This is a genomic window from Mycobacterium sp. IDUB_37, assembly GCF_055419245.1.
The window spans coordinates 173,015-263,866 of sequence record NZ_JBVAXG010000008.1 but is presented as its reverse complement, the minus strand read 5'-3'; the positions used below and the strand labels follow the sequence as shown (position 1 = coordinate 263,866).

The following is a 90,852-nucleotide window of genomic DNA, read 5'->3' as shown; positions in this document are numbered from 1 at the left end:
AGGCCCACAGGCCCACAGGCCCACAGGCCCACAGGCCCACAGGCCCACAGGCCCACAGGCCCACAGGCCCACAGGCCCACAGGCCCAGCCAACACACCAACTACAACAAGTTCAACCACTACTCGCTAGAACCCGCCCAATGACCCAACTACCTGGGACTGTGGATTTATCGGTGTTCGGGCCCCACGCCTTGGACCGGGTCCGCGCCCGCGGCACCCGCAACGCCCGTCCGCGGCGCAAGCAGCTGACCAGATCCCGTTTCAGCGCCCCGCGCGATTCGACATATAGAGTCTGGTAGATGGCCTCGTGGCTGATGCGCATGGTCTCATCATCGGGGAACTCCACCGGCAACCTGCGGGCGATTTGCTCGGGACTCCACGCCTGAACCCAGCCACGATCACCACGGTGGGGCTTGTTGCGGCCCTTTTACGGTGAGCTGGCGGGACCGAGCACGACGTGGCCGTCAGCATCTCGCACCACCCCTGAGAGTTTGTCCTGGACGTAGTGGCGCAGCCGGTCGTTGGTGACCAGCTTGGCCGTCTTGGGCCGGCGGGCACGTCGCTCGGCATGCCACTGAGCGGTCGACGCCTTGTACTCGACTCGGTAGGTGCGGGTTGAGGCGTTGCGGCGCAGCTCCCGCGAGATCGTCGACGGTGCACGCTTGAGTCGTCGCGCGATCTCACGGACACCGGCGCCCTGGGCGCGCCATAGTGCGATGTTCTCACGCTCATCCGAGGACAGGTAACGGCCCGAAACCTCCTCTGGTAGTTGTGGATTCACGCCGCCAGCATGGCGGAACCAGCGGAACCCGACCGGCGACGACACGCCCGCTGCAGTGGCGGCGTCCTCGGTCATCGCCCCAGCTGCAACGGCCGCCCAGAACCGAACCCGGTCCTCGCGCCAGGCCACCGTCGGCCGGTCCAGTGAGGGAATCCGGCCCCGATAACCACGAACCTCTAACTGACGCTTTCCCTACGCCATCACGCACCTCCAAAAAGTTGAGGTGTTGCGTCGACCAGTTGAATCCGCCGGGGCCAAGTCAGGTGACCACACTCAAACAACACGGGGATAGATCAGGTGAGTGTGGTCACCTGACTTGGCCCCATTTGGGTCGTAGTTCTGCACGAATTTTGGCCCCGGGGTGGTGATCGTTGCGGCCGGGTGGGGCGCGGTGTGTCGTCACCAATTTTGGCCCCACCCTCGTTCAGATCGTTCCTGTGGACCGTCGTCGCTGGCGGTCGGCAGGGGTGTCGGTCAGGATGCGGTCACGCGTGGAATTGTTCGAAAAGATTCGGAGGGACCGACGGGTTGAGGACCTGTCGATTCGTGAGTTGGCGGATCGTCATGGCACCCATCGTCGGACGGTGCGTCAAGCCCTTGCGGACGCGGTTCCGCCATACGCCTGCCCGCCTGCCGCCATCGCTGCCACAAACTGCTGATGATGCGTTTGAACCTGCGCACTCAACTCTTGATACTGCTGCCCATATGCGCCGAAGAACGTCGCAACCGCCTCCGAAACCTAGTCGGCACCCGCCGCCAACAACCCCGTCGTCGGTGCCGCCAACAGCGAACTCGCCGCCTCAACCGCCGAACCGACAGCCGCTAACTCTGCCGCCGCCGCCGCCACCACGTCCGGCGCCACCACAACAAAAGTCATCGCAAAAACCCCACTCATCGATTGGTTGATTGGGCGGCGCCCGCAGGCCACTACGGACTTCGGCGAGTTCTACGCCATGATCCTCGGTGTGGTCGTGAAATGCTGGATGTTCGTGATGCGACTATCGCACTCGGGCAAAGCCTTTCACGTGGCGTTCGCCACGCAAGCGCAGGAGGCGTTCCTGGAGGGCCACGTGCTGGCCTTCCAATATTTCGGGGGCGTGCCCGCCCGAATCCGCTACGACAACCTCAAACCCGCCGTCGTACGGGGGCACCGGAGGGCTTGGTGGTGCCGCAAACAGCGGGCCCGGCGGGGTCGGGGGTGCCGGCGGTGCGGGTGGATTGTTTGGTGCCGGCGGAGCTGGCGGAGTCGGCGGTCAAGCCTTCAATTCTGTTGCGGGCGGGGCTGGGGGTGCTGGTGGTGACGCCGGTTTGCTTGCGCTGGGCAGTGGAGGAGCGGGTGGGGCCGGCGGTACAGGCCAATTCGGTTTGGCCGGTAAGGGCGGTGCCGGTGGCGACGCGGGCCTGGTCTTCGGGACGGGCGGCGCCGGCGGGGACGGCGGCAACAGCGCCCCAAGCACCCGCGGAGGGAATCCGCCCGGTAACGGTGGTGGAAACGGGGGCCATGGAGCGCTGTTCTTCGGCTCCGGTGGCGCTGGCGGTGGGGGCGGATTCAGTGTGGGTGCCGCTGGCGGTGCGGGTGGTGCAGGCGGTGATGCGGGCTTCCTATTCGGCGACGGCGGCGACGGTGGCAGTGGCGGGGCCAGTGCGGCAACCATCGGCGGGCTTGGCGGGGCCGGCGGCCGGTCGGGTCTGATCGGAACCGGCGGCGACGGCGGTAACGGCGGCGACGGTGTAACCGCCGGAGGAGCCGGCGGTGGCGGCGGCAACGCCGTGCTTATCGGCGCCGGCGGTGTTGGCGGCAAAGGTGGCACCGGCACCATTCCCGGCGCGGACGGCAACGACGGCACCGGCGGGCGTCTGCTCGGCTAAGGGCCAAGCTGAACTTCCTGCACCGTCCTGGGTGCGCTATGGCGACTCTTCGTTGCGCTGCCAAGTACCCAGGTTTGAGTACCAGAGGATTGTGCACGCGAGCGCGGATGGATCCCGTGATCGTGTCGGCCGCGACGTGGCCGCGCACCTCACAGCCCGGACAGGGCGCCGCCGGTGGCGGTGGACGAAGGAGCGAGTCAATCCCGTTTTGCAGCGGGCGGAGCTGCCCGAATGTCGTCGCGCGAAGCCCTTCAGTATCGGGCAGTATCGGGCGCCCCCGGTTTGGGGGCACCGCTGCGTCGTCGAACAACTCGCGCGCGTCGCGGTTAAGTGTCAGCTCCGCCTCGCGCCGCAATGCGCTTTCGGGCGGCCGCCAGCTCGTCGGCCTTCGCACTCGGAGCTCCTTCGACTGTCGTCCTCTCGAACTCACCGGCCGAATCCCCGTGATGAACCGACCGGAGCGCCTACCGCCGGTCGGGATTAGTTCGTGCGCACCAGCAGCGTCGCCCGCCTTTAGACTCGACGCAAGGAATGGGAGGTGCGACGATGTCAGTCTTGGCTGAAGCTGCAGCAATTATTAGCGGCATGTTGGGGCTCGGCGGGAATGCTGCTGGCATGTATCGCGATATCAGCGCGGGCATCACCCCCAACGGTGAAAATACTGCTGGCACCGCGATGGGCCTAATTGGAAACGGCGCCAGCATTAACAGCGGCACTGCGGTCCTGCGAATGAGTGGGGACTCCACCAGAAGTTTCCCGGCGGCGACGGCACGTTTCCTAGCTGTCGCCGAGCGGCCTAATACCCCCGAATTTACTTCCGCGGAGAAGGACTTCAACGAGCAACAGGCAAGACAAGTCGAACAGGACAGACAGGGTTGGTCTGAACGTACGAATTGGAGTGTGATTCTCTATGCCTTATCGGTGGTGCAGTCGTTGGAGTTGACGGCGGGGTTTGGGGCACCGGTGGAGGGGCAGTGTCTAGAGGTTGGTGCGGCTAAGTTCGCACGGGCTAAGGGGGTGTTAGCGGCAGGGTCGGCCAACCAGTACTGGACGGGTGCAGCCGCGGATGGTCACAGCAGGCAGAACACCGCCCAGCAACAGCGGGCCCAAGCGATCACGCAGTCCGATCGGTCATTGGCGCAGATCGCACGTGATCAGGGTTTGTGGGTCGATCATGCCCGGCTTGTGTTAGGCATCGATTCCACGTTGCTGGGTATGGCGCTGGCGGTGGAGACCACCCTGGCGGTATCGGCCGTGGCGGGAGTGTGGGTTAAATGGTTCGCCTTCACCGTGGCCGGCCTCGGAGTGGCTGCTGCGGGCGGCATTCTCGCTAAGGTATTAGCGGTGTCGGTTCACAACGCCCAGGCTGCCACAGCGTTGGCGGACCGCTACGGCCGACTGACTGCACCCACCGGCACAGGGGATGCGGACACCGCATTAGTTCGCGCATCCAGCCGGACGGCGGCAGCGGTAGCTGCGGTCCCTGTAGCCACTGCCGAGCCGGACACCTGTGCGGCCAAGAATGTTGCTCCCCCCAACGCGCCAACGTCCACACCGGCACCCGCGACTGCCGGTGCCGGCTCACCGCTCACCGCTGCGGTATCCCGGGCACCGGTCCCGGTCGTCGGGCGATCTGCATCACCGACGCTGGCCCAGCTGATCAACCTGTCCAACCCACATGCAACACCACCGCGGCGCACCGAACGGGCCCACCCGGTATGCAGCACCGAACCTCCACCGAGCAGCGATGACACCGCATCAGAGGCCACGCGCACAGTGACCGACCGCCCCACCGCGTCCGCGACAAGCGGCGCATGGCATGGACCACCCTGCAGCACCGTGCAACACACAAGCGCCCCGCTGCTGCCATCACCCTGATCTGCGACGCCCGCCCTCTGGGTTGCCGCAGTGTAAATCACTGCAATTCGCGATCCTGAACGAATAGAAAGCTTCGCTGCGGCATCCCCGTCCCACTGGCCGGCTCTGGCTGTCGGGGCGTGAGCGTCGCGCCCGACCGGGCGGCCGCACCACTGGTTGACATCGACATGATCAGGACGGCATTAGTCCGGCCGGTCCTCCGGAAGGGTCCTGTGGGTTTAGGCCGGCACTCGCAACCGTGTTTGTGGGCCCTTGCGGTTCATTCCACCATCCGCGCGCCAGCTCCCACCTAATTTAGTTTCCGAGGGGCCCCGGTAGTCGATTTTGGCGTGCTCCGGGCCGGCGGGCCGCTGATATCATACTCGGGAATAGATACTATCCGCGAGCAGTGCTGTGTTCGCCTCAACAATAAAGGGTGTATGGGAATGTCAGCAGTTGTGGCCGCCGGTGTCGTGCTAATGAATTTCGCTAGTTTAGGTCGGGAATTCACCGGTATAGCGGTGGATCAGTTCGGTGGTCTAAATAGCCCTCAACGCAGCAGCGAAAATATTGCGGCGATGGCGACAACTATGGGTGCGGACGGGGCAGCGCTGACGGCGTCGCTGGCGACTCGGGCGTATGCGCTCTGGGCACATCCGGTGGCGCCACTGGCTTACGCTCCCCAACGCAGGTTGGTTGTTGCGCCTCCATTTCCTCCCGAACCTGATTATCTGGGAAAAGTTGAATTCCCAGATTTTACCGCAGATCAGAAGCAGCCTTTTCTATTCGAACGATCGGAGCCCATACAACGAACGGTAAAGTATAAGGACAAGGACATTCCAATCACGAGTTATGAACATAAACGGATAAACAATCCTAATTATAGCCAAGAATATGACAGCCTACTGAAAGAACAACTGAGGCGTGACGCTGCTAATGCGGCTGCGGCCGAGGCACACGGAGATGCCGCGGCTAAGTGGCGGAAAGATCACGGCTTGCCACTGGCGCAGGATAATATGAAAAGATTAGAAAAGTTCCAGGGCGATAAGAACGGTTACGAGCGAGCGGAACGGGAATTCCAGCGGCAAAAGGATGAGTTGAGTAAGTTTGCGAAGACGAGTCCGATTCTGTTGGCTGTAGCCGCAGTTAGCGCGTTGGAGTTAATGACGGGGTTCGGGACTCCCTGTGAGGGTGAGGCTTTCGAGGTCGGCGCCGAATACTTTGGGATGTTTTCTAAGTCGGTGGAGTCGGCTTCGCCGGATGAGGGTTGGTCGGGTGCGGGGGCGCAGGCGTATGCCGGGCGCAACGCACCGTTGGATCACCGCGGTGTAGTGATGGCCGATCTGGATGTCCGGTTGGCGCGGTTAGTGACCACCTACGCGCGGCGCAACACCACGATGCAGATGGGCATGGGCCTGGACAAGGGCCTGCTCATGGAGGCGTTTGCCGTCGAGATGGCGTTGCGGTTCGAGGCCGCCGCAGCAGTGGCCGACGCGTTCGCGTACACCGCGGCCGCAGCGGGACTCGGTGTCGCGGTGGGGATGATGACCACGTTGTTAACGTTCTCGTGTCTAACCCGAAACGACGTAAACAACCTCGCCGCCGAGTACCACCAGGCGGGAGCCGGCCTGATGCCAGCAGGGGCACCATCTCACGGCACCACCACCTCGGCGGGCCAAAGCCAGGTCCGCAATTTCGAAGCGGCCTCCAACAATGGATCAGACACCCCTCCGGCGCCGGAAATAGCCAGCCAAATTCATGCCGGGCAATCAGCCACCGAGCCCGCCACACGAACCGATGCAAACGCCGGCCATGAGTCCGCTACGTCGGTTGCAACCCCCGCACCGGCGATGATCCCGCCACCCAGCGCTGTCGCAGTATCAGCAATAACTATGCCCAGCTTCGTCCAGGTGGCACGATGGTCACGACACCAAACGCCGGCCTCCGGCCAACGCGGCGGCGAGCAAACCCAAGCAAGCAAAACAAACCCGCCCGCCGAAACTCCCGCTACCGCCACAGCCACACCGATCCCAGTGGAGGGCAGAATCCCGCAAACCGCCCTGAGCTACACCGGAGGAAGTTCAAAGGTCACGCCGACATCAACTGAGGGCGGCCTGACCGAACTTCCACGTTTAGGCCCAGCAGCTTCCGAACCGGCCGCTACCCGCCGCTAGCTTGCTGCCAAATGCGCATCGAACGGGGAGCAACTTGAGATGTACTGGACTTGCCACTCCTGCGGCAGTTCGCCCGGCACCGACCCACCCATGGCCACGCCGTGATACTGGGCCGCAAGCTCGCAGGCTCGGGTAGCGTTTTTCTTCGAGTGGTCTGCCAACGCGCCCATCATGCCCGCGGCAATGTGGAGGCCCACTACACACACCGTGGTAGCGAAGACATTTGATAAACCGACGGGCGCTTTAGCTCGAAGGGCCATTTCTACGCCGAAGGCCGCCATCAGAATTGCCTTGTCAAGGCTTAGACCCAAGCGCACGGCGTTGTTCCAATCGGCCTGGTTCGTCGTTGTCTCCGATAAGTCGTTGTCGAGGGTTGCCAGCAATTGCGCCCAAGACGAAAGTGCAGCATTTTGCGCTTCGTAGGCGCCAGCTGCGCAACCCTGCCAACCATAAAAGTTAGCAACGTTTGGGCGCAGTCGCTGCGCAAGCCCGCTGAACTGTTCTGCACCGGCGCCGAGGCTTTCCCCTTCGCACGGCGCCCCAAACCCAATGGTGAACTCCAAAGCTTCGACGACGCCGACCGCAAACAAAATCGCGCTGGTATTGGTATGCCACCCAATGCGCTCTAGTTCAGCATCGTTCTTCACCTGCTGAGCGACCACGCGCTTTTGACGTTCAAGTGCTCTCGCGTCTGATTGCGCTTTGCGGGCAGCATGACTCTCGAGTTCATGCTGGTATCGTTGATCCAGTTCGGCGTTGTGCTTGCGGGCGTCGATATTATGGCGATACGCGGCGGTGTATTCCTTCACCGTCGGCTCTTCCAGATATTTCTCGCCCAGCAACGCTCTTAATGGACCCTGCGTAGTTTCCGCCTCTGAATATGCGCGTTTGTAGCGGTCAGTAATTGCCTGGTATGCGTCCTTGAGCTCGTCGAGGCGCCGTTGCGGCACCATCGGCCACGGCATAGGTTGCCGCGGCTGTGTTGGCGACAGATTGGCTACGGCGATTCGGGCCGCAGGTGTCGCGGCGGTGTACCCAATCATGGAGGCCGCTGTCGCCATTCCATCCACGCCGAAATTGGACGCCACGGTAGCTAAATGATAGCCACTGGATACGCGATGATTTCTGTCGCTGGCGTAATCTACACCAATTCCGCTGAATTCCTTGGCGAGACTGGCAAAGTTAACGAAAACGGTAGCGGCCGCACTGAGTGACAACATTAGCCAGGATCCTTCACTGGAGTTACCTTGCGGCGCATCACGCGGAGCGCCGTCTTATGCGAAATTAACGCTAGCCCGATTCCGCTATGGCTAAATCCTCAATGCACCTCAGGCAAGCTGCGTCTGAGGGTCCCGACTGCCTGCTAGTCGCCCCTCAACAACGGCAACTTGCCGAACGAAACGGAAGAACTTCCTGGTCAATTGGCGTTTGGAGGCTCCACTGAAACGGGGTACTGCGTTTCCAGTGCTGCACCATCCGCCAGGCGCAGCTTTCAAATCACGTCGAGGATAGGTCGTCGATAGGAGACAGCGGTCGCGCCAACCAGCTTGCCGTCGGCTTGGGCCGGGACCTGTGCTGGCGGCCGCTCACCGCCCTCGACAGCGATCTCGGATTGCGCAGCAAAACTCGTCGCCTTATGACGACGTTGGCCAGATGGGACAGTCGGCTGCAGGTGCCATGTCGCGGGTTTAACCAGGGTGCCCCGCCCGGAGGTGTGAGCAGACCGCGCCGAAGCTGGCTCAGGCAAATGAGGCGGCTGAGCCCCTGAGACAGCTGCGGAAGTGACCTCGCCGTTCGTCGGATTGAGCAAGGCGGGCTTGACAACTGCCTTGGGCGGGGAAGATACGGGGGACACGTCGCTCAGCAACACCCGGCGGGACACAGATGGGCAATCCATCGCAGCAACCGCCGCTATCTCGGGCAACGGCGCACTTGACGGTGCCGCGTCCTGAAGTATTTCTCGGTAGTCCGCGTTTATGTCATCCGCCCTTTCAGCGTTTCGGCACGAGAACGTGATTAACATCGCCAGCAGACTAGTGGCAGCCGCAATTCCCAGGGAGGAAGCTGTCACCGTGAAGTAAGCGAGCCACGATGCCGCCGCTAAGTCAGCCGCTTGGGCCAGCGTCTTCATGGCTTGCTCTACGGCGTAAGCGAACACCAGGACGTCCTTCAGTAGTGCCAGGCCAACGCGGGTGTGGTTCGCCCAGCCGGCCTGGTCTTTCAGCACGGATGCCAGATCAAAGTCCAAACCGGCCATCGCCAAAGCATGATCCCGCATCGCCGCGTTCTGGTCGGCGTACGCACGTGCGCCTACCCCCTGCCAACCGGGGCCGGGGAAAGCTGAATCCAGCTGGCCGCGCAGGCGGCTGAATTCTGCCGACCCAGATCCGAACGCATCGCCTTCGTTTGGTGAGCCTAATCCCGTCGCTAATGTGACTACGTCGACGATGCTGAGCGCGCAAAGTATTGGACTCGTTAGCTTGCCCGCGTAATCCGCTCTCAACTCGCTGCGGCGCTCTGCCCAACCATAGAGTTGGCCTTGCATCGCTTCCGCAAGTTTTGATTCCAGCTGCACTTCACCACGCACTAGATGGACCGCTAGATACGCAGCGGCTACTGAGTCTGCAGGAGTATTTAGGGCGGCTGTCTCAATATATTCGGCACGGGTAAATCGTGGGTCTGGTACGAACGGTTGCACTAGACCTGCTAACGCGGTCAGAACGCTGGTCGCTGCCAGGTACACGTACACTCTGAATCCTTACTGGTCGCTCGTGTCGAGAGCCACGGTGCTCGCTCCTCCCTTTAACATCGCTTGGGAGCGGCTCCTCGTTACTGCGAAGGCGATACGCTGGTACCGTGCTCAGCGCCACGTGCGCAACTGAATTGCCTTGCGCTATAGGCTCATACCAGTGTACGGCCCAGTTGGCAGGCCGCTAGGCAGAATTTGCGGTCGCCATGGCCAAGCCGGCTGCCGGATCTACTGGCCAGCTCACAGTCCGGTCGTGTGGTGGCGTTACAAACCGCAAAGACATCGTAGGAGTCGTTCATGACGAGGGTGCTAGCCGATAACCAAAGTCCCGCTGGCAGACTCACCGCGCGAGTGGTTGCTGCCTACCAACAGATTGCCGACCTGAATCGGCCTGAGCTATGGCACACGCTTCGAAATGAGTCCGACGTTCTTGGCGACGCCGCGGCGGTCGAGAAGCGCCTTTCCGAAGGTGAGGCTTTGCGGTTGGCCGGCATGCTCGTCGCCGTCGACGCCAATATTGACATCGCCGGAATTCCCAACCCTGCCGGACACCCAGACCTGGCCTCCGCGCCAGACACCACCGCTGCGGCGGTGCAAAGGCTGATCGACTCTGGCGCACTGATTTTGGGCACGATCGACGTCGGTCAGGTTGCCGTCGCATCTGTCACGGCCCCTAGTTCCGACGGCTCAGTTCGAAACCCTTACTGTCCCGACGGCGCCACCGGCGGCGCTGGCTCTGGAACTGCTGCCGCCGTGGCGCTCGGCATCGCGGACGTGGGCCTTGGAACCGGTCTCGCGGCATCGCAGCTTGTGGTTGCGGGCCGCTACGACGTGATCGGCATCAAGCCGACTCCCGGAGTCATTCCGATACACGGTGTGCTACCCGCATGCGACGACTCACACCGGATTACGGTGTGCGCCGCTGACCTGGGTCTTGCCGTCGCCGCGACCGCCGCAATGGCCGGCGCCGACTCTCGAGACCCTCGAAGCCGCTCCTGGCCCGCCGATGTGGCCCTGGCGGCAACCCGCCAGCCCACCATCGCCGTTCCCCATCGGGCGCACCTCGAACGTCTCGGCGACATCGGTCGCGACGCATTTGCTCGAACCGTCGCTGCCGCCTCTGCCGCCGGGCTCAATGTCGAGACGGTCGACATGTCCCTGTTGTTCGATATTGCTCGGGCTGCAGTGCCTAGCGGAGCCGATCCGACAGTCGCGGCAACTTCGGTCTCTAACAGTCCTGATTGCGCGCGTAACTGCGACGATCGAGCCCGGGCGAGCAGCGCGGCGCAGAAGCTTTTCGAGAAATTCGATGCGCTGCTTGTGCCTACAACCGAACACGCGGTCAAGTCGACGAGGCCAGAGGCCGACTCGATGCGCCGGCCAACTGGCACCTACACGACGTTCTGCGACGTTCTCGGACTAGCTGTCCTTGCTATTTTCGGTGCACCGTTGTCAGACGGAGAGCCGTTCGGCGTCGCGGTGGTGGTACCAGCGTTTGCCGACCAGGTCGGCGTCGATGTCGCCGCGCGGCTCAGCGACACCGAGCCTCCCCTGCTCGTCGAGCACGGCGTGGACCTTGCGGTGTTTGGCGCCCACCTGCGGGACCAGCCACTGCACTGGCAGCTGGAGAACCTCGGTGCCCGGTTTGCTGGCGAGATCAGCACGAGTGATGCTTATCGCCTCGTGGCGCTAGACACCACACCCGCCAAGCCCGGGCTCGTTAGGACCGCGTCCGGAAAGGGCGCTCCGATCAGTGGAGAGTTGTTCCGGGTCTCCGCAGCAGGACTGGGACAGTTCCTAGCGGCTCTGCCACCGCCCATGGCCCTGACCAGTGTGGAACTCGACGACGGGCGACGCGTCGTCGGATTCACCGCTACCCACGACGCCACGGCCAGCGCGACCGACATCACGCATCATCGCAGCTGGACGCGGTATTTGGCGACCTCTTCACGACCGAATAGTTAGCGCTCACCTGGGTTATTACCGCTAGCCACCTCGCCGAAAACGGGAGTCCGTGGTACTGTCCACGCCGCAATGCATGTCGTGGTGACATGTCGTCCTCGAGTGTGAAGGAGAAGTTCGGTGCTAGTCAGCTCAAGCGTCACGATTACCGCCTCGAAGGGGGCTTCGTACGCTGCTGCGACGCGCCGTGATCTCCACCGCGCTCGGGCGGCCTGTAACAAGGACATCCAACGAAATGAGTTTCACCAAGACTGAGGTGAGTGGGCCGCGCGAGCGCGGCACGCAAGCAGCGTTGTATGCGCTGTGTGTCAGTTTCTTTATGATCGGGCTGGACGCCACGGTCGTTAACGTCGCTGTTCCGGCGATGCAATCGTCACTGGGCGCAAGTTTGAACGACATGGTGTGGGTTAACAGTTCCTATGCGCTGTGCTATGCAGTGCCTTTGATTCTGGCCGGGCGCCTCGGTGACCGATTCGGGCCCAAGCCGGTTTTTCTGGTCGGGTTGACTGGATTCACGCTGGCCTCGCTCGTGTGCGCGGTGGCGCCTAATGCCGGGGTGTTGATCGCCGCGCGGGCCATCCAGGGTGTGGCAGCAGCATTGATCGCCCCGCAGACCATGAGTCTGATCGTGCACCTGTTTCCGGTCGAGCGCCGCGGCGCCGCACTGGGGATCTGGGGCGCAGTCGGTGGGGCGGCGATGGCCTCCGGCCCGCTGGTCGGCGGTCTGATGATCGCCACCGCCGGGTGGGAAGCCATCTTCTTGATTAACATTCCCATCGGGATTGGCGGGTTTATCGCTGCGGTGCGGCTCATTCCTGATCACCGCCCCCACCGGAAGCATCGGTTCGATCTACTCGGTGTGGTGCTCAGTGGGGCGGGGTTGTTCGCGGTGGTGTTCGCCATTCAAAGCGGCGAACACTATCACTGGGGCCCGATAGCGGGGCCGATCTCGATCGGCTCGGTCGCGGTGTTCGGCGTGTTGTGTCTGGCCGCATTCGTGGTGTGGCAGCACCGCAACCGAGATGAGGCGCTGCTGCCTTTGCGGTTGTTCGCCGAGCGGAATTTCAGCGCGGCCAGCATGGCCGGATTCGCGATGGGCGCGGCCATGGGAGGGCTGTTTTTGCCGATAATGGTCTATCTCCAAACCACGCTGGGGTATTCGGCGTTGGCTGCCGGGGCGGCCACAGTGCCGATGTTCGTGCTGTCGTCGTGGTGTGCCAGGGTGGCTGGGCGAGCCTCGGATCGAGTCAATCCCGCGCGGCTGGCCGGAGCGGGGTTTGTCGCGCTGACACTCAGCATCGCGGCCCTAACGGTGCTGATGAGTCCTGGTGTGTCGTTGTGGCTGCTGATGGGACCACTGTTGGTCGCCGGGCTGGGGATCGGCGCGGTGTCCGCACCGTTGGCCGGGATCGCCACCCGCAACCTGCCCACCGATCTCGTAGGCGCGGCCTCGGGGGTGTTCAACACCACCCGACAGGGCGGCGGGGCGATCGGCAGCGCAGCTACCGGGCTGCTTCTGCAGGCTGCGTTGGGCCCGAACATCACGACCGCCACCCAGGCTGCGCTCGGATTTCCGGTCGTCATGCTGATCCTGGGAATCGGGTGCTGCGCCCTGGTGCGCATCCCCGCATCACAGGCTAGGTGAAACACGCTGGCCGGTTGACCGTCACGCCACTAACGGGCAGCGGTCGACCGGCCAGCGTGCGGCGTGCCCAACTCTTATCTTCTATATGGAATGCCGCTGATAAACCTGGGCGCCAGAGTTGCGAAGGCATTTTTGCTGGATGGCAATCGTCCTTGCACTGGCCAGGTACCGAATCAACGTCCTGTGGGCTTCCGCTGCGCGATCACAGCACCTACCACGACTGACGCGGACCATCACGCCCAGCACATCAGCGGCCACGCGGTGTCCGGCAATCACGATGCCGCTGGTGGTGGCGGTGTCGCCTAACGGCTCACCGACGGGATGGCTGAACATCACCTGGGCTGCGGCCAGTTGCGGTGGGCTCCACGAGCGGCACCAGCGCGGCCCGCCGTTTGCCCGATTGGGCCAACGAGCCGACCAGCAGATGCGCGGTCTTACCCCATCCCCACGACTGCGGAAGATCGTGCAATTCCAACCAATCCCATCAGGTTTCATCATCCGGGGCGTGCGGGATCACCCGTTAGGCCGCCGCGTCGCCGTCCGGCACGCCGCACAGACCGGACGCAGATCCCGGGCGCGGTGTTCCGGTCAGGCTACGACCGACCGAAACCCACCTCCTCGAGTTCGTCGAACAGGCTGTGCGCCCACAGACCAGGTTCTCGCCCAGCCGGGCGCTGACGCAGCCGACGAACGGCTCGAAGTTGATCCGGGCCGGGACGGGCCGGGCCGGGCCGGCACTGCGGGTTCGCCGTCACCGGCCAGATACTCACGGACCACCTTGCGGTCAAAGCCGGTATGACAGGCGATCCCTGAGATCTTCCAACACGATGGCGTAGAGGCATGCACTTCCACGTCGTCCTTTCCCTGCGAGCATGAGAAGCGGGCCATTTTCGGTGGAGCAACTGCGTCTGACACCCAGCAGCTTCCAAGGAGGCCCGCCCTTCTCCGCGGAGCCACACGGGAGGGGAACTTCACGAAGCGTCAGTGAAGATTTCAATGAGCGCAGTCTTTAGTGTCGCGCGAGATATATTGCGGGACAACGACTATGTCGATCGGGACGCGTCGTGCCAAACGCCACCGATTCGGCAACACCCGGTACGCCGGTGCACAGCCCGTTGCTGGAGTCGGCCCGCCACCCTTTGGTGGCGGGCCGATGTCCTAAGTCTAAGACCGCTCAAGTGGGCTCTGGTGCACCAATTTTCGCCTGCGGACATTCGACCTCCCGTCGACTTGATCGCCGGTAGCCGTCTTGCAGATGTGCGACGTCAGAAACTTTCATAGTGCACGCACTTCACTGCCGAGGGGGGTAGGCCCGCAAGACCGGAGACGAGATGGACCTATTCGCTGCATAATTCGCTGCGAACAGGATGCCGGTGCGACCGAGTGCCGGGCACTCGGACTCGGCTACTGAGCGCACTGCTGGTACCGCTCGCGCACAGATCGTACGACGCCTCTCCCTCCGGCGGCGGCACAGTCGGTGACTCCGAGCGTGGGCTGCGGGGCGGTGGCCTATGCCGCGTGGCGGGCAAGGTTGCAGAAACCGGTGGTCTTGACATGCTCAACGTACCGAAGGGGTGAGCGGGTTGGGATGCCGTCTCTGGCAATCGTGACGGGGTGGTCAGTGTTAGCTGAGGTCTACCGCTTGTGCTAGCGGACCGGGTGGCAATGGTGCCCGAATACCTGGCTGAATCGGCCTCGCCGACGGGAGTTGCTGCGAGGCTCAGATCGGGAGCCTGTGCGCCAACAGCCAGCTTTGAGGCCTTCGGCCCACCGGGCGTGCGCGCGCTCGCTGCCACACGGAGGTAACGAGCCGCTAACGCGCTAGCCTCCTCTGCGTTCTGACTCGAAACCGCCGAGACCGTAGTAACGATGCCTACTGCGGCCGCCGTCCCTAACCCCGCCGCCATATAGGCGAACCATTTCGCCCACATCGGCCCGGCCGTCGGCCACGCGGAGAGGGCCGCCTCGATGGCGAGGGCCGCACTCAGAATTGCTGCGTCCGCGCCCAGCACCAACCGCGCTTGATCTACCCACTGCCCCTGATTCTTCACCAGGGCGGCCAGCTTTATGTCGGCATTCGCAACTGCCTTGGCCCGCGCCTGTTGTCCGTCAACCTGCAGGTCGTAGCGGCCGGATGCCGAACCTTGCCAGCGCTGATCGTGGATTTCGGTCGCTAGCGAAACTTCGAACCTGCCGAATCCCGCCGCGCCGATCTCCAAGCTTTGACCGTCACAGGGAGTTCCCAACCCAGCGGTTAAATCCAGCAATTGGACTATGGAGATCGCGTACAGAATGATGCTTGCATTCTTCTGGCGGGATAGCGACTTCTCTTCTTGCTCGGCGTATTCCTCTTGCGCATCCGCTATACCTTTTACCAATTGATCGGAACTCCGCCTATCGACTCGTGCCGGTGAGCGGGAACCATCGGCGTGAAGTTCATCAAAGACTTTTCTTGCAAACTTTAGTTTCTGGTCTCGAGGGCCGGCAATAGCAATTCTGGTAGCTTCGTCCCTTATGCCAACAGCTAGCCCGCCAGTTACGCTGGACGCGTTTCCGATCATGCTTGTTGCATTGGCGGCAGTATCCTCGCCGTTAGTCGGAGTCATGCCGTCAAGCCCCATGAACAGGCCGGCGGTATTTCCGCCAAGCCCGAGCAGGCCGTTGATGACCGCGGCGGCTTGAGCGAAGGTCGACAAAATTTCTCCTTTGGGTCAGCGTATGAGCGGAAGCCTCGAACGAAGCCTTTTGATTTGGCTCGGCCCTCACAATGGAAATAATCGCCACCTGCACCGTCGGCGAGCCGCTGCGCGTTATTGCGGCTGATCTGCAGGATCCGCCGTCCCGCTCGTTTCGTCGGAATGAACCAGCGCAACCCCAACCGGCGCACGCTGGCTATCCAGGGCACCGAGTCCCGAACGAGCACCGGCGGGTTCCTCGGCGATCGCACCTGAGTCCTCAGAACGTGTTGGGGAAGACGCACCCGTCGGGGTCGACGTGCCGTCGATATTGGCTGATGAAACGTCTTCCTGGACCTTTTCGACCATGATGACTTGCCGGGATGGTTTGGCCGTATGGCCCGACCACTTGGCTATGCCTGGCGCGGCAAGCGCCGTCAGCATCGGCTGACCCGGTGTCATTGTCCGCACCCCGTAGGTGTCGCGTCCGTCCGTCGCCGCGCCGCCGGCAGCGCGTTCATACCGTAAATCGACAGCAGCCGTCACCGAGTGTGCTTCGCCCGGCTGCGCCCGCCCGGCTCCGATGCCGATGCCGATGCCAATGCCGATGCCGATGCCGATGCGAAAATCACGAACCTCAGAGTCGACGGCCAGGGTCAGGCCTGCCTGCGCCGGCAGGCTGCCCGGGGCAGCTGGATGCGACGCCACCTTACGATATTCGCTACCTAGCGCGTCCACCCACTTTGCATTGGAAGTCGAAACTTTAACCAATAGTAAGATTGTGCTGGTTGCAATACCGAACCCGAGTACACATATCGCGTTTGCGTAGGCCCGCGCCGCATCTACGTTAACTATTTTGAGGCGACACTCAAAGATGTATGCTCTGCAAAGCAGATCTTTGAGAATCGCGAAAATCAGGCGCGCGTGTGTAACCCAATTCGCATGATCCTTGACAATGGCGGCCAACCTGAGATCCAGATGGCCCAACTTCTGCACAGAGTGCCGCAGATCTGAGTTTTGCCGCGCATAGGCCTGCGCTGCCGAACCCTGCCAGCCAACGTCGGGCGATGCGGCCGCGAGCCACTCAGATAGTGCCGTGAATCGATCAGATCCGACTTCAATCTCGCCCCCGTCGTTGGGCACTCCGAATCCGATCACGAATTCTGCGGCTTCGACAAAAGTTAGAGTCCATAAAATTGGACTGCTCAACGAGCGTATCTTTACCCATTTCGTTTCATCGGGCCAATCTGCGTCAATATACTTTCCAGTGAGATACATCCGTTGAGCAGCGGCACCGAAAGCAAACGTATCACCGATACCTCCGCAGACAGTTGCGGCGAGGTACTCGCCGCTGCATTCACCGTCGCCGATTCCGGCAAAGTCGGCGCCGACGCAACCTTCCGCCACACTAAGGGAGACCAAGCTGCCCAAAACCTTGCCAGCTTCTTCGAAAACAGACATGAGACAGAAACTTTCGTGTGGATGTCTTCGGTTGAGCACCGTCGAAGAGCAGTGGTACCAAAGTAACATCGCTCACGACGAGCCATATGCAGCAAATTGGCTGAACCGGCGGAGCGCTCATCCTCGTCGGCTGGGAGCGCAACTGAGCCCAGAAACGCTCGAAGAGGTGCTCCGATCCGACGAATGGCCGATTGGGGGTGGTGTCCCAGGCGAAGTTCGGGCTCACTGCCCCGCAGGCGGTCCCCCGATTGTCCGAACGTCGCCCGAGAACGCGAAGCCGTTGCAAATCAATGACTCTCGCGGCCAGTATTGAGGCGCGCGGTTTATACCTCTGCGACCAGCGGTGCGAGTATGAAAGCGTCTTTGGTGCTGGTCGCGGAGGCGTGGACGGCAGCGCGTCGGGTTGCGAGTGCCGCTGGTGCTGCCCCGTCGTCGGAGTTGTGATCGGTGTCTGCCAGCGCAGCGGGCGGTTCGGGTGGCAACATCATTGGAGGTCCGAAGCCGCCGCGGAACCAGATCCTGTAGGGATGAGCTGCGTGCCGGGTTGGGGCGGTCGGTGTGGCTAAGTGCTGTGGCCGTCGGGTTCGATCCCCTGACGAGCTGGGCCACGGTAGGTTGTGCGGCCGGAGCAGTCAACCCGCCTAGCGCTAGGGACGTGGTGTTGAGCGACACCAACGGGCCGACGCAAGTATCGACAGCGTCAGCGCTGCCGTGGCTGGGATCGCGCTGGCTGTCGACAACTGCTGGCGCGGTGGTGCCCGCGGCCGCCTCGGGTACGGGTTCCGCGGTGGTGGTCGAGACTGCGGCCAGCCGTGCGACCGGCGTAGCGCTGCATCCGCCAGCTCCGGCCGCGAGCGGACTGCCCGCCTTCGCCGCATCCGCACCGAGCCGGCCGTAGTCTTCGGCCAACGCGCTGGCCTTCTGGGCGTTTTGAATCGAGAATGCCACAACAGTAGCGATGATGCCGACCGCCGCCGCAACTCCGAGGACGGCCGCGGTACGTGCGAACCATGTCGCCCACACCGGCACAATCGGAGACACACAGAGTGCCGCGTGGATAGCTACGGCTACCCCCAAAAGCGTCGCGTCCGCGCCCAGCACCAGCCGGGCATGGTCTACCCATAATCCCTGATTGTGAGCGATCGCAGCCAAAGACCGATCCGTCTGCACGATCGCCGCCGCCCGGTCGCACTGCGAGGTGTTCTGCCCGCCGTACCCATCCGCAGCCAAACTTTCCCAACGCCGACCGGCGGACCCGCCCGCTAACACCTCACCAATCCCCAGGAAGCCCATCGCACCCGCCTCGAAGCTCTGTCCATCGAACGGCGCACCAAAACCCACCGTCAATTCCAGCGACTGCACCACCGACAACGCACATAAAAGCACATTCAAATCTGCTTTACTTTGCCTGTCGACTCTCATTCGGTGTTTGGGCCAATCGGTTTCCGGCCTCGTACCCGCAGCGGCATTTGGCCACGAAGCGAGGGTATTTCCATCTCGTATGAGTCGTTGAGAAATCGCTCCACTTACGGCGCCGCTCGCGGCGGCGCCGGCGATAGTGCCGCCGTTTCCGATCAAACCGATCGCAGAAGCGCCGATGTTCTCGCGGGTGGGCGGAACACCACTGCTGATGTCCATAAACAATCCGGTGGAGTTTCCACCCAATCCCAACAAGCCATTAACAATGGTTACAGCTTCGACCAGGAACGACATTCTTTCCCTTCTTCTCCGTTACCGATATATTATCCCACTCAGCGGACCACCCCCTGCGCTACTTTTCGCGGAGGCGCAGTCATTCGGCTCTGCCCGAGGCGGAATGCCGGGTACGGGGTAGAAAAATGCGGGTCATCGGGTCGTGTGAGTGGATTGATATGGTCCAGATCAGCGGATGACACAGAGTTTTACGGCGTTGCGCCTACTGCAGCGGGAGCCCTGCGTCTCATCTGAGACCCGAGTTGGGTGCGCGTCGCGAGCAAATGGATGCGCGGCGGGAGTGTGACGGGCGTAGGGGGTCGCTTTCACGGCGCTGCTTGGGGCTCCATGCCACCGCATCTGGACGCCGAAGGGCCTTTAGCACACCCGTTCGGCGAGCGAACACCGTTCGAGTTGGATTGAGCCTCCTCGATCTCGTTAACAACAGCAATCTCGGGAGGCGCATGTGCGCTAGCGGGCGGCTGGTTCGGCCACTTGTCAGCGTCCGTATGCACTTGCCGCGCAGACCCGTTCGTCCGGTTGACATTCACAGGTGGTCGGGCGAATCTGCTGACACTGCCACCAAGCATCGTCGCCACGGCTGCCAACGTCGGCATCGGCGCCGCTGGCCTTCGCTCCGCTGAGTCACCTCTACCAGCGTCGCCACCGCCGCTCATCTCGTCCCGATCCTTCGCACACAACACTTCTGAGGCCACGGCGTCTCGACCTGGTTCGGTCGACACACCTGAGGTGCCGCCGGAACTGGCCTCGAAGCTAGCGACGGAGGATTGACTTGCCACTACCGCGGCCGATTCACTATCCATCGAGGCATCTGCTGCCCTCCGCGCGAGTTGTGCATTGTATTCGTTCTCCAAACCCTGCACGAGTAACGCGTTTTTCACGGATAAGCCGAGCAAGGTCCCGACGGTCGATATCGCAACGAGAATCCCCAGCCGACTAGCCCACAACCCGAATTTGCGCGCCAATTTACTCGCGGGGTACAGAGCAAGAATTGCCTGCTGAACGATCAGTGCGGCGGCAAGCAGGTCCTGGTCAACACCAAGGACTAACCGGGTCTGAGTGACTTGACCAGCGTGATCCTCTACCGCACTCGCCAGGCTGCGGTCCAACTCGGCCATTGCCGCGGCGCATCGTTGCAGCACCAACGTATGCGATACATAATTCCCGGATTTCTCACCCTGCCATCTGTCACCCGCAATAGCAGCGCTGAGGGTATCCCGGAGAATTGCAAAGGACTCCGAACCGGATGCTAGATCGGCTCCATCGTCAGGCACCCCGAATCCGGTGGTCAACTCCAACGCTTCGACGACGGCAAGCGCTGAGAGGATCGGAGTGGAAAATATGGTCGAAGCTTGCAACGATTCTGCTGCCGACTCCGACCAACCACTGGTGTTGGCAAGTGCCTGCGCCGTCCTGGAAGTCTGCTTTGCCGAAGCGGCTAGGGCAAATGCAGAACCACTCAGATTTGTCACGCTGCCCGATATGTACGTTCCGCTGTATTCACGATTGTTGATTCCAATCAAATCGACGCCGTAGCCGCCAGCGGCTGCCCCCAACGATGTCAACGCGGCTATTATCTTGGCAGCATCTGCGAAAACCGCGAGTCCCATTCTCGGATTCCACCCTTACCGATGTCGCGCCGCGCAATATCACTCTATATTGACGCAACTAATCTACCACGGCGACGTTTAGCCTCGGACTCAAAAAGGCTACAGGCCGGTGCAATGAGAGCAGGTAGTCGCGACGAAGCCGCCGCTACAATTCCGTGGTTGCGCCGCCAGTCAACGACTTCATGCTGTGCAGAAAACCGGTCGAATTCACATCCGTCGTCCACTCGCGAACTCGTCGGCAAGGCGCAGCCAAGGACTGTCCGCGCGCCCTTCGGCCCGCATCGAACGGTGCAGCACTGGGTCCCTAGAAGGCGCGGCCCCAGCGGTCTTCCTGTGGCTGCTCTGCGCCATAGATCGGCGCACGACCGCCGGCCTGGGCGCCCGCCTCAGCTCCGTCGGCACCGTCGGCGGACCCAGCCTCGTCCTCGGGAGCGGGTTCGTCGCTCGGACCCTTCGCTCCCTGCTGAGCCATGGAAGCAATCTGCTGTACGGGACCCATCGTTTGCGTGGCCAGATTGGCCTGCTGGGAGGCGGGGCCGGACAGCTTAATGGCTTGACCGGACCATTGACTAACCTGCGCCAGGGTGGGCGGCGTGAATGCCGGCGCGGTGGCCTCCGCCGCTCCCGTTCGCGGCGTCAGCACCGAAGGACCGGCCCCAGGGCTGTCTTCACCACCGGTGGCGCGGAGCGCCGTCACGGGGATCGGGGCAGTCGTCTTCATGCTGTTGGAGATGGCCTCAAAGCTGGATACTGCCGACTCCGCCGCGGGCGCCGCCACCACCTGAGCCAGTGCACCTGCTGCCGGGGATGCGACAAGCACGTGCTCGTACTGGTACTGCACAGTGCCCGCAGTGAAAGCGGTCTCAAACGATGCAATGACTGCATAGGTAAGCATGCCGACCGCGGCACCAATGCCTAGTACAGATACCGATACGGCGAACGATTTCGCCGCAGCCTCTGCGATGAATACAGGGACACCAAAGCCGGTCAAGGTCGCGACCGTCGCAATTTCAACTACATACGCGGCTATAAGTATGTCCTTCAGCGCACCGAAGCCTAGGCGCACCTTGTCGATAATTCGGACCTGACTTTCCACGACGGCCGCCATTTCCATGTCGAGACCGCTCGCAGTGCCCACACAATCACGCAATTTCACGTTGGCTGCGACGTAAGCGCGTGAGGCCTCACCCGTCCACCGATGGTCTGGGAATGCTTGACCAAGTTTCGTGCTCAGCTCGCTAAACTTTTCACGACCAAAATAAAAGTCGTCTCCCGTGTTGGGCATTCCCAGACCAGTCGTTAGCTCCATCGTCTGGACAACGGAAAGAGTCGCAAGAATGATATCGGCCTCTTTAACATTCCAAGCCATCCGAGCAAAGGATGCGAAAGCACCGGCTGAATCTCCGGCCAGATTCAGGCCGCCCGCCACACTGTAACTGCCGGTGAATCTCGCCGGGTCGGTGCCGGCCGTCGCGAATTGCTGGCTCAAACCCGCCAAGCTGGCGATGAGATTGGCCATGTCTGAGCCGAGAGACATTACTAGTCCTTACGTCGGCGGTTATGCACCGCACACTTCCGATTGCCCATGATCTGACGCTAACACCGCTGGCCCGGGGGTCAACGCACCAGTTTTGGGTGCACTCGACCAAATCCAAGTGACTTGTGACACTCCGTGGTCCACATTCGCCACGCATCTCCAAGCTGCGGGTCAGACGGTCCCCGGAAAGACCGCGCCTGGCCTATGCAACGCACGGTTGCGGTTTAAGCCGGGCTGACTATTCCAGCCCTAAACCCTTCTTGAGCTCACCGGCGATCTCGGCAAGCGTGGCAATGAGTTGTTCCTGCTCGGCGTCGATGGCAGCGGTCGCGACGTCGTCGGCCTTTCGCAGCACCTCGTTAATGCGTTGTCCAACCGCCTCCGCGCCCAGCCGCAACAAACCGTCCTCTAGGTGCAGGTCGGTCAGCCAGTGGCGCCCGTTGAGAGTGACCTCGACGGTCTTGTCTTCATCTGTGGCGGTGAAGGTTCCGGTGTTCGTACGGTGCATTTGATCTTCAAGGGCCGACTGGAAGCGCTGCGCCTGCTGCAACGCCTCGGCAACCTGCGGGTGCATTTCGGAGGTCATTTGGAGTCCTTATTGTCTGCGGCGGCTTTGCGTGGGCGATTGCCGACGACGCCTTCGGTCCATGGCCGATCTTCGGTGTAGAGCGCTTCACTTTCCTGCTGTGTGCGCTTGTCTTTGCCCTGATTCTGGCCAGCACCCGGCGCTCCCATGGGAGCCATACCCATACCGCTACCCATCCCGGTGCCCGGCGCACGACCCAAGCCAGGAATTCCGGGTGCGGCCCCGGCTGGCCGCGATGCCGGAATTTCGGCATCCACTGCCGGCTGCAGCGGCATAGCAGGTACCCCGCCACCTCCACCCAGCGAAGCCGGTTTCATACCCGCCCCGCCTTTTGGCAGGCCCGGTTTGCCCTTCAAGTCTTTCAAGGCGTCATTCAGGGCAGCGTCATTTTGGTTCATTGGTGGAGTGAACGGCATCATGGGCGTCTGCGGGAAGGCGCCGTCGGCTGGCAGCCCGTCATCGGGGAACGGCCAAAGCCCCGGATCCGTACCCGGGTCGGGATTGGGGTTCGGTGGGGGCGGCGGGTCGATTTTCACCTTATTGGCCTCGGGGGGCTTACCTGGCTGCACTTGCTTGAGCGGAAACGAGGCCCTTCTGGGGTACTCCTGCATGACGGCATCCGAGGCTTGCTGTAACAGTTCAAATTGCCGCAGCACCATAGCTTGTTCAGACGGAATCAAGAATCGTTGCTCGAGCCACACCAGGTCGTTGTATTTTTTCAGAGGCTGAGTCGATGCCTCTGGCAGCAAAATATGCTGGGTGAGGGCCCATCGGTGCGTTGACGCAAAATCCTGGGCTTGGCGCGCCATCGTGATACTCAGATCCGACATCCGGTTCAGCCACGAAATGTGATCCTCAAAGTGTGCCTGGATGATCGTTCTCGCCTCGCCCTCCCAATCCCGAAAGGGCCGGAATCGATTCCGGGCGTCAAGCATTACCCGGGAATAGTTGGTCCACGCGTCCGCAAATTTATCCAGGGAAGCACCCTGGTCACCGTGTTCGAAGTCCCATGCACGCTGCTTGAGATCCACATACTCTCCGTCGCCGCCCGCGCCCGGATCCGCAGGCGGATCGTCGAGGGCTTTCACTGGCGGACTTGCATCCGGAAGCCGGGGCAGCGCGGGCGAAACCGGTTCGCCAGCACCGTTATTGATGGCTGCCGACGCGTCCTCGTCGACTTCCTCGTAGGCTTTGGCCGCATTCTTGAGCGACTGCGCCAACCTCTGCCATTCCCTTTCGGCAAAGCCAAGATAGGTCCGCATTTCGGTGGCGGACCGCGTCAGGTCCGCAGCTGCGTTGATGGTCATCTTGAGGAGGCACGGCGCCTGAAGTTCGTCGGATGGTAGCGGCGGTAGCGGGACCTCCAACTCGGCGGCCCTCGCCAGGAGCTCTTCTTTTTCCACGTTCAGCGTCTGCGGTTGCGTCATAGCGAATCGTCCTCCTAGTTGCTACCACCATTATCATCGATGCAGCCACCCGCCCCCGCAACAAAATGCGGGCGGGCCGACGTGCGCGGCTAGCGCGGTTCGAGGGGCAAGCCGTTGCTGGGCGGCACCAGCCCAGCGGACGGCCACCTGTCCTACTTGGGGAGCGCCGCCCGATAACGGCTTTCCCCGGCACGCGAGATCAGCTGGATCGGCAATTGACTGTGCCGCGGCGTACTGATGGCGTTGTGCCGCAAGATGACCTGGCCGCTGCCGGGGTGCGGCCCCAGGTAGGTAGTGACGTTAGGCCACACCACCTTGGACTCAGTCCCGATCTGCGCGCCGATCAGAGCTGCGAATTCCTCGAAGTGCGGCCCGAGAGTGATTACTCCCCCAGCTCCTGCTGCCCGCACCGCGAACTGACTGAATATCCTGGCATCGCCGAGGCTGATACTTACGTCAACATCGTCGAACGGCATATAGACCGGATAGCGAGTGGTCGTCTCTCCCACCAAAACCCCCGCTGATCCAATCGGGATCTGGCAGTGGCGATCCGCGACGACAGTCTGGTCCTGCAGCGCGGCGCGCTGACCTCCCGACACCCGGGAAAATCCCTTGGGTCGCTTCGGCTTCGTCACGGTGGTGAGCAGCACCGCAGACCGCGGCGCCATACCGGGAACGACTCGTACCCGTGTGATGGTGTGGTCGGCATCTGCCGACCACCACACGTCTGGACCGCCAGGAGCGGTATAAGCGGCGGTGAAGGTTCCGTGCCCCTGGATCATCGACCACTTCTCCCGCTCGAAGCCGATTCCGGTGGCGTGGTCAAAGTCGTCAAAACTGCGCGCACACACCGCATCCACGCCGTGGCTGGCTAGTTGGTCGGCGATGCGCGTGGTCGAGGCCACCAGGTACCGAGCGATCCCCGCGACGCCTACATCGCGCCGCAGAGCGGACTTGCGAGTGCGCATCGGCTCAGCGCGCAGCATGATCCACGTGCGACGGTACGCAGGAGCCGGGTGGTGCCCCAAGACTTCCCGATAGAGATTTGTCACCTCTGGTGATGCCGTCTTGCCGACGCGGTGCCCGGCCGACACGATGTCGGCCTCAAGGTCGGGACAATGCACTGATAACAATTGCTCGACAAGGCGGGTGTCGACCACATCATCGGTGTGGGCATGCCCGTCGACAATCACGGTCGGTGTGAATGGTCGTGGAATGAGCTCGATGACCGCGACCAGGAAGTCGCCTTCCCAGCGCACGGCAACATGGTCGCCGGGCTGCACGGTAGCCCCGACTACAGGCTCCGATGGTGCGTCCAATGGCCTGCGATGACGGAGGAGCCACGCGCACATCGTCACTATCCAGCCCGCTAGACGCCGGCCTCGAAAGGTGACCAGAGCCAATACGGCACCCACCGCTACCAGGGTTGGGCCCGCCCACTCGTAGCGCGTGCCCAAAAACAACAAAATGCACAACGGCGCCAGCGCCGCCACCCACAACGAGTGTCCGCTGGTGAACCGGAGCCGTAGCGATGTCAGAGGATTCGTCATCGGTGCCGCAAGGCTCGCCCGGTCAGCGCGGCCAACGCCAGCGCGATGGTCAAAAGCATGATGCCCGCTGTCACAGCCTTAATAGGCCCGTGATCGGGCGGCGGCACCTGCACCGGGGCTGGAAGTTGTTTCACGATGAAGGGCGGCGGTGCACCCCCCTGCGGAATGTCCCAGGTCAGCGCCGCTACAGCGTTGACCATGCCGGCGCCGACGGTGTCGTCGACGCCTCCTCCGGGCTGCCGTGCACTGCCGGTGATCCGATTGATGATCTGCGCCGGTGTCAGAGAGGGAAAACGTTGCCGCAACAGCGCCGCGAGCCCTGACACGTAGGCTGCGGCGAATGAGGTGCCGGCAACAGGCACCGGGCCTTCCCTACCCGACAACGCGTCCACGGGCTCGCCTTCCGGACCAAGTGCGGTGATGCCCTCAGCAGGCGCGGCAACACCCACCCAGGGCCCATGCATCGAGAAGGTGCTGGCTGCCCCGCTTTGGCCGAAACCAGCGACGGTAAGGACCAACGGCGCGTACCACGCAGGTGTGACGATCGTCTGGACTTCCTCCCAGCCACGTTGATCGGCGGGGCGGGACGGGTCAGGTGGCGGATTCTGCCCGCAATCACCACCGGTGTTTCCTGCTGCAACCACCACGACGGCACCCTTCACGTTGACCGCGTAGTCGAGTGCTGAACCCAGGGCGGACTCGTCGACCGTTTTCTTCACTTTGAAGCACGCCGCCTCGCTGATGTTTATCACTCCTGCACCGAGATTGGCGGCGTGCACCACGGCTCTGGCCAGGCTCCGCACGGACCCGGCTGCCGGGGTGGCGTTGGGGTCGTTCTGATCGGATTGGGACTCCTTGGCCTCAAAGGCCTCCGACGTCTGACGCACCGAGATCAGCCGTGCGTCGGGTGCCACACCCACGAACCCGTCGGTGGGCGCGGGTCGGCCCGCAATGAGCGCCGCTATCAGAGTCCCGTGCGAATCGCAGTCAGACAGGCCGTCACCGCCGTCCACCACAAAATCACCGCCCGGCTCCGCCGGCACTCGCGGTGAAGGGTCCACGCCGGTGTCGATCACTGCCACCGTGACACCGAGTCCGGTGGCGAAATTCTGCGCTTCGTCGATACCCAAGTAGACGTTAGCCCACGGCGCATCGTGAAAATTGGCACCAGGCAGGGCTATTGGGGCAGAACATACCCGGCGCTGTTCGAAGGGCTGTTCCGGCCCGGTGACGTCGGGGGGTAACGCAGCCGGATCGATCGGAGGTGGAGTGACAGCCATGGCAGTAGGCGCGCTCGCCAGCGTCAGCAATAGAGCCACCATGAATACGCAGATAAGACGCAAGCCGTGTCACCCCTTCCACCGACAACCCCCAGCCGCGCGGTGATTCCCGCCCCACCACTGGCAGCCTAGTCAATTTTCCGCACGCGGCGGTTCCGTGTGTTCCCCATCCTGACAGCACCGTCAAACGTGGTGGCACTCAGCTTTCCGGTACGCAGTGCCTTTCTCGCTCAATGTTGCGCGCATTTTTGCCGCAAGCAACCTGTCGCGCCGCTGTTAGGCTGCACAACTGTTAAAAATATGTTCGCCCATCAGCCTGAGACGGACCCCCAATGTTTGCCGACGCTTCTCGTATTCTTCTGGCATTAGGTAACGTCGGTCACCAGTTCACCGGTCTGGTCACCGCTCCCGACTCGGCGCTGTGGAAGACCCTCAGCTTGCGAATCGGTCAACCGGATGCTGAATTCGACACAGCGAGCGGCTCAAGCATCATCGCAGACGGTGCCAGCGTCAGCGCCCCAGTCGGCGCGCGCTGTGGCATATTGCGTTTAGCAAAACCAGTTGACTATAAGAATTACGCGGCGATCGATAATCTGATTTCAGATTCAAAGCTCTACTGGTGCTTCACCGCTGTCGAAATATTAGAGCAGATGACGGGTTTTTTCCCGCCCTACGACGGCGGTGGCATTGCGGACGGTTCCTGCCAGTTTCTCTCTCTGGAGGCAAAACTCGATTCGAGCCTGCCCGGTAGCGACTGGACCGGAGCGGCGTCTAAGGCCTACGCCGACCAGACCGGGACAATACAGAAATTTGCGCTAGCGATCAGCAATCTTGACAACGATCTTGCTCGCCTCACCGAGGATCATGCCAACATGGTCACCCACATACGGTTGGGGTTTGCGGTATTGAAGGATTTATTAGTTCTGGCCATGGCGGTATCGCTGAAGATGAAGTTAGCTGGTCAGAGTTCCTACTGGTTCGTCTTAATTGCTTGTTCGTTAGGGATCGGAGCCGCCATAGTAATGCTTGGAGCCCTGCTTCTTGAGTCTCGAGCAACCAGCAACGACGTGGATGCACTGACGGCGAAATACGACGCACTTGTACCCGCGGGTTCACCACGAATGTTGGCCGGGGTTGGGCGATCAAGAACGGCGGCGTCCGCCGTGTCACAACCTAGAACCACCATCACCGACAGGTCGAGTGAATCCCCGAAGACAATCGCGTTACTGAGAGGATTATCGAAGCAATCCCGTTCAAGCGGCGCCACACTGTCTGAAGGCGCCAGTCTGGGAGCTGAACGGTCAGCGCACTTAGATGCTCCCCCAACGCCGGCATCTAGATTGCCAACCCCAGCGGAGTTGACAGTTTGGTCGGGGCGAACAGGTAGTTCCGGCGGCGCGCTCATTGGCCGCGCACCCGTTAAACATGCGACGGGTGAGGCACTCAACCATGCCTCGGTGGGCCATTCAGGCCAAACAGCTACGAAAGGCGATCAGCAGGTGGATTACAACTGCAGTCGAGTCAGCGCTGGCCGCTTTGGCCTCTCGGCCCCGCACGACGAGGCAACGCGACACCCATCAGATAGGTCTGGCTCCGAAACCCCCGTCCTCGAGGGGTTCCCCACCCCACACCTCGCACTCCCGCGTGACTCGCCGACATCGAATTACCAGCTGCGCGAGCTCCATTAGCTCCACCGCAGGAGGACTCCCGCGCCAGAGGCCGCCGAGCGGCGACCGACCCACCAGCAATTAAATCGCAGCGCTGTGGTGCAAGGGAGCTGTTGGTGTGCAGCGAACGACCCGATCACGCAGCAAGTCGACTTCGCGTCATCGCCGGCCCGCGGCACGAGAGACACGTAAGTCGGGCACCCAAGCCACATGTCCGGCGGAAAAATTAGTGCACGGAGGGTGCGTCGAGCGGTGATAAGGTCGCAAAGCTTGCCGACAATAACAAATCCAGGGGTAACCGATGATTTTAGCCGAGGCCGTTGCGGTATTAACTGCTATCGCCGGATGTACCGCCGGCACCGTGGGGTTCTTTGATAGCGGACTCAGGGGCGGTTCGGGCAACGACAGCGTGCCATTAACTGACGAGAATAGGGCCAGCTATTCGATCGGCACAATCGGTGACGTATCCAGTTTGTATTTTCTCACGAGAACGGGCTTGATTAAAAATCCGACTTTAGAATCGGCGTCTGCCAGATACGACGCTCTGTATGACGCACGAGAATCTCTTAAAAAGGGGGGTTGGGGCGGCGACGACGTGGATGAGCAGATCAAGCAACTAGATGGCGATGTTGAACAGGCGCTGGACGACTACGATTCGGCTGAGCGCGAGATGTCGAATTTTAGAGTGCTCCTGATCGCGTTGTCGGTCGTGCAGTCGTTGGAATTGACGCTGGGGATTGGAGCGCCATACGACGGGCACGGTTTAGTGGTGGGTGCGGATGGCTTCGATAAAGTCGATCAGGAGTTGGCGACCGCCGTCGGCGACGAGCGCTGGGAAGGTACCGCCTCGAAAAGCTACACGGGGCAAAACGCCTCGCAGCTAGAGCTGGCAAAGGCAATGGCACAGGCCGACCGGTCGTTGGCAGAGATCGCAGCCAAACAAGGTTTGCTGGTGGATCACTCCCGCCTTGCGCTAGGCACCGACGCCACATTGTTGGGAGTGGCCATCGCCATTGAGGCGGCCCTTTACGTGTCACCCGCCGGAGGACCAGCTACAGCGGCATGGTTCGCAAGGACGGCAGCGGTACTTGGAGTTGCGGTCGCGGCCGCCATGGTTGCGGCCGCGCTGGGAGTATCAATTCAAAACGCGCAGGCTGCCAACGCGTTGGCCGGCAAGTACGGCCAGCTGGGCACCAACACGGCCGCGGCGGGCGGTCCGGACACCTCAGTGGCCGCATCCGATTCGACAGCGGTTGCCAACGTCGCGGCCGTCGCGGCCGACAACCCAGGCTCGGACACCACTGGTGCGCGCACCGCCACCACCGAGACGGCAACCGCCAACGAGCGACAACCTTCCATTGCTGCATCCACCGGTGCTGTCAATGCGTCGCACGTATCGACCGGCGCGATCGCCTGGGAGCCGACGCCGCAGATCACGCCGGACGCGCAACCGACCCTGGCACAACTGATCAGCCTGCCACCCGCCACACCACGGCAACACCTCGGCCCGAACAGCAAAATAGTTACACCGAGGTTCGCAGCGGGTTTGCCCAGCACAGAACAGCGAATTTCCGCTCAGCGTAGCGACGATGGAACTGCACCATCGACCGTGGCCGGCGACGACCATTCCACCAACACCGGCGCCGCACCCGGAGCCCGGCGAGCACCAATCCACACCGCTGCAACTAACACCGCACAATTAGTGACAGCCGCACCACTATCCGCCGAGGTGTAAACACCAGCATTGCGACTATCGTCTCTGAGGCAGGTGAGCGGCCAGCATCCGCGTCGAATCTGTCGCAACTCAGGCCGAAGCCAACCACCGGAACCGCTAGCACCGCGAGCATCGTCAACCTAGTCGAGGAACGGGACTAATTCTTTACAGGCGTTGTCCCACAGGCGGATCACCACCGACCAGCGCTGCCCCCATTTCTCGGCCAGTTCGTCGTTCGCCGAGCGGACCGCGGTAGCATTTGGCCGCGGTGTAGATCGGGCTCGATCTCGTCCCGGTGCTTGCAAGCGGTGAGCCGAAACGTGTTACGCAGCAAGCGAATGACGCACGTCCGGACGATTGCTTGCGACCGATGCTGTCGACCACCTCGGGTGGTCCCTTAAGTTTGTCGCAGACGACGATGGCGGCGTCCTTGGCGGCGGGTTTCGGCGCAGATGGCGCTGTCCAGGCGGGCAGGAGATCCGTGAACAGTGTTCGGATCGGCGAACAGAACGCTGTTGTGGCGGCGAATTGCCACGTGTCACAGTGCTGTTACCAGATGTGACTTGTCCACTTAACTGTGCTCATCGAGAGTCCGCGGGGGTCGGAGGCTGGCTGAGCGGTCAGCCGATTGGCAGATTGCGGTCGAGCTCGTTCGGGTGACGCAGGAACACACAGAATTTCCCCCAGCGCCGGTTCCGTCACGCCTTCAACGGGCGCATGCAAACACGCCTTCGACCGGTGGGTGCTCGTCGCCCTCCGTAAAATCCGATCGGCTGAGATTCGTTATGGCGTCTGGCCGCAGTGTCGGCGTTGGTTCCGCTGCTGATGCTTAAACGCCAGCGCAGACGACAACGAGTACTCCGGGCTGCCATCCGCAGTGGTCCTTTGCTCGATCTTGCCGTGGCGTGCCCAGCGGTAGATATCGGCTGGTATGCAGTGCAGTAATTGTGCAAGGTCGGCTGCGGTGAGCCATTCGAACGCCGCATCGTCGGTCGAATCTGCGGACGGGTTGGGCCAGTAGTGACCCAGGTCGGCCCATCGTCGGTCGAGGCTGTCAAGCGCAGTCTGTGGGTCCCCTGTCGCGCCGCTAATGAGGTCGACGACGACTTGGCGGTACGACATCGCGATGCGTTTGGCTTTGTCCTCGCGGCTTTCGCCGGGCCAGGGCCAGGGTTTGACGGTCCAGCGGCGCCGGGTTGCGGCCTTGATCGTCAAGTACGTTTCCTTTTGAGGCTGTTTGGTGTAAGCGCCGTGGGTCTTGCAGACCCCATGTTCGGCGCGCTGGTTTATTATATTGCGTCGACTTTCGGCCTGCTGCACCAATTCTCGGGCCTGCGATCTCTTCGGGGCTTTATGTCAGCTCGTCGGCGGTGTAGATGAGCCGTGCGGCATCGCAAGGCCACTCTGTGCCGTCGTACTTACACACCTTGCTTCGGTGGCGGCATTGCTCATCTGAGCAGCCGGCGTTTTCGCAATCGCCCCAGCGGGGCCCATGCAAGTCACGTAACGGCTGCTGGCGATGCCACTCGTCGTGTCGTTCCTGGTCAACCACCAGCGCCGAACAATCCGCGCACGACCACAGAAAATCATTGGGACCCACATTGACCGTTCCATAGCTCACGGTGTATTCCTTTCGCCGATATCTGGCAGGCTCTACGGCCAGTAACATGACAGTTTCCATCTGACGATCACCCCGGCGACGGGGCTATCCAACTCTGATTACTCATTCGTGCTGCAGACGCGACCTCTGAGGCCGCGGAGGAGACACTGAAGTTGAGGCGCGCCGACCGCGAAAAGCAGTGCGAACTGCCAACCGCGACGCGCTGTAACGCCTTGCTGAGGCATGTAGCGAGCGCGGCGTCCTGCTGAGCGACGGTGAACACCGTAGCTTCTGGTGGGGCGAACGTCCAACCCCATTCAGGGTTCGCAACTCGACGAGCAGGGCCAAATAATTTCCGCTGAGGCGGCCGCAATTACCAGTGGCCTATTGAGGCTTGGCGGCAACATCGCCGGTCTTACTCGGATACAAACTGGCAGCCAGGGATCGCTGACCATACCGCATGTTCGGCAATGGGATTGATTAGTAACGCGGCGGTCACCATCGGCGGATCAGCGGTCGGCACAACGGACGTCGGCGGACATTTCGCAACACTAGAGCTGATCAAATACTGACGTACGCCAGGTTCTGGCTCGCTCGCGCGATTCCCACCGGGATGAGCCGGGAGCTCGTTCGTCAAGCCACGAGACTTCAAGGTCGTCGGGTATCGCGCTAGGTCAGGCATCGATTCAGTCGATTGGAGCAAGTACCTTTTAAGGATCCGATAATTTGTCGCCGGCGAATTAGCCCAGGACAGTGCTGGTAACAGCCTCACAAACGCAGAGATTGCGGTCGAAAAAACTAGAACCGCAAAGGGTAAAGTTGCGACTGCCAAGAGGTAGGCCTACTTAGCCAAAGCAGCAATTGGCTGCCGATCGCCGTGCAATACCGGTACCTACCTCCGCACCGCTGTCGGTGTCGGTGTCGGTGTCGGTGTCGCTGTCGCGAGTCCTGAAGCACGGATTCCCGCGATCCCGGTGTCCCCGGCGAGCACCTACCGGCGCCCTGCAGCCGATACGGCGGAATCCGCGGGCGGCACCACCGCTGCCCGCTGAGGCGCAATCCACCGTCACCCGTCTACCGATTCCCGTCAAGCGGTAATCGGCGCCGGAAGCGTGCCGGTGCTCAGAATTCAATCGAAGCCGACAGCGGTGCGGGCACATCAGCGTCGGTGAAAACATTCGGCCAAGGTGGCGGTGGTGATGCGCGTCATCGGCCTGCTGTCGGCGGTCTGCCCGAGCAGCTCACGGTTACACCGGAGCGATGGCGAGCTTAGGAGGCCTGTTGAGGATGACTGCTTTTGGGCGTTAGCTCGTGTGTTGCGGTGCGACCAGTCACTCGATATTAGTGCACGTTGAGTGGTTCCGGCGATGCTATCGTGAATTCGGCGCACTGCCGTGCGCCCGCATTCCGGGGTTTCCAGAGCGGAGTTTTTGGTGTCGTTGATCGCTGATGCGAGCCGCGTGTTGTTTGCGTTGGGCAATGTCGGCTCGCAGTTCGGTTACACGGGTTCGGACCCAAAATATTCCGGGGAGTACGTTGCGGCATGCGCCACCAATACGGGAATCATGGGTGCCCTACCGGCGACACACTTTGCCCGTCGATACTTCGACCGTCATTTTGAAGAAAATGGCTCGAACCTGGCGCGGGCGCTATTCAGTAAAGACTCTGGCCCCGAATATTTTCCGGGCGGCGCTCCTGGCCCCGCCGTTATGGCCTGGACAAAAACGCATGTGTCGCTGCCAGTGACAATAATTTCGTGGACCATTAGTTTTGTTGACGCGTGCAGCACCTTGTTGGGTTTTATGATTCCTGCCGAGGGTGATGAGTTCACGGCGGGTTCCGAACAGTTCAGTGCATTGTCCGGCGAACTGGGTGGCGCAGTCCCCGATGACCGTTGAAGGGCGCAGCGGCGCACGCATATAAAGAGTCGGACGCGGCGCTGCAGAGGATGGCGGAATCCTTGGCCGAACTCGACGTCAAGCTCGCGGTCCTGGTGAAATCTCACGCCGACGTTGTGACCCAATGTCGTCTATCTTTCGGCGTACTGAAGGACCTGCTGGTAGGCGCGATCCCGATCGCCGCAGCCCTCGCAACCGGCCCTGACGGAGGTCTCTTGTTCGCCCTCAAGGCCGCTAGTCTGAGCTTTATCGCAGTTCTCCCACTGGTGAGCGTTCCGGCACTGCTTTCGAAGACACGAACTGCCCGGGCGGCGGAGTCAATTGATGAGGCATACCGCAAGTGCGCAGGCTTGCTGGGTTCGGGTTCGGCGGCTTTGGCTAATGCCAACCCGGTGTCGGGGTCCGCGTTTACGGGTTCAGGTGACGTACGAGGCGGCGCGGTAGACGAAATCGCGGGCAGCGAGCCCGTCGCGGGCGTGGTCGAGCTGCCGTTGGATGTGGATGCGATGAGGGTGAGTGTTGGTGGCCCGGACCCCGAAACCATTGCTGACGACGCGACAGTGGCACCATCAGCAGGAGTGCATGCGGATGGAATCCGGCAGCGAGATACCGGACACGCACGGCGAGGCGCTGCGCCGGCAGACGCTGGGCGGCGGCGGTCCGCGGAACCGAAAACCGGTGAGGCACAGTCGGTTGATGGCGACGACACTTCACAAGACGCGGCGTCAGCCGATGGGCAGCATTTCCCAATCGAGCAAGTTATAGACCAGGCGCGGCCCTCACCCACGTATGTGGCGACGCAGCGCCTGACGCTGACCGCAGCGATGTAGCGCCTCATCTTCAGGGCCAGCCTCTCTGCAACACATCCACCCGGGGTTCCTTGGCGCAGCCTCGATTTTCTCCCTCCGACGACATTCGGTCAGATGACTTGTCCAACTCGGCTCCGGCCACCGGCGGGAGGTCCGATCGGTTGGCAGAACGCGACGATCTCAGGGCGAGCGTCCGACGTCAGGCGTCCAATGTGCATGTGTCACGTTGAGGTGAGCACCTCGACGGCATGAGTTCGTAGCGCACGCCGTGATCGGTGCCGCACGATCTCGTGCCACGGCGTGGCACGCCACCGTCGGTGAAAGCGTTCCGCTCGCGCTCGCCGAACCGTCGGCGGCAGCCCAGCTTGGTGCCCTAGGCCGCCGTCTTGACGATGCGGCGCGAGCAACCGCATAGCCAGGCCCCGTCGTCTCGGTCATGTTGGCCAGCCGCCGGGTGGACCTTATGCCTAGCTCTGGCGGCCATTTGAGATGCTTTAGTCCGCTTACCCTCATGTCAGTTCAACCGGCTTGACTAATTGGCGGAATAGCTAACTCGGATCGATGATAAACTGACCGGCAAAATGACGCAGGAGGAGTTTTGCGATGTCGGTTCTCGCTGAGGCCGCTACCATCATTAGTGGCTTTCTGGACCTCGGCGTGAATGCCGCGGGATTGCGCCGGGATATAAGCGACAAACATCCGCCGAAAGATGTGTCCATTGCTGCCAGCGCTTTTGGATTTACCGGAAATCTTGCCAGCACCGTTGGTGGCGCCTCGGTCGGCACTGCGACCTGTGTGAGCCGCCAAACCCTCCAATATGCTGTGCAACACGCACAGTCCGTCCTTCGCGCAGCATCTAACGACTTCGACAGCAAAAAAGCTGACCACCAACTAAAGCGAAGCTACTTTTATGCAGTCAGAGAGACGAAGAGAAGGCAAAAGGCGGCAGCTACGCGCAGGTACACGGTTGACAACCGGGGAATTAACCCCTTGATCGAGCAAATGATTCGGCCGGACCGTCGTAACAACTTGAAAGAGTACTTGGCACCTCTTCTGACGGAGGCCAAAGCAGCTGAGTACAGAGCTGGATTGTTGTTAGAAGAGGCGGAATACGAGGAACGCTGGGCCAAGAGACAGCTCCTCAGACGACGACGCGAGCTGGCGGAAGTCGAAGCAGAGTTCGCGAAAGCGGCAAAAGTGCTCAAAAAACACGACAAGCAGTTAAGTGTGATTTTGTTGGCGTTGTCGGTGGTGGAGTTATTGGAGTTGACGACGGGTTTTGGGGCGCCGTTTGATGGGCAGTGTTTCGAGGTGGGTGCGGCCGGGTTCGTCGGGGCAGGGGAAGTGTTGGCGGAGTTGGCTGGGGAATCTTGGGCGGGTGTGTCTGCGGGGGGTTACCGCGGGCAGAATACCGCGCAGCGAAAGTTTGCCGAGACGATGACACGGACGGATCGGTCGCTGGCAGAGATTACCGCCAGTCAGGGTTCATTGGTTGAGCATGCCCGACTGGTGCTGGGCGTGGATGCGACGCTGCTGGGAATTGCCCTCGCTGTGGAGGTGGCCCTGTTTATGTCGCCGGAGGCTGGACCGGTGACGGCTAAGTGGTTCGCCAATACCGCAGCTGGCCTCGGGATCGGGGCCGCGGTCGGCATGATTACCACCGTATTGGCGTTCTCGAACCGCAACGCCCGCGCCGCCGACGCATTGGCTGCCCACTACGATCAGCTAGCTACCAGTGCAGGCGCCGCGGGTGACTTCAACACCACCATTGGGGTGGCAGATTCAACAACAGTCAGGCGCCCGGCCGTCGTCCCCTTGACCACCGCAGACCCAGACACCGCTGCTCCCATCGGCGCCCCCGCAGCAACGGTCGCCGATCACCGTCCTACACCCAACGATGCATCCGACGCCCGTTACGCCTGCCCGCTCGTCTCAAATGGCGCTTTCGCGCCGGCACCGGTCCCGCTAATCACACCTGCGGTCGAGCCTGCCCCTACAACACCGATCGCCCCTGGGGCCATGCCTATCTCGGCACCGCCGCGCAACAAGCCCCTCAGCTGGTCACAGCCCGCAAACCACGACGCCGCCTTTCCTGGCGAGCTGGCAACAGATCACCCCACCTCCACCTGCCCCGCACCCGTCTCCCGGCGTGCCCCCACCAACACCACCGCAGCGAAAAACACCTCACCGGCGACACTGCTCTGACGCTTCCGCGCTGTCGTCACGGGTGGCGAGGACACGCGATATCGCGTTCGCGGACACCTGCCGGCGGTCGAAGTCAGCCGCGATTCAGCTGGTCAATACATTCGACGTCCGACTCGTCAGATTTCGGTATTGGTAGACTTTGACTATCTCGGATAGAGTAAAAGTAAACAAGAAGACCGGGGCAGTGCAGGTGAATATTCGAAGTGCTTTGCACAATGAAGTGAACATGCGCGCAGGCAGGCCGTCTAAACGTAAAATCTTGTTTTTGGTCGTATTAATTACAAACCTGCTCGGTGGCGTCGTGGCCGTACTTATGGTGACGACGGTGATGCCGCATCCAAGCATACTGGATCCGAGTGTGTTATGGATATCTGTCACCGTCGTGCCGGCCTATGTAGTTGTTGCGCTGGGTGTAGGCTGGATTTGGGTGTCAAGGCGTATTGTCTCGCGACTCCGCTGGAATTACGACGGGCAACCTCTGACTGCACGGGAAAGGCGCGACGCTTTTCTGGCCCCGCTCCGGTTCGTGCTGGTTGCAGTCGTTTTATGGAGCATTGGCGCTGTTGCGCTATCGCTTCTATACGGGACAGCTAACCACAGCTACGTCCCAGAGCTGGTGTTCGGAATGGCGTTCAGCGGCATTGTATTGTCGTCAAGCTGCTATTTCATTGGCGAACTATTTTTCCGGCCTGCGGCGGCTGTAGCGATGGCAGCCGCCGAGCCACCGCCGTGCACCGTTCCTGGGGTCATGGGGCGGAGCGCAATCTCGTGGTTCTTGGGATCGGGCGTTCCGCTGATCGCCATCATGACAGCCGTTGCGCTCACGATGTCGAGTGGCCAGATGACGACTGCCGAAGTCGGTACATCCGTACTATCTTTGGCGGCAGTGGGCTTCATTTTTGGATTCATATCCAACTCAATAGCGACGTGGTTGACCGCGACATCAGTTCATTCACTGAATTCAGGCTTGCAGCGGGTGAAAGCCGGAGACCTGAATAGCCAGCTCGAAGTCTTCGACGGGTCCGAGTTAGGTGAGCTCCAACACGGTTTCAATGCAATGGTGGATGGGCTTCGTCAACGCGAACGCATTAGGGATTTGTTCGGTCGGCACGTTGGGCACGTTGTCGCAGCTGCCGCGGAGGAACGCCAGGTGGAGTTGGGCGGCAAAGAACAACACGTAGCAGTGCTATTCGTCGATATCGTAGGTTCGACCGAGCTCGTGACGGGCCGTCCGCCGGCTGAGGTGGTGGTAGTACTCAACAAATTTTTTACGGCTGTTGTTGAGGATGTCAATCGCCACAACGGTCTGATTAATAAATTCGAAGGCGATGCGGCTTTAGCGGTATTTGGCGCGCCGCTAGTGGCACGCTCGCCCGAAACCGATGCTTTGGCTACCGCCCGTGCATTGTCCCGCCGGCTCAGCGTAGAGGTCCCCGAATGCCGGGCCGGTATCGGCGTGGCTGCCGGCACAGTTTTAGCCGGCAACGTAGGTTCGTACGAAAGATTCGAATACACCGTTATCGGTGAGCCCGTTCACGTAGCTGCTCGACTGTGTGAACTGGCGAAATCTGAGCGGAACTTAGCTCTCGCATCAGCCGCAGCCGTGCAGGCTAGCGACAGTAGTGAGCAGCGATATTGGCAGTTGGGTCGACCAACGCCGCTGAGAGGTCATAGCAAACCGGTCCGCATAGCTGGTCTTAAATCGTAGGGGCGGTGTAGTGATGGGGGATTCAACGCGCCGTAGCGAATGCTAATACCCCGCGGCCTCACACCGGCCGCTGGCGGGCGCGGATCCCCCGGGTGAATATCCTTGGGTTGCTGACGGGTCATCGAGCATCGAGCATCGCGGGTGCGACCGCTTAGCACCATCGAGGTCGCCACGTTTTTGACAGGGCCGAGAGTCCGATTCGGTGGATCCGATGGAGCCACCGGCGCCGTCATCCGTCAATGTCGCGGAATGAAGCGAAGCGTGGTCACGCTGGCGCCTTTCCAGCGCAGACTATCGCGTCACTGCATCCATGGTCTCGCCATCAGAAGTCGGTGTAGTCGAGCAGCGTGATCGCACTGCACTTCACTCACCATTAGTCGCGAAACAGCAGCCCGAACACCCGTCGGACCGCCGGATTTTCCAGTTCAGTCTCCCAAGTGCAAACAGAAATTGGTGCCGGGCCTGTCCACGTATATTGCTATCATCGGGTTGCGCGATAACAGCTGCGTTAGTCTCATAAGAAAGTCATATATGCAACTCCTGGTCGAAGCTGGCAGAGTTTTGGCTAATTTAGCCAGCGTCGGCAACCACCTTGTCGGCGTCGATGAGCACTTTAGCACCGGACTGAGCGATCTACCGTTTACTAGCCGTGAATACCTTGCTACGAGTTTAACCAACATGAGTGCCGACACCATTGCGGCAGGAATCGGGGTCAGCAAGATTGTTTTTTCGGAATCCAGGATAGCAGCTCCTGCATCGGTGAACATCGTTGCAAATCAACGGGTCGGATTTGTTGAAAATGCTGAAGTATTGATCGTAGCCAGAGATCCGCTCGAGGTCCGGAGAGGACATGAATACACGTCCGCGGAGCAGAAGCGAGTCGGATTCGAGGTTTGGCAGGAACGACGTAAGAACGGCTTATCTCACACCAAGGACGAGAGACAACGCGATCGCCGTGCACGTCTAATTACTGCCAACAAAGAACTTCAACTAGACAAAGCAGCACCCAACCGCCAAGCAGCCCAGATTAAAGCAGCGAAGAGCAGCGGAATCATCGCGTGGGCCATTACGGTGATCGAGGGTTTGGAACTGTCAATGGGATTTGGGCCGCCATTCGACGGCGAGGTGCTCAAGAACGGTGCGGGACAGTTCGATTCGGTCTGGACGCAATTGGGGCAGGCCATTCCTGATAACAGGTGGGATGGTTCGGCGGCGGACGCCTACGCCAGTCTGAACGCCGAGCAGAGAGGTCGCGCACGAGACGGCTCCGAGTTGGACCGCGAGTTGGCCGACGTGATCGCGCAACAGGCCCAGTTCGTCACTTATATGCGTTTGGGCATGGGAATCCTGAAAGATGTGTTGCTGGCCGGTTACGCGATTGAAATGGCACTTATTTTTGCCGATCCTCCGCTGGGTCCCGCGTTCGCGAGAGTATTCGCTGTCGCAGCTGCGTCCCTTGGGGTCTTCATTGCTATGGGTGTTTTGATCACCTTGGCCGGGCTATCCGCCCGCAGCGGACGGGCGGCAGACGATGTAGCCGACCGCTACGCGAAGACAGCTGTGGGAGCTGTGCTCACCGGTGCACAAGCACGGACTCCGTCCGTCATTGCACCGCAGTCTTCGGTGTGTGACTGTCCAGCCACGGTGGCCGATATGTCGCAGGCACCAGCGTCGTCGAACTCGCGGCCGGCTAATCGCGCCGGTAGGCCGGTTGAGCCAGAAATCGACCCGCACACTAGCGTCAGATCGGCCACCGAGGCGGACACCAGTTTGCGACGGACATCCGCCACACCGACGGCACCGCCAGCTGCAGCACCCATAGGGGCCCAAGTTTCACTACGTACCGCCTGGATTAAACAGGTCGCCCAACACACCCAGCAAGCCGCCATTGGTCGCGAGAGCAGGGTCGAGGAGTCGATCGTCGACCCCCCCGCTGGCGACGTCGGCGCCCTCGCCGCAGCGTTCAGCCCCGAGGCGGACAGCCCAGCACCCCTTCTGGAACCCGATGCAAAGTACCTCAGGCCGCCTGCCCATTGCATCCGGCAGGATAGTCTCGATACGGCGCTGAAAGCGGGCCGGCGTAGTTGATCTGTCCCCGCGGTGACGAGCGGCGGTTATCCGGGGTTGCGAATCGACGGGCGGATTTCCAGCGCATTCAAGCTCCGTCTCGCGGATGTTGCTGAGTTAGCTGGCGTCATTTCACCTGATTAATCGCTTGTGAAGAAATAGGTCCACAACATAGCCCTTCCCGCGAAGTCTATTCCGGAGCCGGAATTAGCTGCTTCGCGGGCGTTCGGCGTGTAGAGAAACTTCCCTTTCGGTGCTTCACTAAGTCTCGATCTCTGATCGACATACACAGACACTTTGCCGCTAAACGCAGGTGCACTCCCAGGCCGCAGCGCAGCTTTCGCTGGATTCCATGAAAAGTTTCAAGACCAATCCGCCACCGAATTGGGCCGCCGGTAATGGATCAGCCAAGTCCCATTCCGTTCGCAGAAATGCAGCGCCGACTTCATTGATATCTTCGTAAAACTCTAACAGCTGATTGGTATCGTGAAATAGCACGCGGGTGTGCGGCACTTCTGTAATGCTGTTCGGCGTTCCGATTGTTCTTGTGCAGTTCGGAGTCGGCATCGGTCGACTGCTGCAAGGGCAGGAAGTCGCTGCTGAGAATGTCGGGGTGACAAGCCGTGCCAAGCGATCGAGGCTTCGCGCGAAGAGAGGGAACCCATCAGCGGCGGAGCCCACGAAGAAGCGACACACGTCTACAAGCGGGCCGCCGTGCACTAGCAGACGGCCTGCCAGGCCAAAGCCGTGCCGTGCGGAGCGAAGGAATTGCCCGTGCAGTTTGGCGCAGTTTCGGCACCAATGGACTGTGAATTTAGTCAACGATCAATTTCCACGTGACATGGCGAACATGGCATTTCGCGCTGTGTTCGAGCAAATAGGATCACTCGTTAGACAGATGGGGCAGGCCAAGCTGCCTCCGATCGCGGGCGCGGACTCTCGTTCCACTGCGTCGAAACGCATGGTGATCTGTGTACCGTCAGCTGAGGGTGTGATGTTCACGTCGTTGGCGAGTTCCTGGATAAGGTGCAGGCCACGTCCTCGGGATTGGGCGGGACTGAGCGATTCGTGTGAGGGTTCGATCCAGCGACCTTGGTCTTTGACCGTCACGGTCAGCGATTGATCCTGCAGTGTCGTGTGTAGTGATACCAGCTTGCCGGGGTCGAAGTGGCTTCCGTGCTCCACCGCGTTAACAATGGCTTCGCCGACAGCGAGCAAGATGTCGTGGGCTCGGTCCCGTTCGAGCGCGATGTCCCGAAGCCACTCGGCGAGTTGGTGTCGTGAGGTGAGGACATGTTGGGGTGTCGCGCGCCAATGGGCTGCGAAACTGAGAGTGTTAGCTATACAGGCTGATGGCCGCGAATCAGTCATACAACAATAATATCGGTGGGTAAGCAATGCCTTGCGCACTTTTTTCGAGCGCCTAGGCCCGTCGCGGGCTTACCAACTCCTGACCGCGGCCGACTTCGTCCCGACGTCGGACTGGGTCATACGAGCGGTTCACGCCATATTCCGTCGAAATGACCAACGCCCGCCCCCGTAGCACACCAGCGCATCACTGACCTCACCGTCACCGCGACCCCGGAGCCCACAACGATGACCGTCGTAAAATCCATCCTGCTGTTCGTCCTGGCCGCAGTATTCGAAATCGGGGGTGCCTGGCTCGTCTGGAAAGGCGTCCGCGAACTCCGAGGCTGGCCATGGGCCGGAGTCGGCGTAATCGCGCTGGCTGCGTACGGTTTCGTTGCCACCCTGCAATCCGACGCCAACTTCGGCCGCATCCTGGCTGCCTACGGAGGCGTATTCGTCGCCGGCTCACTTCTATGGGGAATGGCATTCGATGGATTCCGCCCCGACCGTTGGGACATTACCGGCGCGCTAATTTGCACCCTCGGAGTCGCCGTGATCATGTATGCCCCCCGGGGCCACTAACCGAGCGACGCCTTGGAGATCACTAACTACATTCCTGCAGGTAACACTGCTTGGGGTCAGGCGTGACTTATTGGTGCAGCACAATCGTTTGTTGAGGGATGTTGTCTGTTGGTGGCGTGATCGGTGCCCGCTGACCGGTGTGTGTTGGCGCTTTCTTTGGTGTCGTCGGCATCGGTGTTGGTGCGCGGGGTGGGCTTCGTCTTGGGTGTTGGGACGGGGCGTGTCGCCGTGGGGCGGGGCCATGCCCGCAGTGGTGCCAGGCTGGGCGTTAGCGGCACCGGCACGATGGTCGGTATCTGTCTCGGCGCGGCAGGTGCATGGGTTTCGCTGGTGAGGGTGGCGGCGTCAAGCGTGTGGGCCGTTTTCACCAGATCGGCGACCGCGGTGGTAGGGGTTGATGCCGTGGGTGCGCTGGTGGTGATGGTGGCGAAGGACGAGACCGTGGTGCCGGCGCTGGGGGTAGGGGTGGTGGCCGTCAGGTTGGTGTCGGTACTCGATGGCGTTTGCTGGTAGCTCGGGATCAACGCGTCGGCTGTCTGGGCGTTGTCGGTGGAGTTGGTACTGACGATTCCATACATCAGTGCGGCTGCGGAGATCCCGAATGTGGCTGCCATAATCTCAAAGCCCCGCGCCAGGGTGGTGCCCGCCGGGTAAGGAGCCAGCCAGTTCAGGGCTTCCTCCACGACTAAGGCCGCCATGAGTAACCCTTTATCGATTCCCAGGCCCAGATGCAGGCGAGTGACCCACTCGGCCTGATTCGCCACAATGGCCGCCAGCGTGCCATCCAAAGCGGCCAGCGTCGCGGCGCGATCGTGCAGCTGCGCATTCGTGGTGCCATAAGTGCACGACGCCGCACCCCGCCACACATCCACCGGAGCCGCCCCGGCCAACTGATCACCGACCGCGCTGAACCGCTCCGAACCGACTTCGACGTCGTCACCCTCATACGGAGGCCCGAACCCGATCGTAAGCTCTAACGCCTCAATAACAACGATCGCCCACAAAATAATGCTCCCACCACGCGCCCGATCCCTCTTCACATCCGCTGCGTTGTCTTGTGCGGTCTTTGCTGTCGTTTCTGCGTTAAGCTTCGCCTGTTTATTCTGTGCTTTCCAGGCCACTTCGTTTTCTTTGTTAAAAGCTTCGGCGCGCGCGCACTCTTTGCGAAGTGCTTTGTCGTGTGCTCTGCGAAGCATTTCGTTGCTTGCACACCACGTTTTATGCTTGTGATTGTCAAATCTACCTGTGCTAGAGCTCATGTAGGTGTCCATGTTAGCCTCTAAAGCTGTTTGCAAAAGGTTACGATATTTTCCCGCATCTACTTCGATCCGCGTCGGTTTCGCAATCGGCGAATAATAATCCTGCCAACTCGTCGTTACGGATAGTCTCGCTAGTGCAGCTTTCCTCCCGAGTATGGATAGCGCTGCGGTGCCATCCACCGATGCATTAGTGGCGAGCGGTGCTGTGTATTCATCGCTGGGCTGAATGCCGCCGACCCCGACGAACTCTTTGCATAAGCCGCCCAGCGCGGCCAGAATATTGATAGCTTCCGAAATCGGATCCAATGTACCGGCCTCTTTCCGTGCCCTACGGCGTCTGAGCATGCGCGTGTCTGCTGCGCAGCATGCGCAGCGCGCCCGTAGGCGCATTCGATGCACTCAATTTTACAGCGTCCCTAGATGACCAGGTCGGCAAAAGCGAGGCACAAAATGTCAAGGGCCACCACCCATGGCAGATCGGGCAACCTCGAGGTCATGCGCCAAACCACAAGATTGCGTAGTCGACGACGGAATTGAGCCGTAGACACCGCCCAATCCAGTACCGCACGCGACTCTTCCTATGGCTGCGCCGCCGCGCCACCACCGTTCTAACAGAATTGTTTTACCTAACTGACGATGTACACACTCGAACGCCCGACCACCCAATGCCTGCAAGATTCCGCACCTTCACACCACACCCGAGTGCTGCTGACGACAATGGCGGCGATCGATCGGCACAAGTAGTTCCGGGAGCGCTGAACTTCTTGCCTGCCTTGGTACAAGATAGGGGGTATCTCTGATTCGGCGAAACTTTTCATGATGTGGGACCGTAGTAGACGTACCTGAGCCCGAATTTCCCACTGGAACTCCGGATCTTCTGCGCTATTCGCGTCCTGGTGCGGTCGACCGGCTCCGAGCGAGTTCGTCCTGTTGGGTGCTGAAACTCGTGGCTCCGATAGGCGCCCGGCCGCCTGCCGACGCGCTGAGGGCCTGTCCATCGGGTTCTGATACGTCCCGCTCACTTGTCGTCTGAGGCCCCGCCGCCGGCAGGGCCTGCTCGCTAGGCCGCGGGAGCTGTCGGTCCTGCCCGCCGGCTCTGCCGAGTGGATAAAAACGCCTCGCCAGCTGCGCTGAAGCAGGGTCTGTCTGACCCGACGCGACTCTGGGTTGAGCCAGGGTAGGGACAGAATCTACTGACGAGGCACCTGAAACGGCAGTACGGCGCGGGACACCAGATGGAGGCGAACTTAGCCCGAGCGGGACAGTCCCTGGGTCAGCGGCCGCAAGGAAGGCCTCGCCGGTTACTCGCCGCTCGGCAGGGTCCGCCGCCACGAGCGCTGAGGTTTGAGTGTCCGCCGACGTCGCAATATTGGACGTTTGGACGGCATCAAAGTCAGAGACTGTCGAATGCGTGCCTCGCGGCGTGTTCGAGGCGAACGTAGTTCCGGTAAGTGCCGTTGCTCGAACGAGCCCTTCGTACTCAGCAGCCAGCTCGTCCGCTCGCTTGCCGTGCTTTGCCGAAATGCCAGTCGCGGTTCCCAGCATTGCCAGTGCAATCGTGATGGCGAGAGCAGAAACACTGATAGCGAATTTTTTCGCAATAATTTCACCCCCAGCCCCTGCAAACACCATTCTCAAAGCCACTTCAACAAAAATTGCTGCGGTAAGAATATTGGTCAGTATCCCAAACCCCAGACGCATATGGGTCACCCACTGGCCCTGACTACCCACCACTCCGGCGGACTGCGTGTCCAGCTCGGACAGCCTCGTCGCTATCTGTCGCAGCGAACTATCCAACTCGCTGTATGCTCGCGCTCCCGATCCCTGCCAACGCCCGTCGGGGAGAGCCAGTTCAAGCTGTGCTGCTGTCGCGGCGGACTTCTCTGAACCTGCAGCCAGATCATGCCCCGAAGCAGGCTCGCCGAATCCAAGCATAAACTCTAAATAGCCGACCACAGTAATCGTCCATGGAATAATATTGACTGCGGCGCTCGAGGTGCCCTCAGTCAGGACAGCATTGTTATTCTCGTCTAGTAAGACCCTATGCTTTTCGTCTAACTGCATGACGCCATTTGCGGCCGCTTTTCCAAGAGCAGCAGGCGGATAAGTGATATTATCGTGGATCCATTTCTGAAGCTTAGGTGCAGGCGCATCGGGTGTTAGAGCGATCACTCTATTACGGTCCCAATTCGCGAACTCGCCGTAGGGCTTCGACGCACTGAGTATCGTCCGAGAACTCAGCATGCCCCCAAGGCTGCCGGTCATTCCCATCGCGCCAGCTGCCACAGATTCGCCACCGCTTCGGGTTTCCATCCCATGCGGAGTTAGCTCTGCATCAAACCCGATGAAATGCGTCCCGAGGGAACCCAGCTCAGCGATGATGCGTGCTGTATCAGCGAGGGCATTCATTACGATCCCTACCCCTTTTGCCGCAGGAAACCTCCGCCGCACTTGCGGCCGCTGCCAGCCTAGCCGCGACCGCACCATGCGACCGTCACCATCTTCGAACGGCCTGCGCGTGCTCGGCGTGGCGGATCCCGCCCGCAGTGCTGCCGGCGGCGGCTGGATGTGGACTGTAAGTGACCCCGGAGCGCAGACGGGTATCAACCCGAGGCAATAGCACCGCCGCCGCAACATACCGCCCCAAACAGGGCATTACATAACTTGCTGCTACTGTAAAGCACAGTACTTGATGCGGCGGACTTATCCCCAGCAGGAAAGTTAGGTTCCCATGGCCACACCCGTAATCGTTGGCGCCGTTCGGACAGCGATCGGACGTTCTTTCAAGGGCACGCTCGTCAACACCCCACCCGAGACGCTGATCACCGCGGTGCTGCCCGAGGTGGTGCGCCGCTCCGGGGTCGACCCGCAAGCCATCGACGACATCATCTTCGCCGAATCCCATTACGGCGGCGGCGATTTGGCGCGTTACGCGGCCACCGCCACCGGACTGGAGCACGTGCCCGGCCAGTCGGTGAACCGGCACTGCGCGGGCAGCCTCACCGCGATCGGCAACGCCTCGGCCCAGATCGGCTCCGGTATGGAGCGGGTGCTGATCGCCGGCGGCGTCCAGTCATTGTCGATGACGCCCCTGACGAATTGGCGCATTCCGGGACCGGAACTGAAGTTCGAGGAGCGGTGGATGCCGCCCACCCACGTCGAGACGCCGGACGCACCGGCCAAGGACATGTCCATCACGGTCGGCTGGAACACCGCGCAGTCGGTAGGCATCAGCCGCGAAGAGATGGACGCCTGGGCCGCCCGCTCGCACCAGCGTGCCGTCGCCGCCCAGGATGCCGGGAAGTTCGCCGACGAGATCCTGCCGCTCAAGGTCACCCTGTTCGACGGGTCGGTGACCGAGTTCGCCGTCGACGAGCACCCGCGCCGGGACACCACCGTGGAGAAGCTCGCCGGGCTCAAAGTGCTACACCCCGAAATCGAGGGTTTCTCCATCACGGCCGGCAACAGCAGCGGCACCAACGACGCGGCCGCCGCGGTCGCACTGGTCGATCGCGACTACGCGAGCGCCGAGAACTTGCAGGTGCTGGCCACCGTCCGGGCCTGGGCCGCCGCTGGTGTGGCACCCCGGGACTGCGGGCTGGGGGCGGTGAAGGTGATCGGAAAGGTGCTGCAGCGAGCCGGGCTGTCGGTGGACGACGTAGCGTTATGGGAGATCAACGAGGCATTCGCCTCGGTACCGATCGCCGCGTGCCGCGAGTACGGCATCGACGAGGAGAAGGTCAACTTCTTCGGCAGCGGTTGCAGTCTCGGCCACCCGATCGCCGCATCCGGTGCTCGGATGATCACCACCCTGACCTACGAACTGGCCCGGCGCGGCGGCGGTATCGGTGTCGCCGCAATGTGCGCGGGCGGGGGCCAGGGCGGCGCCGTCGTCATCGAGGTGTGAGGGCCTCGAGTTCGGCGCGCAGGTTGGCGTGCGCCCGCGGCGTCCACCGAGCGTGGGCGACCGGGGTGCGATACAACGCAGGCTTATCGAGCAAGGCCTGCAACACTTTTGAGCGTCCCGCCCGGAATGCCTCGTCAGCGAGGTGCGCGTACTCGGCGCGGACGGCGGCCGCGTAATCGGCGTAGCTTTGCGGCGATGCCGCCAGGATCGCGAGATCGGCGTCGCTGAGGGCTTCTCCATTTCGGTCGCCGGGCGCGGGGTCGTGGTTGGTGGTCATCCTCACCAGGCGGGCGACCTCGACGACCAGTTCGGGCTTTAGGCCCAATGCGGTCAGATCGCGTTCGGCGCGCTTGGCGCTGTTCTCCTCGTCGTCAGGCTGCCCCTGATAGACGACGTCGTGGAACCAGGCCGCCAACCGAACAGCATCCACGTCGACGGCGTGCTCAGCGAGTTCGTCGATGCGCAGCAGTACGTGTCGAAGGTGAGCGATGTTGTGATAGCGCCGGTGCGGTTCGGCCCACGCGGTGAGCACGGCCTGGCCGGTTTCGTCGACCCGTGCCGAGGCAGTGGTGTGGCCGGCGAGAAGTGTCCGCCATCGGCCAATCAGGTCTGCGTCAATGTTGGCTCCAGACATTTCCTAGACCAGCGCGGCCAGCAGGACGAAGAGTTCGAAGGTGCCCAACAGCGGATACAGCCCCATGTTGGCAACGACAGGAGCGCCGAGCGCATAGGCCAGCCCACCGACCGGATCACCGTCAACTATCTGCTGAATCCCGTCGAGGAACAGGTTGACGTCATACGACGGCAGGGTGGTGATCATCGCGTTGGCGATGTCGGCGGTCGGAAGCAGCGCCGCGTAACTGTTCGCTATTCCACCCGATATCCCGCTCACAATGGTGCTGTTGGCCGTCTGCAGCGAGTGGATGAAGCCGTCGATCGACGCCGGTCCCGGGGTCGGCGCCGCGGCGAGCAGACCGGAGATGCCCGCGCCCGGGTTCAGTGGCGGAATGCCCGCGATCATTGCGCCGATGTCGGTGGCAAATGCACTTACGCCTTCGTGGGCTCCCGCGACCAGGGCATTGCCGATGACCACCGGGCTGACCGGCGGAATCAAGCCGAACGGGGTGATCACGTTGGCCGGTCCCGGAGACCAGCCTTGAGTGGTGCTGCCGTAGCCGAGGTTGACCAGGACCGACAGGTCGGGTTCCAGCAGGTGCGCGAGGGGAGTGCCGATCACGGGGATGGCCCGCAACGGAGCGAGCAGCGGCAGCGGTTGGGTGATCATGTAGTAGTTCGTGGCTCCGGTGCCGCCGGGCAGACTCGCCGACCCAGGCAACAAGAACAGGGATTCCCCCGCCGGGAGCGCATTGGGATCGACAATCGGATACGTGCCATGCACGAACACCATCCCGAACAATGCGTTCAGATCCGACAAGAAGTTGATCGGATACTGGGGAAAGTCAGCGAAGCCGTCGTACTCGAGGGTGTAGATCGCGGTGCTGTAAGGGGTGTTCGGAGGTGTCGCCCCGTAGAAATTGAAGCCCAGGCTGGGCAACGTCAGGCCTGCGAAGCGGGCCATCAATCCGCCGTTGGGGGCCATCGGATCGCCGAGCAGGGTGAACCCGAGCTGATTTATCGCGGGCACCGGATACGGATAGTGCCCGGACATGATGTTCTGCATCACCAACGAGGAGATGATGGCGCTTTGCGAACCGCCCAGTACCGAAACACTGGGTGCCCCCGCGGCAAGCTGCTGGTTGATTGCGCTCTGCAGAATCGCGACGCCCTGATCAACCGAGATGTTGAGCGGCAACGACTTGAAACCCGTTATCGGATAAAAGCCTTCGGGCGTGAACAAGCCGGTCGCATTGGCTGCGGCCACATTGAAGTTCTGGTTGACGTAGTTCAGGGCGCCGCTGATGTACTCGGGCGTGGGTATCGGCAACCCGCTGCCGCCCATAAACAGACCAATGCTCGAGCCGTTCAATGGGGGCAGCGCCGGGCCCAGCGCACTCGACGCGGCGACTTCGGTACCGGCGTAGGCGTCGCCGGCTGCGGTCAGAGTCGCAGCGAACTGGGCCTGTAGCTCCGCAACCCGCTGCCCGAGCTGCTGATATTCCCGGCCGTAAGCATTGAAGAAGAGGGTGAGCGCCGCTGAGACTTCATCGGCCGCCGCAGCCAGCATTCCGGTGGTCGAGCCCGCGGCAGCGGCACTCGCTGCGCGGATGCTGGAATTGATCTCCGCCACGTTCGCGGCTTCGCCGGCCACGAATTCTGGCTGAGCGAACACGTTCACCCGACGAATTTATCGGTCACCGCGGCGCTAACCTGCCGCGGGGGCGGTCAAAGTTCGATCGGCACATGCTTTTCCGCGCACGCGTCGCGCACTGCACTGATCACATCCTCGCTGCGCAGTTCTTGGAGATCATCGACGGTCACCGAGCCCTTCGCGTTTCGATGCTGGGCAGCCACCCTTGAGTCGCGCAGTCGTTCGGCGCGTTCGACGACGTTTCGCGCGAAGCGCCCGTTGTGCATGACATCGATACCGTGCCTGCCGTCCGGCGCGTAGTAAGACTGCAACGTTGCACAAGCGGCGTTCAGTGCCGCCGCCGCTGTCGCATCGATGACGGTGGCTCGCGGATTCCCATAGCGCACAGCGATTTCCACCAACTCGGCAGCCGTGTAGGACGCGAACCGCAACTTCCGGTTGAACCGCCCCGCGAGTCCGGCATTCACGGTGAGGAACTCGTCGATTTCCTCCTCATATCCCGCACCGATGAAGCAGAAGTCGAACCGGTGCACCTCCAGCGCCACTAGCAGTTGATTGACTGCCTCCATGCCGATCATGTCCGGCCGCCCGTCCTGGTGCCGTTCCACCAGCGAGTAGAACTCATCCATGAACAAGATCCGGCCGAGCGAACGATCGATCAGTTCATTGGTTTTCGGCCCTGAGGCCCCGATGTGCTCGCCACAGAAATCCGCCCGCTTGACTTCGATGATCTCGGGGTGGCGGACGATCCCGAGCCCCGCGTAGATCTTTCCCAATGCTTCGGCGGTGGTCGTCTTACCCGTGCCCGGCGGTCCCACCAGGAGCATGTGATTTGTCTGGTTAGCGACCGGCAGTCCGGCCGCGAGTCGCAGCGCCCTGACCTCGATCTGGTCTTCCAACTCGGCAACGGCGCGCTTCACCTCGGCCAGCCCGACTTGGTTGTCCAGCAGCACGCGTCCCTCCCGCAGGAGTTGGTTACGCCGCTCCTCGTGTTCGGCCTCGGTGCGCTGCTGTGCGGACCGCTGGGTGCTCACGTCCCACTTGTCCGTCCTGCTTCGGACGGCATCCTCGTCGGCAATCACCAACTGCAGGGTGGGGTCGGCCAGGGCCTTCTTGGCTGACTCGATGAGTACGCCGTTGATCGCCGCCTTGGACAACCACACCTGGGCATGATGCTCGTCGCCCAGCTGACGGTGCGCCATACCGCGCGCGTACGCTAAATCGGCTGCTATCAAGGGGAATTGGTGCGCATCGATCGCTGACACTGCCGCATCATTGCGTTCTCGACGTGACTCGTTGGGACCAGCGTGCCCGTTACGCACCTCGACGCGATCGGCCCAATCCAGCGCGACGCGGGCTTGGCCGAGATGAGCCGCAGCGTGCGCAGCCAGCGCGCAGGTTCCCGCGGTCACCGCCGACATGATGATCGCCTGCGGAGGCAGAATGGCCGCTGCAGCGGCGATAACATCCGGCCAGCGTTGTGCGGCGAACATCAGATAGGCCTCGATGTACTGCTGCCACTGGTGATTCTCCCAGCTGTCCAGCAGGGAGGGATCCGCGAGCAGCGCTTCGGCCTGCTCGTACTGATGGTCGTCGACGAGGGCGCTGGCCAGTGCCAACCCGGCATGCGATGACTCGGTCACCGAAATCGACAGGTAGGGGCCGGCTTTGATGGGCGCTGAGAGCCGCGCGCCGAGCCGATTCGTCTCGCGGTGCAGGCGACTCCCGTACTTGTAAAGCTGCTGCACCGCCGATAAGGTCTCGTCGCCCGAGGCGATCCGGCCCAGCCACGCGTCGGCCATCGACGGATCGATATCGGTAGCCTCCGTGAACCTTCCTCTGGCAATGGCGGTGTCGGTGTCCAGTAGTGCCATCGCCTGGTCGAACCGCTTGCGTGCCGCAGCGGTCATCGTGCTGCTCGTCATTGCGATTGCACCGCTGCCAGATCACCGCTGCGAAGTACCGCCGGTTCCGTTGAGATATAACGGTTCTCGGCCCGGAACAGTTCTACTTCCACAGTGTGGATCTGACCGGCGGCCACCACCCTGATCGTCGCCGGTCCTGTCTGAGTGATCACGACGCTGGCGGAGCCTCGGTAGGGCATCGCCGGCGGGCTAACGGAGACAACCGTATTCGGGCGGGGTGCCGGGTTGACAGTCCCGTCAACGACGCTGACGGTCGTACCAGCGACCGGCTTAGCGCCGTCGGTGACCGCGATGTCGGCCGTACGAACTGTTTCCCACCTCTTGACGTCTCGGGTGTGAACAGTGACCCGCTCACCGGCCCCAGCCATCCGAATCACAATCCGTTTGGCCAACACGTCCTCCGCCGCGATATGCACGCGGCTGTATTCGCCCGGATCCTGCAGAGGCAGCAGCATCCGGTTGCCGCCGGCGATCTTTCCGAGAAGCACGCCCGAGGCACCTATCGGAATGACAAGGGGTCCGGCCAGAAAACCACGGCGAGTGCTGAGCACCGCCGGCATGGGGCCGCACATGTTTGCTGCCGTTGCCTGGACCTGCTCACCGGGCAATGTCTGCAGCATCAGGCTCGGTGCAGCGGTCGGCGGTTGAGCGCTCCGGACGGTCACGGTCGCGGTGGCGGTGCCGTCGCTGAATAGCGTGACATTCTGGGTGATCCCGTCGGCGCGTATCGACCATGCTTGGGCCAGATTGTCGGTGGTTATGTCGCCGGGCCGGTACGAATACGTGGTCAGCCAGCCCGCCTCGCTGCGCACCGAACTCCAGCGCCGGTTCGCCACTTCCAACGCCGGCCGTCCTAACCGACGCTCGAACTCGACGATGTCGGTCGCGGTCGCCACTTTCGCACGAACCCCTTTCCGGCGCATGGCCGCGGCGATGCGTTGGGCAGCCGCTAGGGTCGCCGTGCCGATCGAGGCGCGGCAGCGCAGCGCTTCGGCATTGTCGAGCGCTGAGATGCGCACGACCAGCCAGGTCTCCCGCACCCCGGCGTACGGCGGTGTGCCGATCAGCGTGTCGTACACCCTTGCGTAGTCACCGGTATTGCGTCGCCGGGCGCCAGTGCTGACCACGCTGAGCGAATTGATCTGCAGGCCAAGGCTTTGACGTAGCAGGTGCGATAGATCGGTGATGTCGAGGTCATTCTCGCTGTGGGCCGCGGTCGAGCCCGTGAACAGGGTCGGCGCGTGCGCCGTTCCGAGCAGTTGCACCGCTGCGACAGCGACACCGTCCACAAACCGAATACCGCCGCCGGCACGATCGTTGACGACCGTGACCGGGTGAGTCCAGTGAATCGGACGCTTGCGACGCAACCACAGCAACAGCCATGACCACGCCGTCTGACCACGCCAACGAATGACACCGGTGATCAATCCGATCACCAAACCGGTTGCTGCTCCGACGTATCCGTCGACTGCCCATCCGGTCAAGCTGGCAGCGAAGATCCCGGCGATGATTGTCAGTCGGGTCGCAGTTGTCATCGTTCACGCCTCCCCCGGATCACGAGCACCATCGCCGCCACGGCGGTCGCGACAATCGCGGCGAATACCAGTGCGACATCGCGGGCGCGGTGGTCCGGCGCTGGTGGCGGTGCGGCGGGCATGACAATCCGGCTGTGGGCACCCGGTGGAATACGCTCTCCCGCAGGCACATCGAATGTCAGCGCGGCCACCGGATCGACCACTCCGTAGCCGACCTGGTTGTCGACCCCGCGCGGTGGATTGTGTGCGGTCTGCACGATCCGGTTGATGATCTGGTGGGCGGACAGCGTGGGAAACTTCGCCCGGACCAGCGCAGCGACCCCGCTCACGTAGGCGGCTGAGAAGCTGGTGCCCCAGATCGGCATGTTCTTCTCACCTGGATGAATTGGCGGATAGGCGTTGACCGGTCCCCCTGTTTGTGGGGACAAACCCATGACGCCGACGCCCGGTGCTGCGGCTGCCACCCATGGGCCGGCCAAGCTCTTGCTGATCGCCGCGCCCGTGTTGTCGACCGCCCCGACCGACAGCACATAGTCGGAGAACCATGACGGTGACGAGACGGTTCGCACCTGATGCCAGTCACGGGGATCCGACGCATCCAGCGGATCGAAAGACGGGTTCTGGGCACAGCCGTCTTCACTGTCGTTGCCCGCCGCGGCGACGATGAGTGCGTCTTTGACGGTTGCCGCGTACCAGACGGCCGCACCGATGGCAGATTGGTCCATCGGGTCGGCGGCGGACACGCAGGACGTCACGCTGATGTTGATGACCTTTGCGCCCATGTTGGCGGCGTGCACGATCGCTTTAGCCAGCGTTGCGATCGACCCCGCCTTCCTGCGCACGTCCATGTCGCCAGCGGCGTAGTTGACCGGTTCGTAGGCCCGCGACGACTGCCGGATGGACATGATCACCGCGTGCGGCGCGACGCCCACGACACCATCGGGTGCGCCAGGTGCCGGTGCGGGCACTTCGGGGACGTCGGTTGGTCCGGCACCGGAATCCCCCGGGCCATTTGACGGCTCATCCGATGGCGGCGGAGGCGGTGCCGGCCTGATCTCGGTGATTGTGATCGGGGTTGGCGGAAGCGGCGGCGCCGGAGGTGGCGGCGGCGCCCCGGGTGGTGGCGGACCCGAGTCAACGGCGGGCGGTCCCGCGGGCGGCGGAAACGCCGGAGCACTGGGCATCGGAGCGGGCATCGGACTGCCTTGCGGTGCCGCACCGATCACTGAGGCCACGATGGTGCCGTGCGAGTCGCAGTCCATCAAGCCATCGCTGCCCATGATGTAGTCGCCGCCCGCGACCACCCGTAGTCGTGGGCTCGGATTGATGCCGGTGTCGATGATCGCGACCGGCACACCGTTGCCCGTCGAGTACTGCCAGGCCTTGCTGATGTTGAGCAGGGTGAAGCCCGGTGCGGTGAGAGAGACGTTGGGGTCGGCGACGGTGATCGTCCGCGCGCAGAGGTTGCTCTGCCGCATCGGCTGATCGGACTCCGGTTTGCCGTCCGCCGGTACCCGTCCCGGATCTATGGTCGGTGGCGGGATCGCCTGCGCGAGGGGCAGACCCGTGGACGCCGCGATAGCAAAGCTGACCAACACCAGGGCGCAGAACTTTTGAACGAAGGACGACATCCGGCTCATCGCATGCGCACCCAGGTGAAGAGCCCGCCAATCCAGGCGGCGAGCGGTAGCGCCGCGATGATTGCCACGATCTCCAGCCATTCGGCGGCCATCCGGACCAGCGGCGTGAACCTGGTGACCGGAACCAGCAGCGCCGTCAGCAACCCGGTACCGGCGAAGGCGGTCAGCAGCACTGACGCATACAGCAGGGGCTCACCGGACGAAGTTGGCTGGTGCAGAACATATTTCATGACACCAACGCAGGTGGCCGTCGCGGCGCCGCACACCAAGGCAACAGCCTGGCGCTTGTCGGCGAACGCGCGTCCCCGGCTGATGAAGATCAGCACGAACAGTCCGGCGAGGACGGCGGCAGGCGTACTGCGCGCGCTACCTGGCATCAATACGGTCCACACCGCGACAGGCAACGTCAGCGCCGCGCCCACACAGATTCCCGTCAGGACGTCGTTGGCTCGGATCGCTGCCGCCGCAATCTGCGCGCCGCGCGGCGTGGTGTCGGGGTTGGTGTCTTCCTCGATGCCCTCGCTTACCGGGGAGACGGCGTCGACAGGCAGGCCGTCGCCGCGTCGGAACAGATCCCGTCCGGTGATCGACCCGAAGTAAGGCGGCCGGATCCGCGCGACCCACAGCGCGATCGTCGGCGCCAACGTCAACACCAGCAGGAGGGCGACGAGGGTGCACATACCGATCCACTGGGCGGGAGCCGGCCACCACATCCTTACTCCCGCACCGCCGAGGCCCAGTCCGCACAGCGTGACGACTGCCGATGCCGTCTCGATATGGCGCTGCGTCGCCATGGTGATACCGCAGGTCAACGCCACTGCGCACAACGCCCCGATGAAGAGGTGCGCCGATCCCAGCCGTCCGGGCGCCGCGGCACCCAAACTGATCGCCAGCAGTGGGACCGATAGCCAGCCCAGTCCATCCAGCATGTCGAGGCGGTGCGGCCACCACCGCCACACCGCGACCGCTCCGAGACCGGCCAGTACACCGGCGCCACCGGTGACGGCGGTGGGCATCAGAGAATCGGCTGAAATACGTTGCTGTACAGCGGATCCCAGGATTGACGCAGCGACCATCGCGACGATGGCCAGCGCGGTGTGCGCGGCAGTCTGCACCGTCACCGGTGCGAACAGCTGCTTACCCGCCCGAGCCAATCCGGTGGACAACGACTCATACTGCGGTTCGAATGACTCGCCTTCAGCCGCGGGTACCAGCGACAGCGTGGCGCCGTCTTCGACTCCGAGTTCGTCCAATGTCTTGCCGACATCAAGGCGGACACCGTTGGCCTTCTGCAGTTCGTACCGGACGCCGGACTCCAGACCGTCGAGACCTCGACGCTTGAGCTCCTCGTTGATGAGCTCGACCACGTTGTCGATGAAGACCTCGATGGGTACCGACGCCGGATACACCTGCGAGAGCAGGTGCTCACCACAAACGACTGCAACCGCACATCTGGCCGGAAAGGAAACTTTTGCCATTAACGCGGCCTGTCGGCATCCGGAATGTATTTGTCGGCCAGGGCCGCGGTGATCTCGAATAGCCGAAGTCGCGTTTTCTTCTTCAGTTCGTGCCGCGTATCGATTATCCCGCCTTTTGCCAGGTACGGGTCGTAGGGCATGAATTCGACCGTCGCGCCTGATTGGCCGAAGCGTTCGGTGAGGTATGCCCGCGCATCGGGGTCGTAATGGTTACGGCTGTCGTTGAGGACGACAGTGCTGCGGGAAACCAATTCGTGGTACCCCATCGAACGCAATAGGTCGATCGAGCGCGTCACCGGCAACGATGTATCCGCAGTCAGGCCAGAGACGAAGACAAGCGCGTCACAGGAATCGAGCACTGCCTTCATCACCGGGTGCTCGAGGTCGTCGGAGGTGTCGACCACGATGACCGTGTGGGTGCGGCGCAGTCGCGACAACACTCCGGTGAACATTGACGGCACCAGTGGTCGCGGTTGGTCCGAAGCTCGGTTGCCGGCCAGTACATCGAGGCCGATGCTGTTCTGTCCCAGGTGTTCCCGAATGTCGGCGTAACCCTGGACGTCGGTGTCATTCAGAACGGCCGAGTAGTCCCCTGGTGGAGATTCGTCGATTCGGCCTGCCAGGGTGCCGAATCCGGGTGCCGCATCGACGGCAACGACGTTGTCGGGTCGGCACTCCCGAAACACAGCGCCGATGCATGCGGTCATCGTGGTCTTACCGACGCCGCCCTTACCCGAGACCATCCCGACCACGTACTGCTTCCGGATGTGCCGCCGGATCCGCTCCTGCAATTCTCGGTAATGTCTCTCGGCTGGTGATTCGCCGAAATTGATTGCCTGAAAAGACACGCCGTACAGAAACCTTCGCCAGCCGGAGCCGGGCGGGATCTTGCGCGGGGTGACCATGTCGGAGATACGCAAGGTACCCGACACCGATTCTTGGTGCTGATAAAGCGAAGCCGTATTCCACGAATTCGTCATGACGCCATTGCTAACACTTGACCGACCTCTCGACTACACAACTTTTCGGTACGAATACCATTCCTGCTCAGCGGGCAGGCGCCGCATCAATTTGTTGACCGCAACAGCGATGTTGCTGCCGGTGCCGGGGGCGACGATCGTCCACCGCTTCCCCGAGTGCTGGATGTCATCGGCCAGCAACCGACCTTCCGGCGTATCGATGATCGTCACCGCGCTTGTTTCGATATGAGCTCGTTGGGGTCTGCCGGTGGCGACTCCGGACTGAATCGCGACGATCGACGCCTGAGCTGATCGGTTGGGGTCGGCGGCCAGCGCGAGCATCCGGATTTGGTCAGCGTCGAACCGCTGATCCGCCAGGAATGCATTCAACGTTTCCCGGTTGGTTGCCGCGGCGCGCATGGCAGCGGTGTCGATGGTGACGGGCCGCAGCGATGCCGGCGGGTTGTGTCCGCAAATCCGCTCGATCTGGGAGTTGAGCACACCATTAGTCGGCCCTTCGGCGTCGGCAGTGCCGGCGCCACTGATCCGGACCAGGTCCGCGGAACGCTCCAAGGCAACCCACCACTGGGCGAATCTGGCGAGCAGGACCCGTGCTGGTTCCTCGTCGCCCGGCGCTCGGACCTGGACGAACAGCGCGATGTCGCGACGCGACAGCACGGTCAACCACTCCAGCACGGTCCGGTCGACGGCTCCGAACTCGTCGACGGCGCCGACACTCCGCAACTCGGACGTGACGGGGTGTTCCAGGGCGAGCCGCTTCGGCTCCACGCTTGGCAGATGGGGTCGCAGACCGAGCTCAGGGGCAACAGTCTCAATGCCCGTGAGTACTTGCAGGGCCCATAGCCCGTCGACAGTCGTGGTTAACAAGATTCCCTCAAAATGCAGGCCAGGGCGCACGCGTCGCATGCGCCCTGCCAGTGGTCGGAGTAGTTAGGTGAACAGAGCGCCCATCTGGGCGTCGGTCGCCTGCGCCATCTCGTCCACGTTGTGGACGGTGTGGGCGTGCCGGCTGACGGTTTGAATCAGGTCCTCCAAGCCGCGCAACATCTGCTGCTGAGCATCGAAGAACGCTGTGGCGCCGTGGCCTTGAAAGAAGTCGGCGAGCGACTGGGTGATGTGCAGCACGTCGGAGTGAACCTCCATCAGCTGCGCGGCTTGCGCCCCGACCTCTCCGGCGAAGCCGATGACCGCGCCGTGGTTGTAGACAATGTGATCTGCCATGACTGTTGGTTCCTTAGCTTGAATTCGACGGGTTTGCGGATTTGGGATTCGGTGGCGACTCGTTAAACCGCTTGCGTTCCCCCGCCGAACACGCCGTTGAGGTTGTGCGCCGCGTCGGCCTCGTGGTTCTCCATCAGAACGGCGGACTGACCGAGGCCGTGCGCGAGACGCTGACCGCCCGTCATGATCTGCTGCAAATCGTGGTGGATTTGGCCCGCGGTGTTGAGCGACGTCGAACCGGCATCGCCCGCCCAGCCCGTGCCGCCGATGATGTTCTCGTGACCGCTCAGGTACTGGTTGGCGATCACAACCGCCTCCTGCAATCGCGTCTCAATCCGTTGCTGGGAACTGCGCAGCAGTTCCGGAGTTACAACAGTTGCGTTTGCCATATTTACGTCTCCCTCAATTAATCGCGGTCTCCGAGGCGGGTTCTGCGTAAAGCTAAACCAAGCGCCACACGCTGTCACTTCAGCTGCGACGGATTGTGCACAGGGTCTCGAACAGGCGTTTTAGCAGGTGATGCCGCATATCTCGCATCTACCGGCGGTCCAAGTAGACCGCGATCGACACGCCATTCGCTTCGCATAATGACTCAAACAACGGCTCTCAGAAGTTAGCTGTGGCTATTGGCACCTCGGTCACAACACGTAAGCGCCATCGGCCGTCCCGTCTCCGTCGGTGTCGGTAAGCCGGATGTTCCACCTACCGTCGCCGTCGGTGTCGACGTAGCCGGTGACACCTTCCGGACCGCTACACACCACCCGATCGGCGACACCGTCGCCGTCAGCGTCGAACAATTGGTCGTCGGCATGACCGCCACCGTCGAAGTCGACCAATGGGCCACCAGTGTGCTCAATGCCGTCCAGGCCGAACCACCGCAACTGGCCACCTCGGTCGACGGAGACCGACCACGTTCCCGACCCATCGTCGACAAAGAGACTTTCGGGCGTGCCGTCGTCGTCCACATCCAGCAACGCGTGGTCAGCTAGCCCGTCGCCATCGAGGTCTGCCAGTGCGTCGTCGCGCATTCCGTCGCCATCGAGATCGAGGCCGATCGCGTCGAGTCGGCCGTCGCCGTTCAGGTCGAGATCGGGCGGGCGGGTCCATATCGCAGCGGTGTTGTCGTCACCGCTCAGGCAGTACTCCATGTCTGATTCGACGGTGTTGCCGCACTGAGGGTTCCACTAGCCCGGCTTTAGGACGAATTGCCTTGCCAGACCGCGAGTTCGTGCTCAGGCAACGGTGTTGATGGGGACCAAATTTCATGGCTGCCCACTTTCGTTGCCTGTTGCCAGGTTAGTGGTGCTCGGCCGAGTCGACGCTAAGCGTCGTCCCCACGCGACTTCCACCACGCCAGCAACTCGTCGGTCGCGTCCTCGTTGGACAGTGGACCTCGATCCAGCCGCAGTTCCTTGAGGAAGCGCCACGCCTCCCCAACCTGTGGCCCGGCCGGGATGTCGAGCAGACGCATGATCTCGTTGCCGTCCAGATCCGGACGCACCCGCGCAAGGTCCTCCTGCGCGGCCAGTTCAGCGATCCGCTCCTCGAGCGTGTCGTAACTGGCCCGCAGCCGGGCAGCCCGGCGCTTGTTGCGGGTAGTGCAGTCCGCCCGCACCAACTTGTGCAGCTGCGACAGCAGCGGCCCCGCATCGGTGACGTAGCGGCGCACCGCAGAGTCGGTCCACTTGCCGTCGCCGTAACCGTGGAATCGCAGGTGCAGATACACCAGGTGGGAAACGTCGTCGATCATCTGCTTGGAGTACTTCAGCGCCCGCATCCGCTTGCGGACCATTTTGGCGCCGACCACCTCGTGGTGGTGGAAACTCACCCCGCCGTTGTCTTCATGCTTGCGGGTGGCCGGCTTGCCGATGTCGTGTAGCAGTGCGGCCCAACGCAATACGAGGTCGGGGCCCTCATCTTCTAGCTCCACGGCCTGCCGTAGCACCGTCAGCGAGTGCTGGTAGACGTCCTTGTGCTGGTGGTGTTCGTCGATGGCCATCTGCATGCCGCCGATCTCGGGCAGCACCACCGCACCCATCCCGGTCTGCACCAGCAGGTCGATGCCGGCCACCGGGTCCTTGCCCAGCAGCATCTTGTCCAGTTCGGCGGATATCCGTTCGGCGCTGATGCGGCCCAGCTGCGGTGCCATCTCTTCGATCGCGGTCCGCACCCGTGGCGCGACCGTGAAGCCGAGCTGGGCGACGAAGCGGGCGGCGCGCAGCATGCGCAGCGGGTCGTCGCCGAAGGAGACCTCGGGGGATGCCGGGGTGTCGAGCACCCTGGCGCGCAGCGCCACCAGACCATTCAGCGGATCCAGGAATTCTCCGAGACCGTCCGCGGTGATGCGCACCGCCATCGCGTTGACGGTGAAGTCCCGGCGCACCAGATCGTCGTCGAGCCGGTCACCGAAGCGCACTTCCGGGTTGCGTGACACCTGGTCGTAGGTGTCGGCGCGAAACGTGGTGATCTCCAGCCGGTGCTCACCCCTGCCGACGCCGATGGTGCCGAACTCGATGCCGGTTTCCCAGAGTGCGTCGGCGAACGGCCGCACGATCTTCTGCACCTGTTCGGGACGAGCAGAAGTGGTGAAGTCCAGGTCCGCGTCCGGGCGCAGCCGGCCCAGGACCGCGTCCCGCACGGAGCCACCGACCAGATACAGCTCGTGGCCGGCACTGGCGAACGCCGAACCCACCTCGCGGAGCAGCGGAGCGTAATGGTGCAACGCGACCGCGGCAGCGGTCAGCAGTTCAGCATCCTGGACGGGTTGGGCCACGTTCGATCAGACTAGTCGCGCGACATCACCACCGATCCCGTTCGGTGCCCATGTGAGAAGTCCGACAGTCCGTTTAGCCCGGCTGCTTGACCAGAGCGGTGCCGCAGCAGCAGCTCGGTGGCGTGTCGCAGGTGCACGACGACCCCGCTCCCTTGGTCACTGTCAACTCGCAGCCACAGCCGCAATCGGAGTCCGCACACACGTAGACGTCGCCCTGTTGCAAAGACATGTTCTTCCACCTATCTAGTCAGTCTCAATTTGGTTCGAGCCAAAGCTAGAACCTGCCCCCTGGGGCCAGGTCGACAATGGAAAGCAGGAGGTAGAGCGCATGACGCAACCAGGTCTGACCATTGGCGATGTCGCCCGAGCCGGGGGCGTGACCCGCAAGGCCGTCCGCGTATATGAGGCCAAGGGCTTACTGCCCGAGGCTGCCCGAACCGTTACCGGCTACCGGCTGTACAACACGCGCGACATCGAACTGCTGACCTTCATCCGCCGGGCCCGATCGCTGGGGCTGCACCTGGACGACATCCGCACCATCATCGCCATCCGCAAAGACGGCAAGCCGCCGTGCGGCGCCGTGCGCGACCTGCTGGACGCACGCATCACCGAGATCGATAGCACCGTGGCCGAACTGCTCGCCCTGCGCGAATCTCTCGTGCGCACCCGTCGGCACGCCGACGACTGTCCCGAGGAAAAGCCGGGCACCGTCTGCGGAATTCTTGAAGATGTGGGCCATCTCACAACCCAAAACCCACCCCTCCGAGCGGCAAACGTGAGCTGAAAACCGGGACCTGCCGCGGTGCCAAACAGCTGTCAACCGGCGAGTGAATCAAGAAGACCCACGTTGGGCAGCTAATATCGCTTGAATGTCGGAGGGCGAACAGGCCAAACCGCGTCGACGCCGAGGCCGGCGCCGCGGTCGTAGTGGCGCGCGCCCAGCCGAAAATACTACGGAGATCACACCGGTTCCCGACAGCCACCCGACGCCCGCAACCGCTGCCCAACGCCGGGTAAGGCCCCGTCGCAACGGCACCGACCAGATGCGCACGGTGCACGAGACTTCCGCTGGAGGCCTGGTCATCGATGGTATTGACGGCCCGCGGGACTCTCAGGTCGCTGCCCTGATCGGCCGCATCGACCGGCGTGGCAGGATGCTCTGGTCGCTGCCTAAAGGCCACATCGAGATGGGCGAGACCGCCGAGCAGACCGCCATTCGTGAGGTTGCCGAGGAGACCGGAATCCGGGGCGGCGTGCTGGCCGCATTGGGACGCATCGACTACTGGTTCGTCACCGACGGCCGACGAGTGCACAAGACCGTGCATCACTACTTGATGCGGTTCTTGGGCGGAGAGCTGTCCGACGAAGATCTGGAGGTCGCCGAGGTGGCGTGGGTGCCGATCCAGGAACTGCCGTCGCGGCTCGCCTACGCCGACGAGCGCCGCCTAGCCGAGCGCGCCGACGAACTGATCGACAAGCTGCAGAACGACGGCGAAGAAGCTCTCCCGCCGCTGCCTCCGAGCTCGCCGCGGAAACGACCGCAGACCCACTCCCGCACCCGTCACGCCAACGACTCCGAACCGGGCCGGAAGAACGGTCACGGGCGGGGGCCGTGACTTCGCCACGAACTCGGTGGGCGAAGGTGGTGCGCCTCGCCGCGGTGATCGGCATCGTGGCCGGCATTGGGATGTTAGTGACCGCGCCGGGTACCGCGCCGCGCGCGCACGCCGGGGAACCCACTGCGACGCCCTTCGTCCAAGTGCGTATCGACCAGGTGACCCCGGACCTGATCACCACCACCAGCGACCCCGTCGTCACCGTCAGCGGGATGGTCACCAACATCGGCGACCGCCCGGTCCGCGACGTCATGGTCCGCCTCGAGCATGCCGTCGCCATTTCGTCGTCGGCCGGTCTGCGCACCAGTCTCGACGGCAGCACGGACCAGTACGAGCCCGCCGCCGAATTTCTCACCGTGTCCCCCGAACTGCAGCGCGGACAACAGGCCGGGTTCACCCTGTCGGCTCCGCTGCGCTCGCTGAAGGCGCCGTCGCTGTCGATCGAGCGGCCCGGGATCTTTCCGCTGCTGGTCAACGTCAACGGCACACCCGACTACGGCGCACCGGCCCGGCTCGACAACGCGCGGTTCCTGTTGCCCGTGATGGGCGTGCCGCCGGACAAGCCCGCCGACTTCGAGTCCGCCGTCCCACCCGACACCACCAAGCCGGTCTGGATGACCATGCTGTGGCCGCTGGCCGACAAGCCGCGGCTGGCCCCCGGCGTGCCGGGCGGCACCATTCCGGTCCGCCTGGTGGACGACGACCTGGCCAACTCGTTGGCCAATGGCGGCCGGCTGGATACCCTGCTCGGCTCGGCCGAACTGGTCACCAGCCGTGACGTCGACCCCGACGGCGCTGTCAGCCGCGCGCTGTGTCTGGCGGTAGACCCCGACCTGCTTGTCACCGTCAACGCAATGACCGCCGGCTACGTGGTGTCCAACTCCCCCGACGGCGGCGCACAACTACCGGGCACCCCCACCCACCCCGGGACCGGCCAGGCGGCCGCCACGCTGTGGCTGAACCGGTTGCGCGCTTTGGCCCACCGCACCTGCGTCGCGGCGCTGCCATACGCGCAAGCCGACCTGGACGCCTTGCAGCGCGTCAACGACGCGGGGCTCAACTCTGCCGCCACCGTCGGCACCGCGGACATCGTCGACCGCATCCTGGACGTGAGCTCCGTCCGAGGCACGGCCCTGCTGCCGGACGGCCCGTTGACCAACCGCGCGGTCACCCTCCTCAACGCCAACGACAGCACCGTGGTGGTCGCCGCCGCCGACTTCACCCCGCGCGACGGCCAGGCTTTCGGCAGCCCCGACGTCACACCGCGCCGGCTCTCGGCTCAAGTGGTGGCGGCACCCTTCGATCCGGCCGTCGGCGCTGCGCTGGCTGCCGCCGGCACCAACCCGACAGTTCCCACCTACCTGGACGCCTCGCTGTCGATCCGGGTCAACCACGACTCCGCCACCGCCCGCCGCCAGGACGCCCTCGGCGCCATGATGTGGCGCAGCCTGGCGCCGGATGCAGCACCGCGCACCCAGATCTTGGTGCCGTCAGCGTCGTGGACTCTGCGCGGCGACGACGCGCAGTCGATCCTGACCGCGCTGGCCGCCACTATCCGCGCCGGTCTGGCCGTCCCGCGCCCGCTTGCAGCGGTAGTCGCCGACGCCGCCGCGCACACCGAGCCGATGCAACCGGCCGGCGCCTTCGCTTCGGATCGCGGGCGGTTCGGCGACGACATCACCGGCCAGATCTCCGGCCAGGTGAACCGGCTGTGGAAGCTGACCGCGGCGTTGATGACCGACGACCGCACCGGCCTGACCGGCGTGCAGTACACCGCGCCGCTGCGCGAGGACATGCTGCGCGCGCTGAGCCAGGCTTCGCCGCCGGACACCCGCAACGGGCTCGCCCAGCAGCGGCTGTCAGTCGTCGGCGCCACGATCGAGGACTTCTTCCGTTCGGTGTTCATCGTCAACCCCGGCGGCTCTTACACGCTGGCTACCGAGCACAGTCCGCTTCCGCTCGCGCTGCACAACGACCTGGCCTTGCCCATCCGGGTACGGCTGCAGGTCAATGCCCCGCCCGGGATGACCGTCACCGACGTCGGCCAAATCGAACTCCCGCCGGGCTATCTGCCGTTGCGGGTCCCGATCGAGGTCAACTTCACCCAGCGGGTCGCGATCGATGTCGGCTTGCGCACTCCGGACGGCACGTCGCTCGGGGAACCGGTGCGACTGTCGGTGCATTCCAACGCCTACGGCAAGGTGCTGTTCGCCATCACACTCACCGCAGCGCTGGTGCTGGTGACGCTGGCCGGACGACGCCTGTGGCACCGGTTCCGCGGCCAACCCGACCGTGCCGACCTGGATCGTCCCGACCCGCCCGCCGCCGGACGGGAGCGGCCCGTCGAGCAGCAGCGCCAAATCGATCATCGGGTCCACGAAGAGCATCGCGTATGAACCCCGCACCCCGGCGGGTGCAACCACCGCCGCGGCGGCCGTCCCAGGGACCGCCCCCGTCCTCGCCTTCTCTGCAGCCGCTGTCCCAGCAGCCCCTTTCGCAACCAAGAGAACCCGTCCCGCCGCGGGGTCTGCCCCAGCGGCACCTGCCGGCGCAGCAGCGCCCACGCAAGGAGGAGCTGTCGGACGCCGCCCTGGTGCAGCGGTCCTGGGGCATGGCCTTCGCGACCCTGATCAGTCGGCTCACCGGATTCGCCCGAATCGTGTTGCTGGCCGCGATCCTGGGCGCGGCACTGTCCAGCTCGTTCTCGGTGGCCAACCAGCTGCCCAACATGATCGCCGCGCTAGTCCTGGAGGCTACGTTCACTGCGATCTTCGTGCCCGTGCTGGCTCGCGCCGAGCAACACGACCCCGACGGCGGTGCGGCCTTCGTGCGTCGGCTGGTCACGCTGGCCACCACCCTGCTGATCATCGCGACCGTGCTTTCGGTGGCGGCCGCGCCGCTGCTGGTCCGGCTGCTGCTGGGCCGCAACCCCGCGGTCAACGAAGCGCTGACCACCGCCTTCGCCTATCTGCTGTTGCCCCAAGTGCTGGTGTACGGCTTGTCGTCGGTGTTCATGGCGATCCTGAATACCCGCAATGTGTTCGGACCGCCCGCCTGGGCACCGGTCGTCAACAACGTCGTGGCGATCGCGACCCTGGGGATCTACCTCGCGGTCCCCGGCGAACTCTCGGTCGATCCCGTCAAGATGGGCAACGCCAAACTGCTGGTGCTCGGCATCGGCACCACCCTGGGGGTGATCGCGCAGACCGCGGTCCTGCTGGTCGCGATCCAACGCCAGCACATCAGCCTGCGCCCGCTGTGGGGACTTGACGATCGGCTCAAGCGGTTCGGCACGATGGCCGCCGCGATGGTGCTCTACGTGGTCATCAGCCAGCTCGGATACATCGTCGGTAACCAGGTCGCCAGCAGCGCAGCCGCCTCTGGCCCGGCGATCTACAACTACACCTGGCTGGTCCTGATGCTGCCGTTCGGCATGATCGGCGTGACGGTGCTGACCGTCGTCATGCCGCGGCTGAGCCGCAACGCGGCGGCCGACGATATTCCGGCGGTGCTTGCCGACCTGTCGCTGGCCACCCGGCTCACCATGATCACCCTGATCCCGACGGTGGCTTTCATGACCGTCGGCGGCTCGGCAATGGGCAGCGCGCTGTTCGCCTACGGCCATTTCGGCCAGGTCGATGCCGGATTTCTGGGCGCGGCGATTGCGCTGTCGGCGTTCACCTTGATCCCGTATGCGCTGGTGCTGCTGCAGCTGCGGGTGTTCTACGCCCGCGAACAACCGTGGACACCGATCGTGATCATCATCGTGATCACCACGGTCAAAATCGCGGGCTCGCTGCTGGTGCCCCACCTGACCAGCAACAAAGATCTGATCGCCGGCTACCTGGGGATGGCCAACGGCGTGGGCTTCGTGGCCGGCGCGCTGGTCGGCCATTTTCTTTTGCGTCGCAGCCTGCGACCCAAGGGTGGTCCGCTGATCGGCCTCAGCGAGATTCGCACCATCCTGGTGACCATCGCGGCGTCGCTGCTGGCCGGCCTGATCGCCCATGTTGCCGACCGACTGCTCGGGCTGAACGGGCTCACCGACCACGGCGGCATGGGTTCGCTATTGCGCCTGCTGATCCTGGGAATCATCATGGTGCCGATCCTGGCCGGGGTGCTGCTCGGCGCGCAGGTCCCCGAGGCGAGGGCGGTTCTCGGGGTCATCCAGCGCCGGATCGGACGTGGCCGCGCACAGCAGAACCCAGGCAACGTGACTGTGTCGTCCGGACGGCCCCCGGTCACGTACCCTGAGCAAAGAAATTCGTCCCTGCCAGGGGCAAATGCGTCCCTACCGGGGACAAACCCGTCCCTGCCCGGGTCCGGAGCGCCTCAGGAGCCGATCCGGCGCAGACCTCCGGGAGCCAGGGCCGCAAAAGCGAAAGGACCGGGGGTGACCGACCGCACATCCGATAGCGCCTCATCGCGGCCGCTTGCCGACGACTTCCAGCCCGACATTGCGCCTCGAAGCAACCGTGGTCCGCGGCAAGCGCCCCGTGACCAACTCAACGCCGATCTCGACACTCGCGGGCCGTTGGCGTTCGACGCACCGCGGGAACGCAGTCCCGAACCTTCGGCGCCGCAAGACGATGTCAGTCTTGTCCCCGGCGCCCGCATTGCCAATGGCCGCTACCGCCTGCTGCTCTCGCATGGCGGCACGCCACCCTTGCAGTTCTGGCAAGCCCTGGACACCGCGCTGGACCGGCAGGTTGCGCTCACGTTCGTCGACCCCGAGGGCGTCCTTCCGGACGAAGTGCTGCAGGAGATCCTGGCCCGCACCTTGCGGCTCAGCCGGATAGACAAGCCCGGCGTCGCCCGCATACTCGATGTGGTCCACACCGGATCCGGCGGCCTAGTGGTCGCGGAGTGGATCCGCGGCGGCTCGCTGCAGGAGGTCGCCGACACCTCACCGTCGCCAGTGGGTGCCATCCGAGCCATGCAGTCGCTGGCCGCGGCCGCCGACGCCGCTCACCGGGCCGGCGTGGCACTGTCCCTCGATCACCCCAGCCGGGTGCGCGTCAGCATCGACGGCGACGTCGTTCTGGCCTATCCGGCGACCATGCCCGACGCCAGCCCGGAAAATGACATCCGCGGTATCGGCGCCGCCCTGTATGCACTCTTGGTTAACCGATGGCCACTGCCGGAATCCGGCCAGCGCAGCGGGTTGGCGCCCGCCGACCGCGATTCGAATGCCGTCCCGCTGGAACCGACCGTCATCGACCGCGACATTCCATTCCAAATCTCCGCAGTCGCCGCCCGATCGATTCAAGAAGACGGCGGAATACGCAGCGCCTCAACACTTTTGAACTTGTTGCAACAGGCCACCGCGGTGGCTGACCGCACCGAGGTGATCAGTCCCGTCGAGGAGCCGCTCACGCCGTCGGCGCCACGTCGGCCCGCCGATCGCGGCACCGGTGAGGGGTACTCCCGCCGTCGCCGCAATATCTTGATCGGGGTGGGCGCCGGAGCCACGGTCCTGATAATCGCGCTGCTCGTCCTGGCCTCGGTGGTGAGTGAGATCTTCGGCGACGTCGGCAACGGCTTCGACCGCGATCGGCTCGGTCTCAACAACCCGACTTCGTCGGCAGCATCGGAATCTCCTTCGTCCGCACCGGCGGGCAGCACCGTCAAACCCATCAAGGCCACCGTCTTCTCCCCCGGCGGCGACGCCGATAATCCGGGCGAGGCCGGCCAGGCGATCGACGGCAATCCCACCACGGTCTGGCATACCGACACCTACTCCGACGCGGCGCCGTTCCCCGGCTTCAAGAGCGGTGTCGGATTGATCTTGCAGCTGCCGAAGCCGACCAACGTCGGTGCCGTCACCCTCAACGTCTCCAGCACCGGAACCAAGATCGAGATCCGCTCGTCGGCCACGCCGAATCCGACCAGGCTCGAAGACACCACCGTCCTGACTCCGGCCACCGCGGTCAAGCCCGGTCCTAACACCATTCAGGTCAAATCGTCTTCGCCGACGTCGAACCTGCTGGTGTGGATTCCTATCCTGGGCACCACCGATGGCAAGAGCGAATCCGAGATCTCCGAAATCACCATTCAAGCCGCCTCCTGAGCGCCACGCACACCCGGCGCTTCGGGTGAAGTGCCGGTGCAACATCGATCGGTTACGTTCCGGCGGTGGGTTTTTGGGGAGCCAAACGGGGTGGGCACAGCGACGCTGAACTTCTGGCTGCGCACGTCGCCGGCGACCGGCACGCGTTCGCAGAATTGTTCCGTCGCCATCATCGGCAGTTGTACCGGCTGGCGCGATTGACCAGCCTTTCCCGTGAGGACGCCGACGACGCGTTCCAGGACGCGATGTTGGCGGCACATCGCGGCGCCGGCGCGTTCCGCAACGACGCGGCGGTCAGCACCTGGCTGCACCGCATCCTGCTCAACGCCTGCCTGGACCGGATGCGCCGCGCCAAGACCCACCCGACCGTTCCACTCGACGACGTATATCCGGCCGCCGATCGCACTGTCGCGGTCGAGACCGCGGTGGTGGTGCAGAAGGCTCTGATGCGACTGCCCGCGCAGCAACGCGCGGTGGTGGTGGCCATCGACATGCAGGGCTACTCGATAGCGGAGACCGCCGCGCTGCTGGGGATCCCCGAAGGCACGGTGAAGAGTCGCTGCGCTCGGGCCCGGGTCAGGCTCGCTTTTCTGCTGGGTTATCTAGACGCCGACGCCGACGTGCTCAGGGCGACATAGCTCACTGCGATCCGGGCGTAGAGCGGGTGGACACAACCGCGCCCCACGCACAGCGGTCAGAATGGACACGTGACCGACCCGGCCGACCCCGCTGCACCGGGCGCAAACCCAACCCCGAGCGTTGATCTTCTCGCCGATCTGCAGGCGGGTCTGCTCGACGACGACACGGCCGCACGTGTCCGTTGCAGCATCCGCACCGATCCGAAGGCGGCGGCTGCCTGGCAGGCGTTGCAGCAGGTGCGCGACGACGTGGCCGCCGCAGGCGACGCCCCGGCTCCGGACGCTCCACCCGAAGTCTTGGCCAGTGTCTCGGCCGCGCTGAGGTCTCCCGGCGGTTCGCCGCAGGCGACGCACGCGGCCAAGCCGCCGATGCGTCCTGCGCGAGTCGCTGCCGGCCTTGCCGGCCTGTGTGCGGTGGTCGCAGCGGTCGGGGTCGGAACCGCCGCGCTGCTCGACGAGCCGCCGCCGACAACCAGCGTGGGACCAACCGCGGAGCACATCACGATCTCGACGCCCGCGCCGGTCGTCCCGCTCTCCGACGACGAAATCCTCGCGCTGCTGCACCGCGCACCCGACTTCGGAGCGCTCGGCAACGCGTCACAGCGGGCCTCCTGCCTCAGCGGACTCGGCTATCCGGCGTCAATCCAGGTGTTGGGCGCACAGCCGGTCGACATCAACGCCCGGCCCGGCGTGGTGCTCGTCGTGCCGGGCGACACAGCGAACACCGTGGTTGCCTACGCGGTGTCGGTGAACTGCAGCGCCGCCGACACTGGCTTATTGGCCAGCACCACTATCCCCCGCTGAATTTCGGAGTCTCAGGTCACCGAGGTGTCGCGCGTCGCAGCCGGGAACAGCAGTGCCTACGCTGGCGTTCGTACGATTTGAGATCAAGATTCAATCTTGAGCTCGGGTTGAGTTCCCCGAAAGGATTGCATGACCACCACATCTTCTTCCGATGCTCCCGACACCATCCACGATGTGATCGTCGTCGGGTCGGGCCCGGCCGGCTACACGGCGGCGCTTTATACCGCCCGCGCCCAGCTCAAGCCGCTTGTCTTCGAGGGCACCTCGTTCGGCGGCGCGCTGATGACCACCACAGAGGTGGAGAACTACCCGGGCTTCCGCGACGGCATCACCGGACCGGAGTTGATGGACCAGATGCGCGAGCAGGCACTGCGATTCGGCGCCGACCTACGCATGGACGACGTCGAATCGGTGTCGCTGGACGGGCCGGTCAAATCTGTCGTCACCGCCGAAGGTGAGACGTTCCATGCCCGCGCCGTCATTCTGGCGATGGGTGCCGCCGCGCGGTATCTGCACGTGCCCGGGGAGCAGGAACTGCTGGGCCGCGGCGTGAGCTCGTGTGCCACATGCGACGGATTCTTCTTCCGTGATCAGGACATCGCCGTAATCGGCGGCGGTGACTCCGCGATGGAGGAAGCCACCTTCCTGACCCGCTTCGCCCGCAGCGTCACCTTGGTGCACCGCCGCGAAGAGTTCCGGGCTTCGAAAATCATGCTGCAGCGCGCCCAGGACAACGACAAGATCACCATCCTCACCAATAAGGACGTGCTCGGCGTCGACGGCGACGGCACAGTCACCGGACTGCGGTTGCGCGACAAGGTCAGCGGCGAGGAGACCACCCTGCCGGTGACCGGTGTATTCGTCGCGATCGGCCACGAGCCGCGCTCCGTTCTGGTACGCGACGCGGTGGATCTCGACCCGGACGGTTATGTGCTGGTACAAGGGCGCACCACCAGCACCTCACTGGAAGGTGTGTTCGCCGCCGGCGACCTGGTAGACCGCACCTACCGGCAGGCCGTCACCGCCGCGGGCAGTGGCTGCGCCGCCGCGATCGATGCCGAACGATGGCTCGCCGAGCACGAAACGACCGGACACGCCGACAGTACCGACACCCTGATAGGAGCACAGCGATGAGCAGTTCTGCAGAGTCCGCCACGATTGAGGTTTCCGACGCTTCTTTCCCGACGGACGTGTTGTCCAGTGATAAGCCGGTGCTGGTCGACTTCTGGGCGACCTGGTGCGGCCCGTGCAAGATGGTAGCGCCGGTGCTCGAAGAGATCGCGACCGAAAAGGGGGACGACCTCACCATCGCGAAGCTGGATGTGGACGCCAATCCCGAGACGGCGCGCGAATTCCAAGTCGTCTCGATTCCGACCCTGATCCTGTTCAAGGACGGTCAGCCGGTGAAGCGGATTGTCGGCGCCAAGGGCAAGGCTGCCTTGTTGCGCGAGCTTTCCGACGCTGTTCCCAATCTGGCCTAGATCGGTCTCGGGACCGATCTAGGGGCCGGGCCGCGCATCGATCCGACCATGGCGGCCCGGCTACTGACCGACCCGACCCGCCGGCCCAGACCCGTTGCCGAAACGAGTCCGCGATCGGCCTGCGGTTTTCCCGATATTGGCAAACATCTGAGACAATAAGAATTAACTGTGCTGCAGGTGGCAGCGAAGTCAATTAGTCCCGGAGGGCCCTTGGTATGCCGAGTCAGCGCCGCGAAGACGGCGACGCGCTGCGCTGTGGCGACCGCGGAGCTGCTGTCACCGAGATCCGAGCGGCGTTGGCCGCGCTCGGAATGTCGGATAACCCCGACGAAGACCTGAGCACCGGTCGGCACGTCGCTCTTGACGTATTCGACGCCGACCTCGACTACTCGGTCCGTGCCTTCCAACAGCACCGTGGGTTGCTGGTGGACGGCATCGTTGGCGAAGCGACTTACCGCGCCCTGAAGGAAGCTTCCTACCGGCTTGGTGCCCGCACGTTGTACCACCAATTCGGCGCCCCGCTTTACGGTGACGATGTCGCGACACTGCAGGCCCGGCTACAAGACCTCGGTTTCTACACCGGTTTGGTCGACGGGCATTTCGGGTTGCAGACGCACAACGCGTTGATGTCGTATCAACGCGAATACGGACTCTCCGCCGACGGCATCTGCGGCCCAGAGACGTTGCGCTCCTTGTACTTCCTGAGTTCGCGCGTCAGTGGTGGTTCGCCGCACGCGATTCGCGAAGAAGAGTTGGTCCGCCGCTCCGGGCCCAAACTGTCGGGCAAGCGGATCATCATCGATCCGGGCCGCGGCGGCAGCGACCACGGTTTGATCACTCAAGGTCCCGAGGGACCGATCAGTGAAGCAGACGTGCTGTGGGACTTGGCAAGTCGGCTGGAAGGCCGGATGACCGCGATCGGCATGGAGACCTTCCTCTCCCGCCCGACCAACCGCAGCCCCTCGGATGCCGAACGGGCTGCCATCGCCAATTCCGTTGGCGCGGACCTGATGATCAGCCTGCGTTGCGAAAACCAGACCGCCGCTGCGGCGAATGGGGTGGCTTCCTTCCATTTCGGCAACTCGCACGGTTCGGTGTCGACCATCGGCCGCAACCTTGCCGACTTCATTCAGCGAGAAGTGGTCGCTCGCACTGGGTTACAGGATTGTCGGGTCCACGGCCGGACATGGGATCTGCTGCGACTGACCAGGATGCCCACCGTCCAGGTCGACGTCGGCTACATAACCAATACGGGCGACCGCGAGATGCTGGTTGCCACGCAAAACCGTGATGCGATCGCCGAAGGAATTCTCGCCGCCGTCAAGCGTCTGTACCTGTTGGGAAAGAACGACCGGCCCACCGGCACATTCACTTTCGCGGAACTACTCGCTCATGAGTTGTCGGTAGAGCGAGCCAGCAGGATTAGCGGCTCCTAGTACTTCCGCCTTCGGGCGTCGAAATCCCCTGCCGCCGAAACGTTTAACGCGTCGCTGGCCGTCCCGGCCCCTGCCGGAGTCGCCCCCACCGGTTGCTGCAGTTGAGCGTTCTCCAGCAGGCGCTCCAGCGCCGACTCAACTTCTGCCTTCCAACCCAGGCCCTTGTCGAGCTCCAAGCGCAGGCGCGGGAAGTAGTGGTGCGGTGCGACCACCACGAAACCTGCGTCGATCAAGAAATCGGCGTCGATGATGCAATGCTCGACCGAGCAGTCCCCGAGCGCTTCCAGCACCGGCTGGATGTCAGCGGCTATCGGGGCCTGCAACTCGGTGGCCGCCGACGTGCGGCCGAATGCTTCCAGTGCCCGCACGCCGCGTCGCACCATCTCATCGATCACTCGGGTAATGAGGCTGTGCGACAAATCGGCCATGTCCTCCGGTGCGGCCTGCCCACGGTCTATACCCATTGATGTCAACAGCACGGCGTCCGCGGAGACGGGTCCGGTGGGAAATCGATGGGCCCGGGGCACCGCGCGCGGCGGCGCGTAAAAGATGTATCCGAGACACGGTGGTTCGGCGTGACCGCGCTCGTCGGGGATCGTCGTCGCGATCTGGCCGCACGGACCCCATTCCAGCATCACCATCGACAGCCACGCTTCTTTTTCGAATTCAGGGTCAGCGAGGTGGTCATCCTTGCCGAGGGTTGCCGGGTCGACCTCCCAGAAGACGCAGCGGCGCGCGTGCTTGGGAAGCTGCTCGAAGGCCTCGAGTAGCAGCGGTGTGATCCGAGCTGACACTAGTCTCCTAGCCTCCGTGCCTTGATCATGGCCATGGCCTCATTCCTCCGCGGCGCTGCGTCTACTGGGAGGCCGGCTCGCGACGTCGCAAGGCGATCCCGGGAGCGTTGCACTCCCCTGCCGTCCGTGCCTCGCGAGATTGCGAGGCGATAAAAGCTACCCGGCCCTTCCCCGGGATGAAGCGCACCGGCAACCCCTCCAGAATAGGAGAGTTTGCGGCTGTCCGGCCAGTGTTGGCCCGGCCACTGGAGTTTCCCCGTCGGCCCGCTCTTCAACCCTCCGAGCGGCGGCCAGAAATTGCCTTCGAATGGCTTCTTCATTGTCGAATTAACTTGCCGCACATCAGATCTCCGTTGTTTCACGGCGACGGGGCCGGGTCTGTTTCCGGTCCCAAACCAGCTCAGTGTCACAGTGACGTAATTACAGCGTATGTCTGGTCCTACCCGCTCAGACCTTATTTACGGTCATTAAATCGATAATTCGCTGCAGGTCGTCGACGGACCCGAACTCCACCACGATCTTGCCTTTTCGTTTGCCGAGAGCGACCGTGACGCGCGTATCGAAGGTATTCGACAGCTTCTCAGCAACGTCTTGCAGACCTGGCATCTGGATCGGCTTGCGGCGCGCCGGCGGCGGCGTCAGCGGGTCAGCACGGTTGGCCATGGTGACTGCTTCTTCGGTGGCTCGCACCGAAAGTCCCTCTGCGATGATCCGGCTCGCCAGCTCTTCCTGTGCATCCGGCCCGGCATTCAGCGACAACAGTGCACGGGCATGGCCGGCCGAGAGCACGCCCGCGGCGACTCGGCGCTGGACGGGGATCGGCAGCTTGAGTAGCCGGATCATATTGGTGATCAGCGGTCGCGATCGCCCGATCCGGGCCGCCAGTTCGTCGTGAGTAACACCGAACTCGTCGAGCAACTGCTGATAGGCCGCCGCTTCTTCCAACGGGTTCAGCTGTACGCGATGGATATTTTCCAGCAGCGCGTCGCGCAGCAGATTGTCGTCGCCAGTTTCGCGAACGATGGACGGGATGGTCGCCAGACCCGCTTCCTGGGCTGCCCGCCATCTCCGCTCGCCCATCACGATCTGGTACCGGGCTCCCCCAGGCGAGGCGGGGACGGCGCGTACGACGATCGGCTGTAACAGGCCGAATTCACGGATGGAGTGCACCAATTCCGACAGCGCTTCGTCATCGAACACCTGGCGTGGCTGGCGCGGGTTCGGTTCAATGTCCGCCGGCGCGATCTCTCGGTACACCGCCCCCATTGCCGCGGCGTCCGGGAGCGGCCCCCCGATCACCACATCAGCCGCGGCCGAACCCATCCGCGGGCCGAATGCCGCTGGTCCCGACTCACCATCGACCGGGCCGGTGGGAATCAACGAGGCCAGGCCTCGGCCCAACCCACCCTTCCTGCGTGACGGCTGCGTCATGGTTATGCCTTCCCGGCTGTTGGACGATCGCGCTCGACGAGCTCGCGGCTGGCGTCGAGATAACTCATCGCTCCACGCGATCCGGGATCGTAATCGATGATCGTCATGCTGTAGCCTGGCGCCTCCGATACCTTGACGCTGCGCGGGATGACCGTCCGCAGCACGCGGTCTCCGAAATAACGCCGAACCTCCTCGGCGACTTGATCGGCCAGCTTGGTGCGCCCGTCGTACATGGTGAGCAGGACGGTGGTGACATCGAGTTGTGGGTTCAAGTGCGCCTTCACCATCTCGATGTTGCGCATCAGCTGCGATACACCCTCCAACGCGTAGTACTCACACTGGATGGGGATCAGCACCTCGGGTGCGGCAACAAGCGCATTGATGGTGAGCAGGCCCAATGACGGTGGGCAGTCGACGAAGACGTAGTCGAAGTCGAAGTCGTCCAACTGGGCGAGGGCGTTGCGTAACCGATTCTCCCGCGCCACCATGCTGACCAATTCGATCTCAGCCCCGGCCAGGTCGATTGTCGCCGGCACGCAGAACAGCCGGTCACTGTGCGGGCTCTGGCGCAGGGCGTCTCGCAACGAGACCTCGCCGATGAGCACCTCGTAGGAAGACGGTGTGCCGGATTGGCGGTCAGCAATACCTAGTGCGGTACTCGCGTTTCCCTGGGGATCCAGATCGATCACGAGTGCCTTGAGTCCCTGCACAGCAAGCGCGGCCGCGAGATTGACCGCGGTTGTTGTCTTACCTACCCCGCCTTTCTGGTTAGCGATGGTGAACAGGCGGCGCTGACCTGGTCGCTTGAGCGGGTCGTGAGCGGTGTGTAGAACCCTCATCGCACGTTCGGCAGCTGCGCCGATAGGGGTGTCGAACTCGTTCGATGTTTCACGTGAAACATTCACCCTGGGATTGTGCGCCCCCGTAGCCGAGGCCGCTACCCGGCGCGCTGGGGACCGACCCGAGCCCGCCCGATGCCGGTGCGTACCCGCGTCGTCAGGTTGCTGTTCCGCCTGACTGTCACCAGCCACCGGGGTCCTCCGATCGATCTCCTCACCGCCTTCCGGGGAAGGAGACTCTCCCTTTGCAGTACTGCGGATGAACCTCATAGCGCTCCCCTACTTGCGATTCTGTTGTGCCGAGGCCGTGTGGCACGGCGTGCAACCACGGCGGTCGCCGGATGGTCTAGGCAATCCACGCCACAGGACACCACCCGGATATCTACTGCGCCGACCGCAGCCATAGCGCGCCGGTGTTCGTTGACTTCGTCGGGGGCACGCTCCCCCTTCATGGCGACCATCTGCCCGTCCTGCCTCAGCAACGGCATACTCCACTTCGTCAGCTTGTCCAAGGCCGCGACCGCCCGGGATACCGCCGCGTCACTACCGCCAAGACGCTCCCGCACGGGCTTCTCCTCGGCACGACCCCGCAACACCTCGACCGGCAAGCCGAGGGCTGCCACTACTTCGAGCAGAAAATCACTCCGGCGCAACATCGGCTCAAGCAGGAATACTTCCAGGTCCGGGCGAGCGATTGCCAACGGCAGCCCAGGAAGCCCAGAGCCACTGCCGATGTCCACGACGCGGGAGCCCTCATCAAGCAACTCACCTATCACGGCGGAATTCAGCACGTGACGATCCCACAATCGGTCAACTTCTCGAGGCCCGAGCAGTCCTCGCTCGACTCCGTCCGTAGCGAGGATCTCGGCGTACTGCACCGCGAGATCAAGCCGGTCCCCGAAGATCACTGCAGCCGCCCTCGGCATGGTGGGCGCGCCAGGGTCGACGATCCTCGGCGGCGCTGGTTCGGGGCTTCCTATTGGCAGCTTCTGGGGATCGCTCGGATCGCCATGTTTCACGTGAAACATCCCTCCGCTCCCAGGCGCCGCCAACTGAACCCGCTAGAACTACAAACCTGTAACTCGACCGATCACGGCCTCGTCAGGGTTGGGTTCCAGGGTCAGTCACGCAAGACGACGACGCGCCGAGTCGGCTCCACGCCCTCGCTCTCGCTATGCACACCCGAAACCGCCGCGACAGCGTCGTGCACAATCTTGCGCTCGAACGGAGTCATCGGCGACAGCGCCTCACGCTCGCCTGTCTCGGCGACCCTGCGTGCAACCTTGTCACCCAGTGCGGCCAACTCCTCACGCCGCCGACGGCGCCAGCTCGCGATGTCGAGCATCAGTCGACTGCGCACGCCGGTCTTCTGGTGCACAGCCAGCCGGGTCAGTTCCTGCAACGCGTCGAGCACCTCACCGCCGCGGCCCACCAACTTGTTCAGGTCGTCGCTTCCGTCGATACTCACCACCGCACGGTTACCTTCGACGTCCAAGTCGATGTCACCGTCGAAGTCCAACAGATCCAGCAGCTCTTCCAGATAGTCGCCGGCTATCTCACCCTCGGCGACCAAACGGTCTTCCAGGTCGTCACCCTCTTCACCAGGACCCTCGGACTCTTCGTCTGGCGTGGCCGTCACGTCAGCCTCCGAGTCAAGCTCTGTGGTGTCAGCGTCCGTCATGGCTTTCTCTCCCCTCATCCACGGGTTGGTATTCGCGGCGCTGGCGCCGCGCTGTCTTGCTGTGTCGTTCCCCAGGCGTTACGGACTAGCCTGCGAGCTCCGGCAAGTTCTGCGCGCAAACTAGCGTTTGCGCTTCTTTGGTCTGGCACCCGGTCGCGGCGTGCGGCCCGGCCCGTTGTTCCCGCTCCCGGTATTGGTCTTGCTCACCGGAGCCTGTGCGGCGCTGCCCGGCTTGCCGTCCACCGCAATATCCCCGCCATCGGTCGCATCGACGTCCAGCGGAACCGAAGACTCGTCGTCTGCCGAAGAACCGTTCCCTGTCGCCGAGGCCGGTTTGGAACTGCGCTTGGGCTTGACACCCGGCGCGGGTGCATTCGCCGCCCGCCGCGCGAGTATCTCCTGCTTCTTAGCTTCGTCCTCTTTTTCGATCATCCCGAACACGTAGTGCTGCTGACCGAAGGTCCAGATGTTGTTGGCGAACCAATACAAGATGATCGCCAACGGAAGGAATGGACCACCGACGACCACGCCCAACGGGAACACGTACAGGGCCAACTTGTTCATCATCGCCGTCTGCGGGTTCGCCGCAGCTTCCGCACTCTGTCGTGCCACCGAGGCACGACTGTTGAAGTACGTCGCGACGCCGGCCAGGATCATCACCGGCACACAGACCAGGATCACCGCCGTGCGGTCGAAATGGGTGAATGCGTCCAACCCTCCCTGCTGGGTGATGGACGCACCGATCGGTGCGCCGAACAGGTTGGCGTCCAGGAAATGCCCGACATCAGTGGGCGTGAAGACGTAGTTACCGGTAGCGCGGTTCTGGGCGACCGACAGCTGCTGCTGGCCGATGCCTCCGGTCGTCCGGTTGAAGGACCTCAATACGTGATACAGCCCCAGGAAAACCGGAATCTGCGCCAACATCGGCAGGCATCCCAGAATGGGGTTGAAGCCATGCTCGCGCTGTAGCTTCTGCATCTCGACCGCCATCCGCTGGCGGTCCTTGCCGTACTTCTTCTGCAGCGCCTTGATCTGTGGCTGCAATTCCTGCATCTGCCGCGTGGTGCGAATCTGTCGGACGAAGGGTTTGTACAGCAGCGCACGCAGAGAGAACACCAGGAACATCACCGACAGCGCCCAGGCGAAGAAATTGTCCGGGCCCAGCACGAAGGCGAACGCCTTGTACCAAACCCACATGATCCACGACACCGGGTAGTAGATGAAGTCCAAGCTGAAGAAATCAAACAAAAGATTCACTCTCCCCTTGCTCTGCCGGATGATCGCGGACGACTCCGGGCAGGACATCAACATGGACCCGACATGGGTGACGCTCCGGGATGGGGTCCCATCCTCCCTCGTGCCAAGGCCCGCACTTGGCCAGCCTGGCCACCGCCAACCAGCCTCCCCGAACAACTCCGTACTCGGTGAGGGCATCGACGGCGTATTGACTACAGGTAGGAACGAACCGGCACGATGCCGGCCGCAACGGAGACACCATGTGTCGATAGAGCTGAATCAGGTAGATCAGCGCGCGCGCCAACGGAGTGCCAACCCTGCTCGCGTAGCGAACCGCTTGGACAGGGCTACACACCGACGCGTTCACCGGTCGGCACCGGCCAGCTCGAACGCCCGACGGAGGCCGCTTCTCAACTGCTGCTCCAACCACGCCGATGACACGTGCCGACTACTCGGCAGTGCACGGATGACCACCCGATCATGCGGATGCAGACCTTCCAGGAGCGGCCGGGTCACATGCCTGAGTCGCCGAGCCACGCGATGTCGTTCCACCGCAGAACCCACCCGCTTCGCAATGATCAGCCCGACACGCGGTCCTTGGCTGTCTTCGTGCTGATTCGACCGGCGGACATGAACGACGACATCGGGTTGCACCATGCGCATTCCGTACTTCACTGTCGCGTCAAAGTCCGTCGATCGCCTCATACGGTTGCGTGCAGAAAGCACCGCTGGGGAACCCGACGTTGCGATCAGGCAGTTAAAGCGCGGCGACCCTTGCCACGGCGCCCGGACACAATGGCCCGCCCCGCGCGGGTACGCATCCGCAACCGGAAACCGTGAACGCGGGCTCGACGCCGGTTGTTCGGCTGGAAGGTCCGCTTTCCCTTGGCCACGGCGTTCTCCTCGCTGTGTTTGGCACAACCATCCAACCGCTACTGAACCGTTGGTCGGTGGTGTTTCTCGCTAGCTGGCCGGCGCGTTCTCCGGGGCTTATCCGGGTCGCAGCCGTATCGCCGACTTTCGGGCGACTGTTTGAGGGTACTGATGAGGCTTGCCCTGGTCAAACCTCGCCCGCAACACTAGACCCAGCCGGGGCCGCGTCCGAGGTGAAAATCGTCGTCTGCCGACCACATTTGAGCCTCGTCACGAGCACGGACAACGCTGAAATGGATACGGGAGAACTGTTGGCAGCCGCACCGAAAACTGTTAGCTTCGGGCGGTGTAGTCTCCAAGCCGATTCGTACTTGGAAACTCTGTCGACATCAAAGCGAGGATGGCTGATCCACTAGCTGACCGGACAACCTCGAAGTTGTCCCCAGCACGGAGATCGCGAACCGTTGCCACTAGGCTTCGGCCCGTTATCGACCGTCCTGTCCACATCTGTGGATAACTATGTGGACAGCTATTCCGTAGCCAACAAAAATGATGTGGTTCGACCGTCGGAATAGGGAGATACGTCGTTGACCGATGACCCCGGTTCCGGATTCGCAACGGTATGGAACTCGGTCGTCGCCGAACTCAACGGTGAGACCGGCAACGGCCCCACACTCACCGCTCCGCTAACTCCCCAGCAAAGAGCTTGGTTGAATCTCGTGCAACCCCTCACCATCGTCGAGGGGTTTGCTCTGCTGTCGGTGCCGAGCGTATTCGTGCAAAACGAGATCGAACGTCATCTGCGCACGCCCATCACCGATGCCCTCAGCCGGCGGCTCGGACAACAGATCCAACTGGGCGTACGCATCGCGCCTCCGCCAGCTGAAAACGACAGCACCTACCCCCAGGCCGACACACTGGCCGCGGTCGACGAACCCGAACCGAACGATCCCCCAGACAACGATGCGCACCGTGACCCCGGCCCCGGGCAGAGTTGGCCGACGTATTTCAACGCGCGTCCCACCACCACCGACACCTCGGCCGCAAGCGGAACCAGCCTCAACCGGCGCTACACGTTCGACACTTTTGTCATCGGTTCGTCCAACCGGTTCGCGCATGCCGCCACCCTGGCGATCGCCGAAGCACCGGCCCGCGCCTACAACCCGCTTTTCATCTGGGGCGAGTCCGGTCTGGGTAAGACACACCTATTGCATGCGGCCGGCAACTACGCGCAGCGCCTCTTCCCCGGCATGCGGGTTAAATACGTCTCCACCGAAGAATTCACCAACGACTTCATCAACTCGTTGCGCGACGACCGCAAGGTTTCGTTCAAGCGCAGTTACCGCGACGTCGACGTACTGCTGGTCGATGACATCCAGTTCATCGAAGGCAAGGACGGTATTCAGGAAGAGTTCTTCCATACCTTCAACACGCTGCACAACGCGAACAAGCAGATCGTCATCTCATCCGACCGGCCGCCCAAACAGCTGGCCACCCTCGAGGACCGCCTGCGCACCCGGTTCGAGTGGGGTCTGATCACCGATGTGCAGCCGCCCGACCTCGAGACGCGCATCGCCATCCTGCGCAAGAAGGCACAGGTCGAACGTCTGGCAGTGCCCGACGACGTGTTGGAACTCATCGCCAGCAGCATCGAGCGCAACATCCGCGAACTCGAAGGCGCACTCATCCGGGTCACCGCATTCGCCTCGCTGAACAAGACGCCCATCGACAAATCGCTCGCCGAGATCGTGCTGCGCGACCTGATCGCCGACGCGAGCGGCATGCAGATCAGTGCAGCCACGATCATGGCTGCCACCGCCGAGTATTTCGACACGACGGTCGAAGAGTTACGTGGGCCGGGTAAGGCCCGTCCACTTGCGCAGTCGCGGCAGATTGCTATGTATCTGTGCCGCGAACTCACCGACCTCTCACTGCCCAAGATCGGCCAGGCATTCGGCCGCGACCACACCACCGTGATGTACGCAGAACGCAAGATTCGTGGCGAGATGGCCGAGCGACGAGAGATCTTCGACAACGTCAAAGAGCTCACTACACGGATCCGTCAGCGCTCCAAGCGCTGAATCCCCCATATTCCGCACCGCTCTTCTGTCAGCTTGGCTGATTTTTGGAAAAAACTTGCCTCCCTCGAGTCACACCGGCACCACCATCGGCGTGTGGGTAGCACTGTGTACAAACCACACAAACTCACGTGGAGTACGAGTTGTCCCGTGCAGATCTGTCATTCATCCCCAGACCATCAAGCCGGTTCACACAACCGTCGGCACTGTGATGCACAACCACATCAGCCCCCTAGCAGCGGCAAGACCCGGTTGTCCCCAGATTGCACAACCCCTAATACTGTTATTGAGATCTCTTCGAAGAATTTTTCTTGAAGAACAACCCTGGGGACATCCCCTCACTCAGGGCCCGCTGACCGACCACGGGCTGGGCTTGTCCCCGTCAACGAGTGGCTTTCAAGTTTGCGTTAGAAGCTCTACGGTTGTAGTTCGACTGTCGTTGCGGCCGTCTCGTGGCGAAAAGTTCTGCCACCGACGTTCGTCATGGCGAGTCCCCCGACGACTGGCACGGGGAGCCGGCTCATAGGATTCGAAGTCACTGGTAGGTGAAGGGACGCAATGGACGCGGCTACGACACGGGCTGTCACCGACTTGAAGTTCCGATTGGTGCGGGAGTCCTTCGCCGACGCGGTGACATGGGTGGCCAAAAACTTGCCGTCCAGGCCGACGGTGCCGGTGCTGTCCGGTGTATTGCTGACCGGATCCGATGAAGGCCTGACAATCTCCGGATTCGATTACGAGGTTTCGGCCGAAGTGCAGGTTGCTGCCGAAATAGCCTCCCCGGGAAGCGTTTTGGTATCCGGTCGGTTGCTTTCCGACATCACCCGGGCACTGCCCAACAAGCCCGTCGATTTCTACGTCGACGGCAATCGCGTCGCTCTGACCTGCGGAAGCGCCCGTTTTTCGTTGCCGACGATGGCTGTCGAGGATTACCCGACACTGCCGACATTGCCACAGGAAACCGGCACTCTGCCTGCGGAGTTGTTCTCCGAAGCCATCGGGCAGGTCGCAATCGCGGCCGGCCGGGATGACACCCTGCCGATGCTGACCGGAATCCGCGTCGAGATTTCCGGCGAGACTGTCGTTTTGGCAGCGACCGACCGGTTCCGCCTGGCGGTTCGGGAGTTGACCTGGTCCGCACTGACTCCGGACATCGAGGCGTCGGTGTTGGTGCCGGCGAAGACCTTGGCGGAAGCTGCAAAAGCCAGCACCGACGGGTCTGAAGTTCGGTTGTCGCTGGGCGCCGGGGCGGGAGTCGGGAAAGACGGTCTGCTCGGCATCAGTGGCAACGGAAAACGCAGCACCACCCGACTGCTGGACGCGGAGTTCCCGAAGTTCCGGCAGTTGCTCCCGGCCGAACACACTGCGGTCGCAACCATCAACGTGGCTGAGTTGACCGAAGCGATCAAGCTGGTCGCTCTGGTGGCCGAGCGCGGCGCGCAAGTCCGGATGGAATTCGCCGACGGAATGCTGCGACTGTCCGCCGGCGCCGATGACGTCGGGCGGGCCGAAGAGGATCTCGCCGTGGATTACGCGGGCGAACCGTTGACGATCGCCTTCAACCCGACCTACCTCACCGACGGTCTGAGTTCGCTGCATTCCGAGCGGGTGTCATTCGGCTTCACGACACCGGGTAAGCCCGCACTGCTGCGCCCGGCATCCGCCGATGACGCGGTTCCGAGCGGAAGTGGGCCCTTCCCCGCTGTGCCGACGGATTACGTGTACCTGTTGATGCCGGTGCGGCTGCCGGGCTGAGCGCCCGGGCCCCCGAAATAGGTGCGAGTAGGTGTACGTCCGGCATTTGGCCTTGCGTGATTTTAGGTCCTGGTCACGGGTCGAACTCGACTTGCAACCCGGCCGTACCGTATTCGTCGGCCGCAATGGCTTCGGTAAGACCAATCTGCTTGAGGCGCTGTGGTATTCGACGAATTTGGGTTCGCACCGGGTCGGGACCGATGCGCCGCTTATCCGGGCGGGTGCCGATCGCGCGGTGGTGTCGACGATCGTGGTCAGCGAAGGCCGGGAATGCGCCGTCGACCTCGAGATCGCGGCGGGTCGGGCCAACAAGGCGCGGCTGAACCGTTCGCCGGTGCGCAGCACGCGCGAAATCGTCGGTGTGTTGCGGGCAGTGTTGTTCGCTCCGGAAGATCTGGCCCTGGTCCGCGGAGATCCCGCGGAACGGCGTCGCTATCTCGACGAATTGGCCACATTGCGGCGGCCGCTCATCGCGGCGGTGCGCGCCGAGTACGACAAAGTGCTTCGGCAGCGCACCGCGTTGTTGAAATCGCTGGTTAGCGCCCGTTTTCGTGGTGACCGGGGTGCGTTGGAGACCCTCGACGTGTGGGACAGTCGGCTGGCCGAGTATGGCGCCCAGCTGATGGCGGCGCGGATAGATCTGATCAAGCAACTGGCACCTGAAGTGGAGAAGTCCTACCAACTTTTGGCACCGCAATCACGCTCGGCGACGATCAGTTATCGCGCCAGCACCGACGCTGTGGTGCCCGGCGCGCAGGAAGCGACCGATCAGGACGCATTAGAAGTCACACTCTTGAGCGCCTTGGCCGTGCGCCGGAACGCTGAACTCGAACGCGGAGTCTGTCTGGTCGGTCCACATCGTGATGACCTGGAGCTGCGCTTGGGCGATCAACCCGCCAAAGGCTTTGCCAGTCACGGTGAATCGTGGTCATTCGCGGTGGCGCTGCGGTTGGCGGCGTACGAACTCCTTCGCACTGACGGCAGTGAGCCGGTGTTGTTGTTGGATGATGTGTTCGCCGAACTGGACACCAAGCGGCGGCGTGCGTTGGCAACGGTGGCCGAATCGGCGGAGCAGGTGCTGGTAACTGCCGCGGTGGTGGAAGACATCCCAGACGGATGGGACGCCGTACGGGTGCCTATCGAACTGCGCGACAGTGATTCCGGTCCGGTCTCGGAGGTGCAGGTGTGAAAGAGGATGAAGGCTCGGCGACCCCGGAGGCCGCACCGGCTCCTGAGCAGCTACGCGGTATCGATCTGGTCAGACGTACCTTGGAAGACGCCCGCGCCGAGGCACGGGCGCGGGGACAAGAGCCAGGCCGAGGCCGCGCTGCCCCGATCGCCGGGCGGCGCGTGGCAGGTCAGCGACGACGCTGGTCGGGTCCGGGTCCCGACGTACGGGATCCGCAACCGTTAGGACGGCTGACGCACGATGTTGCGAAACAACAGGGCTGGACGGCGCACGTTGCTGAAGGAATGGTGTTCGGTCAGTGGGCGTCGGTCGTCGGCGGTGACATCGCCGAGCATGCGACTCCGCAGGCACTCAACGACGGGGTGCTCAGCGTGAGCGCCGAGTCGACTGCCTGGGCGACTCAACTGCGCCTCATGCAGGGCCAACTTCTGGCGAAGATCGCCGCCGCCGTCGGCAACGGCGTGGTGAAGTCGCTGAAGATCACCGGGCCGGCAAAGCCGTCCTGGCGAAAAGGACCGAAACATATCGGCGGCCGAGGGCCTCGCGATACCTACGGTTGACGGGTGTCGGCCGGCTGGCCCGGGGCCAAAATCACCACCGTCTCAGAGCCGCCAGAAGCTCACGGACTTCGATCTGGAACGTCAGGACGCGACCGCGGCGAAGAAATTAAGCGCACGGCGCGGATAGAAGGGTAGAAACGCGCCCACAAAATCGGTGCTGACAGTGCGTCACGGTAGAGTGGACGAATGCGACCGTTGCGGTGACTGAACCGCTCGCATGCCAACCCCAAGGAGAGCATTCCGACCGTGGCTGCCCAGAAGAAGAAAGAACAGAACGAATACGGCGCTTCAGCGATCACCGTTCTCGAGGGACTCGAGGCCGTCCGCAAACGCCCGGGCATGTACATCGGCTCCACCGGTGAGCGTGGTTTGCACCACCTCATCTGGGAGGTGGTGGACAACTCGGTGGACGAGGCGATGGCCGGCTACGCGACCAAGGTCGATGTGCGGTTGCTTGACGACGGCAGCGTGGAAGTCGCCGACGACGGGCGCGGTATCCCGGTGGCGATGCACTCCACCGGAGCGCCGACCGTGGATGTGGTGATGACCCAGCTGCACGCCGGTGGCAAGTTCGGCGGCGAAAACAGTGGCTACACCGTCAGCGGTGGCTTGCACGGAGTCGGCGTATCCGTGGTCAACGCGTTGTCGAAGCGGCTGGAGGTCGACATCAAACGTGACGGCCACGAGTGGTCTCAGGTCTATGACCGCGCGGTGCCAGGCACCCTCAAGCAAGGCGAGGCCACCAGGAAGACCGGAACCACCATCAGGTTCTGGGCTGATTCTGACATCTTCGAAACCACCCAATACGACTTCGAGACGGTGGCCCGTCGTCTGCAGGAGATGGCCTTCCTCAACAAGGGGCTCACGATCACCCTGACCGACGACCGGGTAGAGAAGGACGAGGTCGTCGACGAGGTCGTCAGCGACACCGCCGAGGCACCGAAGTCGGCGGAAGAGAAAGCGGCCGAATCCAAAGCGCCGCATAAGGTTAAGCAACGCACCTTCCAATATCCCGGTGGTCTGGTCGATTTTGTCAAGCACATCAACCGCACCAAAAGCCCGATCCAGCAGAGCGTCATCGACTTCGAGGGCAAAGGCGTCGGACACGAGGTCGAGATCGCGATGCAGTGGAACGGCGGGTATTCGGAGTCGGTACACACCTTCGCCAACACGATCAACACACACGAGGGCGGAACCCACGAAGAAGGTTTTCGCAGCGCACTGACCTCGGTGGTGAACAAATACGCCAAAGACAAGAAGCTGCTGAAAGAAAAGGACCCGAACCTCACCGGTGACGACATCCGGGAAGGCTTGGCAGCTGTGATCTCGGTGAAGGTCGCCGAGCCGCAGTTCGAGGGTCAGACCAAGACGAAACTCGGTAATACCGAGGTCAAGTCGTTCGTGCAGAAGGTGTGCAACGAGCAACTCCAGCACTGGTTCGAGGCAAATCCCTCGGAGGCCAAGACCGTCATCAACAAGGCGGTCTCTTCCGCGCAAGCCCGAATTGCGGCGCGTAAGGCCCGAGAGTTGGTGCGCCGCAAGAGTGCAACCGACCTCGGCGGTCTGCCGGGGAAGTTGGCTGACTGCCGCTCGACCGATCCGCAAAAGTCTGAAGTGTATGTGGTGGAGGGTGACTCGGCGGGTGGCTCCGCCAAGAGTGGCCGCGATTCGATGTTCCAGGCGATTCTTCCGTTGCGCGGCAAGATCATCAACGTGGAGAAGGCTCGGATCGACCGGGTACTGAAGAACACCGAAGTCCAGGCGATCATCACCGCATTGGGCACCGGGATTCATGACGAGTTCGATATCACCAAGCTCCGCTATCACAAGATCGTGCTGATGGCCGACGCCGACGTTGACGGACAACACATTTCGACGCTTTTGTTGACCCTATTGTTCCGATTCATGCGTCCGCTCATCGAGAACGGACACGTATTTCTGGCACAGCCCCCGCTGTACAAGCTGAAGTGGCAGCGCAGTGAACCCGAATTCGCCTACTCCGACCGTGAGCGCGACGGGCTGCTCAAGCAGGGGCTCGAATCGGGCCGAAAGATCAATAAGGAAGACGGCATCCAGCGCTATAAGGGCCTCGGTGAGATGGACGCCAAAGAATTGTGGGAAACCACAATGGACCCGGCGGTGCGGGTGTTGCGTCAAATCACGCTCGACGATGCGGCATCCGCAGACGAGTTGTTCTCCATTCTGATGGGTGAGGATGTCGAAGCGCGCCGCAGCTTTATCACACGTAATGCCAAAGACGTTCGCTTCCTGGATGTTTGACCGAAGAAGACGTGTAATCAGCCCGCGTTCGATTTAGCAAACAAGCAACGACGAGGAACTCATGACAGACACGACGCTGCCACCTGGTGACGACCCGGTCGACCGGATCGAACCGGTCGACATTCAGCAGGAAATGCAGCGCAGCTATATCGATTACGCGATGAGCGTGATCGTCGGCCGCGCGTTGCCCGAAGTGCGGGACGGTCTCAAGCCGGTGCACCGCCGGGTGCTGTATGCGATGTACGACTCCGGCTTCCGGCCGGACCGCAGTCACGCGAAATCGGCCCGCTCGGTCGCCGAGACGATGGGCAACTATCACCCGCACGGTGACGCATCGATCTACGACACCTTGGTGCGGATGGCCCAGCCCTGGTCGCTGCGTTACCCATTGGTCGACGGTCAGGGCAACTTCGGTTCACCGGGTAACGACCCACCAGCCGCCATGCGGTACTGCGTTACCGGGGACGCACTGGTGCGCTTGCCGTTTGGTCAGTCGGTGCGTATCGGTGAGGTAATTCCAGGCGTCTCACCGAACTCGGACAACGACCTTGATCTCAAGGTTCTCGATAGGCACGGCAACCCGGTGTCCGCCAATCGCCTTTTCCACTCAGGCGAGCACCAGACGTACACCGTGTGCACGGCCGAAGGCTACTCGGTAACCGGCACCTCTAACCATCCCCTACTGTGCCTGGTTGATGTCGGCGGCGTACCCACATTGCTTTGGAAGCTCGTCGAGGAAATTCGTCCGGGCGACTGTGTAGTAATGCAGCGCACTCCCCCGACGGAGTTCGCGTCGGCGGACTGGCATCCCACGATGGAAGCACTCTTGCTGGGCGCCTTCATCAGTGAGGGGTTCGTTTCAGAGCAGCGCGCCGGGTTCAACAACCTCGACCGTGATTATTTCGACATGGTCGTCGCCGCTTACGATTCGGTTGTTGGCGGCAAGCGCTACGTGTCGTCGAGGACTATCGCTTCTGGTTCGTTATTGCACGAACTGGACATCCACAACCTGTCGGAGCTCAATGAGACACGACTGGGCGATTTGTGTGGACAACGGTCCGCGCAAAAGGCAGTGCCGAGTTGGCTTATGCAGTCCCCGGCCGCCGTAAAACGCGCCTTCCTCCAGGCTCTGTTTGAAGGTGACGGATCTTGCTCGAGGCTGCCGCGTAACACAATTCAGATCTCGTACTCCACCCGCAGCAGGCAATTGGCCGTTGACGTACAGCAATTGCTGCTGGAGCTCGGCGTCGTGTCGAAGCGATATCTGCATGCCTCCGGTGAGCACAAGGTTGTCGTCACCAACCGTGCGCAGGCAGAACTGTTCGCGTCAAACGTCGGCTTCGGTGGTGCGAAGCAAGCCAAGTTAGTGGCGATCCTTGGCGCCATGCCGTCCTGTGCCGGCATGGATAGCGACCACGTTCCCGGATTGGCAGCTTTCATCCGCAAGCACGCGGGCGGGTGCTGGGCTGACCGTGACTGGCTGAACCGCCACAATGTCGACCGCATTCAACGTTGGCGCACCAACGGCGAGGAGATCCTTTCGCGCATAGCTAATTCCGACGTGCGCGCGATTGCAACTGATCTAACTGATGGCCGCTTCTACTACGCCAAAGTCGCTTCCGTCACCGAGGCTGGTGTGCAACCGGTGTACAGCCTGCGCGTCGACACCGAGGACCACGCCTTCCTCACCAATGGATTTGTCAGCCATAACACCGAAGCTCGGCTGACGCCTCTGGCGATGGAGATGCTGCGCGAAATCGACGAGGAGACAGTCGATTTCATTCCCAACTACGACGGCCGGGTGCAAGAGCCGACCGTTCTGCCCAGCCGGTTCCCCAACCTGCTGGCCAACGGTTCGGGCGGTATCGCGGTGGGCATGGCCACCAACATTCCGCCACACAACTTGCGTGAGCTCGCCGAAGCGGTGTTCTGGTGTCTGGAGAATTACGACGCCGACGAAGAGGCCACACTGGAAGCTTGCATGGAGCGGGTCAAAGGACCCGACTTCCCGACGCACGGCTTGATCGTCGGCTCCCAGGGCATCATCGATGCGTATAAGACCGGCCGCGGCTCGGTCCGGATGCGTGGAGTTGTTGAAGTAGAAGAAGATTCGCGCGGCCGCACCTCACTGGTGATCACCGAGTTGCCGTACCAGGTGAATCACGACAACTTCATCACCTCGATTGCCGACCAGGTTCGCGACGGCAGGCTGGGCGGCATCTCGAACATCGAGGACCAGTCCAGCGATCGGGTTGGTCTTCGGATCGTCGTCGAGGTCAAGCGCGACGCGGTGGCGAAGGTGGTGTTGAACAACCTCTACAAGCACACCCAGCTGCAGACCAGCTTCGGCGCCAACATGCTGTCCATCGTCGACGGGGTGCCGCGCACGCTGCGCCTCGATCAGATGATCCGGTACTACGTCGAGCACCAACTCGACGTCATCATCCGGCGCACCACCTACAGGTTGCGAAAGGCCAACGAGCGCGCCCACATTCTGCGCGGTTTAGTTAAGGCGCTGGATGCACTGGACGAAGTCATCGCGTTGATTCGTGCATCGCAGACCGTCGACATCGCGCGCCAGGGCTTGATCGAACTCCTCGACATCGACGAGATCCAGGCCCAGGCAATC

64 protein-coding genes and 4 pseudogenes (1 of these 68 running past the window's edge) are annotated in these 90,852 nt (G+C 62.7%); 30 read left to right on the top strand and 38 right to left on the bottom strand.

All coding sequences use genetic code 11. From position 1 onward, the window contains the following. Positions 1 to 144 precede the first annotated feature (144 nt). Both ACZY1I_RS24625 and ACZY1I_RS24620 read right to left on the bottom strand, forming a co-directional pair. Positions 145 to 933 (bottom strand): annotated as a pseudogene (locus tag ACZY1I_RS24625) (transposase); the annotation flags it as partial. Between the two features lie 436 nt (positions 934 to 1,369). Next, positions 1,370 to 1,657 (bottom strand): annotated as a pseudogene (locus tag ACZY1I_RS24620) (PE family protein). 266 nt (positions 1,658 to 1,923) lie between these two features. Here ACZY1I_RS24620 and ACZY1I_RS24615 point away from each other — a divergent pair. The 3 genes and pseudogenes from ACZY1I_RS24615 to ACZY1I_RS24605 form a co-directional block, all read left to right on the top strand. Then, positions 1,924 to 2,649 (top strand): annotated as a pseudogene (locus tag ACZY1I_RS24615) (hypothetical protein); the annotation flags it as partial. Positions 2,650 to 3,195: 546 nt separating this feature from the next. Next, on the top strand, positions 3,196 to 4,527 hold the full coding sequence (locus ACZY1I_RS24610; RefSeq protein WP_463758483.1) for an EspA/EspE family type VII secretion system effector: 1,332 nt from the start codon (positions 3,196 to 3,198) through the stop codon (positions 4,525 to 4,527). Positions 4,528 to 4,952: 425 nt separating this feature from the next. Beyond that, positions 4,953 to 6,680, top strand: a complete 1,728-nt coding sequence (locus tag ACZY1I_RS24605; RefSeq protein ID WP_463758481.1) for an EspA/EspE family type VII secretion system effector — start codon at positions 4,953 to 4,955, stop codon at positions 6,678 to 6,680. On the opposite strand, the gene ACZY1I_RS24600 is transcribed toward ACZY1I_RS24605, so the two are convergent. Further along, a complete protein-coding gene (locus ACZY1I_RS24600; protein WP_463758478.1) occupies positions 6,677 to 7,900 on the bottom strand; it encodes an EspA/EspE family type VII secretion system effector in 1,224 nt (407 codons plus the stop codon). The genes ACZY1I_RS24605 and ACZY1I_RS24600 overlap by 4 nt on opposite strands. A gap of 272 nt (positions 7,901 to 8,172) precedes the next feature. Beyond that, positions 8,173 to 9,267 (bottom strand): EspA/EspE family type VII secretion system effector, encoded by a 1,095-nt coding sequence (locus ACZY1I_RS24595; protein ID WP_463758474.1) that lies wholly within the window; start codon positions 9,265 to 9,267, stop codon positions 8,173 to 8,175. Positions 9,268 to 9,726: 459 nt separating this feature from the next. Between ACZY1I_RS24595 and ACZY1I_RS24590 the strand changes: the two genes are divergently transcribed. Further along, positions 9,727 to 11,394, top strand: a complete 1,668-nt coding sequence (locus ACZY1I_RS24590; RefSeq protein ID WP_463758472.1) for an allophanate hydrolase-related protein — start codon at positions 9,727 to 9,729, stop codon at positions 11,392 to 11,394. Between the two features lie 232 nt (positions 11,395 to 11,626). Then, positions 11,627 to 13,036: a DHA2 family efflux MFS transporter permease subunit gene (locus tag ACZY1I_RS24585; protein WP_463758470.1), complete on the top strand. Its 1,410-nt coding sequence runs from the start codon at positions 11,627 to 11,629 to the stop codon at positions 13,034 to 13,036. A 1,337-nt stretch (positions 13,037 to 14,373) separates the two neighbouring features. On the opposite strand, the gene ACZY1I_RS24580 is transcribed toward ACZY1I_RS24585, so the two are convergent. Both ACZY1I_RS24580 and ACZY1I_RS24575 read right to left on the bottom strand, forming a co-directional pair. Next, positions 14,374 to 15,732: an EspA/EspE family type VII secretion system effector gene (locus ACZY1I_RS24580; protein WP_463758468.1), complete on the bottom strand. Its 1,359-nt coding sequence runs from the start codon at positions 15,730 to 15,732 to the stop codon at positions 14,374 to 14,376. 114 nt (positions 15,733 to 15,846) lie between these two features. Next, the gene (locus ACZY1I_RS24575; RefSeq protein WP_463758464.1) at positions 15,847 to 17,172 is read right to left on the bottom strand and encodes an EspA/EspE family type VII secretion system effector; all 1,326 of its coding nucleotides are present in this window, start codon (positions 17,170 to 17,172) and stop codon (positions 15,847 to 15,849) included. A gap of 661 nt (positions 17,173 to 17,833) precedes the next feature. Here ACZY1I_RS24575 and ACZY1I_RS24570 point away from each other — a divergent pair. Next, positions 17,834 to 18,070: a hypothetical protein gene (locus ACZY1I_RS24570; protein WP_463758593.1), complete on the top strand. Its 237-nt coding sequence runs from the start codon at positions 17,834 to 17,836 to the stop codon at positions 18,068 to 18,070. Between the two features lie 209 nt (positions 18,071 to 18,279). Here the strand turns inward: ACZY1I_RS24570 and ACZY1I_RS24565 are convergent. The 7 genes and pseudogenes from ACZY1I_RS24565 to mycP (ACZY1I_RS24535) all read right to left on the bottom strand — a co-directional run. Next, positions 18,280 to 18,594 (bottom strand): annotated as a pseudogene (locus ACZY1I_RS24565) (EspA/EspE family type VII secretion system effector); the annotation flags it as partial. 596 nt (positions 18,595 to 19,190) lie between these two features. Continuing rightward, positions 19,191 to 20,495: an EspA/EspE family type VII secretion system effector gene (locus ACZY1I_RS24560; protein WP_463758461.1), complete on the bottom strand. Its 1,305-nt coding sequence runs from the start codon at positions 20,493 to 20,495 to the stop codon at positions 19,191 to 19,193. Positions 20,496 to 20,799: 304 nt separating this feature from the next. Beyond that, the gene (locus ACZY1I_RS24555) at positions 20,800 to 22,014 is read right to left on the bottom strand and encodes an EspA/EspE family type VII secretion system effector (RefSeq protein ID WP_463758459.1); all 1,215 of its coding nucleotides are present in this window, start codon (positions 22,012 to 22,014) and stop codon (positions 20,800 to 20,802) included. 256 nt (positions 22,015 to 22,270) lie between these two features. Beyond that, the gene (locus ACZY1I_RS24550) at positions 22,271 to 22,618 is read right to left on the bottom strand and encodes a YbaB/EbfC family nucleoid-associated protein (RefSeq protein WP_463758456.1); all 348 of its coding nucleotides are present in this window, start codon (positions 22,616 to 22,618) and stop codon (positions 22,271 to 22,273) included. After that, on the bottom strand, positions 22,615 to 24,045 hold the full coding sequence (espB, locus tag ACZY1I_RS24545) for an EspB family ESX-1 secretion system-associated protein (protein WP_463758454.1): 1,431 nt from the start codon (positions 24,043 to 24,045) through the stop codon (positions 22,615 to 22,617). Before espB ends, ACZY1I_RS24550 begins: the two co-directional genes overlap by 4 nt. A 152-nt stretch (positions 24,046 to 24,197) precedes the next feature. Then, positions 24,198 to 25,595 (bottom strand): type VII secretion protein EccE, encoded by a 1,398-nt coding sequence (eccE, locus tag ACZY1I_RS24540; protein ID WP_463758451.1) that lies wholly within the window; start codon positions 25,593 to 25,595, stop codon positions 24,198 to 24,200. Further along, entirely contained in the window at positions 25,592 to 26,917 is a 1,326-nt protein-coding gene (gene mycP, locus ACZY1I_RS24535) for a type VII secretion-associated serine protease mycosin (protein ID WP_463758449.1), read from the bottom strand. Before mycP (ACZY1I_RS24535) ends, eccE (ACZY1I_RS24540) begins: the two co-directional genes overlap by 4 nt. A gap of 290 nt (positions 26,918 to 27,207) precedes the next feature. On the opposite strand from mycP (ACZY1I_RS24535), the gene ACZY1I_RS24530 reads away from it, so the two are divergent. Beyond that, on the top strand, positions 27,208 to 28,563 hold the full coding sequence (locus ACZY1I_RS24530; protein WP_463758446.1) for an EspA/EspE family type VII secretion system effector: 1,356 nt from the start codon (positions 27,208 to 27,210) through the stop codon (positions 28,561 to 28,563). A gap of 280 nt (positions 28,564 to 28,843) precedes the next feature. Continuing rightward, positions 28,844 to 30,277, top strand: coding sequence for an EspA/EspE family type VII secretion system effector (locus ACZY1I_RS24525; RefSeq protein ID WP_463758444.1), 1,434 nt, complete (start codon positions 28,844 to 28,846; stop codon positions 30,275 to 30,277). A gap of 762 nt (positions 30,278 to 31,039) precedes the next feature. Here the strand turns inward: ACZY1I_RS24525 and ACZY1I_RS24520 are convergent. Next, a complete protein-coding gene (locus ACZY1I_RS24520; RefSeq protein ID WP_463758441.1) occupies positions 31,040 to 31,576 on the bottom strand; it encodes a hypothetical protein in 537 nt (178 codons plus the stop codon). A 1,713-nt stretch (positions 31,577 to 33,289) separates the two neighbouring features. On the opposite strand from ACZY1I_RS24520, the gene ACZY1I_RS24515 reads away from it, so the two are divergent. The 5 genes from ACZY1I_RS24515 (at position 33,290) to ACZY1I_RS24495 (ending at position 40,564) form a co-directional block, all read left to right on the top strand. Continuing rightward, entirely contained in the window at positions 33,290 to 33,754 is a 465-nt protein-coding gene (locus ACZY1I_RS24515) for a hypothetical protein (protein WP_463758439.1), read from the top strand. Further along, the gene (locus tag ACZY1I_RS24510; protein ID WP_463758437.1) at positions 33,751 to 34,584 is read left to right on the top strand and encodes an EspA/EspE family type VII secretion system effector; all 834 of its coding nucleotides are present in this window, start codon (positions 33,751 to 33,753) and stop codon (positions 34,582 to 34,584) included. Before ACZY1I_RS24515 ends, ACZY1I_RS24510 begins: the two co-directional genes overlap by 4 nt. Positions 34,585 to 35,166: 582 nt before the next feature. After that, complete coding sequence (locus ACZY1I_RS24505) at positions 35,167 to 36,768, top strand: EspA/EspE family type VII secretion system effector (RefSeq protein ID WP_463758434.1); 1,602 nt, start codon at positions 35,167 to 35,169, stop codon at positions 36,766 to 36,768. A gap of 139 nt (positions 36,769 to 36,907) precedes the next feature. After that, positions 36,908 to 38,476 (top strand): adenylate/guanylate cyclase domain-containing protein, encoded by a 1,569-nt coding sequence (locus ACZY1I_RS24500; RefSeq protein ID WP_463758432.1) that lies wholly within the window; start codon positions 36,908 to 36,910, stop codon positions 38,474 to 38,476. Between the two features lie 531 nt (positions 38,477 to 39,007). Continuing rightward, complete coding sequence (locus tag ACZY1I_RS24495; protein WP_463758429.1) at positions 39,008 to 40,564, top strand: EspA/EspE family type VII secretion system effector; 1,557 nt, start codon at positions 39,008 to 39,010, stop codon at positions 40,562 to 40,564. A gap of 804 nt (positions 40,565 to 41,368) precedes the next feature. Here the strand turns inward: ACZY1I_RS24495 and ACZY1I_RS24490 are convergent. Further along, a complete protein-coding gene (locus ACZY1I_RS24490; protein ID WP_463758426.1) occupies positions 41,369 to 41,914 on the bottom strand; it encodes an ATP-binding protein in 546 nt (181 codons plus the stop codon). Positions 41,915 to 42,139: 225 nt separating this feature from the next. Here ACZY1I_RS24490 and ACZY1I_RS24485 point away from each other — a divergent pair, with 225 nt between their 5' ends. Continuing rightward, positions 42,140 to 42,475 carry a YnfA family protein gene (locus tag ACZY1I_RS24485; RefSeq protein ID WP_463758424.1) on the top strand — a complete coding sequence of 112 codons (336 nt, stop codon included), beginning with the start codon at positions 42,140 to 42,142 and terminating at the stop codon, positions 42,473 to 42,475. Between the two features lie 56 nt (positions 42,476 to 42,531). Here ACZY1I_RS24485 and ACZY1I_RS24480 read toward each other — a convergent pair whose 3' ends face one another. Further along, positions 42,532 to 44,040, bottom strand: coding sequence for an EspA/EspE family type VII secretion system effector (locus ACZY1I_RS24480; protein ID WP_463758422.1), 1,509 nt, complete (start codon positions 44,038 to 44,040; stop codon positions 42,532 to 42,534). Positions 44,041 to 44,616: 576 nt separating this feature from the next. Then, positions 44,617 to 46,143, bottom strand: coding sequence for an EspA/EspE family type VII secretion system effector (locus tag ACZY1I_RS24475; RefSeq protein WP_463758419.1), 1,527 nt, complete (start codon positions 46,141 to 46,143; stop codon positions 44,617 to 44,619). A 322-nt stretch (positions 46,144 to 46,465) separates the two neighbouring features. Between ACZY1I_RS24475 and ACZY1I_RS24470 the strand changes: the two genes are divergently transcribed. Further along, positions 46,466 to 47,641: a thiolase family protein gene (locus ACZY1I_RS24470; RefSeq protein WP_463758415.1), complete on the top strand. Its 1,176-nt coding sequence runs from the start codon at positions 46,466 to 46,468 to the stop codon at positions 47,639 to 47,641. On the opposite strand, the gene ACZY1I_RS24465 is transcribed toward ACZY1I_RS24470, so the two are convergent. The 12 genes from ACZY1I_RS24465 to ACZY1I_RS24410 all read right to left on the bottom strand — a co-directional run bounded on the left by ACZY1I_RS24465 (position 47,628) and on the right by ACZY1I_RS24410 (position 61,462). Then, positions 47,628 to 48,275: an HD domain-containing protein gene (locus ACZY1I_RS24465; protein WP_463758412.1), complete on the bottom strand. Its 648-nt coding sequence runs from the start codon at positions 48,273 to 48,275 to the stop codon at positions 47,628 to 47,630. The two genes, ACZY1I_RS24470 and ACZY1I_RS24465, sit on opposite strands and share 14 nt — an antisense overlap. A gap of 3 nt (positions 48,276 to 48,278) precedes the next feature. Beyond that, positions 48,279 to 49,937, bottom strand: a complete 1,659-nt coding sequence (locus ACZY1I_RS24460; protein ID WP_463758410.1) for a PE family protein — start codon at positions 49,935 to 49,937, stop codon at positions 48,279 to 48,281. Positions 49,938 to 49,984: 47 nt separating this feature from the next. Continuing rightward, a complete protein-coding gene (gene eccA, locus ACZY1I_RS24455; protein WP_463758408.1) occupies positions 49,985 to 51,835 on the bottom strand; it encodes a type VII secretion AAA-ATPase EccA in 1,851 nt (616 codons plus the stop codon). After that, entirely contained in the window at positions 51,832 to 53,370 is a 1,539-nt protein-coding gene (gene eccE, locus ACZY1I_RS24450; RefSeq protein WP_463758405.1) for a type VII secretion protein EccE, read from the bottom strand. The genes eccA and eccE (ACZY1I_RS24450) overlap by 4 nt, the downstream gene beginning before the upstream one ends. Further along, positions 53,367 to 55,001: a type VII secretion-associated serine protease mycosin gene (gene mycP, locus ACZY1I_RS24445; protein WP_463758402.1), complete on the bottom strand. Its 1,635-nt coding sequence runs from the start codon at positions 54,999 to 55,001 to the stop codon at positions 53,367 to 53,369. The genes eccE (ACZY1I_RS24450) and mycP (ACZY1I_RS24445) overlap by 4 nt, the downstream gene beginning before the upstream one ends. A 5-nt stretch (positions 55,002 to 55,006) precedes the next feature. Beyond that, positions 55,007 to 56,488, bottom strand: coding sequence for a type VII secretion integral membrane protein EccD (gene eccD / locus ACZY1I_RS24440; RefSeq protein ID WP_463758399.1), 1,482 nt, complete (start codon positions 56,486 to 56,488; stop codon positions 55,007 to 55,009). Then, complete coding sequence (locus ACZY1I_RS24435; protein ID WP_463758396.1) at positions 56,488 to 57,468, bottom strand: MinD/ParA family ATP-binding protein; 981 nt, start codon at positions 57,466 to 57,468, stop codon at positions 56,488 to 56,490. The genes eccD and ACZY1I_RS24435 overlap by 1 nt, the downstream gene beginning before the upstream one ends. 33 nt (positions 57,469 to 57,501) lie before the next feature. Next, a complete protein-coding gene (locus tag ACZY1I_RS24430) occupies positions 57,502 to 58,374 on the bottom strand; it encodes an ESX secretion-associated protein EspG (protein ID WP_463758394.1) in 873 nt (290 codons plus the stop codon). Positions 58,375 to 58,398: 24 nt separating this feature from the next. Then, positions 58,399 to 58,689 carry a WXG100 family type VII secretion target gene (locus tag ACZY1I_RS24425; protein ID WP_463758392.1) on the bottom strand — a complete coding sequence of 97 codons (291 nt, stop codon included), beginning with the start codon at positions 58,687 to 58,689 and terminating at the stop codon, positions 58,399 to 58,401. Between the two features lie 62 nt (positions 58,690 to 58,751). Next, positions 58,752 to 59,078, bottom strand: coding sequence for a WXG100 family type VII secretion target (locus ACZY1I_RS24420; protein ID WP_463758389.1), 327 nt, complete (start codon positions 59,076 to 59,078; stop codon positions 58,752 to 58,754). 249 nt (positions 59,079 to 59,327) lie between these two features. After that, positions 59,328 to 59,837: a pullulanase gene (locus ACZY1I_RS24415; RefSeq protein ID WP_463758386.1), complete on the bottom strand. Its 510-nt coding sequence runs from the start codon at positions 59,835 to 59,837 to the stop codon at positions 59,328 to 59,330. A gap of 173 nt (positions 59,838 to 60,010) precedes the next feature. Then, positions 60,011 to 61,462, bottom strand: coding sequence for a CCA tRNA nucleotidyltransferase (locus tag ACZY1I_RS24410; RefSeq protein WP_463758383.1), 1,452 nt, complete (start codon positions 61,460 to 61,462; stop codon positions 60,011 to 60,013). 328 nt (positions 61,463 to 61,790) lie between these two features. On the opposite strand from ACZY1I_RS24410, the gene ACZY1I_RS24405 reads away from it, so the two are divergent. The 9 genes from ACZY1I_RS24405 to ACZY1I_RS24365 all read left to right on the top strand — a co-directional run bounded on the left by ACZY1I_RS24405 (position 61,791) and on the right by ACZY1I_RS24365 (position 73,507). Further along, positions 61,791 to 62,246 carry a MerR family DNA-binding protein gene (locus ACZY1I_RS24405; protein WP_463758381.1) on the top strand — a complete coding sequence of 152 codons (456 nt, stop codon included), beginning with the start codon at positions 61,791 to 61,793 and terminating at the stop codon, positions 62,244 to 62,246. Between the two features lie 85 nt (positions 62,247 to 62,331). Further along, positions 62,332 to 63,078: an NUDIX hydrolase gene (locus tag ACZY1I_RS24400; RefSeq protein ID WP_463758379.1), complete on the top strand. Its 747-nt coding sequence runs from the start codon at positions 62,332 to 62,334 to the stop codon at positions 63,076 to 63,078. After that, complete coding sequence (locus tag ACZY1I_RS24395; protein ID WP_463758377.1) at positions 63,075 to 65,474, top strand: hypothetical protein; 2,400 nt, start codon at positions 63,075 to 63,077, stop codon at positions 65,472 to 65,474. The genes ACZY1I_RS24400 and ACZY1I_RS24395 overlap by 4 nt, the downstream gene beginning before the upstream one ends. A 215-nt stretch (positions 65,475 to 65,689) precedes the next feature. After that, a complete protein-coding gene (locus tag ACZY1I_RS24390; RefSeq protein ID WP_463758580.1) occupies positions 65,690 to 69,148 on the top strand; it encodes a lipid II flippase MurJ in 3,459 nt (1,152 codons plus the stop codon). Positions 69,149 to 69,213: 65 nt separating this feature from the next. After that, a complete protein-coding gene (gene sigM / locus ACZY1I_RS24385; RefSeq protein ID WP_463758375.1) occupies positions 69,214 to 69,786 on the top strand; it encodes an RNA polymerase sigma factor SigM in 573 nt (190 codons plus the stop codon). Positions 69,787 to 69,855: 69 nt separating this feature from the next. Beyond that, on the top strand, positions 69,856 to 70,590 hold the full coding sequence (locus ACZY1I_RS24380) for a hypothetical protein (protein ID WP_463758372.1): 735 nt from the start codon (positions 69,856 to 69,858) through the stop codon (positions 70,588 to 70,590). A gap of 129 nt (positions 70,591 to 70,719) precedes the next feature. Further along, positions 70,720 to 71,724 carry a thioredoxin-disulfide reductase gene (trxB, locus tag ACZY1I_RS24375; RefSeq protein WP_463758369.1) on the top strand — a complete coding sequence of 335 codons (1,005 nt, stop codon included), beginning with the start codon at positions 70,720 to 70,722 and terminating at the stop codon, positions 71,722 to 71,724. Beyond that, a complete protein-coding gene (trxA, locus tag ACZY1I_RS24370) occupies positions 71,721 to 72,071 on the top strand; it encodes a thioredoxin (RefSeq protein ID WP_463758366.1) in 351 nt (116 codons plus the stop codon). Before trxB ends, trxA begins: the two co-directional genes overlap by 4 nt. A gap of 215 nt (positions 72,072 to 72,286) precedes the next feature. Continuing rightward, positions 72,287 to 73,507, top strand: a complete 1,221-nt coding sequence (locus ACZY1I_RS24365; RefSeq protein ID WP_463758364.1) for an N-acetylmuramoyl-L-alanine amidase — start codon at positions 72,287 to 72,289, stop codon at positions 73,505 to 73,507. Here the strand turns inward: ACZY1I_RS24365 and ACZY1I_RS24360 are convergent. The 9 genes from ACZY1I_RS24360 to rpmH all read right to left on the bottom strand — a co-directional run bounded on the left by ACZY1I_RS24360 (position 73,504) and on the right by rpmH (position 80,381). Continuing rightward, the gene (locus ACZY1I_RS24360) at positions 73,504 to 74,301 is read right to left on the bottom strand and encodes an acetyltransferase (protein WP_463758361.1); all 798 of its coding nucleotides are present in this window, start codon (positions 74,299 to 74,301) and stop codon (positions 73,504 to 73,506) included. The genes ACZY1I_RS24365 and ACZY1I_RS24360 overlap by 4 nt on opposite strands. A 447-nt stretch (positions 74,302 to 74,748) precedes the next feature. Beyond that, on the bottom strand, positions 74,749 to 75,732 hold the full coding sequence (locus ACZY1I_RS24355) for a ParB/RepB/Spo0J family partition protein (RefSeq protein WP_463758359.1): 984 nt from the start codon (positions 75,730 to 75,732) through the stop codon (positions 74,749 to 74,751). Between the two features lie 2 nt (positions 75,733 to 75,734). Continuing rightward, a complete protein-coding gene (locus tag ACZY1I_RS24350; protein ID WP_463758356.1) occupies positions 75,735 to 76,637 on the bottom strand; it encodes a ParA family protein in 903 nt (300 codons plus the stop codon). A 200-nt stretch (positions 76,638 to 76,837) separates the two neighbouring features. Then, positions 76,838 to 77,599: a 16S rRNA (guanine(527)-N(7))-methyltransferase RsmG gene (gene rsmG / locus ACZY1I_RS24345; RefSeq protein ID WP_463758353.1), complete on the bottom strand. Its 762-nt coding sequence runs from the start codon at positions 77,597 to 77,599 to the stop codon at positions 76,838 to 76,840. A 92-nt stretch (positions 77,600 to 77,691) separates the two neighbouring features. Further along, on the bottom strand, positions 77,692 to 78,252 hold the full coding sequence (locus ACZY1I_RS24340; protein ID WP_463758351.1) for a Jag family protein: 561 nt from the start codon (positions 78,250 to 78,252) through the stop codon (positions 77,692 to 77,694). Positions 78,253 to 78,372: 120 nt separating this feature from the next. Next, entirely contained in the window at positions 78,373 to 79,509 is a 1,137-nt protein-coding gene (yidC, locus tag ACZY1I_RS24335) for a membrane protein insertase YidC (protein WP_463758349.1), read from the bottom strand. Beyond that, a complete protein-coding gene (yidD, locus tag ACZY1I_RS24330; protein WP_463758578.1) occupies positions 79,493 to 79,750 on the bottom strand; it encodes a membrane protein insertion efficiency factor YidD in 258 nt (85 codons plus the stop codon). Before yidD ends, yidC begins: the two co-directional genes overlap by 17 nt. A gap of 101 nt (positions 79,751 to 79,851) precedes the next feature. Further along, positions 79,852 to 80,214, bottom strand: coding sequence for a ribonuclease P protein component (rnpA, locus tag ACZY1I_RS24325; protein WP_463758346.1), 363 nt, complete (start codon positions 80,212 to 80,214; stop codon positions 79,852 to 79,854). 23 nt (positions 80,215 to 80,237) lie between these two features. Continuing rightward, positions 80,238 to 80,381 (bottom strand): 50S ribosomal protein L34, encoded by a 144-nt coding sequence (gene rpmH / locus ACZY1I_RS24320; protein WP_463758342.1) that lies wholly within the window; start codon positions 80,379 to 80,381, stop codon positions 80,238 to 80,240. 567 nt (positions 80,382 to 80,948) lie between these two features. Between rpmH and dnaA the strand changes: the two genes are divergently transcribed. The 6 genes from dnaA to gyrA form a co-directional block, all read left to right on the top strand. Further along, entirely contained in the window at positions 80,949 to 82,442 is a 1,494-nt protein-coding gene (dnaA, locus tag ACZY1I_RS24315; RefSeq protein WP_463758338.1) for a chromosomal replication initiator protein DnaA, read from the top strand. A gap of 555 nt (positions 82,443 to 82,997) precedes the next feature. Next, positions 82,998 to 84,194 (top strand): DNA polymerase III subunit beta, encoded by a 1,197-nt coding sequence (gene dnaN / locus ACZY1I_RS24310; protein ID WP_463758334.1) that lies wholly within the window; start codon positions 82,998 to 83,000, stop codon positions 84,192 to 84,194. Between the two features lie 31 nt (positions 84,195 to 84,225). Continuing rightward, positions 84,226 to 85,383, top strand: coding sequence for a DNA replication/repair protein RecF (gene recF / locus ACZY1I_RS24305; protein WP_463758331.1), 1,158 nt, complete (start codon positions 84,226 to 84,228; stop codon positions 85,381 to 85,383). Further along, positions 85,380 to 85,943 carry a DUF721 family protein gene (locus tag ACZY1I_RS24300; RefSeq protein ID WP_463758328.1) on the top strand — a complete coding sequence of 188 codons (564 nt, stop codon included), beginning with the start codon at positions 85,380 to 85,382 and terminating at the stop codon, positions 85,941 to 85,943. Before recF ends, ACZY1I_RS24300 begins: the two co-directional genes overlap by 4 nt. Positions 85,944 to 86,189: 246 nt before the next feature. Further along, positions 86,190 to 88,223, top strand: coding sequence for a DNA topoisomerase (ATP-hydrolyzing) subunit B (gyrB, locus tag ACZY1I_RS24295; RefSeq protein WP_463758325.1), 2,034 nt, complete (start codon positions 86,190 to 86,192; stop codon positions 88,221 to 88,223). Positions 88,224 to 88,284: 61 nt separating this feature from the next. Next, positions 88,285 to 90,852, top strand: partial view of an intein-containing DNA gyrase subunit A gene (gyrA, locus tag ACZY1I_RS24290; RefSeq protein ID WP_463758323.1) — the 5' portion only. Its footprint extends 1,188 nt past the window's final position; the window shows 2,568 of its 3,756 coding nt (coding positions 1-2,568); the start codon lies at positions 88,285 to 88,287; the stop codon falls past the right edge of the window.

Coding starts and splice junctions, on each gene's coding strand:
- ACZY1I_RS24610 (WP_463758483.1), top strand. CDS start 3,196: ATGTCAGTCTTGGCTGAAGCTGCAGCAATTATTAGCGGCATGTTGGGG.
- ACZY1I_RS24605 (WP_463758481.1), top strand. CDS start 4,953: ATGTCAGCAGTTGTGGCCGCCGGTGTCGTGCTAATGAATTTCGCTAGT.
- ACZY1I_RS24600 (WP_463758478.1), bottom strand. CDS start 7,900: ATGTTGTCACTCAGTGCGGCCGCTACCGTTTTCGTTAACTTTGCCAGT.
- ACZY1I_RS24590 (WP_463758472.1), top strand. CDS start 9,727: ATGACGAGGGTGCTAGCCGATAACCAAAGTCCCGCTGGCAGACTCACC.
- ACZY1I_RS24585 (WP_463758470.1), top strand. CDS start 11,627: ATGAGTTTCACCAAGACTGAGGTGAGTGGGCCGCGCGAGCGCGGCACG.
- ACZY1I_RS24575 (WP_463758464.1), bottom strand. CDS start 17,172: ATGTCTGTTTTCGAAGAAGCTGGCAAGGTTTTGGGCAGCTTGGTCTCC.
- ACZY1I_RS24560 (WP_463758461.1), bottom strand. CDS start 20,495: ATGGGACTCGCGGTTTTCGCAGATGCTGCCAAGATAATAGCCGCGTTG.
- ACZY1I_RS24555 (WP_463758459.1), bottom strand. CDS start 22,014: ATGGCCAATCTCATCGCCAGCTTGGCGGGTTTGAGCCAGCAATTCGCG.
- ACZY1I_RS24550 (WP_463758456.1), bottom strand. CDS start 22,618: ATGACCTCCGAAATGCACCCGCAGGTTGCCGAGGCGTTGCAGCAGGCG.
- espB (WP_463758454.1), bottom strand. CDS start 24,045: ATGACGCAACCGCAGACGCTGAACGTGGAAAAAGAAGAGCTCCTGGCG.
- eccE (WP_463758451.1), bottom strand. CDS start 25,595: ATGACGAATCCTCTGACATCGCTACGGCTCCGGTTCACCAGCGGACAC.
- mycP (WP_463758449.1), bottom strand. CDS start 26,917: ATGGTGGCTCTATTGCTGACGCTGGCGAGCGCGCCTACTGCCATGGCT.
- ACZY1I_RS24530 (WP_463758446.1), top strand. CDS start 27,208: ATGTTTGCCGACGCTTCTCGTATTCTTCTGGCATTAGGTAACGTCGGT.
- ACZY1I_RS24525 (WP_463758444.1), top strand. CDS start 28,844: ATGATTTTAGCCGAGGCCGTTGCGGTATTAACTGCTATCGCCGGATGT.
- ACZY1I_RS24505 (WP_463758434.1), top strand. CDS start 35,167: ATGTCGGTTCTCGCTGAGGCCGCTACCATCATTAGTGGCTTTCTGGAC.
- ACZY1I_RS24495 (WP_463758429.1), top strand. CDS start 39,008: ATGCAACTCCTGGTCGAAGCTGGCAGAGTTTTGGCTAATTTAGCCAGC.
- ACZY1I_RS24490 (WP_463758426.1), bottom strand. CDS start 41,914: ATGACTGATTCGCGGCCATCAGCCTGTATAGCTAACACTCTCAGTTTC.
- ACZY1I_RS24485 (WP_463758424.1), top strand. CDS start 42,140: ATGACCGTCGTAAAATCCATCCTGCTGTTCGTCCTGGCCGCAGTATTC.
- ACZY1I_RS24475 (WP_463758419.1), bottom strand. CDS start 46,143: ATGAATGCCCTCGCTGATACAGCACGCATCATCGCTGAGCTGGGTTCC.
- ACZY1I_RS24470 (WP_463758415.1), top strand. CDS start 46,466: ATGGCCACACCCGTAATCGTTGGCGCCGTTCGGACAGCGATCGGACGT.
- ACZY1I_RS24465 (WP_463758412.1), bottom strand. CDS start 48,275: ATGTCTGGAGCCAACATTGACGCAGACCTGATTGGCCGATGGCGGACA.
- eccA (WP_463758408.1), bottom strand. CDS start 51,835: ATGACGAGCAGCACGATGACCGCTGCGGCACGCAAGCGGTTCGACCAG.
- eccE (WP_463758405.1), bottom strand. CDS start 53,370: ATGACAACTGCGACCCGACTGACAATCATCGCCGGGATCTTCGCTGCC.
- mycP (WP_463758402.1), bottom strand. CDS start 55,001: ATGTCGTCCTTCGTTCAAAAGTTCTGCGCCCTGGTGTTGGTCAGCTTT.
- eccD (WP_463758399.1), bottom strand. CDS start 56,488: ATGGCAAAAGTTTCCTTTCCGGCCAGATGTGCGGTTGCAGTCGTTTGT.
- ACZY1I_RS24435 (WP_463758396.1), bottom strand. CDS start 57,468: ATGACGAATTCGTGGAATACGGCTTCGCTTTATCAGCACCAAGAATCG.
- ACZY1I_RS24430 (WP_463758394.1), bottom strand. CDS start 58,374: ATGCGACGCGTGCGCCCTGGCCTGCATTTTGAGGGAATCTTGTTAACC.
- ACZY1I_RS24425 (WP_463758392.1), bottom strand. CDS start 58,689: ATGGCAGATCACATTGTCTACAACCACGGCGCGGTCATCGGCTTCGCC.
- ACZY1I_RS24420 (WP_463758389.1), bottom strand. CDS start 59,078: ATGGCAAACGCAACTGTTGTAACTCCGGAACTGCTGCGCAGTTCCCAG.
- ACZY1I_RS24415 (WP_463758386.1), bottom strand. CDS start 59,837: ATGGAGTACTGCCTGAGCGGTGACGACAACACCGCTGCGATATGGACC.
- ACZY1I_RS24405 (WP_463758381.1), top strand. CDS start 61,791: ATGACGCAACCAGGTCTGACCATTGGCGATGTCGCCCGAGCCGGGGGC.
- ACZY1I_RS24400 (WP_463758379.1), top strand. CDS start 62,332: ATGTCGGAGGGCGAACAGGCCAAACCGCGTCGACGCCGAGGCCGGCGC.
- ACZY1I_RS24390 (WP_463758580.1), top strand. CDS start 65,690: ATGGCCTTCGCGACCCTGATCAGTCGGCTCACCGGATTCGCCCGAATC.
- trxB (WP_463758369.1), top strand. CDS start 70,720: ATGACCACCACATCTTCTTCCGATGCTCCCGACACCATCCACGATGTG.
- trxA (WP_463758366.1), top strand. CDS start 71,721: ATGAGCAGTTCTGCAGAGTCCGCCACGATTGAGGTTTCCGACGCTTCT.
- ACZY1I_RS24365 (WP_463758364.1), top strand. CDS start 72,287: ATGCCGAGTCAGCGCCGCGAAGACGGCGACGCGCTGCGCTGTGGCGAC.
- ACZY1I_RS24355 (WP_463758359.1), bottom strand. CDS start 75,732: ATGACGCAGCCGTCACGCAGGAAGGGTGGGTTGGGCCGAGGCCTGGCC.
- rsmG (WP_463758353.1), bottom strand. CDS start 77,599: ATGTTTCACGTGAAACATGGCGATCCGAGCGATCCCCAGAAGCTGCCA.
- ACZY1I_RS24340 (WP_463758351.1), bottom strand. CDS start 78,252: ATGACGGACGCTGACACCACAGAGCTTGACTCGGAGGCTGACGTGACG.
- yidD (WP_463758578.1), bottom strand. CDS start 79,750: ATGGTGTCTCCGTTGCGGCCGGCATCGTGCCGGTTCGTTCCTACCTGT.
- dnaN (WP_463758334.1), top strand. CDS start 82,998: ATGGACGCGGCTACGACACGGGCTGTCACCGACTTGAAGTTCCGATTG.